This is a genomic window from Sporosarcina sp. E16_8 (genome assembly GCF_017347095.1).
GTDB lineage: Bacteria > Bacillota > Bacilli > Bacillales_A > Planococcaceae > Sporosarcina.
In genome coordinates, this window is the sequence record NZ_JADPRZ010000005.1 from 57,672 (window position 1) to 173,014 (window position 115,343).

A 115,343-nucleotide genomic window follows, 5' to 3' on the forward strand; every position below is an offset into this window, starting at 1 on the left:
TCAGGTGGTTCAGCTCGTATTAATTTAAGTATATTCTGATATTCATTTACACGCAAAATTACTTTTCTATTTATTTTATTTAGAGTAATCAAGTGGTTAAACACAGAAGTGAATGAAATAGTCACTAAATTATGGCATGATGGAATGGTTGACATATAAAGGGGTGGCATAAATGAAGAAAGCATTGTTGATTATTGATTATACAGAGGATTTTGTGGCTGAAGATGGTGCACTTACATGCGGGCAACCAGGAATTTCATTGGAAAAATACATTACCGAATTAACAGAAGGTTTTTTAGATGAAAATCATTTCGTTATAATGCCAGTTGATGTGCATGATGTAGGCGATTTGTATCATCCTGAAACGAAACAATTCCCACCACATAATATACGTGGGACTGTTGGAAGGAATCTGTATGGTTCCCTTCAACGATTGTATGATGAGCGCAAGGAAGAAATCCATTGGATGGACAAAACACGTTTTAGCGCATTTGCGGGAACAGACTTGGAATTGCTTCTCCGAGCACGGAGGATTACGGAATTGCATTTGGTTGGTGTCTGTACGGATATTTGCATCCTCCATACAGCCGTTGACGCATACAACCGGGGATTTGACATAGTCGTCCACGAGAAAGGTGTCGCAAGCTTCGATCCTGCAGGTCATGAATGGGCACTTTGTCATTTTGAAAATACGTTAGGTGTTACTGTTGTCCGCTAACTCTCTTGAGGTTTTAGGCAATATTTCCCTTTCAGGTGTTTAAGGGGATGTAATAAAGGTTATTGTAAAGACTATAGAGGAAATTTTAAATTATTAAAAAGGAGATGAATGGTATGAGTTTCATTTGGTTTTTAATTATTGGCGGTGTCATCGGTTGGCTTGCAGGGATGATTTTGGGAAGAGATATCCCAGGCGGTATTATCGGTAATATTATCGCTGGTATCATCGGTGCATGGATTGGTGGAATGCTACTTGGAAAATGGGGCCCGAAAGTGTCTGACTTCTACATCTTCCCTGCTTTCATTGGAGCTATTATACTTGTATTCATTGTGAGCTTTATTTTGAGATCAATGCGTAAAGCTTCGTAAAGAACAACAGCGGAAACACCCGTTCAGAGGAAGCAGGCATAAGAAATTAAAGGAAGGCTGTCTCAGTTCGCGACATCGTGTCGCAATGACTGCGTGACCTGCATCCTGCAGGCCTAAGCGGCGCACTTTTCCGCATAGCCGGACCAGCTTATGACCGAAAGTCTAGGCATTGAAGCCTAGTCGTGGAATATCGGCTTTCATAGGTAATCCGCAGGCCATGTACTTTATAGTTTCCTAAGCAATAAAAAGATGGACCCCATTTTACTGGTGGTCCATCTTTTTACTTATTGGCTGCTTCCATATCGAGTCGTTGGGCTTCGAATTCATTAAAAAACCGCAATACGTCCTGTACATATTTTTCACTGCGATTATAATTGAAAATCGCTTTTTCAAAATCTCCATCTGCGGCGCCGCTAATTGAAAGATAGTTGGCGGCACTATAAATGGCGTCTTCGATATCATATGGATCGGCTATGCCGTCCCCATTCCCATCAACGCCATATCCGCCATATTCTTTGATGATAGCGGGATTTGTCTTGTCTTTTTCAGGGATTTCTCCTTTACCAAGACCGCCGCATCCCGGATAAGTCCAACCTACAAATGTGCAAGGCATGAACTGCATATGTCCTTCAGCACCCACGGGTGAAAGCAGCGGATCCATCGTTGAAAAACGGGTTTCAATGCGGTGGTGTGCTGCTAGGAGGGTCCACGGGATACCATACGCCTCCGCCGCCTCTTTATAAATAGGGATGTACTCTTCAGGGATTGACGTGGCAGTGTGACGTTCCCCTATTTCGAGCAATGCACTTGCAGATTTCCGAATGAGTTCTGGATTTTTTAAACCTGTCCAGATAATAGCTGTTAATGTGAAGATTGTAACCGCAATGGGAATAAGCAGGATGATAAGCATTGCTTTCATCTTTATAGATAACCCTCTACGTTTTTGTTTTTTCATCTTTCCACCCCGTTAGATCCAGTATTGCTTTTGTTAGTTACGCGCCCTCTTTACTAAGTGCTTTCATATCCTTAATGATTTGATCAAATGGCACATCTACCATACCATTATAGGTTTTGACTGCTTCTCCTTTTTGATTGACAAGGAAGAAGTGTACTGCGTGCATGACTTGGTCTGAACCGGGAATATCAGCAACAGGCGTCTTGAATGACTTTGCCGCAAAGTTAGTGATGTCTTCTTGTTTATAGCCCGTTAGCATTTCCCAGTTTTTCTGATCCCCGACATCATACATGTCAAGGTATTCCTGCATTATTTCCGGTGTATCGAATGCGGGATCAATGCTGAAGGATACAATTTTATAATCTTCAACGCCTTCATCGATAAGTTTTTTATCGATATCTGCCATGTTACTCATCATCGGTGGGCAGGCACTCGTACAAACTGTGAAAACAAATTGTGCCAGCCATACTTTCCCTTTCATATCATCCAATGAAACCTTTTCATTGTGCTGGTTTGTAAATTCAAACGGTTCAATTTTAAAATTATGCTCTGCTTTGAACCCTCCACCGGAACATGCACTTAAAATAAGCACTACAAGTAATACATAAGGCAGTAAAAGTTTTTTTCTCATTTGGTTTCCTCCACTATCAATTGATACGTTCATCATATCGGAAGTAATGGCTTCAAACAAGCGCGGAGCTAAACGCTTCCATGTCGAATCCGTGACTTATTTGTGAAGTTCACTTCATCTTTAAAGAAACAAGGACATCGTGTATGTCTACAAGTTTCGTTTCGAGTCGGTGCAAGAGATAAAGTTAATCTTTAATAAGAGGTGGGGTTCTTCATCCCCCACTGATTGTTAGTTTAACCATTCGGGCTTTTACGGGCAGTTGATCCCCCCAATAATTCTTCTTCAGTCCTAAAAGACTTGAAGTGGGGAGCTTACTGCCCGCTAATGCGGGATAAATTGATTCAAAAATTGGAAACTCAACTTCTTGTATTTAACCCATCCATTATTCCATCACGTCCCCTCCTTTTACCTCCTATATAGTGTTAAGTTGAGAAAAGGAATACATTGTCCGTGTATTTTTTTACAAATGCTCTTATAATGGTGAATAGAATGGAAGAGGTGAAGACTGTTGCAACAAGATCTATTTATGTGGTTCATCATTTTCTGGTGCGTTGTCCTCATTGGACTTTTCGCTATTGGTGGCTATTTCATGTTCCGGAAGTTTTTAAAGGTGTTTCCAAAAGCAGACGGGAAATCGACACTGGACTGGGAAGAGCATTATGTGGAGAGCTCTCTCCACCTCTGGAATGACGAAGCAAAACTATTGTTGAATGAGCTAGTTGTCCCAGTACCGGAATTATTCCGCCCTGTAGCGAAGCAAAAAATCGCGGGTAAGATAGGTGAAATAGCGCTCGAGGAGCATGCGAGGAAAATTGATTCCGACCTTATTATCCGTGGGTATATACAAGCAACGCCTAAACGGGACCATAAATTTTTGCGCAAGAAAATGGCTGAAATGAAGATTGATCTAACTCCGTATGAACATTTATTTTGATTAAACAAAAGCGGAAACGCTGGTAGCCTAGATGTAGAATCTCTAACTTATAAATTTCCCCTTGTCCGAGATTTTAGTAGTCTCCAAGGAATGAAAAAAGGTGTCCGCAATTAAATGCGGACACCTTCTTCGTGTTTAACTTCTTTTATTTTTTTGTACTTAATAAGCATGCCGATCCGCCAAGGGACAATCATGCCAAATGCAAGAATCCAGAACATACCGCCAAGTTCCCCTACATCGATTGTATTGCTAAGAAGCAACTTCCCAACGAGCCGGACAATAAGTAGCCCAAGTAAAATGAATAGGAATGCTTTCGACCGTTTCATATAGATGTCGTTATCTTTGCGTTCGAAATTCGTTGTTTTTATCAAGATAATTGAGAAAAGTATCCCAACGAGGAGCGCTTCTAACACCTGAGGCAGTGGCACTCTAAATTCGTCGAATAGGAACATCAGCGCACCCGTCGACATAAAGAGGGGCGGCAAGATAATCTTCAGAGGTGTAACTGGTCTCTTCGCCGCTTTCGTCCTAACGATCAGCGCCATCGTCCCCATAAATAGGGCGAGGACGGTTGAACCAATAATGAGGTACATAGGAGGGACCTTCGTGAAAATCATTTCAATTAAATCATTCATTTTATTTCCTCCAAGCGACGTTCCAATTCCTCCATCTGAACGAAACGTGCAAATCGCTGGTATTCCTTCCCTTCATGAAATAATAGGACAACAGGCGCAGTAAACAATGCAAGCTGTCCCGCTATTTCTGGCACTGCTGCCGCATTCACTCTATAAAAAGGGATTGGAAAGTCAGCTTTCAGTGCATTCACTTGCGGGTATAAGCCCTCACAGACTGAACAGTTGTCAGTTTTCACGAATAGAAGCAGCTTTTTTTGTTGTTCAATTATATCAAGCCATGCCTCGAATGAGTTAATTTCTATCATTTCTATATCCCTCCATTTAACTCAAAAACCCTGAAAATCTCCAAAAATCGGGCTAAGCAAGCTTGTTAAATATGTCAATCCATCGAAGAACAGCAAAATTCCGAATGCGATCATGACGCCGCCCCCAATTTTCATAATCAGGCCACTATTCTTACGAATCCATCCAAGACGCGTTATAAAGAACGATAAAACAAAGAATGGAATCGCAAAACCGAACACATACATCAGCATATAGATAACTCCTGATCCAGGGTTTGTCGCTGCAAGTCCCAAGATTACCCCGATTATCGGTCCTGAACACGGCGTCCAACCAGCTGCGAATGCAAGCCCGATCAATGCGCTCCCAAAATAACCTGAAGGGCGGTTTTTAAACTGTAGTTTCTTTTCGCCCATAAGGAATTTAGGTGTGTATACACCTGCAATCATAAGGCCAAATAACACCATAAAAATTGCGCCACCTTGTCTGAGTATTACTTGGTTTTCTATGAAAAATGTCCCTACAAACGATGTAGCGAAACCAAGTACGACAAAAATAACTGAAAATCCGATTAAAAAGAACAGTGTATGTAATATTCCGTTTCTGTTCATGCGTTTCGAGTCCGATTTTAAATCATCCAGTGACATGCCCGTAATATACGAAATGAATGCTGGGTACAAAGGCAATGAACACGGTGAGATGAAACTTAAGAAACCAGCACCGAAAGCGAGAAATAAATTTAAATCTGTTGCCATTATTCTCTCCCCTTTAATTTTACTTCCTTAATCGTATCAAAAGAAGCGTTAAATTACGTCTAATATGTCTGTGAACAGTTTATGACTTTTTAGCGGATTGTAGTCTCAGGTCTCCGATTCTTGCTGCAATGACCCAATAACCTCTATTTTGTCGATGTAAAAACCGCCTATCCCATATGGGCAGGCGGTTTTAGTTCGTAAAAATATGTAGGCAATCTAAATTAGTCGCGGCCTGCGGCAACAAAGAGGGGTATAGTACAATCCCTCTTTGTTGCATGACCCAGATATTGTCGCCCAATACATTTGTCAGCTAACATCTTCCAAAATATTGTTTTGAAGTAGATACATCTTATGATAAAGCCCTTTTTGCATCAGTAATTCCTGGTGTGTTCCACGTTCGACGATTTCGCCTTTGTGCAGCACGAGAATCAGTTCCGCGTCTTGGATTGTACTTAGCCTGTGAGCAATTGCAATTGTGGTGCGCCCTTTCCTCATTTTCTCAAGGCTTAATTGAATTGCCACTTCTGTTTCTGTGTCAATATTGGCTGTTGCTTCATCGAGAACGAGAATTTTTGGATTCGTCGCGATTGTTCTTGCAAATGCAACAAGCTGGCGCTGACCACTTGAGAATGTGGAGCCGCGTTCTGTTACTTTTTGAGCGTATTTGTCGGGTAGTTTTTCAATGAATTCATTTGCCTGGACGAATTCAGCAGCTGCTCTCACTTCTTCAGACGTCATTTTCTTATCGTGCAAACGAATGTTGCTTTCGATGTCCCCATAGAAAAGAAACGGGTCTTGCAAGACAAGTCCTGTCTTCCTCCGAAGTTCTTCTGTCGGGAATTCTTTCAGCGAAACATCATCGATATAAATACCACCGCGCTCATATTCGTAGAAACGCATTAGCAAGTTGATGATGGAACTTTTTCCGCTTCCGGTATGACCGACGAGGGCAACAGTTTCACCTGCATTCGCGGTGAATGAAATATCTTTAAGTACATCGGTTTGTCCGTCATACGAAAACGATACATTTCGGAATTCGATTTTCCCGTTTTGAATTTCAGCATTTATACTATCGTCCTGTTTCGGTTCCATATCCGAATCATCCATTAGTATAAATACACGGGACGCTGCAACCATTGCCTGTTGGAAAATAGATAATCGCTGCATTACTTGTTGAACAGGCTGGAATAAACGGCCAATTAAAGTTGTAAATACATATAATATCCCGACTTCAACAGGACTGGCAAGGGATAAAAACCCGAAGTATCCGAGTACAAAAACGATTGCTCCAGCATACAGTAAATCAATTGCCGGACCCAGCAGGACACTGTCAAATTTGATGTTTCGCATTCCCGCGCGGAAATGTTTTTCATTAATATCATCAAATTCCGCTTCTAATCGGTCTTCCTGCCTAAATGCTTGGATCATTCCCATTCCGGATAATGATTCAGCTATTTTTGCGTTGAGCTGACTTAATCGCTCACGAATGTCTTGATAAAAATCAGCACTATAACGTCTGTAGACGACGATCACGGCTAAAAAAAACGGTAATAATAACAAGGAAATAAACGCCAACTTTGCATCAAGTGAAAACAGTGCAATGTAAACGCCGATGATTACAAATATAGCTTGTAAAAACGTGACAATGACACTGACGAACATTTCTTTGATTGCTTCCGTATCATTCGTCACACGTGACACGATACTTCCAGCAGGTGTTTTATCAAAATAACGCATACCGAGCCCTTGTACTTTTGAAAACACATCAATGCGCATTTGCTGAATGATTTTCAGTGCAATATCTTGGAAACGTATCAGCTGAAAATAAGAGACGATGACCATGAATAGCTGAATCCCTATATAGACAATTGCGATATTCGTGATGGCACTTCTCTGAAAACTCATTGTGGACAGATGATTATCAATGAATCGTTGAATAATTAAGGGCCCTACGATACTGCCTGCGACTGTCAATACAAGCAGGACAAGCGCGATAATTACGCTCTTTTTATGAGGGATGATGTAACGTAACAATCTTTTTAAGACAATCCATTGATCTTTCGCTGTTAATTTCGGTTGTTTTTCTGCTGACATTATTCCTCGCCTCCTTGTTCGACAAGCACTTCAAGCTGCTGCAAGTCATACATTTCTTTGTATCTTCCATTCATTTCGAGTAGCTCTTCATGCGTTCCAGCTTCGACAATCGTACCTTCATGCAGAACGATGATTTTATGCGCATGTTGAAGGGCACTTAATCTGTGCGAGGTAATAATTGTCGTCTCACCTGTACGTGTTTGTTTGAGTGATTGTAAAATCGCTTCTTCCGTTTTGGCGTCGACGGCCGATAAGGAATCGTCCAATAGCAGTAATTCGGGTTCCATGATTAATGCTCGAGCAATGGATATCCGCTGTTTCTGACCACCAGACAACGATACACCACGTTCTCCAACAATGGTGCCATATCCTTCCGTAAATCCTGAAATGTCGTCATGGATATGCGCAAGTCGTGCAGCATCATGAATTTTCTCCGCTCCAATTTTCGGATTTGTAAAAGCTATATTTTCAGCAATTGTTGTTGAAAATAGGAAGTGATCTTGTGGTACATAACCAATCGACTCTCTTAAACGTTGCTGCTTGTATTGATTGATTGGTTTGTCTCCATAGACAATGCTTCCTTTGTATCCTTCAAACTCTCTTAGTAATAATTTTAAAATCGCCGTTTTACCTGACCCAGTTTTACCGACAACGCCCATTGTTTCTCCTCGTATTAGCGTGAAGTGAACGTCGTGCAACGCAGCACGCTCATCACCTGGGAATTTGAACTCATCTATATCGAAATGTAAATCACCTTCTGGTCTTCTATCAATCGCACCCGCTACGTCTTTAATTTCTGGTGCGACAGATAACAATTCCGTAATCCGGCTATAAGATGCATTTCCACGCTCTACAATATTAAATAGGAAGCCGAATGCAAGCATCGGCCAGACAAGAAGTCCGAGGTACGTACTGAACGCTACCATGTCACCAATTGACATGTCACCTGCAATAATAAACTTCGTACCAAAATAGAAAGACAAAATGTATGAAATCGCGAAAATCCCTGTAATCGTCGGGTCAAATAATGCATCCACTTTGGCGACACGCATATTTTTACTAACGACATCTGTAGATAAGCTTGTAAAATCTTCAATATCTTCGTTTTTCTGACCGAATGTTTTGATGACTTTAATGCCAGATATACTTTCCTGCGTTTTATCATTCAAATTGGAGAATGCTTCTTGGGCAAACCTGAATCGCTTACGTAATAATTTTCCATAGTAACTTGTCAGGAAAATCATGAATGGCAGAGGAATGAGTGCAATCAATGTCAATTTCCAATTGATGGTGATGGCCATCGTCAAAATGACGAATCCGCCTGTTGAGATGGAATCGACAAGCGTCAAAATACCCATACCTGCCGTTTGCTGTACAGCACCTATATCATTTGTGGCATGGGCCATTAAATCTCCTACACGTCTCTTTTGGTAGAAAGATGGCGACATTCTTGTAAAATGATTGAATAACTTTTCACGCATTATTTTGGATAACAAAACGGCTGATCCAAAAATCATCACACGCCAGTAATAACGTGCAATGTACATGAGGATACCTGCTACAGATAGGATAACAAGCCACTTTGTGAGCCCTTCAGCTGTTAAAGAACCTCCTGCAATGTCATCGACGATAATTCCGATGATTTTCGGCGGCAACAATTGTAATAAGGAAACGAAAACTAGCATCGCAATCCCGAAAAGATATTGCTTCTTCTGCTGTTTAAAAAACCAGCTGAGCTGTACTAAAACCTTCACGCTACTCCCCCTACTTTTCTTTAAAATTAGACCTTTGATTAGTTTAGCAAAAGTCTGAACAACATAAAAGGTCCGGGATTCAAATAATTCGGACTAGGAAATAGTTATAAGATTTCAAGATGGGATGATGTCTGCTATTTCTTCATACAATTGAGGTGAAACGTTAGTGGATCGAGGAGGATATATATGAGGAACAAAATACACTTATATTTACTTGTACTAATAGCCATGACAGTCAGCTCAGCTTGTTCGTATACTAGTGAAAAAGCAGTCCTAAACGGTGATGTCGTCAATATGCACGGGCCTATCTATAACTATCCGGTGTTTGAATCGTTTTTGGAAAGTATGGAGATGAAGGAAGCGGCTACAGTTCGTATTGCTAATTACACGCTCGAAGGAGATTTAACTTTATATAATATTTCTTCCGAAGGCTCAACAATCAACTTAGAAATAGACCGTTCAAAACATAAAAGCAGAGGAAACGATCCTGTCAAAGTTAACATGACATGTACGGATCTAATAGAAGAAGAAGGTCAACAATTATTTGTATACACACTTAAAGAATGTGATTCGTCTGTCGAAAGCTTTACGATTTTAAGTGTAGCGAAAGAACATGTGGAGGAACACGCTCATTAAATCTTGCTAACCTAGATTAATCAAGCACTCAATTCTTTTTTCATCAACTTGATACTTTCATTTAGGTTCTATCCATTGATTTAGCCATTTAATTTTCAATTTCGGCTTATGGTCATACCTATTGATTAACCATTTTCTTGCATAACACACTTGTAAGAAAGGCTTGAAAACATCCATTTTCACTGGGCCATTTCCGGTCCGCTTATGGCGAAATATTCACGATAGCTTAACCTACGGGCATGTGGCTTGATATGACGATGTCATTCCTCCATGGTCATCCTGTTGCAAATAGTTGCCTGTCGCCTAACTACAACATTCAAGTGATAAATGTAGCTGCTTTATAAAAATAGTAGATCTATCTAACTAAGGATTCAGTCAGCAATTGAATCCTGTCTTATATACACTTTGAGCTTCGACCGTTCAACAGCAGTCTCAGCTACTTAATAAGCTAAACAGCACTTGAGCCATACTTTTGCCAGGAGCGAATACCCCAACTAGTTACCGGGTACGCCATCTATCTTTAGCGAATAAAGAGCAGGATGGAATGCCTAACTTCCAAATTTATTAGACTGTTTGACAGACGTCGAACGGGACGACCTTCATGGGGATAGAGTGGAAGGGTAGCTAATTTTGTAACTGGCATCCTTTTTTACATCTTCCGCAAATGCGCAAAACACATCTCGGGAAATGTCACTCAATATAATTGAAAGGGGTCAGCTTCAATATAGACCAGTCCGTATCATCTATTATTTATTTATCTATCTTTTCTTATTTTATTTCATCGAAAATAACGTGCCCAAAAACCATGGACATGCATATTACAACAGTTGCTAAATAACCTAGTCGGTATTCAATAACACGCAAAAAAACAAAAGTGATAGCAGTACTAATAAATAAAATGTCCATGATAGATATTAAATTTACCCCCTATATATATTGCTTTCCTGAAAACCAAAAATATTTATTGTTCCCGGCATTTGGATTTTTTTGATTGATCATGGAGTAGTATTTTATTTTTATATAAAACACCTTCCCCCTAACCGTTCAGCCTGTGAAGAAATAATTGGATGCAATTTGCTTGTAATGCCCATATACTATGGTGGTTTCACATCATAGACGTTGTATTATAAATTTTTAGTTACTGCATCATCAACTCCTACAAATCAGTTCTTCTCCCACTTTTTCTGCAGTAAAATAAGTATACCGATCAATCCCAACGTGCCGAATACAACATAAATGATAGATGAACAATAACGAGATAGCTATCATTCAACTAATAATTATGACTTTCGAATTGCATTTAATCCCTCCTGAAATTTTATTTGGCTATCTGTGTAAGTGATTTAATGAAGACTGCTATATCCTTCTGCTATTTAGATACATTTATTTGTATTATATTATAATAAACCTTTTTCCTTATGGTTAGAGCTCTATCCCAATTGCCCGTCTTGAACTATTATCCTAGGTTGAAGCATATTCTCGTTATTTTCTACGTAGAATTATCCTCGAACTTCTGACATATCTCTGCATTTACAGTATTTCATAATACGTCTTATTATGAAGAAGGAAATTTCTATCCACATTTATATAGTTTACATAATAATATTATGCGTTAAACTTATTTTGGTTTTATGGGATTGTCATGCCTGCCCCTTCTGTAATCAAAATTAACCCAAAAACGAGTCGATATTCGCTCGATTTTGGGTTAATTGGGATACATGTCATTCCGTTTTTTCTTCTCTTTCAAACTTCTCACGTATTGCTTCTTCCACATATTCACTCATTGAAAGGTCTTTTTCTTTGGATATCTCCTGCAATTTATCAAGCAGATTGTTTGGTAAATCAAATGTCGTACGCCGATAGCCGCTAATTAGCATCCACTCAGCTTCTTCGATCACAACATCACCTAATACGAGAAATTGCTTGATAATACTCGCTGTAAGGATGTCCGGAACCGGTATAGGAAGCACGATTTTACCGCTTTTTATCGAGAGTTCGATATGAGTTTCTTGCTCGCGGATACGAATATTTTCAATCCCCCACACTTGGTATACGAAATCAAGGAAATCAAAGGACTCTTGCATATCTTTCGGCAGTAAAAAGTCTGTATAGCCCCTTACTCTACTGTTCGGTTGATGGATTGGATAAGCCGCTTCGTACTGATAGGCATGGATGCCGTTGGTATAAGGAATCCATGTTCGTGATTGCAAATAGAAGCCCCACTCTTGGTCGTCGTTGCGCAATACACGCATCTCTTGCCCCTGTTGTGTACGAAACAGCTGGTAAAGTACGATGTCGAATTTAGAATCATAATACTCAACCCGTGTCCCGCGTACAGATGCGGTACGTTCGATTTCTTGTCGGATCCAGACGGCCGTTTCATCCGGAATGGAATAGATTGTGCGCTCATCTCCAACAGGCAATTCATCCACAGGTAAAGTAGTCTCTCGAATCAAGGCGTAAATACGTTGCGGTGTGACCCCTAATTGCTTAGCGAGTGTAGATGGCCGTAGACCAAGGGGCTGATGGCGTTTGCGTTCGATCGCAAGTGCATCTACCTCTTCTTGTTTGTACCTAACTTCACGTATTAGACGGTGTGGATTTGCTATTTTGATGATTTTCTTTTGTTTAGCGTAGTGATACACAGTGGCCTTCGAAATGCCAAGTATGTCCGCTACCTCTTGTCTGGTATACCAATTTTTCAAGTCAAACTCCCCTGTCTGCCGAATATGTATCGCATAAATTATAGGTATTCCAGTGCGTTTTTTTGAGTGAAAATACAAATAAATAGTGCTTTTTTTGATTAATTTTACGTAATTCCTGATTATTTTTATATAGTAATTCGAATAAAACGGATTGTAATACGATTTTAACTAATCTCTTTTTTTTACGTATTCCTAGAAACAGTTATGTATGCGTAATTAATTGTGAGATGGAAATAATGGAATAAATCGTATTTATATAGTCAACAATAGTAATAGTATAGCGTGTTTAAAATTCAATAGCAACTACTTACTATCTAAGAATACATTCATTATAAATATAAATAATAGATAACATAAACAAAGGGACTCTTTTTTTATGTTATATTGAATCTGTGGTAAAATGGATTTATAAGTAGAAAATGAACTTGCTTGAAGTAAATATTATTGTAATTCTAAATAGAGTAATACATAGTACTTAAATTCCCATAAAATAGAGTTGTCGCTACTATAATTTAATATCGGAAATAAACAGGTGTAAACGTAATTTTTTAGATAGGTATTGCAAAACTGGTTTACTTATCGATTGATTCTCATTAGTTCGTCTATAGTCACCTAGTATAGGGTTAAAACTATTGATTGTGTTTCAAAACAACATAACGCTTGTTTTGCGGATTGTAAAAGGAGAGTTGTATACAGTGTTTTCATTGAGTGAAAAAAAACAGTTGCAAATGACTGTTTTGAAAAAGGGTTTACAGGATTTAACAACTTTACCTTCGCTTCAAAACCGGTTAGATGAAGCCGAAAAAGAGGGACAAACGGCTTTTCATGATTTTACGGATCCGGAGATGATAAAATGGTTTCTTTACGAACGCCGCCACTTGAACCAAAAAAACGACCGAACGGAGAGGACGGTCCGAGAGTATCAGCGTGAGCTTCTGCTCTTCATCGAACAGCTCTTTACATACAGCGCAGAAATAGATGTAGATGTTGCCTATATAATAGAAGGTTCTTTGTTTAAATCACTTCAATCACGTCATTTAAGGAGGTATCAGGAGTGGTTAGCAACTGAAAGTCCTTATGTGATAAGTAAGGGGTCATATTCCCCCGCCACTCTGGAACGGAAAACAACGATTCTCAAAGCTTTTTTTGCATTTCTGCATAAGGTGGGCTATATCCAGGAACCGATTCACAAGGGACTACGCATTGCATCTGTTCGAAAAGATGACCGTCCTAACCGTGATTTGGGGCCAGTTGATGTCGTTATACTGCTAGATACATTTCGAGATATTCAGCAGCCGGTCATGTTTACCATTATCCATGTCCTCACAACCACTGGGATTCGGAATGAAGAGTTTTGTACCTTGCAGGTAAAGGACTTGAAGCTAGATGCAATTCAGGGCGGCTACTATTTAGATGTATTGGGGAAGGGTAACAAGAGACGGCATGTACCGCTGAAAGAGAAAGTGGTAGACAGCATTCGCGGTTTTCGTCAAGCAAGGGGTCTACTACCGATCGAGCAAGCACAACTAGAAGATCCGCTCTTTACAACGAATACAGGTCGAGCGTATTCCCCCTCGTATTTATCGCAATACGTAAAAAAGGAAATTACCAGCCTAGAACAGCTACAGTTATCGGATCAAACGCTGAAAATTACCCCTCACGTATTCCGCCATGCTTTTGCGATTATCTCAAAGCTAAATGGTGTAGATATTTACGATATTATGCGGTCACTGGGGCATGAGAAGATTGAAACGACCATGATTTACTTGGAGAAGGTCTTCGAGAAGGAACGACATGCCATTCATTCGTGGAAATCGGAAGGGTTTGGGGAGTATATTTAGAGTGTGAACAAGGACAGCCCCTAATGTCGTTTAAATTCCGACTTTAGGGGCTGTAAGTTGTGACGCTTTTTATTTGTCTGTAAAGCTATGATTGTAAATGAGTTTTCTTCACTAACTGACAGCTAGCTCTTTACTTAACTATCACTTATTTCAATAAATCGAATTTAATTATTTTGCTCAAGGCATTGATAAACCGCCATCAAATCTCGTTTAGTTAACTCACGAATACGATTGAAGATTGGAATATCAGCAACTGCCTCAGTATATAGGTTTTTCTCAACAACATCACTTACTTTACCAGTGAGCCATGTGTCAACTGCTATCCCTTCGACAACCTCCTGAAGTCCTTCATCAGTGATGCCACTTTCATTACAACTCACACATGGAATCGTTAATTTATATACGCCATCATGGAGATTATCTTCTGTAATGACTTTCTTTCCTTTACAGAATGGACATGGATAACTTTTTTTGATCTTATTAATTTGGGTAACAATTTTTTTATATCCAAACGCTTCATAGACATAGGTAAACTTTTTGTATTTTCCATTGGTGAAATACTTATCAATGATCGTTTCTCTTGTCTCAGTGATCTTATCAAAATCACAGATTGTAACCTGGTTGTTCGTGCTGATGGATTCGATATTGCTGCTAATTTTACCCCAGAATGGTAAGGCATTTTGTAATACCACTTCATAACCAGCAAAGCTTGCCATTTCCAATTCAACTATTTTCAGCGCGACTTGTGTTTCCCTAGGCAGTAAAGAGACATCTTCCGTCAAAGTCATGTCTCCACCGACAATAGATTTCAATTTCACCAGTTCCGGTAACGCACCTACTGTTTTCAATGCTTGATCAAGCGGTTGGTTAATAATCTCACGAATATCCGTATCGCCAAACTTGAGCTGTTGATGATGGTTTAACACAGAACCTTTGCAAATCGGGCATGTAATCATTTTTCTAGATGCTTTCATATCCTCTTTTATAATCGATTTCGAAATAGACATATACATTCCAATTATGCTATTAAAGCCTTGCCATGTTCTCTGCGTCTTGGCTTCTTTATCATAAAATGACTTTTCCAAATACCCGTATAAAAAGGTATGCTTTTCTTCATCCGTCATCTCATTATAACTTTTACTCATATCATGGCCGAGCTCATTCTTAATTTCATCAAAAATGAATTCCAATCTTGAATATTGATAATGTTTTAATACCTCCATCACATCCGGATGCAATAGACCCTCCCAGAATGGAGCGTTTTTGTCTTGAATCACAACATCTATATCAAACTTTCCAATCATCCGACGGCCCGAGCAGCTTGGACAATGATTGTCTTGATTATAGAAATCGAAGCTATGCGTATTTTTATTGGTCGGATGAGTTGCCACAATATGGTTGATCAATCCACCCATTTCATAGAGAAAACTATATTGACTATACAAGTGTCGTTCCAGATCAATGGCGATTACGGGTGCAATTGTTTCAGATTCGTATTCACCATAAATCAAACGTGCCATTGATGATAAACTTTTTAAGATACCACCCTTATAGACGTTTTCTGCATTTTTAAAATAGGCAATCTGATTTTCTTTTAAATAGTTAATACCATTTTGTTGATGGATAGTTGAAGGGATTTGCAATGGAGTAACTCGATCCGCACTGTTTTGCTCTCGATAATAATCCTCATGACTGACAACATCAAGACGTTGAACAGGTGCAAGCTGTCTTTTACCAAAATCAACGATAAAATCAGAGCTTTCCATCATATAAGAGTTATGTTCAATCATGATCATTGAGACAGATTCATCCTGAAGAATGACCCTAATACTATCAATGAATTGATTTAAAATGTTTTGTGATAAACCTTTTGAAGGCTCGTCAAAAATAAAAAGCGTATGAGGGTTTCTTGAGTTGGCAAACAGCTCAGAAACTAAATGGACACATTGAAATTCACCATTCGATAAGGACTGTGTTTTTCTTTCCAACGTCAAATAACCGAGTCCAAGTTTGATCAATAAGCTCAAGCGTTTATAAGCGATGTCATCATTCGGCAGTTCGTCAATAATATCTTCAATCGAGCGCTGAAAAATATCTTCTATATCTTCGCTGTACTTTGTGAGTTTCCTTTTAATATCAAGAAAAGTCGCAACTGTTGACCGACTGGTAATCGATTGGTTTCGATTTTGTCCTACCATTACCAGTTTATCTTTTGGATATCGCTTCAGAAAATCCTTGGCTATACACTCATTGACAAGTGTAGATTTACCACATCCAGACTCACCGGTAAAGGTTACAAGTCTATTTTGGGGAATTTGAATTTCAGCCATTTGAATAGTACGACAGTAAAGATCATGAAACTGATAGTATTCTGTTGGCATTGCCTGATTTCGTTCCGAAGTGACTGGTTTTGGACGTGGGGATTCTTCAACAATTTTTCCGCCGTATTTACCACTACCAGGCCCAAAGAACAATTGCTCATCCGTTGCGTCGAGCACCGTGTCAGAATGATCAATAAGCCAAATTTGATTCTTATAGCCCAATTGTTTAATCTGATCTAAAATTTTCAATAGTGTTTGGTGATCAAGACCCACGGAGATTTCATCAATAATAATAACGGTATTTTCACTTGTTGCCATGAATTCCGCCAAGTAAAGTCGTGTTAATTCTCCACCTGACAATGTACCCATAATACGATTTAAAGTTAAGTAACCAATATTCATATTGATGATATTTTTAAGAATATGTTGTTTAGCTTCACTAATATGTAATTCTTCTCCAAGGGAAAGAATAGATTCAATGCTTAAGTTGTTGATATCGGAAATACTATGTGGTTGATCCAATAAATCTATCTTATATTGCTCAACCTCTGGATTATAGCGCCTGCCTTCACACTTTTTACATTCGACATTTTTAGTAGTCCCGCGTCCTTTACACGGAGGGCACCAGCCTAGCTCATTATTAAATGAAAAAACTTCTGGAGACAGATTGAATTTTTCAGCAAGAGTAACACGAATGTCTTTAAAAACACCTGTATGTGTGCCAATTGTAGAACGTGGATTGGAAGAAATCGCTGATTTTCCGAGGAAAAGGACTAAAGGCATTTCTTCCATCTTTATGGCACTGAAATTGGTCTCCATTATACCGGGAAATAAATACTGATATTCAGCCTTCGGCAATAAGGAAACGAGACGCTTCTTGGATTCTTCACCAATTGTTTGACAAAAAGTTGTTTTCCCAGAACCAGACAAACCAGCAATTCCTAACGATTTATCCACTGGTAGTGCTGCATCTAACTTGTCAATATTGTTCGCAATTAATTGATTTATCTTCATAGTAATACCCTCTCCATCCTCTAAATTTAGTATTGCCATGTTTGCTAAATAATAATTTTGACAAAACTTGTTTGTTAACTCAATTCTTTATCCCATTAAAAATGACGCTTTCCATGTTCCGGAAAAGCGCCCTATTGCTGAAGAATGGTTTATTTGAATAAAATGATTACTACATATTCGACACTACTTATTTAGAACTAACTAGGTGGTATACCTAACCATAATAACGAACAAAGCTGTATTGGAAGAAAACCCTATTAGTTAAGTGCCGAATATATAGTAATAATTATCAATTTCTGATTGATTGATCTATTCAAGTGCCCACTCAATAGGTTTGGCCTTAAAAGCAGGTATTATAGAGGTTCAAGAAATCAATTTTACAGTTCTGCTAACACTCTCTCGAGCTGCTCACCCATTTGTGTCCAAGCATATTTAGCTCCCTCGATAGCACCCTGGCGAGCTTTTGTTTCTTCACTAAATCCAGTTTGATCGAAATGTAGTTGGACAGTTCCATCTGAACCTTTTTTCAAAGTCCATGTAACAGTAGTGCTTTCTCCAGCACTTACCCAAGTGTAAGATAATTTATAAGGCTCGTCCACTTCGAGTACCTCGCTGTCTACAATGCCATCCCACCATTCGTTAGGCTCTGTACGAAACTGAAATTTATGTCCAACGACTGGTTTAAAATCATTATCCCATATCCATTTCGCAAGCGTATCCGAATCTGTTAAAGCGTTCCATACCTGCTCGATGGAACTTGTAAATTGATAATCTAAAGATACATCTGATTTCATTTTTTTTCCTCCAATATAAGATTTAATTTAGCAATTCTTTCTTTCCAAAATCCTTCGTAAAAAGATACCCAATCTTGAATTTCTTTCAACGGGGTGGGATTTAGTCTATATCTTGTTTCCCTACCGACTTTTCGAGCGATTACGAGATCAGCATCTTTAAGGATAGCCAAATGCTTAGAAACAGCTGTACGCCCCATTTGAAAATGAACCGTTAGCTCATGTAGGGGCAATTCTTCAACATCTGCCAACATTCGAAGTAATTTTCGCCTTGTTGGATCGGCAACAGCGTCATAAACATCCCTCACTTGACTTTTTTCGTTCAAAATCACCCCCGCCTTTTCATTAATATTTCCTGTAAGGTCACCGATTAAACATCATGATAACCTAATAGGACACCATTTGTTGTCTTATTGATTATAGGGCACCAAATGGTGGCGTGTCAAGTTTCCTTGCTATTCTAATATCTTGCCCTTTAATGGAATAAGGAATGATTATTTGATCTCTTCCGATAGCATTCTATATAGAGAAGCTCTAGATAAAATTGTGAACCCCGAAATCATGCTAAGTTTGTTACGGTATTTCATTTAGTCTCCTGCAGTTAGCATTCTGATCGTATTGTATGTAGTGATTTATTAGTACGTTTACTAAAAACCTATTTTTGAACCTCGATGATAATGAGTCGTTCCTACAAGGTATGCATACAGAATATTTTTTCAGAATCCGTATAATAGAGTTTAGGAAGTAGACCAATATCTTGATACGTGTGGAAAAATAGAATTGCAGAATTTATTTGTTGCGGTTTATCCAGTTTAAGTACATATTTTCTGAAACAGTATAGACAAGGCCATCTGTCGTTCCACTCTTCATATTATTAATTTCTTGTTTGTTGAGGTTAAGTACTTCTTTACCTTGCAGGCTCCTACATATATGATTAACTTTTTATTTTTTAGTCGCATAATGACTCTCCTTGTTGGCATTGAAAAGTCATTTTCAGAAATTCAAAACGATTACCATTTGTATCCTGCATAAAAGTCTCAACGTCTTCAAATCCAATTTTTCTATATACCTTTATTGCCCTCTGATTGAAAGTTGCTACTGATAATGTTATCTTTCGTGGTTTATATTTTATTTTGGCAAAATCTAAACCTGCCTTCAAAAGTTCTAATCCATTTCCATTGCCGGTTAAATTCGGTTTAATTCCTAATCCTATATCAATAGTATTTATTGCTACTCTATTAAAACTAAAGAAACCTATAGCATCATTATCCTTAGTAACAAAAAAGTTTGAGTCACCTCGTTTTTGGTCATCTAAGAACTCGGCTAAATCTTCTTTATCTTCTTCCATATTGTAAAAAGAGTATTCAGCATCATAATGCCAATTAAATGCAATCTCTTCCGCATGTTCTTGTGTCATATATTCAAACTTATACCCCATAAATATCCCTCCTTGTATTACTACTACAACACCATCCATTTACCTCGTTCAATTAACCTGCGACGCTAGTTACTTTCACTTTTATAAAAATTAGAAGTCGTACCTACAATTTCAAGTGTAACGTAGATAACTTAAACACAATAGATTATTTTCTTTACATTCACTCAAGTTCGAATTCCGCGGGAGGTCTGATTGTTAAATGAATTTCCCTTAATAAATGAGGTTTTTTCATGGAAATGTGTTAAGATTTAATAGTCTAATAATAATTAACACTAAATTATAGGCAATATAATTTTTCGAGGTAGATATTATGACAAACAATAGAAATGTTGGCGTGAAAAATTACAAATGGAAAACGTCTAACTAATTAAACTATATAGCGTTTTCCCACATTTGAAAGGGGAAAATCATTTGAATCAAACACTATTAATTATTGATGCTCAACAAGAATTAATAGATGGGAATCAAGAAGAAAGTCCGGTTTTCAATAAAGAACAGCTTATTAGGAATATCAATAAAGCGATTGAAAAAGCAAGAGAATCCGAAGTTCCAGTTGCATTTGTAAGGGATCTCGATGTTGCTGAAGGTAAAGGTGGAGGATTTCAAGTTCACAATGAAATTAATGTACCTGCGAAGGCAAAGATTTTCGATAAAACTGCAACGAATTCCTTTCATGGGACAGATCTTCTAAATCATTTACGATCTCAACTAATTGAACATGTTGTTGTTATGGGCTGTAAAACACAACACTGTATAGATAGTGTCGTCAGAACAGCCACAATTAGCGGTTTGGATGTAACATTAGTTGGCGACGGGCATTCAACAACGGATAACGAGGTTTTAAATGCGGAGCAAATCATAAATCATCATAATAGTACTCTTCATGGACATTACAATGTCGAACACTTTTCAATTGTCAGAAATGTAGAGGAAGACTTGTTTTGTCCAAACCATGACTCGTATAGGTAGAATACAGCTAAAAGCTATACTAAAATATGCGGCTTTTATTCAACAATAATAGAATGCTTTTATGAAATGACTAAAGCCTTATTTCTCGCTTACAACACCGAGAAATAAGGCTTTTTATAATGGATTTTTTTAACGCCACCCCTTTAGGTTAAAAGTGATAGACTGCTTGATTAAGAATGCACTATTTTTATTTAGGCTAGCAATCCGCCTTCTCCCAATCACTCAAATACATATTACTGTTTAAGCTAGGATCGTTTTTCTCCACTTTACAGATGAATTCTAAACTATTTCCATCTGGATCATTAAAATGTATTTTGGCATGACCATATCCCTCATTAGGCATAACGAATGGTTCGATTGGTTCAAAACCAAACGCTTTTCTAGCCTCGATATTTCTTTCAGCAAGCCATTTGAGAGAATTCCGTAGATCTTCTAATTCTACATTGAAAGCAATATGTCGGATTGATGGGTGATAGTCAAGATTTACTTTGTCCGTTTGCCATAAGCCTAACCAACTTTTGTCTTTTTCTATCCAAAGGAATGCTACTCGAGCATCTATTCTGTGGTCAAATTCTAAGCCTAAACTTTCATAAAATTTAATTGAACGATCTAGGTCACTTACGGGTAAATGCGCTTCATATAATCCTTTAATCATATTATCTCCCTAACCTAGTTTTCTGTTTTACTGTTGAATTCCATATTCGTAGCAATGCATTTCTGGTTTGCATGAATTCTCCCTCAATCTAAAGCCTTTAGACCCCTTTAGTTAAAGCAGCCAGTATCAAAGCCCTGTTCGTGAGATTTTTACTCCCTGGTATCTTACTTCACCGTCAATAGATTGCGCTTCGGATGGAGAGAGACTTACGCTTTGCACTTGATTTAAGGTTGACCATGGTGACCGTGCTTTCAAATCGACACTACTCAAATTAAACACCCTTCCGGAGATTGAATTTTTAGTTATATCACACTAGTACTCTATCATAAAACTACATAACTTGTTTTAATTTTAAGTACAATTCGGACACTGTATATACGGAACTACTAATTTAGAATTAACTAGGTGGTATACCTAACCCGTATAACGAACAAATCTAGCGAAGCAACGACACTAATGAAAGGCAGCCCAATGTCGCCGCGTCCTGCGGCAAAGGCTGCACACCTGCATCCTGCAGGCGCCGAAGCAATAAGACTGACAGTGTTCTTCTGACGGGCTTATTGCGTAAGGCCATCACCAAGCGACAAAGCGGTGTTAAAAGAACATTCTAGTTGTTAAGTGTCGACTATATAGCGATGTCATTTATAAATAATCGATTCTAATTAAGCCGTTACCTCAAGGATAGACTGTTTTTTATAGTTAAATGACAAAATGGTTATTACAAATACGCTAAATGCAAATATATATGTAATTCATACCATTTTTAAAACATAGTGCAAGTATCTACGAACTTGGATGATCCGTTCAGTCAATGAAGCTGATACGATTATGTAGAATTTCTCACTTTCATCCGTTTTGTATAAGTTGCGCACAGTCCTTCTTTCATCTGGCCAGAATCCAACCAATGCATTTGTTTCTTCCATTTCACGCGCTATATCATATAAATAGCCATTAGATGGAGACCAACCAAACAAACTATTCAATTGTTCCTGAACCTCGGCCATGTGAAAAGATGTACGATTTAAGCTAAGTCGCAGTGCCATAAACCGTACAACGTCTTTTACAGATAACAACTTTGATATAAATGATCTAAAATCTTCGTGTAATGGTTCAATTTCGACTTCTGCTAGTGATCCATTTTTAGTTAGATAATAATAGAACCGATCTATGACAGTCGAAACTTCGCTAAATCGAAGCGCGTAAATAGTTTCGTATTCCTGAAGACGAGCTTTTCCCTTTTTAGTAATTTGAAAGAGCTTTTTGCGGCCTTCTGTTCGAGAATGCAGAAAACCGTCGTTCTCTAATGTGTTAGCAGTGCGTGCGACATACTCATAGGAAACGGAACGTCCTGGGAATTCTAAGTTGAAGTGTTCATGAAGTGCTTTTGAATAATTTTCTTGTTCCACAATAGATCTTAATAAGAACAAGGATAGAGCATCACCAACACTAAATCCAACAGCTTGTTGAAACGAAGGTAACTTCATAAATGGACAACTCCTACTATTTTAAATAATCATACACCTCGCTAGTGCATATATCAATACAATTATCGGTCGCGATGTATCTCCTTCTTTTAAAGACTTTCCCTTGCTTTAGCCATCAATTTAACACCTGATCTTAAATGAAGCTAACTAACACATCATACGGGAATATATCAATTGCAGATGAATATACAATTAGCGAGCAATTTCTTTGTATATGCACTAGCGAGGTTTCATATATTAAGCGTATATGCACTCTTTAAAATACTCTTAATTTTCAATTGTTTAACTCCGTATTTCCTTTTCAAGGTAAAAAAACCGGTTAGCGCACACCGGTTTTCACAAAATATGATTCTTTTTATTTCTTCATAAAATACTTACGCCCTAACCGTTCGACAAGCGTCGGCGCAACTGCGTGCATTCTACTCGTGATTCCCATATACCAAGGTAAATTCACATCGCGAACTGGTTTCCTGACTGTTTTAATCACCGTATCGACCACAGTTTCAATGGTCAATAAGTGCCTACCTAGCGATGTACGATAAGTACCTGTTTCATCCGCGAGATCCAGAAAGGGAGTGTCAATCGGACCCGGGTTAATTGTAGTTACATGGATATCGAATGGAGCCGCTTCCATTCGAAGCGCATTCGTATAGCCGATAATCGCATGCTTTGAGGCAGCATAAATAGAAGCCTTGGGTGTTGCCACTTTTCCAGCTTGAGAACCGAGGAAAATCAAATGACCGCTGCGCCGCTTAATCATGCTCGGCAATAGAAATTTAGTGAGCTGCATGGGTGCGATTACGTTGACAGCCATCATACTTTGAATCGCTTCGTCAGACGTTTCGTGCGCGAAATCGAACGAGCCAACGCCCGCCGAAAAGATGACAACATCGGGTGAACCAATCCTCGCCATCAACTGCTTAACGTCTTCACTTTTCGATAAATCTGCAGGTATCGTATGCGCGCCTTCACGTTGCAACTCCTCTAAAACAGTAAGTGCCCTGCCTGTTGCCCACACCTCGTGTCCTTCTGCCAACAGCCGTTTCGACAGTGCATATCCAACCCCGCTAGTTGCGCCTGTTATGAGAATCGATTTAGGCTTGCTCATAATGCAAGACGCCGCCTTCATCCCGCTTTTCACGGATCAGCCCTTCGTCGACTAGGTAATCTGTTTGCCCAATCGTTTCCGAAAGCGTAAGACCAAGCTCTTTTTCATAGACAGCCGGGAACAGTTCACGTGTCAATTCGAAAATTGTCCGTGGGTTTTCGTCCATCATTGCACGTACTTTAATTGCCCGTTCGCGCTGTTTCACCAGCCGACTTTCAATAAGTTCGTGAGCATTCCGTACTTCATTGCCATGCCCGGTATAAATAATGTCTACCGGCAATGTCAGAATACGTTTCAACGATTCGTTGTATTGCAGCAAAGAATGCGGGCGTCCCTGCGCAGGATCAAGTGGCGGTTCAATAAGTGGGTTTGAAGACACTTTTTCAAGTACTAAGTCTCCACCAATCATTGTTCTATTCTCTTCGTCCCATAATACGATGTGACTTTGCGCGTGACCAGGTGTTTCCATAACAGTCCACCCAGGGTGCCCGGGGAGCGCATCACCCTCTGACAGCACTCCATCCAATGGACGTTCCCCCATAAAAGCGACAGATCGTTTCATCTTCTTAACCCAACCAAGGTACTGTTCAGGCACCCCTTCTTCTTTCAAACATTCGAGATAAAACGCGTCATGGTAGTTGAAAAATGCTTCATCTCGCTTGAGCCATAAATCGTTATACTTATGCCCAAGAATTTTAGCGTTATCAAACGCGTCAATCCAGCCAGCATGATCAGGATGATGGTGTGTCAAAATAACTTGTTCGATATCGTTAAATGTATAACCTGCGCTCTTGATGCCTTGTTTCAATGCTTCATATGCTTCAGGGGTTTTCGGCCCCGCATCGACGAGTGACAGTGTATCTCCTTTTATCAGAAATGCGTTTACATCGCCGACTGCGAATGGTGTTGGAATAACAATCTTCTGTATCATATGGAAAATCCCCTTTATAAATATGAATGAGTATTCAGTACATTGTACCTTTTTTATTGGATAGCGTCATCTTTTGAATCAATTCACTACCATGAAGTTTAACAATGGTATAATGAAAGTATCTATTCTCAAATTTAATAGCACGATATAGAACTACTAGGAGGGCTAAAGTATGGGGTTATTTGGATTTTTCAAAAGTCAGTTTATCGAGGTCATCGAATGGACAGATAGTGGCACGAATACGATGGTCTATCGATTTCCCGTTCAAAACAATGAAATCAAAATGGGTGCAGAATTAACCGTCCGAGAATCGCAAGTAGCTATTTTTGTCAATGAAGGTGAAATTGCGGATGTCTTTGGTCCAGGGCGTCATCTATTATACACTCAAAACATGCCGATTTTGACGAAGTTGAAATCATGGAAGCACGGATTTGAATCCCCTTTTAAAGCGGAAGTCTATTTTGTCAATACCAAGCAGTTCGTCAATCAAAAATGGGGCACTTCAAATCCAATAATGATGCGAGATCCAGAGTTTGGCATGATCCGTTTACGTGGTTATGGCATTTATTCATACCGTGTGTCCGAGCCGACTGTATTCTTAAAGGAACTGTTCGGAACAAATGCATCCTATGATACGAGTAATATTGAGGAACAGTTGAAAAAAATGGTGCTATCAGGATTGACAGATCTTTTTGCCGAGTCGAAAATACCGGCATTGGATTTGGCGATGCACTATGATGAACTCAGTGAACTAGGGAAAGAAAAGATGAAAAAACGATTCAGTTCGTTCGGATTTGATATCACTTCCCTATATATTGAAAACTTATCCCTTCCTGAAGAAGTGGAAAAAGTAATAGATAAAAGAACATCGATGGGTGTTATTGGAGACATGAACCAGTATCAGCAATACCAAGCTGCTGAGGCAATTCGAGAAGCTGCTAGAAATGAAGGTGGCGGATTGGCGGCTGCCGGTGCAGGAATTGGAGCAGGGGCTGCAATTGGTAGTGTCATGGCAAATGCATTTCAAGGCAACCAGCAACAAAAAAATTCGCCTTCAATGCCGCAACCGGAAAAATTAACTTGTCCGCATTGTCAGGCACTCATTCATGCAAGCGCAAAGTTTTGCGGCGATTGTGGGAAAACTGTACAACAGCAAAAAGTACCATGCATCAGCTGCCAGGCGGCAATAAATGGACATGCAAAATTCTGTGGGGAATGCGGCGCACAACAAGTGACCGAAAAAAAATGTGCGAAATGTGGCAAGGTAAACGCCCCTAATACGAAGTTTTGTGGGGACTGTGGCGACAATTTGCAACAGTGAATAGCTAGTGAGGTGTTTAAGGTGGATGGTTTAGAAAATGATGGACGTGCGGAAACGATACTAGTTGAACAAACGGAAGTGAATAAATGCTCTTCCTGTGGCGGTAATACAGTTTTTGAACCTTCAAGTGGAACACTTAAGTGCCCATTTTGCGGAAGCGAAAAAGAAATAAACATATCGCGAGAAAACACGATTGAACATGATTTCTTACAGGCATTAGAAACAGAAGACCACAGTTGGGATGATGAAAAACGTGTGTTCAAATGCGAAAACTGTGGTGCCGAAACCCTTTTAGATCAAGACAAAGTTGCAGGTTTTTGCTCATTTTGCGGATCGTCGCATATTGCGATCACGGATAACCACGCAGGTATCAAGCCGGCTTTGGTCCTCCCTTTTCAAATTACGAAAGACGAGGCGGTCGGAAAATTCAAGGTGTGGATGAAAAAGAAATATTTTGCCCCTTCCAAGCTGATCCAATCGTATAAATTAGACCATTTGGCTGGTGCTTATATTCCTTACTGGACGTTCGATTCTCAGACAAATTCATCCTACGTCGTACAAATTGGTACGTATTATTATGTTACAAAAACAAGGACTGTAATTGAAGATGGCAAACCCAAACAAGTAACAGAACAAGTGAGAAAAACCAGGTGGCATACAGAACATGGTAGTTTCAGCAAATTATTTGATGATGTATTGGTGAAAGCCTCACGTAATGTGGCCAGCGGATTGATTGATAAAGTTGAACCTTTTCATCTAAATAGACTTGTTGATTATAAAACGGACTATTTATCTGGATTTTTGGCAGAGAAGTATTCAATTCCATTGAAAGATGGATGGAATGATGCCAAAGTTGTTATAGACGATGGCATTACAAGTGGTATATACGGCAAAGTTCATGGCGATGTTGTAAATATTGTGAGTGTCTCCACTGATTATGACAACATAACCTACAAACATATTCTATTACCTTTATGGATTTCGTCGTTCCAGTTCAACAATAAGGTCTATCGTTTTCTCGTCAATGGACAAACTGGCAAAGTAAGTGGGAAATCCCCTGTGAGTACCGTAAAAGTATCAATTGCAGTAGGGATGGTTATTGCGATTATAATTGCGATTTACTTTATCTTGGAAATGACCTGACAATGACTGGATAATAAATTAGATAGTTGACTTTTTTTAGACGACGTGCAATAATCGGTCTAATTCAAGTACATATAGGCGTTGACGAAGACAAGTAGTTGCGGCAATGGAGAACAGAAAATGTGGTCAGCGGCTGAAAGCCACATCCCCTCTCCCGCTTCGAACCTCCTTCTGAGCTACTGTGGAAACACAGGCGTGCCTTTCGCGTTAAGAAAGAACGAGATGTACCGGTTTTATGCCGGTAAATTTAGGTGGTACCGCGGAAACATGTGTTTTCGTCCTTATTAGTAGGGACGAAAGCGCATTTTTTTATTGTCCAGATTTGAGCGCGCGCGCGTACGCCGTTATTAGTGCAATGAGAGGGGTAATTTGAATGGAAACGATTGTATTTATAGGTGCCGGTTCTATGGCAGAAGCTGTTATTGCAGGAATTGTGGAACGAGGTGCAGTAGTACCCAAAAATGTTTTTGTTATGAATAGATCTGATGATGAAAGGCTACTTTCATTACACAATAAATATGGTGTATCCATTGTCTGCAAGGAAAAAGAAGCGCTGAAAAATGCAGATCTCATCGTTCTTGCGACAAAACCAAAGGACATCCACCAGGCAATGGCGGATACACTTCCCTATTTAGACGATAATACAGCCATTTTGTCTGTTATTGCAGGCGTTTCGATTCAGACAATCGAAAAAGGTCTTGGTGCAAGACCTATCGCACGCTCCATGCCAAATACCTCCGCTACAATCGGCAAATCTGCCAGTGGTATCGCGTGGAATCAAGCGATTAGCGAAGGGTTAAAAAAACATATCCTCGGTCTGCTAGAATCAATCGGCATGGTAAAAGAGGTGGATGAAGATGACTTACACGCCGTCACTGCCCTTTCCGGTAGCGGTCCCGCATATGTCTATTATTTAGCAGAAGCGCTTGAGGAAGCAGCGATCGGCAAAGGACTTTCAAAAGACATAGCGCGCGCGCTTATCATCCAAACGCTTGAAGGCGCAGCGGCAATGTTGAAAGAAACAGGTACAGAGCCCGCGGAACTACGGAACAACGTGACGAGCCCAGGCGGCACAACGGAAGCCGGCTTGAATGCGTTGGAGAACGGTAAGTTCAAAGAAACGATTGCGGATTGTATTGAAAAAGCTGAGGCGCGGTCACGTGAACTAGGGGCGCAGTCTTAAAGCTACTTATTTTGCAATAAACAGAGGGACGCAAAACTCGACTATATAGTTGGGACTTAACAAATAGAATGTTCTTCCTACATCGCTTAGTAGCTTGGTGATGGCCTTACGCAATAAGCCTGTCAGAATAAGACTTAGGAGGGATTGAACTGCATCCCTCCTAAGTCTTATTGCTTCGGCGCCTGCAGGATGCAGGTGTGCAGCCTTTGCCGCAGGACGCGGCGACATTGGGCTGCCTTTCATTAGTGTCGCTCCTTCGCTAGATTTGTTCGTTATACTGGTGAGGTATACCATATAGTTAATTCTAAATAAGTAGTGCGAAAATATAGTAGCCACTTTTATAAAAAGCGTCTACTATTCGAGCTATCGTTCAAGTTTTAGAAATATGCGTTTTATCTTATCGAACTAGTTTACATATAACTAAATTTGTCCTCTTTCTAGATGACTAAAACCACTCGACGTCAAATCTTTCCTCCGATAGACGCTTAATACAATCCCAATTAAAAAGGCATTAAACAGGATTGGCATTAATCCATAACTGATAAATGGTAATGAGATAGACATGATTGGGAAGAGACCAAGTGTCATTGCGATATTGCTAACTAACTGGACCGTATAAAGAGCAACAGCACCGAAAAGAAGAAGCTTGCCAAATGGATCATGTATCTTACGCGTAACCATCATGATTCTTGCTACAAAAAGGAGAAGAATGCAGACGAGAGCAAGGGCAGCTAGCCAGCCGTAGTAATACGTAAAACCAACGAATACCAAATCAGTGTGAACATCTGGTATTACTTGATGATTCGAAGCATTACTCAACCAACCAGCTTATGGGACTCTTCTTCAAAGTTTGAAACCCATTGTTCATCATAAGGCTTAACTTCAACTTTTCTCATTTAAATCCCACTTTCCGTCGTTCAATAAATCCTTTTTTCTTATGGCTATATTAAACGATGAAGTTTATTTTGATGAACAGTTTAAGATTCATAATAAATGGGGCTAGTATGTTCGTATATTTAATTAGAGTTCCAGTTAGCGTAAGTTGGTTATTTCCTTCTTTCTCCCCAAAAAAGTATTAAACCAGTGGACGAAATCACTCCCTTATTGCGAAAAATAAGCAATAGTAAACAATATCATGATGATTAATCCTATCCCTGCTACTAGTAAATAGACTCCACTGATAGTAAATAAAGATATCTCTAAAAGTTTACTAACTCTTTTTTTATTGTTTTTCAATGCTGCCATCCCCCTAGTCAATTAAATAACATCACTTTATCAGGGTCCCTGAAAAATTCAAAAAGTGTTTCTATTTGTGACTCTATTACTCTATCGGTGGAAATTTCTAGTATACTATGTTCATTGAAAAACTGAATCCCCCTCGTATATTCCACCCCTTATTTACCATTGTAACCTAATTAAATTAAATACTGGAATTAATCAAACATAACAATCCCTTTTAATGAAAAAAGAGCTACCGACCAAATTAAACTGGACAGCATCTCTTTTTCCCAATATAAAAACTCCATCTGCTATTTACCCACCGTTTTCCATTGCCCTTAAATACTCTGTCCTACTGAATTTGTGAAGCTTTTCTAGCTTATCCTATGCTTCATCAAACCAAGGTGGAGTTTTACGGGTACCACTTACCTCACTCCACACCGCTCTCCAGAATCGAGAAAGTCCCCTTATCGCAATTAATCTTTGCCATCACACCATAGGGCAATACAAATTTTGGTTCTGTGTGGCCAAAATTCAAATTATAAAGAATCGGTAAATCCTCCAAGCCATACTCTCTCATGACCTGATGAATTACTTCTTTATAGGATTCATAATATTTTTCGTCCTGTGGTTTCCCGAAAATGATGCCATTTGCCATTTGGAGAATACCTTGTGCAGCATAATTGCGCAACCAGTATTTTATAAAACTAGGTTCGGGCATTTCCTCCGATGTTTCGAAGAACAGAATGCTGTCTTTCCAATGCTTCTGTTCTGGCCAAATCTCTGTGCCCTTCGCGAACTCTAGTACTTCGATACACCCACCAATCAATCTACCTTGGACAACACCTGACCCTTGAAGTACTTCGTATCCAGTATTTTTTTGCATGGTTCGACGTCGATTCTTATTCCTAACATGCCATTCCAAACGCTCACTCGTCCATTTTTCAGCAGGTTTAATTTTACCAATAACTTCATTAGAAAAAAGTATCCGCTTCAACATATCAACTGTATAGGAATCCATCTCAACGTTTTCAGCGAAATCGGTTAAAATTGCTGGACCATAAAAAGAAGATATACCTGCTTTATGGCAAAACAGATGAGTAATCGTCACATCAGAATAGCCCATGAATATTTTCGGGTTTTTTCTCATTATGTTGAAATCAATATATGGAAGTAAACGAATACTATCTTCCCCGCCTATATTCGCAAATATTCCTTTAATGCTCTTATCCTTAAATGCCGTCATTAGATCTTCTGCACGAGCCTGTGGATGCTCATAAAGGTAATTCGAACCTTTCAAACTATTCGGCATCGGGACGACCTCAAGCCCAAAAATACTTTCTACTCTTTTAACCCCTTGGTCATAACGCCATCTAAGTTCTGAGTCACCTGCCCCTCCCCAAGAAGGACTTACTGTCGCAATTTTATCTCCTGGTTGCAATTTCTTTGGTTTTATTAGCAAACTAATCCCCACTTTCCCCTGTTGTTATCAGTCTATGCGAAGTTTTGCTCGTTGTCAGCTATAAACATTAAATACCCTTAAGACAGTATCCCTATTATTTCATCAAAATTCTGCTCAAAGCCGATCAGCACTTTTGGTTTACTCATCAAACCAACTAGTGATTTATCTTTAAAAACAAAAGTTGGCACCATCCTTGCGCCTGATAACTTGATAAGTTCTTGTTCCTTCACTGGATCTTTCGATAAATCATAATCAATATACGAAATGCGATGCTTAGCAAGATAAGCTTTTGCATCTTGGCAATCTGAACAAGTAGGTCTAGTGTACAACTCTAGTTGCATTTTTTTCACACTAATATCCCCCTTTCGATAAAACAAAAGCCATGCAGAATTCTCGCATGGCTTCAATCCTTTAAAGTTTAACTTTTTGCAAACGCAATGCATTCAAAACAACAGACACCGAACTGAAAGCCATCGCTGCACCCGCAACCCATGGGGCTAATAAACCCATTGCTGCAATAGGGATTCCGATTGTGTTGTAGAAGAATGCGAAGAATAGGTTTTGCTTAATATTACGCATCGTTTTGCGACTCATAATAATCGCATCAGCTACACTATTTAAGTCTCCACGCATCAGTGTAATATCTGCTGCCTCAATTGCAATGTCTGTACCTGTTCCGACTGCCATTCCGATATTCGCCATTGCAAGCGCTGGCGCATCATTGATACCGTCCCCAACCATTGCCACTATTTTACCTTGGTCTTGCAGTTTTTTAATTTCATCGCTTTTTTGTTCTGGTAACACTTCTGCAATGACATGAGAGAGCCCGACTTGACGAGCAATTGCTTCTGCAGTTCGTTGGTTATCGCCTGTCAGCATGATGACTTCAAGACCCAGTGCCTGCATTCTAACAATGGCTTCTTTTGACGTTTCCTTCACTGTATCCGCTACCGCCACTACACCTGCAAGTTTATAATCCACAGCAATCAGCATCGCTGTTTTCCCTTCACTTTCAAGCTTTTCCATAGCAGTATTCAAGTATAAAATAGAGATTTTATAGTCGTTCATCAATTTCCTCGTACCGACTAACACTTCTTTACCTCTAACATTAGCCCGGATACCATAACCAGGTAACGCTTCAAAATCAGTCACGTCAAGTAATGATAACCCTTTTTCTTTGACGCCTAGAACAATGGCTTGTGCCAAAGGATGCTCGGATTGATTTTCAGCTGTTGCAACTAATTGCAGCACTTCATCTTCTGAAAAGCCTGCTGTCACTCTAATATCTGTCAACGCAGGTTGACCTTTTGTCACTGTTCCTGTTTTATCCAACACGACAGTGTCAATTGAGCGGGTATTTTCCAAGTGTTCTCCGCCTTTAAATAGTAAACCCATTTCAGCTGCCCTACCTGAACCTGCCATAATTGATGTCGGCGTTGCCAAACCTAACGCACATGGACAAGCAATAACCAAAATCGATATTGTTGGAATCAATGCCGAACGGAAATCGCCAGGTGTTACAACGAAAAACCAAATTAGGAACGTTGCAAGCGCAATGACGACAACAACCGGTACAAAGATACCTGAAATTCTGTCAGCTAAACGTTGGATTTCAGCTTTCGATCCTTGTGCTTCCTCCACCACTTTTACAATTTGTGCTAATGCTGTATCTTTCCCAACTTTTGTCGCTTTGATTTGCAATGAACCATTCTTATTGATTGTCGCACCAATTACTTTATCGCCCGCAACTTTATCGACTGGAATACTTTCACCTGTAATCATCGATTCGTCGATGGCTGAACGTCCTTCAATAATTTCGCCATCCACCGGTATCCTTTCACCTGGCTTCACAAGAATTGTATCTCCCGCAAGTACTTCTTCAATCGGCAGTTCAATTTCAACACCGCCTCTTAGAACTCTCGCTGTTTTAGCTTGTAAACCTAGCAACTTTTGAATCGCTTGACTCGTTTTCCCTTTTGCACGAACTTCAAATAACTTACCAAGAACGATTAATGTAATAATGACAGCGGACGCTTCAAAATATAGCTCAGGACTTCCGACTTTTCCAGTATTCATCCATTCAATCGATAAATAAAGGCTATAGAAGTATGCCGCGCTCGTACCCAGTGCAACCAATACGTCCATGTTGGCACTTTTATTACGTAGTGAATTAAAAGCACCTTTATAAAACTGAGCACCAATGATAAATTGAACAGGCGTCGCAAATGCAAGCTGTACCCACGGGTTCATTAGAATATGAGGCATATAAATAAATGATAAAAACTCAAAATGTGCCACCATGGTCCATAGTAATGGAATCGTTAAAATCAGTGAAAGCATGAACTTTTTCTCTTGCCTTTTGATTTCCTGTTCCTTGTGATCCATTTTGTCTTTGCTATCTTGTTTTGGAATTAATTCATAGCCCATTTTCTTAACGGCCGTAATCATTTCTGCTGTTTCAACTTGTTTACTATCGTATTCGACTGCAATTGTTTCTAGAGCAAAGTTAACACTTGCGTTGGAAACACCATCCATCTTACCAATTCGCTTTTCGATTTTCGTCGCACAGGCCGCACAGGTCATACCCGAAATGTCAAAAGCTACTTTTTCTTGAACGACACTGTAACCGAGTTTTTCGACTCTTTCCTTAAACTCATTGACATTCGTTTTAGCTGGATCATAGACGATTGTTGAGCGTTCCAAAGCAAAGTTAACGTTGGCTTTCTCAACACCCTCTATTTTTGAGAGTCCTTTTTCAATGCGGTTCGCACAAGCTGCACAAGTCATGCCGGAAATTTGTAACATTTTTTCTGCTGTTGCCATTTTTCTCGCCTCCAATACTCGGTGGGGGTATATTATTTTTCAAAAAGAAGGATTATACCAAAAAGTATAATCGTTTCTACCGCTATATACCCCCACGTGGTGTAAGCAGACAGTCAATTCGTTAAGCGAGGTCGTAGCCTTGCTCTTCAATCGTTTCTTTGATTTGCGCAAATGTAGTTGCATTGTCAAATTCTACTGATACTTCATTATTGCCGAGATCTACTCTAACTGTTGAAACACCCGTAAGTTCTCCAACGCTCGTTTCGATTGAATTAACACAATGATTACATGACATGCCCTCTACTTTTAATGTTTCTTTCATATTAAAAACCTCCTATTTTAATTGTTAATCCAAACTTACTATACCCCTGCCAGGTATGTCAAGCGAGGCACATTTTTTACTTCGTCATTGTTTTCATAACGTCCATCAATTCTTTAATAGCCGCATCACCATTCTGACCTTTAATGGCATTCACTACACAGTGATGTGTATGATCTTCTAACAAGGCTAAAGAAACCTTGTTCATGGCCGATTGAATCGCACTAATCTGATGTAAAATATCGACACAGTAGCGATCATTCTCAACCATTTGATGAACGCCTCTTACTTGTCCTTCTACACGTTTTAATCGATTAAGAAGCTGCTGTTTATTTGGTTGGACTGTTGTTTTTGTGGATTCCTCCATGATCTCGCCTCCTTAAACAGGTACATATACCCCGTATCCCTATCCTAGCATTTTAATTGGAGTGGGTCAATGCGTTCGCTTTTTAGGTTATCTACTCCAAAACGATGCGAGAATTTAAACTGCCGTTCATCTCGATTATCTTTAATTAACGGGTGGCAAGTGGGAAAACCCAATCCGGGTAAACGTCTATAAGTAAAATTCATGTACATTGATAACTGCATCAATCGCTTGCAAGGTCTTCATGACCTTTAGTTGATCAATAAAATCGGCGTTCCTTCCATTAGCTCAATATAGATATATAACCACTTCTTAATGTGAAGTGGTTACTAAATTAAATCTCTAAATATAAGATCAGAAGATACAGGTTTTAATCCTAGATCTCTAGACCAAACAGATAATTGTCCAATATGATGAATTTCATGTGATGTTATATGAGCAATTATTTTATCATATGAGAATGATTTAGTGGTACCATTTCTATTCTTGACCAGCAAAATCCTATCCTGAGCTTCAGATGTATGTGATTTAATAAAGCCCTCTGTTGCTGGTTTGGTTAGATCAGAAAATGTCTTAACATCGTTAAGGCTTAATATTCTATTTATATCTTTAATGATAACAGGTGTTCCTAGCATTTGATTAACCCATATTTGTTCGCAGTCAATTAAATGAAATAGATTATGTATTATGCTCAGCATACCCCCCATACGTTTTTTAGTGAGTTCTTCGTATGAAATAGTTTCACACCACTTAAACCAGTCTTCTCTGATTTGCCAATTATACTGAAACATTTTTATCAATTAAATCACTCCATACTTTTTCAACGCATATTCAATTCCGTCTTCACTTGACTTTTTAGTTACGAAATCTGCAACAGTTTTTAATTTTTCATTCCCATTTTCCATAGCTATACCAAGTCCTACTAATTCCAACATGCCTATGTCATTCTCTCCATCACCAAACGCAATTGCCTTTGATTTATCAATGTCGAAATACTGTAAAACTTTTATTATGGCTAATGATTTAGATACCTCTTCTTGTAATATATTCAACACAAAAGGATGCCATCTATTAAATGTTAGATCGGGAAATTTTTGAATGTATTTCTCAACTGTTTCGTCAGTTGCATACAAGCACATCAAGTAAACCTCTTGATTATAAATCAGTGGGTTTATTTCAGGATAGTTATTCAATGATAAAGTTTCCTTCAATGCTTTTACTATTTCAATATCTTTTACACCATTCATGCTAAAATCTTCAGTGAAGAATGACAGACCTTGATTCTCAGTAGAGGAAAATTCAACCACTTCCCGAATAACATTTTTATCCATCGGCACTTTATGAATAACTTGTTGATTGTGTTTGACATACGCTCCATTCGCAGTGATGAACGTATCTATTCCTAGGTCTTTTATTTCTTCGCACATAGATAATGGTCTTCCAGTGGCCGCCACTACCCTTATTCCTCTGTTTGTTAATGCTTTTATTGCTTCTTTAGTAGTAGTTGAAATACTACCGTCTTCATGGTGCGTTATAGTTCCATCAACATCGAAAAACACAATTTTGTAAGCCATAAAAATCCCCTTTAGAAAAATTAGATGAAAACGACTATAATGAAGAATTGCCTCCTGTTAGTTGAATTACAACTTCCTATTTTTCTCTAATTACCATAAAATCAGACGGGCCTAATTCTTCAGATTCAACTACAATTGCAGTAAGTCCAGTATCAGTTGCAGTTTCGTGTCCTTCGCCTTTTTCCCAATAAACCGCATCACCAATTTTTATATTTACTCTTAATTTATCATCCCCTATTACCCAACCTTCCCCATTTACTATAAGGAGTAATTGTGGAACAACAGCTTGATGAAAGCCAACAATGCCTTTAGCATCTAAATGCATATAACCAATTTGCGTGGTCTTATCCGTTTTCAAAATTCGAGACATAATGAAATCCGAATTAAAATGAGTGATTTTTTTACCGACATCTTTGCCAAACCTATAAAGCTTCATTAAATATCCTCCCCAAATTCACTTATCTTGTAAATGCTATATGTTATAGTAGGCAAACGGGTAGACCAAAATCAGCTGTATTAATCACACTCTATGTTTCTGGATAAAGCAGCGATTGCAGTAACGAATGATATATTTCGAAAATCTTAAAGCCATATCAATTCGCTCTTCATCCGAGATAAAGATTTCCGTCTTGACACCTTTCCGAACATTTATTGCTTCTCTAATTATCTGATGCCACTCCTCTGGCATATGCAGCAATGCGTACTCACCGGCACCAAGTTTGGATACTATGCTGTGTTCCTTTAAGGTATAATATTGGCGCAACAAACCGAGAACGGACCACTCAATTTCTATATCAATCTCTTCTGTCGCTAGTTGTGGTATCTGCTCAATTGAACTCTCAATTTTCCGAATCCGTTGCTCCCAATACGTATTCATATTTTCAGATACATAAGATACTAGATGCAGCGGGTCAACTTCAATTCTAAGTGCTGTTGGTTCAGGACCTATAATGCTAATTCCACTCGTTTTCAATATCCACCAGGTAATGGAGTTGAAATAAGCACCAAAACTCAAGGTTCCACCATTATAGAAAGGATACTTGTTGTCGGCAGCGTCCAGTTTACCAATATCCTCCCACATGATATATGCTCCATCCATTTTCGGATTTTGATAGTTACTAGCTATCATTCCGTGTATTTCAGATAAAACCCCCACCTCACTCTTTGACAAGCGACGGTTTATAATTGCAATAAAATCAATATCACTTGAATCATTCACGTAGGCATTCAGTGCAATTGATCCATGGATATACAATCCTTCTAGGGTATTCGGTAAAAGCTGATGCAACAAGTCGATGTAGTCGTTTAGAACGTTTTGTACAACAGCTGGGATTTTCCGCATTAAGTTCTCCCCTTTTTTAAAAGGCATTTACCTACACTGAAAATAATTCCACCGCTGGCAGAGTGAGTCCTAGTTACTTTGTGCATCATCTTCATTTTTCAGCATCTTAAAATTGGTGTCCATATATCTTCATTAAATGAGTTCATTGCTAGTAAACTTACACACATACAAGCAAAAGTATTGAAACTGTTGCATACTTCCTCGGTTTCATAGAACATATTCCTTCTTTTTCTCCGCTTTGCTAAATTTCCTCTATTATATAGTCGGCACTAACAAATGGAATGTTCTTCCGACACCGCTTAGACGCTAGATTTGTTCGTTATATGGGTGAGGTATACCATCTAGTTAATGCTAAATAAGTAGTGACGAATATATAGTTAGACGAGAAATATGACAGAAGGTTCTAATTACTACCAAACTGCAATCCAATCTGCACCGATTTGATACTAGAAAGGAGCCAGTTCCTATTTACGTCAGAACTCGGCTCCTTTCATTATTTAATCTTACACACATACACCATTGAAATACTTTTCACATTGAGCCCACTTTTATCCCAATCACCGTATACTTGTAAAATCTCAAATCCATTATTTTTAAGCACTCTTTCCATTTCGAGTGGAAACGAATAGCGTAAGGAAATGCCATCTTGCTCATTAGCGATTAAGGTTTCTCCTCTATAAATTTGCCGATCTGTACGATAATGTAAGATTTGGGTCATAGAATTGTATTCTTCACGGTGCAATTCAATGATTTGATTTCCATTTTTATCACTATACTGTTGCTCATACTCATCAACAGTTGCTAACTCATGTAGTAAAGGATTTCGCGTGTCAAAAATAAAAACTCCATCCTTTACCAGATGTTGTCGGACAGTTTGCAATAGGGCATCTTGTACTTCATTCGTCAGGAAATGTTGAAAGGAATTCCCAGTCATAAAAACTAACGAACTTTTCACGGGTAAATTCAACTTCGTGCAGTCTTGCAGTAAAAATTCAATCGAAACCATTTGCACTTTCGCCTTTTGCTTCGCACGTTCCAACATACCCTCATGCAGGTCAACTCCAACCATTTGAAACCCACGTTTTGCCATAGGTATGGTGAGTCTGCCTGTACCGCACGCCAATTCAATGATTGGTTGACCGAGCTTGGCCCATTCTAAAATCACGTTTAGATCCTTCTGATAACCTTCATAAAAGTGGTCATACATTTCAGGATCGGCATATTTCTCAAAGTTCTCTTCAAATGCATTCCTGCTCATTAATTCTTCCCTCCTCCAGTTTTCACCTTGAACTAGAATCCTGCTGGTACACTAAATAGTCTGATTCAAAACAACAATCTACACCCTTTATTAAAAAATAATGAGCCTCGTCGCCTATAGTGTTTGCAATTCTCTATGTGGGAGTACTTTCATATTGAAAAGTAGTAAAAGTAAGTTGACTCTCTTACAAAACCAACTTTTTCATAAAGATTCTGTGCTGCCACGTTTTCCTTAGCTGTTTCAAGTAATACTCCTTTTGCACTAGTTTCCTCAGCATAATCAATTGCCTTTTGGATTAACATCTCAGCAAATCCTTTTTTTCTAGCATATACTTTCACATATAAATCGTTCAACACCCATGATCGCTTCATGCTTACTGATGAAAATGATGGATATAACTGTACAAAACCAATAGGGTTTTTTTCATCAAAGGCTATAAAAATGACTGACTCCTCGTTAACTAACCGCTCCTTTAAAAACTCCCTTGCATCTTCAAGATTAGACTCTTGCCCATAGAACGATCTGTATAAATCAAAGAGATCGGTTAAACAATCAAGCTCATTTACTGTTGCCTTTTGAATGATCATGTAGTGCAACCCCCTCTTATTTTATGGTGCAAAAAGACCGGAATTAACCATCGAATATTACTGCGGTTGGTTTTCCGAAAAAACACTTATAATTCCTAATATAAATAGCATTAATACCCCAATCAATGTAGGGGTAGAACACACAATACGTGGATCGAAAAGTTGGAAAAAGAATGTGAAAGCAGGTATAAAACAAATGGTCATCATGACAAAAAACGGCTCACAATATTGAATCCCTTTTTGCAACAAAAACGTTGGAACGGCTACACCGAAAATGGTTATAAGTACGATCCAATCTATATTTCCCATTAAATAAGTTAGCAAATTATCATACGTCATCAAAAATGAAATGGCAATAATAGCGTAAAATCGATGTGCTAAAATCAAGGAGCTAGTCCATCCTGCATTGCTTAATCTTTTTGAATAAATCGTACATAATACGGCACCTAATCCACATAACACGGAGGCAATAATACCGTATACGAAGTCAGTACTGCTTGTCACTTTAACGCCAGATAGCCCAAATAATGCTGTCATCACTAACAATAAACTAGCTGCAAACGTACCCACTGTAATCAACCACTGTGCCCGCGTCGCGCGTATCTTGCTCTTCGCAATCATTGCAGTTACAATAATCGCAAAAAAGGGGCCGACTCCCATCTCAAGTGAGCTGACGATTGCAGGTTCGATAAATTTCAATGCATAATAAAAGCCCATAAACGCCAAAACAGAACTACCATTCAATTTTACTAAATCATAGCCAAATGATCGTGCTGCAACAGTCAATCGCTTTGGTTGTTTCAATGCAATCACATTGAAAATTAATGCTGTAATAAAAAAACTAACACCTGTAAATAAAAAGGGGTGCACCCCTTGAACTTGATTGGCGTAATATACTTGGCTAATGGACGTAAGTAAGGCTGAAAGTAGCAAAAAGCCCGCACCCATGATCGTTGATTTTGATAAACTTACTTTTGACATTGTTATAGTTTTCAACTTTACCTAGCCCTCTCAGCGAAAATAACCCCTATCTAATAGCACTCCCCATTACATGGGCTCAAAGTTTATAACTGCCTCCACTAATTACAGAAAAAAAAGAGCTGTCCAAACAACTCATTTTCTCTTTTCAACAATAAAATTTGCATTTACCTCGTTAGCATAAATACGCCGCCGCAATGCGATACAGGATGAAATTTACATGTATAGACGTTTTTTAACGATGCATTGATTTCATTGGAGACAAAATAAAACTCATCCTCATCCCAATAGTCAATGCTAGCATTTCGACAAACTTCAAGTTCCCAGCGTGTACGGAATGCAATATCCCCAATGAATATTTTTCCATTCACTGTAAGCAGAGGAAGCAAACTCTTAATAAATGTTACTTTCTCTTCATCCGCCAAATGATGCAACGCATATGTGCTTACAATAGCGTCATACTTATTATCTTTAAAAGAATCAGGTAAGCCCTTTGAAATATCCCACTCCATTAAATTCGCCAATGGCATTTTAGATTGGGCTATAGCAATCATCCTCGTAGAAAAATCTAAACCATCTATACGATGCCCGTTTTCATAGAGTTGACTCGTTAAAACCGCTGTGCCAAACCCAATATCTAAAACGTTTGATTGCTTGTTCTGCATGATTTCCTTAAAAATAGTATTCAATACATTTTTGTATCCAGCAAACGGATACAAATTATTGTCTTCACTTAACTGTACTGTTTGATCATAGTCATTCGCCCATAAATTAAACCCTTGCTCATTAAGCATAAATGCTCCCCCTCTAATTCGAACGAGCAATCGAGTAGACCTTTTAAACAATTTGATATCCCCGATTAGCCGCCGATCGTTTTCCCTAAGACATTGCGACAATAGACAAAAGTAGTTTTTTTCATCATAAATTCCACCTTTCATAGATATATAAATATTATCATAATATTGCGCATTTAGGAATCGTTTAATATGGAGGTAATTGCTTATTGAGGGAATCTAGTCCATTTTTTTGTGAAATAGTTTAGTATTTTAGACTTTCTGACGAAACACTTAGCCATATTATCCACCATTTTATTTCCCCTATCAATGCTTCCTAGGGAGTAGGCCTCCATGTTAGAAGCTTACAACGTTGGATAGCGGTTTAGTTATTGTCGTTCTCTCGGTCATTTGCTTATATCGCATTCAATTTTAGCTTCTCTAATTCAACCTCAATCTGATTTAAATCGATTCGTTCAAATAAAGGGTTTACTTTAAAGGTATGGTAAGCTAATTCTTCTATGGGCACCCACGTAAATGGAGCTAAATGTAACATTTCTTTCACTTTATCACTCGAAAAAGGTAGGAACGGCGATAATAATTGAGCACAATTCGCAATAATATGCACACATGTAAGCAAGATGTTCTCGCACTCTTCCCTGTTATTATAGATTTCTTTCCAAGGTTGTTTTGTATCAAAGTATTTATTTCCGAAACGAATGGTTTCAAAAATCGTTTCAATCGCTTGTTTAAAATGACCTTGTTCAATCAAGTGACCAATTTCACCGTATCTAGATTGAATCATTTCTACTATATCGACATCTATGTTTCCAGAAATAGCACCTTCAAATGACTTATCTATAAACTTCAACGTCCTATTTACGAGGTTGCCGTAAGCACCAAGGAGCTCAGTATTATGACAGAAAATGAATTCTCGCCACGAAAAATCAGCGTCTCTATTTTCAGGTGCATTTGCAGTTAGAAAATATCGAATCGAGTCAGGATTATAGCTTTCCAAAATGTCGGGAACCCACACAGCCCAGTTTTTGCTCGTTGATAGTTTCTGCTTTTCTAATGTTAAGTACTCGTTCGACACAATATGTGTCGGAAAAGCATCCTTTTGAATACCTGATAAAATAGCTGGCCAAATAATCGTGTGGAAGGGAATATTGTCTTTTCCATGTACATAATAAGATACGGTCTCTTCATTCCAAAAAGCGTCATCACTTTGATTGGTATCATTCGCCCATTGTTGACTGGCCGAATAATAACCTGAAACTGCTTCAATCCAAACGTACACCTTTTTATCCTCATAACCTTGCACTGGGACACTTACTCCATTTGGTAAATCTCTGGACACTGCGCGATCATGTAAACCTTCTGTCAAATACCTCTTTGATAAATGGATGGCATTTTCTCTCCACGCTTTGTTTGCTCGAACCTTCTTAACTTGCTCTTCTAGCTCTTGTTGAAATGAACTTAATGAGAAATAGAAGTGTTCTGTTGCCTTTGTGGTTGGTTCATTGCCACAAATTTTACACTTCCGGTCAATTAAATCTAGCGGATCAAGGATGGTTGAACAATTATCACATTGATCCCCACGAGATGGATGCCCACAGTTCGGACAAACCCCCTCCACATACCGATCCGGTAAAAATTGTTGGTCGAACTCACAATAGGTTTGTTCAATTTCTTTTTTATAAATGTATCCATTCTCAAGCAGCTGCAAGAAAATCCGCTGGACGACTTCATGATGTTGTTGACTATCGGTTCGGGAATACAAATCATAACTAAATCCAAGTTTCGCAAAGCTTTCTATAAATTCTTGATGATAGCGATCTGCGATATCTTGAATCGCTACCCCTTCTTGACTAGCCCTAATCGAAATCGGTGTACCATTACAATCGCTACCTGACACATACAAGACGGATTCCCCTTTTAGTCGATAATACCTCGCTAAAATATCACCCGGCAACAACGCTGCGATATGACCTAAATGCAATGACCCATTGGCATACGGCCACGCACCACCAATAAAAATACTCAATCGAATTCCTCCTTTTTAAGGCATACAAAAAACCCCGCCACTTATCGTTTCCGATAAGGACGAGGTTGATATTTCACTCGTGGTACCACCTTAGTTCACAAATGGCTCACACCACTTGTCTTAGTAAGTACGTAGCTACAGTTATGCTAGTATACTCTGACATTTGTAACAAGTGCCAAATCTTGTTGCAGCCTACTCATCCGCAGATTTTCAGTGCAAAGCTCGGAGATCATGTTCATCAGACTAGTTTGCTTCATTTCCACCAACAGAAGCTCTCTATATAACATCGTCTCATTACTTTTCCTCGTCATCGCCGTTTAGTATAAGGTTAAAATTGATTATAGAGAATTGTGTGTGCAAATGCAACTGCTAAACAAACGTATCTCGTTGTTCAAGTGTAGCGCAACGTCAGCGATATACTACATGGGATGATTTCATTCAAAACGTCTAATATATTTAAGTCCTTATTATTATTTGTTCTTCTATACCCGTCTTGTAGCGATTAATTATTGATTTTTTATACTACAACAACATTTTCACAACTTTGCTGATCAAACCGCCTTCAGCTTTGCCTTTTAGTTCAGACATTGCAAGTCCCATCACCTTGCCCATATCTTGCTTACCGGAAAAACCATTCGATTCGATGATACTCTTAATAATTGTTTGGACTTCATCTTCGCTAAGTTGCTTAGGTAGATATAATGTAAGATACTGAATGCGATTTTCAAGATTAGTTATCATCTCATCCTTATTAGACTGTTTCGCGTACATCAGAGACTCCTGAGTTTGCTTAATTTCCGTTTGGACGATTTGCATAACTTCCGCATCGCTAAGGTCTATACCATCATTTTTATCAATTTCTTTTTTTTGAATCGTACTTAAAACCAAACGAATACTTGTTAATTCTTCTTTATTTTTCGCTTTCATGGCTACTTTCATTGAATCTTTTAGTTGTTGTTTAAGCGTCATTTAAAAAACTCCCTCTTCTAATTCATATTCTACCTATTCCTATTTGTAATTATATCCTACATTCATTACTTTTGAAAAAATAATGAAGTGTGCCTGTATTTGTTCAAAAGACAAACAATTCACTATTCTTGACCGCCACATTTTCCATACTTGAATTCCTCTAAGGTGTCAGTCTGATTCTTAAAATTAAGATGAAATTGATACATCGATTGCTTTTCTATTTTACCAAAACCATTCAAATATAAGTAGAGTGCTACCAATACAATTCAAAACTGTGTTGATGCCAGGTATCTTTTTCAAGTCGGGACCCCTGCCTTATACTCGCGCCTTTGTTATACTAATCGTGTTAAACATTAAGGGGGTTAAGAAAATGGCAATGTTATTTGAACCATTTACAATACGCGATGTTGAATTTAAAAACCGTATCGTTATGTCGCCGATGTGTATGTATTCGAGCCATAACGAAGACGGAATGATTGAGGATTGGCATAAGACTCATTACGCCACGCGTGCAGTCGGTCAAGTTGGCCTGATTATTGTTGAAGCGACAGCTGTACAACCTGCGGGACGTATTTCTGCACAAGATCTTGGCATCTGGAGCGATGATCATGTTGCAGGATTAACAGAAGTGGTCCGTCTCATGCAGCAGCATGGTGCGAAAGCGGGTATCCAGCTCGCACATGCCGGACGAAAAGCGACAGTTGACGGCGATATCTATGCACCTTCAGCAATTGCATTTAATGACAAGTATAAATCACCTTTTGAAATGACTATAGACGATATAAAAACGACTGTCCAAGCATTCAAAGAAGGTGCAATTCGAGCGAAGAAAGCTGGGTTCGACGTCATCGAACTCCATGGTGCACATGGCTATCTTATCAATGAATTCTTATCGCCTTTATCTAATAAACGGACGGATAATTACGGTGGCACTGCAGAAAACCGCTATCGCATGTTACGTGAAATTATCGACGCAGTACGTACCGTTTGGGAAGGTCCCCTTTTCGTCCGAATATCCGCGCATGATTACACTGACGGAGGCATGACGTCCATTGCATACGTCAAAATGGCGAAGTGGATGAAAGAGCAAGGCATCGATCTAATTGATGTTAGTTCTGGAGCGGTCGTTCCAGCTGCAATTGATGCATTCCCTGGCTATCAAGTGAAGTTTTCGGAAACAATCAAAGAAGGCGCCGATATAGCAACAGGTGCCGTTGGCTTGATCACTTCTGGTATCCAAGCAGAAGAAGTCTTGAAAAATGGCCGTGCCGATATGATTTTGCTGGCTCGCGAACTATTGCGTGACCCGTACTGGGCCTATACAGCGGCAAAAGACCTTCGTGTTGAGATTCAGTCACCGAAACAGTATGAGCGAGGCTGGATGTTTTAAAGAACAAAAGCGCAAGCGCCTGTTCAGCCCCGACAGAAGCAACTCGTGGGGCTATGCGCTGGAGTCTAGACGGAAAATCTCTACGTTACTACTTATCCACAGTATGAGATTTTATAATTACCTAGACAACAAAAAAAGCAGTAGCACTACTCCCTATTGGGAGTAGTGCTACTGCTTTTTTTAGTGAGATGCTACTAGAGCCTTCTCTTTGATAGCAATCATTAGCGTATGGAATTTATCCATCTCTTCGAAATGTGGGAAGTGTGCAGATTCCTCGAACCATATAAACTGTTTGTCAGGCGCGCTCAACTTTTTATAGTAGTTGTAAGCATCTTCAGATGGCGTAATATAATCATATCTTCCCATGCAAAGATAAACAGGAACGCTTAATGCGGGGACAGTTTTAAAAAAATTAGAATACTGGATTTGCGGCAGTATCGCATTTTTCGACAACCAGCTACCGAATGCCATACGTATTCCATCCGCCCATGTGTATTCAGGTGCAAATAATATCCCTTTAAGCAGTTCTTTCTGCGTATGACTCTTGCGTTCGGCGCCCCCAAAATCAGTAATCCACTTCTGCTCTAGCCTTGTAACTTTACTATAATCCTTATAAGGGGGAGGTCCAATACTTTCAAGTTCCTTCACCGCTTCTGCATTATTTCGTTTTCGTGCTTCATCAAGTACAAATTGATACGACAAATGTTCACCGAACGGAGCATCTGCAACTTGTCCTATACCTATATAAGCATAGAAATGCTCAGGAAATTGTTGAACTGTCAATGTTGCTAACATACTCCCCCAAGAATGTCCGACTATAAAAATTTTGGGTTGGTTAAATTTATGTTCCAGGTACTTTGTTAGATCGAGTGTGTCTTCAACTAGATTGTCGATTTGTAAATCTTCAACAGTTAGATTCCAATGATAAGACTTTCCAGAACCCCGTTGATCCCAATTGACGACGATGAAATCCTTTTCCAAATCCCTTTGATATTGTCGTGCATAAGCGATTTGAGAGTAGCCTGGTCCGCCATGAAGGAATAGTAAAATAGGATTACGCTGATCATTTCCGCGAATAAGGACCGACTGTTTAATGCCGCCTAGTTCAATTTGTTCAAGCGTAGAGACACTATTTGGAAGCAGTGCTCTGCTTTCATCTCTAATTCGAGGAGTCCAAGACGGAAAAATAAACGCAAGGATGGGTAGGCATAAGAAAAACAATACGTATCGGAAACGTTTGCGTTTAATAATTTTCATGATGAGACAATCACTCTTTCCATTAATTACAGTACTCTAACTATACACTTTTAGCCTAGCGCATAAACGTTCTTTATTAATGATTCCAATAAAAATGAAGGAAAAGGCTATAAACTTGTAGAATATTGCCTATTAAACGAAAATGCTTGAAAGGGTTGGGATGAATGCAGAACTTAACGACAAATGTTCAGAAAGTACAGGAGAAACTACTAGAGTTGGGACATCTAAACAAGGTCGTCCAATTGACAGACAGCGCCCGAACTGCTCAAGAAGCGGCGGATGCCTTAGGATGTAAGGTCGCGCAGATTGCTAAATCAATTATCTTCAAAGTGAACCTCTTTGCAATAAATTACCGAGCATCCGCACAAAGTAGAAACCTCCAAGTAATTAGGGGGATCTAGTTAGGCAGATACACAAAATAATGTGTTTTCCGTTTCATTGAGCCGGCCATTGCCGCACTCTCCACGAAGGCACGTTCCGCACCTTATGATACTTAGGTATTAAGCAATCTGCTCCAAGACGAGTCTCAAGATGTTTTTGGCTGCGTTGACATCGCGGTCGTCTACATAGCCACACCGACAACGGTGAACTCGCTCTCCTTTTGTTTTTCTTACGATTTCTAGACAGTTTGAACATTGTTGAGTTGTGTTATATGGATTGACAAGCAACACTTGCTTACCAGCTTTTGCAGCTTTGTAAGTCGTGTAGTCAATGAGTTTTCTCCATGCACTGTCGACAATACTTTTCGCATAATCATGACTTTTCACCATCTTTTGAATGTCCAAGTCTTCAAATACAAGTAGATCATACGCGTCTACAAGATTCCTTGCTGTTTGATGTGCTGTATCTTTTCGCTTATTCGCAATATGTTCATGCAGCTTTGCTAGTTGATGAACTGCTTTCTTACGTCGATTCGAACCACGCTTTTTCTTGGATACCAATCGTTGCTTCTTCTTTAGTTTGTGCTCCAGTTGCTGTAGGTGTTTGGGGTTATCGTGAAAATTCCCGTCCGACGTGATTGCGAGATGTCTGACACCCAAGTCGATGCCTACAGCACGCTGGTTTTTCTTTTTAAGTTTTCGTGCATTAATTTCACAGGAGAAGCTGACGAGAAACTGTCCATTCTTATGAATAATTTGACATGTTTTCACTTGCCCTTTCATGACCCGATGGCGATTGATTTGTATTTTCCCGATTTTGGAGAGCGTTAAGAAGTTTCCTTCGATCTTGAATCCGCTTTGTGGATACGTAAAAGAGTGGTAGTGATTTCGTCCTTTGAAGCGAGGAAATCCAGCCTTCTCACCTGTTTTCACACGTCTGAAAAAGTTTTGATAGGCCCCATCAAGTCTTTCTGGCACATTTTGCAATACTTGAGAATGAATGCCTTTAAATTCAGGCAACACTTTTTTAAGTGCAGGAAGCTCTTTCTTTTGTGTGTAAAACGACAGGCATTTCCCCTGTTTTTCATAGGCAATCATACGCTGCTCAAGCCCTGAGTTATACAACCAGCGACACAGATTCAACGTATGGTAAATCTGTTCCCGTTGTTCTGGCGTTGGAGCTAACTTAAATTGATAGGCCGTCATCGTCATCATCATCAATAGCCACCCCCTTTCTGTTGTCGATCGATATATTTTTTGATGTTTTCTTCTGAAGTAGACCCAATGGTCTCTAGATAATAGCTGCCATTCCATAAACGGCCTTTCCAGCATTTTTTTCAATTCGGGATATTCCACAAATAGCTTTCGAGCTGAAATCCCTTTTAACATTTTCGCCATGTAACAAGGAGCAATTTTTGGATGTCCTGAGACAAACACATGGACGTGGTCTTGTTCTCCCACTTCGATTTTGTGTAGAATAAAGTCTTTATCTTTCGCGAAGTCATGACAGACTTCTTTTAGCCTTTCTTCAATTTTTGTCGTTAAAAAAGGATGACGATATTTCACAGACCATACTAAGTGATAATTGACGTTATATACGCAGGTTCTCGCGTGAACTAAGTGTTGTTTTCTTATACGCATAGCATACCGCATTTAACCCATTATTCACACTACTTAACGATAGAGTTCAATACATATAGTTCGAGACCTTGCGATTCATCTCCCCAATGAATTAGGGAGGATTCTCGCAAATTAACCTAAAAAGTACAAACCAACCGCTATTGGTTGTTGCGAGTGGAAGCAATCGTATTGATGAGAAATTAATTGCTCAAAGACTAAATGATAAACTAGGTAAAGCCGATGCTGATTTTGTCCGCGAATCCACAGGATTTGTTATTGGCGGGGTTCCTCCATTAGGGCATAAAAACCCTGTGCTAACTTTAATTGACGAAGATCTTTTCCAGTATGAAACAATCTGGGCTGCTGCTGGGCATCCCAAATCCGTGTTTCAATTAACACCTGATGAATTGGAAAAAATGACAAAGGGACAAGTGGTCCCTGTTATATAATGTTTGATAATTACACAAAACCCGATTCTTCCTGCAATAGGTAGAAGTCGGGTTTTTGCTTACATATTTTGACGAAAACACTGCTATACCGGTCGAAGAGGACCCTTATCACCCCGACTACATGTTTAGTACCGAATAACTTCGCCATTTTTCCATTCGAACCGTGAGAAGTCTTCCGCGATATGAAGTGCAGGGAAAATGGCTTCCCCTTGTTTCTGCAATTGCGCCACGTCGCTGGGCATGAAACGGGCACTAATATGATTGGCAATTAGCGTTTTCGCTCCTGCTTCTAGAGCTACCCGTGCTGCGTCACCGATTGTTGAATGGCCATATTCTTTCGCCAGATTTCCCGTCTCTATATCGAACGTAGCCTCGTGAACGAGAATATCCACGTCTTGCGCCAGTTCAACAGCAGCGGAACAATAATTGGTATCGCCTAGAATAGCAATCGTAAATCCTTCTTGCGGTTCCCCAGTGACGTCCGAACTGACTACAACTCGCCCGTCCTCTAATACCACATCTTCTCCGCTCTTCAACTGTTTCAGTAGCGGACCATTTGGTACACCCGCTTCTTTCGCCTTTGCAATGAGTAATTTTCCAGGGAGTGGCTTTTGCTCAATCCGATATCCTAAAGACGGGATAATATGCTGTAAACTTTTCGCGGTTACACGGTAATCGGCATCTTCAAAAACAACGCCTTCCCCGATTTCATGAACAATTAGCTCATAGTTTAAATGCGTGTTGGTCACGCGCAACGTTGTCTTCAGCCATTCATCCAATCCGGAAGGCCCGTATATGTCAAGTCGCTCCTCACCACCAAGGAATGATCGCGAGCCAATCAATCCAGGCAATCCGAAAATATGATCGCCATGCAGATGCGTGATAAATATCTTGGCGATCTTCCGTGGTTTTAGCGTTGTATGTAATAGCTGATGTTGCGTCGCTTCCCCACAATCAAACAGCCAGTAACCTTCTCCTTCAGCCGACAAATTCAAGATGACGGCTGACGTATTACGCATTTTGGACGGCATACCCGCACCTGTCCCCAAAAAATGTAGTTCCATAACGGATATCCACCTTTCATTTCATGCCCCGCTTCACTGTTCCGGGACCGAATTTTTGTTCCAACTGCAAAAGCAAAGTATCCATTGTCTCTTCTTTTACATGTTTTTCAAAATTAAAAATCGATAGCTGTTCATGTAATTCATCCATCATAACCACATTTGAAACGGTAATACCAAGAAGTCGAATTGGTTCGCCATCCCAATGCCTTGTAAACAAATCTGCAGCTTCTTTGTATATATCTTGTTCTTTATAAAGCGGATTAAGGACCGTTCGGCTACGCGTATGATTACGCCAGTCGGCTGTACGTATCTGAATCATAACGACTGTACCGGCTAATTGTCTATTATCAAGACGGTTCGCTACTTTAGACGCCAGCCATTTGAAAACCTTCAGGCATTCATCCAAATCAGTTTCATCTACTGGTAATGTCGTTGAGCTGCCGAAACTTTTTCGTTCGTCAGCAGCTTCAGGGTCTACAAGACGGTAGTCAATACCATTTGCACGTTGGTGTAGACTGATGCCGTGTTTCCCAAAAGACGATTTGATGGTGATTTCATCTAATCTTGCCAAATCCCCGATTGTGTAAATGCCCAACCCATTCATCTTTTTCTCTGTACTCTTCCCAATTCCGTGCATTTCAATAACTGGAAGCGGCCACAAAATTGATTCAATTTCCCGCTTCCGTAAAATCGTTATACCCATAGGCTTTTTCATATCTGAGGCAGTCTTTGCGAGAAACTTATTCGGCGCAATTCCAATTGAACAAGGTAGGTCGAGTTCCTGTAATAGGCGTTGTTGCATAGAGGATGCAATATTGACAGCATTGGTTAATCCACCAATCGCAGTAATATCGATGTACGCCTCATCAATTGACACCGGTTCTACAAGGTCTGTATAGGTTCGGAGCAAGTCAAAAACCGCAGACGACGCGATTCGATACTTTTCGAAGTCAGGCGGGACAATTACTAGTCCCGGACATAGCCGTTTCGCTTCGCCGACGGTCATCGTCGTGTAAATGCCAAGCGCTCTCGCTTCATATGAACACGTCACAAGTATGCCTTTGCGTGCTTTGGGATTACCCGCAACCGCCATTGGGATTCCTTTCAAAGAAGGGTCATGTGCTTGTTCAACGGATGCGAAAAAACTATTCATATCAAGATGTAGAATGACCTTTGCTTGCGATTCACTAAACGTTGTCACGACACATTCCCTTCCCTCATTTTATTTCTCTAATGTTGAAAAAAATGCCATTGAATTTGCTAAGCCAAAAGACGCCTTCACTTAGGTTATTTTAGTTATTCATATGATCAATATAGTTAATTATAACATGCAAAAACCGGACAGATGACGCTGCCCGGCTTACAGTTAACTTTCTTGAGCTAGTTGTGCTTCCACGTACTCGCCGATTTTATCCATCCCAGCAAGCGTTTGGGATAAAATAAGCGGATCGACAACAGTTATCATTCGGTTTTCTAAATTAGCGACTGTCGTGAAATAAGGTGTTCTTGAGTATGCCATAAGTCCCGATGAAGTTAAAGTACTTTCAGGGATATCAAGAATTTCTTTCGCATCCAGAACGAGAAGTCCGATGTATAAACTGCCAGTTTGGACTACCACAACACGTGCATCTTCATATCCTTTTGCAGTTTTACCATAAAGAATCTGTTCAAAATCCAGAATTGGAACAAGTTCCCCTCGAATCCGCATTAGTCCGAGCATATAGTCGGGGAGATGTGGTATCGGGTTTACTTGTTCGAGACGCTCGATTGACACGACATTATCAACAGCAATCGCGTATTCCTCGTTACCACACTGGACAATAACTGCTTTCAAATCACTCATTCTATACCCCGCCTTTTACTTATTCGCTGTTACATGTACGATTTCAAGCAAGAGTTCTGTCAGCTTGTTCAACTCTTCAACAGGCATCCGTTCATTTTTCGTGTGAATTTCTTCGTAACCGACAGCTAATGTAACTGTCGGGATACCTGCGCCGTTGAATACATTACCGTCACTTCCACCGCCGCTAGTCATTAGCTCTGGCGTCAGTCCGATATTCTTGATAGCTTTCATCGCTGTTTGCACGACTTCTGCGTCTTCTTCGAAACTAAATCCAGGATACATAAGCTGAACTTCTGTTTCAGCTGTTCCACCCATTAGTTCAGCAGTCCGCTCAAATGTACGAATCATATGTTCAGTTTGTTCATTCAGCTTTTCTTGATTGATAGATCTTGCTTCCGCTAAAATACGCACTTCATCACAAACAATATTCGTTGCTTGTCCACCTTCAAAGCGTCCGATATTAGCAGTTGTTTCTGAGTCAATGCGACCCAGTGACATTGCAGCAATCGATTTCGCTGCTATATTGATGGCAGAAACTCCTTTTTCAGGTGCAACGCCAGCATGTGCTGTTTTGCCATGGATTGTCGTCCATAATTTCGCCTGGAATGGTGCAGCAGTTACGATGCCGCCCACTTTTTGGTCACTGTCGACTGCATAGCCATATTTCGCTGTAATCAATGTCGAATCCATCTCTTTCGCGCCGACTAGGCCACTTTCTTCGCCAGCTGTAATAATGAACTGAATATCGCCATGCGCCTTTCCGCTTTCTTTCAATGTACGTGCCATTTCAAAGAGGGCCGCAATCCCCGCTTTATCATCTGCGCCAAGAATTGTCGTGCCGTCAGAATAGACATATCCATCTTCACGTAATTCAGGTTTAATACGTTGACCAGGTACGACAGTATCCATATGACATGTGAAATAAATCGGATCGATGCCCACAGCAGTCCCTTTTAGCGTCGCAATTAAGTTGCCTGCACCATGGCCAGTCCGATCGTCAGAATCATCTTCCTCAACGTCAAAACCGAGTGCTTCCATTTTTAGTGTTAAAACATCGGCAATCGCGCGCTCGTTTTTCGTTTCAGAATCAATTTGTACAAGTTCAAAAAATTCTTCAAGCAGTCTTTGTTTATTCATTTAAAGCATCCCCTTAATTATAACGGCATATTACCGTGTTTCTTCTTCGGTCTAGTTTCTTGCTTGTTGCGCATCATGTCAAGTGCTTGCAATAGTTTAATACGTGTTTCACGCGGATCAATAACGTCATCGACCATGCCGTGTGATGCCGCAACGTAAGGATTTGAGAATTTCTCTCGGTACTCCTCGATTTTTTCTGCACGCATTGCTTCCGGATCATCGCTATTGGCAATTTCTCTGGCAAAGATGATATTTGCAGCGCCTTGCGCACCCATAACTGCAATTTCAGCATTTGGCCAAGCATAGACAATATCCGCTCCGATTGATTTGGAGTTCAGTGCAACATATGCACCGCCAAATGCCTTTCGAAGGATAACCGTTATTTTTGGCACAGTTGCTTCCGAATAAGCATACAAAATTTTTGCACCGTGGCGAATTATACCACCATGCTCTTGTTTAATACCTGGGAAGAACCCAGTCACATCTTCAAACGTAATGATTGGAATATTGAAAGAGTCGCAGAATCGGATGAAACGTGCAATTTTATCGGATGAATCAATATCTAGCCCGCCTGCCATAACTTTCGGCTGGTTACAAACAAGGCCGACCGGTTCCCCTTTCATACGGGCCAATCCGACGACAGCATTTCTTGCAAATTCAGCTTGAACCTCCATGAATGAGTCCGTGTCGACGACTTGTTCGATGACCCTCCGTATGTCATATGGACGAATTGTTTCATATGGCACGACGTCCGCTAAATTTGTACGGTAATCATCTGCTTCATCATAAGCCGCAACTGGCGGTTTTTCGTTATTATTTTGCGGTAAATAAGCTAGTAATTTCCGGACATTTTCGAGAACAGTCTTCTCATCTTTACCACGGAAATGAGCATTCCCACTAATCGAGTTATGTACTTTCGAACCGCCAAGATCTTCTGACGATATCTTCTCTCCAGTAACCGTCTCAATTACTTTCGGTCCTGTGATGAACATCTGGCTCGTTTCATCCGTCATAAATACAAAGTCTGTAATGGCTGGCGAATAAACTGCGCCGCCTGCACAAGGCCCGAGAATGACCGATATTTGCGGAATAACACCAGAGTAGATAGCGTTACGATAGAAAATTTCACCATAGCCGTCAAGTGAAACGACACCTTCTTGAATCCGTGCGCCGCCCGAATCATTCAATCCGATGAATGGTGCGCCATTTTTAGCAGCGAGATCCATGACATTGGCGATCTTCATTGCATGCATTTCCCCTAGCGCTCCTCCGAAAACAGTGAAATCTTGTGAGAATAAATAAATCGGCCTGCCGTTAATTTTTCCGTAGCCTGTCACCACACCGTCCCCGGGGCCTACCTGCTTGTCCATACCAAAATCACGAGTACGGTGAACAACAAACGGATTTAATTCAACAAATGAGTTCGGATCTAGCAGTAGGTCAATTCGTTCTCTTGCTGTCAATTTTCCTTTTTCATGCTGTTTAGCAATTCGCTCGTCTCCGCCACCAAGTTCGATTACTCTTTTTCTATCATACAATTCATTAATTTTATCATAGATATCCATTTTGTCAGTCCCCTTTGCCGCTTTTATCACATAGCTCATACAAAACACCGAATGATGATTTAGGATGGAGGAACGCCACTTCTGCTCCGCCAGCACCCGGTTTCGGTTCTTCTTGCAGTAATTGAACACCTTTTTCTCGCAGTTCAGCCATCCTTGAACGAATATCGGTCACGCCGAATGCGATATGATGAACACCTTCGCCACGTTTTTCGATAAATTTTGCAATTGGTCCATCTTCCCCCAGTGGTTCCAATAGCTCAAGCTTAATATTGCCAGCGTCAATGAACGCGACACGCACGTTCTGACTAGCGACTTCTTCAACTGCTAAAAGCGTTAGCCCGAGCGTATGTATGTAATAGTCTAGTGATACATCGATACTTTTCACAGCAATTCCAACGTGGTCTACTTTTCGCATACCAATTCCCCTCCCCCTATTGTACATTTTACCTCATTAAAACGACTATATGTTGTGATATTCATAAATTCTGTTAAAATAGAACTATTAAGCTTAAGGAGTTTTGACTAATGAGCAACCCTAAAGTACAAAAAGTTATCGTTTTAGTAATGGTTGGCGCAATGCTTGCTTCAAGTGTTATGTTCGGTCTTAGCATGATTATGTAAAAACAAAAAACAGTCCGTATGTGCATCTAGCACGTACGGACTGTTTTTTCACTTTATAGTTTTTCTTTTTACAGCTCTTCGCAATATTCCTCGAACTGGCTTTGTAGGTTTGTCACAACGGACATTGGATCATGCCCTTCGATTTCATATCGACCAACTTCAGCTACCATCTTGCCATCTTTCAATAGTACGAATGATGGTGATGAAGGCAGATGATCTTCTCCGAAAAGCATACGTGCTTGTGCAGTTGCTTCTTTGTCTTGACCTGCGAACACAGTTACTAAGTGATCCGGTCGTTTGTCATAATGCACTGCATGTGCAGCCGCTGGGCGTGCGATACCGCCTGCACAACCACAAACTGAGTTAACCATAACAAGTGTAGTACCTGAACGTTTAAAAGCATCCTCAACGAGCTCAGGCGTAGTCAGTTGCTCATATCCACTAGCTTCCATCTCCGAACGTGCTGTTTTAAGGATATCATTCATATAAAGATCAAAATTCATATTCATGTATAATCAAACCCCTCTCTATTTACTTCTATATCATAGCAGGACAGGGAGTTTCCTGCAAAAAATCGATTTCGAAATAAATAATAACTTAGAACGAAACCTTTTCCTGTTTCTTTCGTAAAACTACTAACGACTAATTATTCGAAAAGGAGGGACAAGAAGTGATGGAATTCTGGGTCATCGGTTCGGTATTGGTGATTTACTTTCTTATTATGATTCCAATTCAATATAACAATATTGCAGTAACAAAAAAAGAGTTAAAAGAGTCTGGTTTGACGCATAATGAGACCTATGAAGAAATGAGTTTTGAGCAACAACAGTTACAACTTAATCTGCAAGGCAATCTCTTTAATTTACCGGCCACATTAATTGCACAATTTATTTATTTCTTGCGTCACCGAGGCAACAAAGAGGTTAAATAGGCTGTTGATAATTTGAACAAGGGAATCCTACCTCAATTTCATCGAGGTAGGATTCCCTTGTTCACTGTATGTTTGATCTGTAATTCGTCAGTTCGAACCCAATATCAATAAAAAAACACCCCGGGCATGGTCACGATAACCACTTAGGAGGTGTGTCTTTTGCCCAATAAATATCACCAATTGAATGATGGGCTGTAAATTCATCAGCGGCAATATGATAGTGGAAATTGTAATAGTAGCCGTCTTTTGGCCTTTTTTCAGTACGAACATGGAAACGGATAAGGTCTTTTCTGTCTTCAAGATCATACACATTGAAAATTTTCTCTGAATAGTCCCCGGCAGGCTTTTCACTGATAGCAAGACGACGCTTATGTAGATCCCCGGAACTTGCAAGTGTCATTTGAATGGCTTCCTCAATTTTCGGGAAAATAATGCTGTCAAATTCATCAGCAATTACCGGACCAACTTTCGTACCGAATTTCATGTACGAAAGCTTCTTCGCAGACGTGATAAATAAATCTTCTAGGGAGTCCGAACTGCCTTCTAAACTATCATTGGTTAACGAGTCTTCTAACCCAATCGAATAATCATTACTTTGTGGTGGAGCAACTGCATGCTTGGAAACACCTTTGTCTTGTAAGTTTGTCCAAATTTCATGATTCGGTGAAATGGCACCGAATGTCAAGAGTGCTACGGCAACAATGAGCGTTTTCTGTAACCATTTTTTCACTACACTTCACCCGCAATTGTTATTATTTTTGTTCACAAGTAGTTTATTTGACGAAAAAGTATTGAAAAGGTTTCTTCTTTCTTATTTTCATTGTACAATAAAAATGAAGATAATTGTATGTTTTTTTGAAGGAGGGTATCACTGATGGATGTGAATCTGTTTATCGGTATCGGAATGCTGGCATTGCTCGTGTATCTTAGCTCATTGAATTTCACCCACTAATATCAATAAACGCCGTCGCCCTCAATTTGAGGAGGACGGCGTTTTTCATTTTTCGATAAAAGCGAAATGGAACTTCGTATTTGGTCTGATTTTTCGTTTCATATCAAATTGCTCGAATACGGGTGAATCAAACCGATCTTTCACCACAACACGTCGCTTACATACACGTTGGGCTTGTTCTATCCATTCATCCGTCAGCGTACTATGCACGCCAGCTTGACGCAATGGTGTAAAATTGGTCGATTCCGAAATGGGTGCATGAAACATCGGATCGATATAGACAATATCCCATGATGAATCAGCTTGGAGGCTCAAAAACTCAACCGCTTCGGACTGGATGACTTCGATCCGGGTCATAGCCTGAACAAGTTGCTCCGACTCAGATGGAAACGAACGAAGCCCCCGATCCGTTATGAACGCGACTGCAGGATCAGCTTCTATGCCCAATACTTTGCCGCTTTCACCTGTTATGAAAGAGGCGATGATACTGTCAGAACCAAGCCCAAGTGTACAATCCAGAAACGAATCATCTTTTTTCAATTGAGTTATCTCGATTAGTGGGTCCGTTTCACCTAGCAATAACCGTTTCAATCTGAATGCTGCAGAATTTGGATGAAAGAAAAACGGTTCTTCCATTCCAATACGATACAAATCATAGCGATTTTTCCCCGCCACAATAACATCAGAACCGTTCGTGTTTTGTATTCGGGCAACCGCTTGTTTTTTACGTTCGACAATCGGGTAGCCTAGAATTTCAGACGCTTCTAACGCAAGTTGTAGCGATTGATCATCAGGCCTGCCAGCAGTCGTGATGACTGTACTCATTATTTACAAACTTGATCGAGTACTTCCGATAGATGGTCTTTAATTTGCCCCATCTCAAAATTCTCGATTTGTTCTCTTGGAATAAAGTACGCGAGTGCCCCGTCTTTCCAAAGTGCGATAGAAGGTGAGCTAGGCGGTACTTCCGGGAAATAATCCCGCATCATAGCTGTTGCTTCTTTATCTTGTCCTGCAAATACTGTAAACAAGTGATTTGGTGTATGTTCAGCTTCCTCTAATGCTTCTCTCACTGCCGGACGCGCAAGACCTGCGGCACATCCACAAACCGAGTTGATAACGACAAGCGCTGTCCCCTCGAGTGTCTTCATTCTTGCTTCAACGTCCTCAGCCGTCGTCAGTTCCGTAAATCCATTTTGTGCAAGTTCTTCACGCATCGGTTTCACGATGCCCTTCATGTATTCGTCGTAAGCATTCATATTATTAATCCCCTTTCACTCTATCTAAAATAGTGCTTGTTGTTAACGGTTTTTCTATCTTTCATATTACCTTGTCCTTCATATTATTTCACTAAATAGCGACTAAATTTGGTGAAATTATGATTCCCTTCGAATTGTGGCAGCAGCTGGCACCACACTCTGGGTAACAAAGGACAAACTAAACAATCTCTAGGAGCATATAGGACACAAATATCCCCTTCAACTCCGCTTCGGCGCTTGAGGACGCCTCCCGCCTTAAGCATTATTTCTCATGAAAAATCCTCTCGAAAAAATCCTCACAAATAATTGACCTGTAAAAAAAACTAACGCAACAAATATAACCGCGCCATCTCGGCCAACAGGTTTAAACCAGCCACTCTCATCCACAATAAAATTAGAAGCCAAAAACACTGATAATACGCCAGTTATTATATTCACACAAAAAATGTAACGCAGTTTTACTGCTCCTGATAAAAGACCTGATACTACCACGTACAAAATAGAGCCCGCGAGTAGAAAAGAAGCTTCTTCGTGTTTCATATGCTGTCCATATTCGTAATAATGAAAAAGGAACGGAGCCGGAATTAAAGACACAATCAACCATAGTACTTTCACAAGACCCTCCCTAACAAATTTACTTTTCGCCATCGTCAGGTGACTCTCCTTTGAATAACTCACGTAAACGAGTTAAGGCTTCTTGCTCTTCAAACGAGCTATACCATCTATAATTTTTGTCGTCTAAAATTCGATAATGTTGGCTAATTACATTTTGTTGTAATCGAAAACTCCCTTGATTATCAATTTCTTGCCACCAAACTCTTCCTCCCATTGACTTATCTCTTGGTCTATCTATACCATTATGAGCAATAGTTTCAATTATTTCTAAAGGTTCATCCCCTAAAACTGACCGCAAAATTTCACTATCTCTGAATAACGCACAGACCGCAATTACATTTGCCCAGCCCGATAACGTTCTTCCTTTTTCAATTTGGATAAGTGTTTTTTTGGATATGCCCATAATGTCTGCCATTTTTTCTTGAGAATAATTTTTTTCTAACCGAATAAGTCTAATTTTACTGGAAATAAGTTCAATCATTTGCTCTTTATTCATATGTTACTTCCTTCCCCAAGGTTACTTACGACACCTATTGGTGTAATATTACACTAACAGGGAATAGGTATCAAGATTTACTTTTCCATTATTTAAGATTTTGTCGGACTACTACTTTGAATTTATAGAAAGAGCCACTCAATCGGTTCTTTGTACATTCACTAATTCAATTAATATTCTATCTTGAATCCTAAACACTTTTCCCATCGCAGTAATTAGGTCATAATTAAAACAAGCCATCTTCTCAATCAAGAAAAGATGGCTTGTTTCGTTTTCACCATGGTTCTAGTTGCAGCTAATCTTTTTCATTTCACCTACTTACGAATAAATGACAAGCATTTACTTCCCATCTACCAAAAGGCCACGTTCAATCGCTACATACAAGAGCCCAATTGCATCCGAGTCCGTCAACGTTCCCTTCAATAGCTTGTCATGCCAAGTTGGGGGTAACGGGCCTTCTGCCATCTTTTCAAGTCGTTTTAAAACGGCGCTTGTCGAATTGATAACTGATTGCGATGATGGTTTATACAATTTATTCGCCCCTTCCTTTGGTGATAGTAGCGGACTGCTTCCCTTAGCTGTTAGCAGCTGCAATTTAAAGTAGATAGCCAATCCTTCTGCGATTGCCTCACCTTGGGCTTGCAAATAGTGATTATCCCGTAACTTTAGTATGTCAACTGTTGAATCCATAAAGCCTCCCTCGCTTAAGAATGCCGGCATAGCGGATTCCCGAAGAACGTGGAAGTTGGCACGCTTCATCCCACGATCACTTATCCCCATAGCCATTACAATCCTAGGATGAATAGCGCCCGCAATTTCCATTGACTTTGGGTTCGCTGTTGGGTTGTCCATTGTATATGTTTCAATACCACTATGACTGCCCCATTTATCCGCTAGGGTATTATGATGGATAGAAGCATATACATCGGCTTGCCATTCGTTCGCTAGAGTTGTGCGTGTAGTAAGCGGAACATCTGTCTTACCGGTCGGATCATCCACACGTAGAATTTCCACGTTTTTGTATGTCTTTAGTTTAGCAATCGCGTATTTGGCTACTTTATTGTTAAACGACCACTCCCGCTCGTCATCCGGAGAACGTTTACCAGGTGTATTGAATCCGTGCCCAGCATCAATTACTATTTTTACCATTTTTCGACACCTCCTTTACGTGTCCTATCAAAAAGTATTAGTCTTTTTTAAATTGCCACGGCAATCTAAAAATACCTTTCTATCTATACTATTCACAATGTGTTTGGGGATGGCGGCACTTGTCCGTTTTTGATTAAATATATAGAGGACATGCCAAAAACTAATGTTTTAAGTTGTCCATTTTATATTAAACTAACCCTAGACGTTGGATGTATAGTTGCTTTTAGAATTCTTTGGATTGAATGACTTTTAAACGATTACCGTGATGTCTGGATGTGTAGCGATGCGACTTTTTTCTGTAAATGTATGGTGGTTATTCAACTGTCGCGCTCCAAATGGATACGTACACGAAGGAGGCCACTGAAAAACTTATGTTTTAAATCCTGTAAGTGAGCCTAGATTTAAAAGACGCTATTTCATTCGAAAATCGAACGAAATAGCGTCTTTATCTTGCGTATTCCTTACTCTGTTTCCCCCATTTTTTAATTCTAAGTAACGCTAGTGATTGTTCCATCTACATCAAAAAATCCGATTTTATAGTCCTTACTTTTCTCCTTTTAAAAAAGAGAAAAACCTCACAACGACCCTAAGGCTAACATCACAACCTAACAACCAATACAATAGCTACGACATTGTCCTTAGTTTCGGCAAAAATGTCGCCTTCCATTTTCTTAAGTAGCTGTTTGCCTATATATAATCCCAACCCGTTGCCTGGCTTGTCGCCTACATTTGAGCCCCGCCAAAAGCTTAAAAACATATGAGGCAGCTCATTTTGCGAAATGGATGCACCCGAATTCTCAATTCGGATTAATTGTCGATAGTCTTCTTCATAGAACGATACTTTAATATAATTACCGTCTCCGTATTTAATCGCATTTTCAATAATGTTATCGAATACCTCTACAAGTCTATCCGGGTCCCCTACCAAGAGCTTGTCTCGAGCTGGCTCTATCTCAAAATTAATTTTAAGCAGAGCAAGTTTTTCTTTATTACTATACGTTACCTTTTCAATCCACTCGCTTAAATAAAATTCTCTCGTTTGAATCTCAAAATCACTTAAGGAGGATGTTGAAGTGGTGATAATTTCACCAATCAGCTTTTCAATCTTTTCAGCATTTCGCTCAATGAGTTTGGCGCATTCCTTACGTTTCTTGTCACTTTCATAAAGGTCTTCATATAAGGCAACCGCATATAGCTTAATGGCAGAAACCGGTGTTTTAAGTTCGTGTGAGATGGATGCAATCAGTGTTTGTCTATCCTTTTCAAGTCGTAAATTGGTCTGCTTTTGCGACTCCAATTTCTCTCTGAGCAAATCAAGTCCCCAAATAAATTTTCCGAAGAACCTACTTTTACTCTCTTTTATACCTTGATGTAAATGTCCCTTTGATAATTCAAGTGGCATTTTCTCTATAGCATGAAATGGCTTAATAATTTGTCTTCTTACATATAACAGCATCAACAGAACAGCAGTTAAAGCAATTAGTAGAATACTATCTACGGTCATGATTAGTGACATATTCGAATTCTGAACAGGATAGATTATCCGCAGATACCCTGCTAATTGTTGTCTGTCATAAATGGGCTTGATCATAAAACCTGCTCCATTTCTAACATCTGCACCGTTAAAAAATTGTTCAATCTGTTTTGGCTCTGCATTTCCCGACATCCAATCAAAATCCTGGATATAGTTAGCTTGATCAATCTCAATATCATTTAGCAATACACCATTGTTCATCTGGTTGGCTATGCGATTCGCTTCAATCACATAGCCCTTGTTCGCCTCAGTACCTCCACCATAAAAGACAGCAAAGGAAAAAACGGTCACAAGCCCGATTCCAATGACAACAACCCATACAATTAGACGATTAAATTGCTTCATACTTGTATCCAATTCCCCATACGGTTAGAATTCTTCTTGGTTCTTTGGGGTTCGTCTCAATTTTCTCGCGAAGTTTACTAATATGAACAGTGAGAGTAGAAAGTTCACTAAAGCTATCAATGCCCCATACTGCATCAAACAACCACTCTTTGCGGAGGGCTTTACCTTTATTCATCATCAATAGCACCAATAAATCATATTCCTTGGATGTCATCACAACCAATTCATCTTTGAGATACACCTTCATCGAATCTCTATTTATGGTAAGGTCACCTGCAGAAAGCAATTGTTTGTTGTCAAACATATGATAGCTGCGACGAAGATGCGACCTTACTTTTGCGGTTAACAAATTTACTGAGAAGGGCTTTTCCAAGTAATCATCTGCCCCGAGTTCTAGACCAATAATCTTATTATCATCCCCATGTCTGGCACTCATAATAATGATTGGAAGATTATATCTTTCTCTAGTTATCCTACAAACCGCAAACCCGTCAAGCTCTGGAAGCATGATGTCTAACAACAATAGTTTCACCGGATATTCCGCAAGATATTGAAGCCCTTCTTCTCCACTGGGCGCAACAAATACGCTGTATCCCTCATCTAACAAGAAATCTGAAAGAATCGTAGAAAGCTCCATATTATCTTCAATGATTAAAATATCTACCACTGTTCTACACCTCTCTGACTAGCAACAACGGAAGGCTTACCAGCCCATTTCCATCAGCCAATTGTTCAATCTTCTTTCTCGTTCCCTTACACTCTTTTCATAGCTAAATTTATCTAATTTCAATTCACCTTGAATATTACCATCTACCATATAAAATACCTTATCACTTTGTGCGGCTACCTTCACATCATGAGTGACAATCATAATCGTTGTGCCGTCTCCATTAATCTGACAAAGCTCGGCCATAACTTCCTTTGCTGCCTTAGAATTCAGTGCCCCAGTAGGCTCATCTGCAAATAACATTTTCGGCTTGTTAATCAGCGACCGGCATATACATGCTCGTTGTAATTGTCCACCTGAAACCTCGGTGATGTCATGGCTAGCTAATTTAATAATACCAAGCCTCTTCATAAGCTTATCTGCATCAGCATTCACATCGCTACGACTGCGTTTACTCCCATTACTCTTCAAAGCTTGATAGCCCGATAGAATAATATTATCATAAATAGACAGATTTTTCAGCATATTAATTTGCTGAAAGATAAACCCCATCTTATGCAGCCTTATCTCAGCCATCTGTTTCTCTGAGAGCTTTGAAAGACTTATTCCGTCAAAAATGACCTCGCCAGCTGTTAAGCGATCCATACCACTGACAGTGTACAGCAATGTAGATTTCCCTGAACCAGATGGCCCCATAATTGAAACAAACTCTCCCTCCTGCAAGGTGAAGTTAATATTTCTTAACACATTATTTTGTTGTTTGTTCACGATGTAAGTTTTGCATAAGTTCTCAACAGTTAATACTGCACGCATGACTAGATTCCTCCCGCTCGTTTGATTATTCCTCATTCATGTTCCACACTTGTATTTTTTTGATTTGTCCGCAACTAGAGTAAACCGCTAATAAGACAACAATTACGATCAACAGTGGATACCATACATAAACTTGTAAGGCTACAATATTCATGTCGAACTTCGTTAAACCGAATAAACTAAACAACACGCCTCCTAGTTTTTCTCCAAATACATTCGCAATAAATAGACCCAATACAATGGATGCAACAAGCAGAATTAGAATACGCAAACTTTGCCATAGTTTTACTTGCCCATTCGTAAAACCAAGACTTTTCATAATTGCAATCCCTTGCACTTCTTTGGTAATTAAAAGCCTAACAAAAAGACTCGTAATAAAGAATATTATGAGACTCATAATCGCAATAATTAAGACAATAATCATCTTAAGTTGGCCCATAAACCCTCCAGTCAAATCGCCCATCATATCCATGGAACTTTTGATAGTGAGGTGACCTAACTGTTTTTTCATATTTTCCATAATTAGCGGTTTTTCATCAGCGGGAGCATTTATATTTCCCGTAAATTGATAAGCTGCTACATGTACAGGCTTAAAAGCATCTGATAATCGAACCATATACCCTTCATTGGTAATCGTTTGAAGAGTTCCAGAAATTAGGAAGGCCTGTTTTTTTCCTTCGATATCAAAAACAATTGAATCCCCAATGACTTTGTTGTATTTTTCTGACATAATGCCTGTTATCGCAATTTCATTCTCAAGCTTCGGAGCCACTCCGTCCAAGTAGTCATACTGTATTATCTTAGACTCGTTTTTCGTACCAATAATACGCCTGCCACCCTCGCCATTATCGGGAATATGTTTGGTGTTGAAATAATAATCAGCCGAGATTGTGACGTCGAAGTTCTTGTCACGAAACTCTTGTTCTAACAAATCCATCTCGTTCTGAACCTTAGACATCGAGCCCTCGGATGTCTCTGTTGCTGGGTAAAAATCAGCCTGGGTTGTTCCAAAATAACTAATAAAATTCGGCGCTAGTATTGTGTTGGCTAAATTGATTGGAATAAGAATAATCACAGTGCTTAATACAAATGTAAGAATTAATGTGGAATATCCTTTCATCTGATTTAGCACATCACTAATCGCTAAGAACAAGGCAGTATGAAGAAATTTACTTTTATGAAGAGACGTTTTTCTGGATGCCTTAAAACGCTCCCCGTTATTTCCCTGTCTAATTGCGTCAACCGGAGAAGCCTTATTTATTTTACGAACACACATCGAGCAAAATAATAATGTAACAGCTACAATAGCAACTGTGCTTAATGCAGCGACAACCAAGCTGGTACTGCCAACGGGCACAATTACATATTCCGATACTCTTCGTGACATAATTACCGTGAGAGGAAGGCTTATTGCTAAACCGATTACACCACCCACGGCAGATAATCCAAAATACTTAGTAAGATACAGTCTTCTAATACTGGCATTCGTAAAGCCAATTGCTTTCATAACACCGATTTCCTTGTAATCATCCTGTATCGTGGAAAAAATAGTGAATCGTAAGGTCAAAAAAGAAATAAAGACCAAAAATAAGCTAACAATAAATAAGATAGCTGACATAATACGATCCGTCATAAATGACAGTTCCACAAGCGCTTTGTCAATTTCCATAATGCTTAGAATATCCGACTTTGAAAATTCTATTGAAAGATCAGTTTCACTTTCTTCTGGGCTTTTGACAATACTCCATAACTTAATCCAAGTTTCCTCGGGCAAACTTTGCTTTATTTCATCATAATCATGCTGCGAAATTATAAGTCTTTTTAGGCCAATTAGATCAGATCCCAGAAGCGCATCTTTAAAAAATTCTTTCACTATAAAGGTTTTAGATAACCCTTCAACATCAATTGTGAGCTGATCTCCAAGTTTAATCCCCGTCGTATTCTTAATGTTAATCGGTAATCCTATTTCTCCCTCTTCCACTTTAAATCGTTCATCATTTTGCCCAAAAACATAATTTACATCTACAGGTAGGGTCGTCAAGAAAATACTAATATTTCCTGATAGTTCCTTACTCCCACTTGGAACGGTGAAGGCTTTCGAAGAAACACCAATTTGAACATCAGAGTAGTAAGAACCAATAGAATTCTGACTACTCATCCACTCTTCAATCTTTTTGTCGTTCTCTGGTGTGTTAGAGATCATAATATTGAGATCAGCGACCTGACTTGTTCTAATAAAATTATCTACAGCCGTTGTTGTGGAGACCATTAAATTGGTACTAGTAGCAATAAGTGTTGATGCCAAAGTAATTAGAATAAAGAGCACGGTATTCATAGCCTTTTTACGCTTCAAGTCCTTTTTTAGTATTTTCAGAAACACGGTATAACCCCTTTCTCATTCTGTCTATTCACATTATAAAGGGGTAGTTATTAAATAATCCTAAAGTCAAATGTGAAAAAAACAAAAAAATCGACGCTTCTGTAAAAATGATAGCAATGTAAATACCATTTTAGAGAGGGCGATTTTTATGCATAATGCAAAGATACCTATTTATTGTTAATAACAAATAAAGGTTCCGTAACAAATCAATAGGGGTCTCTTCCATTTATTAATTATTTTAATCCAGCAATGATGTAAAGTTAGTTACTATATTCATCATTTTGGATTCAATGCAACGCTAGTGTCCCCCATCAGTATAACGAACAAATCTAGCGAAGGAGCGACACGAATGAAAGGCAGCCTACTATCACCGCGTCCGGAAGGAGCCGGAGTAATAAAACCTAGGAGGGATGCTAGTTCAATTCCTCTCGAGTGACCTTCTGGTGGACTTATTGCTTGAGGCTCTCACCAATCGACTAAACCGCGTTGAAATAACATCCCATTTATTAAGTGCCGACTATATAGTTAGTTAATACTCAAGACTTTTTGAGTTTATTTTTGTCAAATGGCAAACCTAATTGCTTCCTATAAAAGTTGAAATTTAGTTCGACGTGTCGTAATAATCGTTTATTTTTATCAAATAACGTTAAACTATCTTCGTAGTGTTCCCACCTGATGTCCTTTTTAATGGCCCAAATAATCGAATCTAAATCAGGATCAACTAGTTCATAGTTCCTTTTTATAACGTCTTCAATTTCAAAAAAAGATTCTTTTGTAATCCCGTCATATCCGTCACCAGGCACAGTAGCTGCTACGAGTAATTTTAATACAGGGGTATAAACATTTTTCAAGATTTCTGTTTTATATTTTACCGCTTCGTTTCGTATCTCTTTCATTAGCTGAAAATGATAGTTAAAAAAACTTGTGATAATGATTGTAATTGAAGAACTGACTAACGCAATGATGACTTCTTTCACTGCCCTCTCTCCTAACGCTTCTATTCAACCGATATAGCCATTATATTCAGGTCGAGTAATGCAGTGTGTACAATCACCAGGTAATAGAAACAGCCGCCTACTCAATTTGAGCGGGCGGCTGTTATATTTGTTGAAAGAAAGAACCCCATTGAATTCTCTGCGACTAGCCCTTGAAAAGCGCCTTCGCTTAGATTATATAGGTATTCATTTGTTCATTATATATAGTTAGTTTTGTTCAACTTTGACTCTTGAAAGTCCAAAATACGCGAGGACTGCAATTAAACTTGAAGCGAAGATAATAGCTCCCATCGGAATTGCGGTCTCTTCGCCTGCTATTCCAACAAGTGGTGCCGTGATTGCGCCTAATATGAATGGCAGTAATCCAAGTAATGCCGATGCACTACCCGCAATATGCCCTTGCTTTTCCATCGCGAGTGAAAAGGAGGATGTCGAAATGATACCAATCGAAGCGACGAAAAAGAAGATAGGTACAACGATTGTAATAAGTGGTCCATTCATTAAAACTGCAATCAATAGCAGTGTACCTGAAGTTATAGAGATAAATAAACCCGATTCCAAAAAACGTTTTTCTGAGACAACACCCGTTAAGCGTCCTACTACCTGGGTCCCAATAATTAGTCCAAATCCATTCATACCGAATAATAAGCTGAATTTCTGTGGTGAGACTCCATATATATTTTGATAAACGAAGGGTGTCCCGGCGACATAAGCAAAAATGCCGGCCATGATGAAACCTTGCGCAAGTGCATACCCCATGAACTGTTTATTTTTCAGCAGCGACAGAAAGTTTTTTAATGTATGAGAGAGGTTACTTGGAACGCGCATTTGTTCCGGCAATGTTTCATCCATTCTCCATAGGACAATGACAAATAGCAAAAAGCCGATTGCGCTTAAAACAGCGAATACACCAGTCCACTCAGTAAACGCAAGAATACCTCCTCCAAGAACTGGTGCGAGGATTGGCGCCAAGTTATTAATCAGCATGAGTAAAGCGAAAAACTTCGTCAATTCTCGTCCGCTATATAAATCTCGGACGACAGCCCTTGAAATAACGATACCCGCAGCCGCGGCAAAGCCCTGCAAGAAACGTGCTGCAATGAAGAACCCGATATTCGGGGAAAATACACATAAAATTGATGCGATGAAATAGGCAATAAGTGCAATAAGCAACGGCTTTTTCCGTCCGTGGACATCACTCATTGGTCCAAGAATAAGTTGACCTAACCCGATACCTAGTAAGCAGGCAGTTAAACTCACCTGTACATAGGTAGCAGTGGTGCCAAAAGCACTTACAATTGTAGGGAATGAAGGTAAATACATATCTATTGTTAATGGACCCATCGCTGCCAGTGTTCCTAGAAGTAATGCAAACCGTATTCGTTTATTTCCTTTAAGTGGTCCCATGTTCAATAACGACCTTTCTATGATTGAAAAAACTCCCTATGTATGTGATGAAATCTCTACAGATGAATCACAAGTATTCTACTATATTACCAAAACGCCATATAGTAAAGAAGGATGATTTAGTTTCAAACCATCCCCACTAATTAATCAATGAAATCAGCATTATTTAAGGAATTCTTTATAAGCGATAACCTTTAATGCTAGAATTTCTTCATCTGTGAGCTTTCCTTCAATATTTTTTAACAGCTCTTGTATTTCCTCATTCGACATTCCCTTTTGGGCGTTAGATTGAATAGCTTGAAGTTCACTGTAACCGATTTTTTTAATTAATACTCTTGTTGCCTGCTCTTTTGTTGTAAAAGGAAGATTACTTTTTTCAACATTTGCACCTTCTTCAATGAAACGCATTAATTCAGGGTCATTTGCTACCAGTTGTTTAATTTCGTTTAACTGTCCGCTATTTTCTAATTCAGCAGTTACAACGTTCAGTACTTTATCGGAAGCGATATTGGTTCCGACATAATAGATCCCATACCCAGCTCCGCCAATAATTAATACGATAAGGAAAAGGATCTTCAACAGCTTCATATGTCTTCCTCCTATTTTTGATAGCTTAGGAAACTATAAAATCACGTACTGTGGATAAGCTGCAACATAGAGATTTCAAGTCCAGACTCAAGCGCTTTTGTTCTTTAGAAAAAACGTTAGCAGAATGCAAGTTTTCACATCCACTAACGTTTAACATATTGGTAAATGCAGTCGTCACATTACTCTTTTGAAGCCGTACGCGCCTCTGTCATTTGTTTCCAAACAGAACCTTTGGCATCTTCGCCTTCAGCAATTCGTTCAATTGCCATACGGATTTGGAGTTTAACTTCAAACTCCGGATCGTTTTCAGCCTCTTTCAAAGCAGGCAAAGCCTTGTCAGTTCCTGTTTCGTATAAAAACATAGCCGCACGCCAGCGAACCAGTTTATTTTTATCATTCAATGTTTCGATTGCTACCTGTTCGAACCCTTCGAAACCAAGGTCGCTCATGCAGTCTCCCGCCGTCCGACGCACGGCCCAACTTTTATCTTTAAGTGCTTTTTCAACATACGGAATGACCGCGTCGTCTTCAATCATACCAAGATAGACCGTTGCGAGACGTCTAATTGACATCTTTTCATCGTCCAGAGCCTGTTCAAGAAGTGGTGCATCCGACATGTCTGGGTCAGGGATTTGATCCAGCAGTTGGAATCTAGTTTCCCATTGGTCCACTGAGAACTCCTCTAGCGAAATTTTTCTTCCGCGCTGGATACTTTCACTTTGTCCTTCATTCGCCTGACGGATAATAGCTAGCAAACGTTCTTCTGGATACGCCGCCTCTATCTCTAGAATAACCGTTTCACCGATTTCAGCTTTTTCTCCGTAACGGATTCCATAATCTGCCCATTTACGCAATAATATATAGTTCTCCACTTCACGACCATGAACCTTTTCCATCGCTTGCACAAAGCGTTCACTTAGTCCGAACCGTTCTTCGGATTCGCTATCGAACACTTTCACTTGAAGAGGGATGTCCTTGTAAGTTTGAACGTGTACGTATACTTCCCCGTAACTGTCGTCGATTTCTTCTACGGATTCCGTCTGCTCACTTTTCTCTTCATTGAAAACAGCCTGGACGTCTGCAAGAATTGATTCCCATGCGACATTACCAATTCGCTCGACCGCCATGAAGTTCATGACGTGATAGATTCCTTTTACGCCATTAATGTTCAATAAAGCTGAAGCTGGATAGGACGCTGTTTCTGCATCATTTTTTTTATAATTATGGCTCGTCCCTTTTGGTAATTCTGTATCGAGCACGATTTTCATGGAGTTAGGACTTGGTGTTGGTTCAATGGTTACGATTTTCATGTTTATTTGCCCCTTTCGTTAGGACTTATTTAATTCTTGTAAAAAAGACCAACGTTCAATGAGTGTTTCGTATTTACCATTCAGTTCGTCAAGTGTTGCCGTCAGTTCTCTTAGTTTATCGTAATCTGAGCCAGTGGATGCCATTTCTGCCTCCGTTGCTTCGATTGACTTCTCTACATTTTCGATAGCTGATTCAATTGTTTCGTACTCTTTCTTTTCAGCGTACGTCATTTTCTTTTTTGGTTCCTGCTGAACTGGCGTTTCTACCTCAACGATTGGCTCATGTACCACTTTTTCTTTAGGCACATAGGTTTCGAGGAAGTCAGAATAGATACCAAACCATGTGTCGACATCCCCTGATCCATCCATTACCCATAGTTTTGTTGACGTTCGATCTAGGAAGAAACGGTCATGCGAGATTGTGATGACAACGCCTGGGAATGTATCGATGAACGTTTCCAGTACAGAAAGAGTCTCAAGGTCGAGGTCATTCGTCGGTTCATCCAACAGCATGACGTTTGGTTGTTCCATTAGCAGTTTCAATAGATAAAGTCTTTTTCGTTCGCCACCTGATAATTTACCGATGGGTGTCCCGTGTGCTTGTGTGGGGAATAAAAACCGTTCCAACATTTGCGAAGCTGAAATTCGTACACCATCAGCGCCTTCGATATCATTCGACGTATCACGAATGTATTCGATAATCCGCTTTTTCTCATCCATAAGTGGCGCGTGTTGTTGGAAATGAGCAATTTTAACCGTCGTTCCTTTGTCAATGATTCCGCTGTCCGGTTCACTTGCTCCAGAAAACATATTTAATAATGTCGTTTTTCCTGCCCCGTTAGGTCCGACAACCGCGATCCGATCACCTGATTGAAGGATACTTGAGAAATTATCAATGATTTTTCTTCCGTCGAACGACTTAGAGATGCCGACTGCTTCAATCACTTTCTTACCAAGGCGTGTCGACTTAAGCGCGACTTCCATTTCTCCACCCGTGTCATCTTTTTTGACTTTCTCCGATAGGTCATCGAAGCGGTCAATTCGTGCTTTTTGCTTTGTCGATCTCGCTTTCGCGCCTCGTCTAATCCATTTCAGTTCTGAACGATAGCGATTTCGGAGTTTATCGTCCGTCGATGCAGCCATCTCCGCGCGAATGGCTTTCGATTCAAGATAATTCCCGTAGTTACCTGTATGTGAATATAACGTTTTATCTGCAAGTTCATAGATATTGGTGGATAACTCGTCCAAAAAGTAGCGGTCATGGGTAACAAAGATGACAGCTCCTTGTTCATTTTTCAAGTAATCCGACAGCCACATAATTGAATCGACGTCGAGATGGTTTGTCGGTTCATCGAGTAGCAAAAGGTCGGCAGGCTCAATCAATACTTTAGCAAGTGTTACCCGTTTTTTCTGTCCGCCTGAAAGCTCGCCCATCTTCTTATCGAACGTTTCGATACCAAGTTTCGACAAAATAGTTCTTGCTTTTGAGTTAATATCCCAACCAGATAGATCGTCCATCTGGATTTGGAACTTTGAATATTGTTCCTGATTTAGTGTAGATTCCGGATCTGCCGAAAGTGCTTGAAGTGCGTACTCATACTCCAAGTTGACCTTGATAATCGGTGCGTCACTCTCGAACACCGTTTCCATCACTGTAAGTTCCGGGTCAATTGCTGGCTCTTGTGGTAAATAAACAATGCGGTATCTATTCGGATGTTCGGCCGAAATCGAATCAGCTTGTTCGACCCCTGCAATGATTGATAATAAAGTCGATTTGCCTGTTCCATTGATGCCGAGCAGACCGACTTTTTCTCCGCTTATGACCGTAAACGCTATATTTTTAAACAATGTTTTCTCCCCAACAGTCTTCGTGAGGTTTTCGATAATCAATTGACTCATAACAACACTTCCATTTCTAATATGTACCTCATCCTATCATAGCCGATTTACCTTACTTTTTAAAAGAGTATTGTACTATCGCATGTATCTTATTAGTTGAAATATGCATGTTACGCGAGAATTATTGTTCCGAATTCCACAAAATGGTACGATTCTATTCATAAGAATTCTGCGAAAGGATGTGATGATCATTCGTTTGACAGTTAATGAATCCAAGAACTATGACGAAGTTGAAATCACTATTAACTGCCCACAAATTGACAATGTGCTTGAACGGTTAATTAAGCAGATTAACCAACTACACAGAACTTTAACGGGAACAAGAGATGGGCGGACATATTCCCTTTTCGTTGATAACGTGTATTACATCGAATCAATTGATAATCGTTCGTTTCTTTACAGTGAAAAAGACGTTTATGAAAGTGACTTAAAGCTATACGAGATTGAACAAGTGCTGACAGGAACACATTTTATTAGAGTTAGTAAAAACTTAATTGTCAATACAGTGCTGATTGACAGCGTCAGGGCTTTATTCAACGGTAAGTTTGAAGCATCTTTGATGAACGGTGAAAAAGTAATTGTGAATAGACATTACGTCAAAGCTTTTAAAGAAAAGTTTTTAACGTGAGGAGGAAATCATATGGACCTAGTCAAGCACTACATTTCGGCAAGCTGTATTTCATTCACATTCAGTAGTCTATTTTATCTTCTTTTTAGTTGGTTAAAAGTCTTTCCGCCAATGGATGAAGCAATGATTGTTCATATGCTGTTTATTTCAATTAGCATTATCTGTTTGATTTTCATTACGCATCAGTTACCCATCCAACATCCGCTGATCCTAAGATTAATTGAATTACTAGATGTCATCATTGTACTTCTTGTTGCAGGTGCAGTTTTCAAAGTTTTCCCATTCACTTGGTATGATACTCCGTTCATTATCACGACTGGGATATTGACTTATATCGTTGTCATTGTCGTTACATTTATGGGTAATCAAATGAGTGCTACACAAATTAACGCGGCCATTGCTGGTAAAAAAAGGGGTGCTTCTATTGACTAACATAATTGAAGTAAATGGATTATCGAAATCATTTGGGAATATCACAGCTGTAAACGATATCAGTTTCTATGTAGAAAAAGGTGCTCTCTTTTCTTTTTTAGGAACGAATGGCGCTGGAAAGTCGACGACCATTTCAATTCTCTTGACACTCCTGCAGCAAGACAGTGGTTTTGTTATTGTAAATGGTTATACTGTGGGCAAAAACGACCGAGCCATTCGCCGAGAAATCGGAGTTGTATTTCAAGAGAGCTTACTTGATCCTTTATTGACCGTCAAAGAGAATTTAGCGATTCGGGGATCTTTTTACGGAATGACGAGGCAAGAGCGTAGCATTGCAATTAATCGAGTTATAGATATCGTGGATATACACTCTATTTCGAATCGACCTTACGGGAAATTATCGGGTGGACAACGACGACGAGTGGATATCGCGCGCGCCCTTATTCATAAACCTAACATTTTAATATTGGATGAACCGACAACAGGTCTTGATCCGCAAAGTCGGAAAAGCATTTGGGCAACCATACTCCAACTACAAAAAGAAACAGGCATGACTGTTTTTCTAACTACACATTACATTGAAGAAGCAGCGAACTCGGATTATGTCGTTGTTATGAAAGATGGTAGCATCGTTGCAAAAGGCACGCCCGAACAGTTGAAAAATGACTATTCAACGGATTTACTGACGATTTCTACGGAATGGGCAGATGAACTGCGTAGCTTGCTCATGTTAGATGGTTTGGATTTCGATGAAGAAAAGTCGCTTTTTCACATCCGCCTTAGCCATACGACGGATGCGATACCAATTTTAGCGAAATTCACTTCCTTCATCTCATCTTTTGAAGTAAAGAAATCCAGTTTGGATGATGTCTTTATTGCTATCAATGGAAAGGTCGTGAATCAGGATGATAGCATTCGCTAAACGGAATATCTTATTGTACTTTCGGGATAAAACCACTGTCTTTTTCTCGCTTCTAGCCGTCATTATTTTAATCGGGCTGTACGTTTTATTCTTAGGTGAAATGACCGCCAAAGGGCTTCCGGACTTCCCCGCAAAAAAGGCAGTCCTCACTACCTGGTTCATCGCTGGAATCCTAGCGGTAACCTCAATGACGACAACACTTGCTTCATTTGGCATCCTGGTTGAAGATCGCGCAAATAAAAAATATATGGATTTTTACTCTTCTCCTATTTCAAGATCGAGGTTGGTGGGTGGCTATATCATCAGTGCGTTGGTTGTAGGATTCATCATGTGTATGATCACACTCCTTGCTTCAAATGTATTTCTCTTCGTTTCTGGAGAAGGGGTACTGTCGGTCGGTAAAATGATAGCGGCAGGCGGCGTAATTATCTTATCCGTATTGGCAAGCGGATCGATGGTGCTTCTTTTGGTTTCCTTTTTCAAAACGTCAAATGCATTTGCCGCAGCAAGCACGGTCATTGGAACACTTCTTGGATTTTTAGCTGGCATCTATATTCCGATTGGTGGCCTACCTGATTACATCCAAGCAGTTGTCAAGCTTTTCCCGGTCTCCCATTCAGCTGCCCTGTTTCGGCAATTAATAATGGAGGCGCCCCTTCTAGAGGCCTTTTCTACAGCTCCAGTCACTATGAAACAAGCATTCGAAATCGATATGGGCATGTTATACGACATTAACGGAAAAAAAACTACCCTGTTATTTAGTATTATGTATCTCATTGGTACAACGTTGTTGTTTTTCGGACTATCCCTTCTTGTTATGAGAAGGAAAAGTAAATAAGCTTGAGCGTGCATAAAGAGGGGGATTCCTCTTGTGCACGCCCAAGCTTATATGTCATTCATTAATTCACTATGCGACCCGTTATACCTTTTGCTTCCCAGTAAGCATCCCGAATTTGGACCTTTTGAATTTTACCGGATGCTGTTTTTGGTAGTTCATCGACAAAAGTGATACCTGTTACGGCTTTGAAGTGGGCTAATCTTTCTTTGCAGTAAATGATGATTTCTTGTTCGGTAGCGGTCAAGTTTTCGCGTAGTACGATATAAGCGTGTGGGGTTTCTCCCCACCTCTCATGCGGAACAGCGATAACAGCTGCTTCGAGAACTGCCGGATGTCCATATAATACGCCTTCTACTTCAATTGATGATATATTTTCCCCGCCACTAATAATGACGTCTTTTTTCCGGTCGACAATATTGATGTAGCCATTTTCATCAATGGTCCCCATGTCTCCTGTCAGAAGCCGGCCGTTTTGCAACGCTTGTTCAGTTGCTCGATCATTTTTCCAGTACCCCTTCATTATGCCGTGGCTAAGCACTGCCACTTCCCCTACCTGTTTGCCATCCTGGACAACTTCATCCCCGTGCTCATCGAGGATCCTAACATCGCTTCCAATCATTGAGTAACCTGCTTTCGCTTTCAATTCGGTCTGTTGGTCTTTTGACAAACCTGTCAAATGCGAGCGAATCGTTGAAATCAGGCTAAGGGGTGAAGATTCCGTCATGCCATATACTTGTATGAACTCCCAGCCTAGCTCTTCTTCAACTCTGACGATGAATGCAGGAGGCGGCGCAGATCCTGCAATCACCACGCGAATGTCTTGAGTGATGACCGGATGATACTGATCATGATACAGTAGCAATGCATTTAATACGGTTGGTGCCATATGCAAAATGGATACTTTATATTCTTGTAGTGCTCTAAAAATGGATTCAGGTGTCGATTTTCTTGAGCAAATATGTGTTGCACCATTTGCAGTGTAGTAAAAAGGAGAGCCCCAGCCATTGACATGGAACATTGGAAGCACGTGCAAATAGACATCCGAGTCAGTGACCCTCAAATGGTGCATCGTACTAAGCGCATGTAGATAATTATTACGATGCGTCAACATGACCCCTTTTGGATCACCCGTTGTTCCACTCGTATAAAGCAAGCTACAGACATCATTTTCAGACAGTTCAGCGCGATCAAATGAAGCAGAAGAATAACTAGCCAGCCAGTCGTCATAGCCCGTTTCTAGTGTTTCATGATCTTTATAATGAACAATAATATGCTTAACTGTTTTAAATTGATCTATCACAGGTTTAATTAATGCATAAAGATCTTGATCTACAAAAAGCACCTTAGATTCGCTATGATTCAAGATAAATAGATAGTCTTCAGGTTTCAATCGTATATTTAGCGGTACCATGACGGCGCCTACTTGAAAAACACCATAGAATCCTTCCAGCATTTCTAGCGAATTCCCTGCTAAATAGGCGACATGGTCTTCTTTTTGAATGCCTAAATCACGCAGACCACGAGACAGCTGATTGACTCTTTCATTCAGTTCAGCATATGTAAAAACACGACCTTCACAACGTACCGCATCTTTCTTCCCATATAAAGCAACTGCCCGATCGAGGAATTGCGGCAACACCAATGGTATATTCATCCAAATCACCTCATCATTTTAATATAGTATATACCGTCTGGAATCTTCTGTCACCACAAAGTATACACTTTTATGAATAATTAGTTTTATTAAATGAAACATGCAAAAAAATCTGTCTTGATTGCCTGATGCAGACTATCAAAACAGACTTTTTTCACCTTACTAGATAATGATTCCAATGAAAAGCGCTTAGGGGCTGCTTACCTGAGTTCACATACGTAATTCAACCTATAACAGTTATACAAGAACAATCCATAGCAACATCGTAACTACAATCGTTGTTACGCCCTGTAACAGCGTTGCCATCGTTTGCGCCTTATACGCATCTGTCACTGTCATACCACTGAATTCGGTGACAACCCAGAAGAAACTGTCGTTCACATGGCTGACAGTCATCGCTCCGGCCCCTATCGCCATGACAACAAGCGCCAATGGAATAGCTCCTTCAATGCCTAATGAAGGCAACAGTGGTGCTATTAATGTTGACGTGATGACAAGTGAAGCAGTTGAAGAACCTTGGGCCGTTTTCAATGCCGCTGCGATGATAAAAGGAATAAGCAGGAACAATGCACCACCAGCTAACGCGTCCATTTTCATATTTGCGATTAGATCTGCAACACCTGAATTTGAAATAACTTTCCCGAATGCTCCTCCCGCTCCCGTAATGAGTAGAATAGGAGCTGCTTGTTTCAGCGCTTCACCAATCCAGCCTGATAAGGTTTCTTCATTAAATTTAGGGAGTAAAAGAAATGCTGCTAATACCCCGAATAACAGCGCAACAGATGGTGCTCCTAAAAATCGTAGAAAGTTGATCATACCTGTGTCTTCACCAGTAAGAGCTGCTATTGATCCGGTTCCAATCAAAATAATAGGCAGGACAATCGGAAGGAACGACTTAAAAGTAGTAGGCATTTCTCCAAACGACTTCACAATTTCTTCGTAATTCAGCCCGCCTTCCTCTGTATCTTCTGGCACTTCGATTTTAGAGGCGACTTTAACTGCCCATAAATAACCAACGATAACCGCTGGAATCGCAACTAAAAGTCCAATTAGAATAATGGTCCCTAAATAATTTTCCGCACCGATATTACCCGCTGCAGCAATTGGTCCCGGTGTTGGTGGCACTAATGTATGTGTCGCATACAAACCGGTTGCAAGTGCAACTGACATTGATGCAATCCCAACTTTCGCCCGTTTTGCAAGTGCTTTTTTCAAACTTGATAATATAATGAATCCTGAATCACAAAATACTGGAATTGACACAATAAACCCAATAAGTGACATAGCCAGTTGAGGGCGCTTTTCACCAATCAACCGTAAAACGACTTCCGCCATACGATACGCCGCACCAGATTTCTCTAAAATAACACCAATGATTGTTCCGGCAACAATGACAATTCCAATCGACCTCATCAATCCGCCAAAACCGTCATTAACGCTTTCTACGACTGTTAATAACGGCATGCCAGAAGCGATTCCAACAAAGAATGCGCCAAGTAACAAAGACAAGAATGGATGAACTTTTAAAACAGCCGTCAATAAAACAATGAGGACAACACCAAGAGTAATAACCCAAAATAACATCCCTACACCCCTTTTATTTTGTAGTCAAGTAATCTTCCATTACCTTCTTCGTTTTTGCTCTTAAATAATGACTTGCATGTTCAATAGACTCTTTTGATGAAACCGTTCCGTCCGCAATTGCATGAAGTTCGCTATACATCGACACCAATAGATTTCTGCTTTCTTCATCCAATGCACCTGAAATGAGAATGACAGGCTTCCCTTTCTTCTGCGCTACTTTAGCAACGCCAAATGGTGTTTTACCCGATAACGTCTGACTATCCGTTTTGCCTTCACCTGTAATAACTAGGTCGGCATCCATTACATATTCATCAAACGAAATTGCATCTAACACGACTTGAATACCTTGTTTCATTTCGCCGGGAAAGAAAGCTTGAAAAGCACCTCCTGCACCTCCAGCCGCACCAGATCCTTTTTTTTCGTGGAGAGAAATACCAGTTAGTTGTTCTACTACATTGGCTAACTTTGTTAAATTTCTATCGAGGATATCTACGACTGCCGGGGAAGCTCCTTTTTGAGGACCAAAAACAGCAGAAGCGCCATCAATCCCGACAATTGGATTTTCTACATCACAAGCTATGAGGAAGTTGCTTTCTGAAATTCGTTTATCAAAGTGAAGCATGTCGATTGTATGGAGGTCTCCGAGTGAGCCTCCACCCCTCGCCAGTTCCATTCCTTCATCATCAGCAAAGCTCATTCCGAACGCCTGCAACATGCCAACACCACCGTCGTTCGTTGCACTGCCACCAAGCCCGATAATAAAATTACGTAAGCCCGCGTCAAGCGCATGAACAATTAACTCACCGGTGCCATACGTAGATGTAATTAGTGGATTTCGTTCATTTTCCTGCAAAAGCATTAACCCAGAAGCTTCCGCGATTTCAATAACACATACTTCTTCATCGCCTAAGATGCCATAACTCGCCTCAATTTTCCGGCCAAGCGGATCTTGCACAATGACAGATACTGTCTTCCCACCAGTAGCTCCAACCAAGCTGTCCATTGTCCCCTCCCCACCATCAGCCGCAGGAAGCATTACCGTCTCGATTGAGGGGTCAGCATCGCGTATGCCTGCTGCCATCGCTTGTGCCGCTTGAACGGCGGTCAAACTACCTTTAAATGAATCTGGTGCCACGACAACTTTCATAAATATCTCTCCTTAACTAAAGCGCTTACATAGAGTATAGTGGTAAGATTCTGAAAATACATTATACTAAGTGTATAGAATCATTCAGAATACTTGCAGAGAATTTATACACGGGGGATAGAATATGTTAACAAAGCAACTTGCTGATGAAATTGTTGAGCAAACCATGATTCGATTAAACCGTAATTTGAATGTCATGGATACAAATGGAATGATTTTAGCTTCTGGAGAAGAAATACGAATCAATAAAATACATGAGGGTGCAGCATATGTAGCAAAAACGGAGGAAGTTTTGTGGATAACGGACGATAACATAGCGGAATGGTACGGCACAAAACCAGGTGTTAACATGCCGATTCATTTCCAGCAACAATTGGTTGGTGTCATTGGGATAACCGGTAACCCTGCGGAACTCCGAGAGATTGCAACACTTGTACAGTTAACAACTGAAATGATGGTTCACCAATCACTCATCACTTCACGCGCAGAATGGAAACGAAAGCTGAAGGAACTTATATTCGAAGAATTAGTGAGTGGTGAACCACTTTCACTGATTGTTAAAGAGAGGCTTTCCCTTTTGGAATTTAGCACAATAAGCCCGTACTCAACACTATTAATTGAATTTGAAAATTTCCTACCTTCCTCACAAAGAATTATTGAAAAGTTGGAAGATCAATTTGAAAAAAATACCGTTCTCATTGGGCATTCGCAGTTGAATGAAGTATTTATATTAATAAGCGGAATGACGGGAACTAATCTGAAGAGGAAGATTTCTACATTACTACCTACTTTGCAGAAAGACACTTTTGTGAGAATCGGTGTTGGCTATACCGTCAATTCTTTAGATGAAATTCGCTATTCCTATACTACTGCTAAAAATGCACTTCAATTTGCAAAACCAACACAACATCTTATCTACTTTGAAGACGTCGAATTATTGGCTCTGCTGAAAAGAAACACCTCATCTACTGAAACAACCCAGTTTTCCAATAGGGTATTGAATGGGTTGAATGCACAATTGAAGCATTCACTATCCGTCTACTTTTCTTGCAATCAGAACAACACGATAGCGGCCACAACCTTAGAAATTCACCGTCATACATTGACATACCGGCTACGGAAGATAGAAGAACTAAGTGGCTATAATCCTTCAATTTTTCACGATGCAGTATTATTGAAAATGGCACTTTTACTAGATGAAAAATAACACGTCTGTCGATTAACTAAAAATATCCAGTAAAAAACATACTAAAAGCAACTAGACACTGCTTATATAGTTGCTTTTAGTATGTTTGGATTGAATGACTTCTATAGGATTTCCATGATGTCTGGATATGTAAGGATGCGTATGGGGCATATTCATCCATTGCGCTCCAAATGTCTAAGTGCACTAGGTGCAGATGCTTTTTGTGACGAAAGAATAGTGGTGCTTCTTATCTGAATAAGAGCCGCCAAAGATGCAACTTTGGCGGCTGAAACTTTATCTATGTTTTTTCATTTTTCACTAGGTTTTTATTCAAATAAATGGTTGATCAACAGATGTGAAGAAATAACTATTTATACATTTCCCCCCTTAAGTCTCCATTACCTAAGGGGGGTTTTCATGTTATCTCTATTCCGTTTTCTCAATCACCGTTCTACCTCCAGAATACAATCCGCTTGCAGATAAGCCCATCATCAAACCGACGAGTACACCAGCTTTAATATCTGCAGGATAAATGTAAATTATGCCCCCTACAACACCGAAGATGAGAGCCATGATAGGCAATAACCGCCTTGGCATGCCATACATCTTTAACAAAGACACAATTCCAATGATAAGTGGAATTAAGACGACATCATAGATTTCCACCATTTCTCCTCCTAGACTAATTAGTCGGCAGTTGAGTAACTGCTTAAAAGGTGAATCAATACTCTTTTCGTCTATTAAAAATTATAAGACGCCCTATGTACTTGGTCGTCCTTGACCAGTCACTCTTTTTTTCCGACATCCCTTCTTCACTTTGTATTTAATCTTGTTTCACTCTATGAAAGCTACCGTGTGCGCATGTATAGTAAACTATTTAATTTTAATAATATAACTAATTGTTTTTATCAGAATATCTATTTTATAGATTATGAATATTCCCTCCAACCAGAAATGTCGCAATATCAACGTTATTGGAAATAGAAGCGTTTCCAATAATTATTTTTGACAATTGAAAACGATTGATTGTATTATAGTGAAATATGAAGGAGGCATCATCATGTCACAGTTAACTAAGAAACAGATCGTGGAGAGCGTCCCGCAAAAAGGATTCTTCGGGCACCCTAAAGGTTTGTTCACATTATTCTTCACAGAGTTCTGGGAACGTTTCTCATACTATGGTATGAGAGCAATCCTTGTGTACTATATGTACTACGAAGTATCTAGTGGCGGGCTTGGATTAGATAAAACAATTGCTTTGTCCATCGTCTCTATTTATGGTTCCCTGGTCTACATGTCAGGTATTATCGGCGGATGGCTAGCTGACCGAGTATTCGGTACATCAAAAGCAATTTTCTATGGCGGAATATTTATTATGCTAGGTCATATTGCGCTTGCTATTCCTGGTAACATTTCACTGTTCTTCGTTTCGATGATTCTCATCGTAATTGGGACAGGGTTACTAAAACCAAACGTCTCTAGTGTCGTTGGTGACATTTACCCTGAAAACGACAACCGTCGTGATGCAGGATTCAGCATCTTCTACATGGGGATTAACATGGGTGCTTTCATCTCACCACTTATCGTCGGAGGTTTAATGAAAACAAGTTTCCATTTAGGATTTGGTGTTGCTGCAGTTGGGATGTTTTTCGGATTATTAGTGTTCGTCTTGACGAAAAAGAAAAATCTAGGTCTTGCAGGTACGCAAGTTCAAAATCCACTGCAACCAACTGAGAAGAAAAAAGTATTCTCAATTTTCGCAATTGCCGCTGTAACAATTGCGATTCTAGTTGCGATTGCCATCCCTCGCGGCTGGTTGACTTTTGAATCATTCATTGTAATTGTCGGGATCCTTGGCTTCCTTATTCCAACGGTTTATTTTGTTGTTATGTATAGAAGTCCAAAAACGAATGATGTGGAACGGTCACGAATTATTGCTTTCATTCCACTCTTCCTAGCGTCTGTTGTCTTTTGGGCAATTGCTGAGCAAGGTTCAACAATACTTGCAGTCTATGCAGATACACGAACAAATCTTAATATTTTCGGCTACCAAATTTCACCGGCCTTTTTCCAATCATTTAATCCATTGTTCATCATTACAATGGCTCCGGTTTTTGCATGGCTATGGGTGAAACTTGGTGATCGACAACCTAATATTCCGCAGAAGTTCTCGCTAGGTCTTCTGTTTGCCGGTTTATCATTCATCATTATTTTACTGCCCGGCTATTTCGGCGGTACAGATGCTCTTGTGAACCCACTCTGGCTCATCCTAAGCATCTTTGTCGTCGTCTTAGGGGAACTGTGCTTATCTCCGGTAGGTTTGTCGGCAACGACAAAACTTGCGCCTGCAGCGTTCTCTGCGCAGACGATGAGTCTATGGTTCCTGTCGAACGCGGCTGCACAAGCGCTTAACGCGCAGATCGTCAAATTATATAAACCTGAAACTGAAATGATGTATTTCGGAATCATCGGTGGAACAGCGATTCTATTAAGTGTCCTCTTATTCGCAGTGTCGCCGATTATCCAACGATTTATGAAAGGCGTACGCTAAACACGCTTGAAATAAAACAAGCAGTCCCGTGAGTATACGGGGCTGTTTTTTTCATCATCAGTTTTCAATCTAGAAAACAACAACATGCGTTCAACTAAACAATGGCTATTTAGCAGTAAGTTCCCTGTTCAATAGTATGAACATATAGTATCTAATAGAATGAAAATATTCGTTAGTTAATATGGTCGAGGGGCGATGATTTTGAGTAGAAACGACTCATTATTCAATGGCGGATCAAAAAAAAATGATAGTTCAACGGATACAGGTGCTAAAATTGCATTATGGGGTTCAGCAATCTCTACATTTGGGGATGCCCTCCAAACCCTTGGTGGCGCTATTTCAATCGAAGAAAGTAGGATTTCTGACATTCAGCAGCAACAAGAACTTGATAAATTACAGAGTCAAATTGACGACTTAAAAAAAGAACAAGTACAAAATAACTCGCAGAATACTGATGTAGAGACACTCAATAAGTTATTAGAAAGAATTGTTAAACGGTTAGAAAAGGACGACGATGCAAAATAAAAAAAATGAGCGAAATTGTATGCCCATGATTTGCGCTATTCTAATTGCTAATGACAAAAAAAGAGAAGCTAATTACGCAATTCACGAAGTTTTTAAGAGAGGAGATTTAAATTCAATTAAATTTAGCGAGAAACCAAACCGCTTAGATAACCTAAGCGGTTTTTTGTGTATTTACCTTCTGAAATTATGTGATTTCAACTGTTTTTAACTTGTTTCTTCAGAAAAGAGAATCCGTCATCTCAAACCGGTCACACAATTTGATTTCAGAGCAGTAGAAACTACTAATTCTGCTGATTGTATTTATATAATTAACTGTTTTTCTATTTCTATTTCAATGATAAGATAAACTTGACCCTATTTTTAGATTAGAATAAAAAGGAGGTTAATTATGTTACTCGGCTTATCAATCATCTTAATACTAGTATTAGTATTGCCGTTCACAGTAAAATTAGTTGAACGGAACTTGGAAGTGTTTTTATTCATTATGGGGATTTCTGCGGTACTTGTCAGTCAAGTGCTTGACTCGGCTTTGATCGTTAAAGCGATCAAGGATCCGTTACATATAACCCTAGCCGTTATTTTCGCCGGGTTATTATTCCGTTGGCTTCAAAAACCATTTGAAAAAAGTATACGTGGCATGAGCAAAGCAATTCCATTCCGCTTATTCTTAGCACTTATCGTAATCGTTTTAGGAATCCTTTCAAGTATCATTACAGCAATTATTGCCGCTATTGTACTGGTCGCAATTGTAGGCGTTTTGCGCCTAGACCGTAAATCGGAAATCCGACTTGTCATCATCGCATGTTATTCAATTGGTCTTGGTGCTGTACTTACACCAATTGGGGAACCCCTGTCAACAATTGCAACAAGTAAATTGGATGCTGACTTTTTTTATTTGTTACGTTTAATCGGCCCTGATATCATTCCAGGCGTCATTTCTTTTGGAATATTAGCCGCAATTATTATCAAACCATCAAATAAGTTGAACAACTTGAAAGTTAATCGAGGAACTGAATCGTATATGGATATCATTATTCGTGGGATAAAAGTGTATTTGTTCGTAATGGCTCTAACGCTGCTTGGTGCAGGCTTCGAACCATTTATCGAGAGATACCTCTTGGATTTAAACCCACTCATATTATATTGGATTAACATGATTTCAGCAGTGCTCGATAATGCTACATTAGCTGCGGCAGAAATCAGCCCCGTTATGAATGATTCAACAATTAAAGCTCTTTTACTTGGACTGTTAATTAGTGGTGGCATGTTAATACCGGGAAATATCCCAAATATCATCGCTGCTGGAAAACTTCATATTAATAGCAGTGAATGGGCTCGTTTTGGCCTTCCTATTGGCTTGATTGCAATGGTTATTTACTTCGTAGTAATCGTGACTGTCGGGTGAATGAACAAAAGCGCAAGCGCATGTTATAAATGACGCTGCCTAAATGCGCCACTGTATGACACCTACATCCTGTAGGCCCGTCACAGGCATATAGACGGGCTGGCTGTGCGACGTTCTAAGCCTATGGAGGCCCGACTTATGACCCAAGCCTCTATGCGCTGGAGTCTTGACGTGAAATCTCTATGTTTTAGATTATCCACAGTGCGTGAATTTATAGTTTCTTAAGCTATAAAAAAAAGGATGTAACATGAGTGATTCCCCATGTTACATCCTTTTTAATAGACACTTATTTCTTCTTGGTAACTCTTCCAAGAGCGAAGGCTCCGACAGCCAATCCAAGAATTGTATTTGTTTTCTTATTGAATACTTGTTTAACAACAAGATTCAAGTTTTGTGGTCTTTCAGCAAGGCGACGCATGAAATAGCCATACCAGTCATTTCCAAAAGGAACGTATGTACAGAAATTATAGCCTTCGCTAGCTAATTGCAATTGCATGTCCTTTCTGAAACCGTATAGCATTTGGAACTCGAATTTATCATTCGAAATGTCATTGTCTTTCACAAATTGTTTCACATGGTTAATGACATGATGATCATGTGTTGCGATTGATGTGAATTTACCATTTAATAAATGCCATTCAATCAATTGAATATAGTTTTCATCGATTTCTTTTTTGTCTTGATACGCATATTGCTCAGTCTCTTTATACGCACCTTTTACAATACGTAAACGGAAATTTTTATATTTTTGAATATCTTCTACCGCACGGAAGAAATAGGCTTGAATGACCGTTCCGATATTGTCATAGTCCTTCGATAATTCATCAAGGAGATCAAATGATGGCTGCAAACGAGCATAATCTTCCATATCAAAGTTGATAAAGATTTCGTAACTTTTCGCTTTAGCAACGATTTCTTTTAGGTTTTCCAAACAGAAATCTATATCTATATCTAAACCTAATTGAGATGGTTTTAATGAAATGTGAGCATCCACCCCATGTTCATGAATAGCTTCGATTACTTCAAGGATTTGTTTTTTTGCAGCAAGCGCTTCCTCTTTTTCAAAGACAAATTCCCCGAGATTATCTACCGTACAAGAAATCCCATGAGCATTAAGTTCTTTAATACTTTGAATTGTTTCAGCTACATTAGTTCCTGCTACAACGTTTTGTGCCCCCATTTTCAACCCGTATTTTTTTGCTGCGCTATTCAAAAGTTGGTTTTGGGACAATCCGATAAAGAAGTCTTTTAACATGTTATATGCTCCTCAATATTGTTTTTTATTTATTAATTATATCACATGGCTGTGCTTTTGCAGAAATGATAATTGGTTTAAGAATTTTTAGTTGTACGAAGAGCGTTTTTCTAAATAACTTTGCCAAACTTCGACTAGCAAGCAAATGCCCCAATAGATTAGACCTACCAAAATATAAACCGTCATATAGTCGAACTCCCTACCCCCAACGATTTTTGCACGTTGAAACAAATCGGGTACGGTAATCATCGCCGCCAATGAAGAAGCCTTGATCAGATCTAGCAGAACATTCGACAATGGCGGAACAGCAATTCGGATTGCTTGAGGTACTATTACAAAAAACAATGACTGCCAATAGGACATCCCTAATGCAGTCGCAGCTTCCCATTGTCCCTTATCAATCGAGTTAAGCGACGACCGAATGATCTCTGCCATATAAGCCGAAGAGTGAAGGCTGAAGCCTATTAAAGCAGCTGTGACGGCTGAGAATTGAATTCCAATGTTAGGTAAGCCGAAATAAAGTAAAAATAGGAATACAAGCATCGGCGTACCCCGCATATAAGATATGAAGATACGCGTCGGCCACCTGATCAGTACTAATTTAGACGTTCTACCTAGTGCCAGGAAGAAGCCCATTATCAGCCCAAACACCATACCTCCAAAAGAAATAAGTATGGTGTAACCAACCCCCTGCAAAATATACGGAAACGACTCAAAGGCGAGCTGTAAATCGAAAATATGTTGCCATTCAATTCCACTCACATTACAAGCCGCCTTTTCGTTTAGTCAAAATCATAGTCTTGTTCAACTGATACATCTTCCCCACCAAAGAACTTCTTCGATAATTCGGAAATCGTTCCATCCGAATGCATGTCGGCAAGTACAGTGTTCACTTGCTTAAGTAGTTCGTCATTGTCCTTTTTCATGATGATTGCTTGGACATTCGGATGATACTTGATATCCGGATGTATCATGATTTCGAACTCTGGAAATGCTGCAAGCGCTAATTTTTGTAAGTAGTAATCATTCAAGATGACGTCCGTGCGACCTATTGAAACATCACGCAAATACACATCATTTGTGACGTTATCATAAATCACCTCTTCAGCACCATGGTCACGGCCAACTTGCATATAAACGGAAGTTGCTGCCCCAGCAGCTTTTTTCCCTTTTAAATCTTCAAGAGATTCAATACCTGAATGATCCGATTTTCGGACGATAGCCGTCCCGAATGAATATTTATAAGGCTCAGAAAAAGCGAACTTCTCTTCCCGTTCCGGTGTAATTTCAATATCATTCACAGCTAGATCAGCTTGCCCACTATTCAAAGAAGTAAGCATTCCGTCTAGACCCATTTCAACGTATTTGATCTCGAGGTTCAGACGCTTTCCTAGCTCATTTATTATTTCAACTTCATACCCCGTCAGTTCTTTACTTTCGCTGTCATGGAATGATGCTGGATAAAGAGTTCCAGACGTCGCGACAACAATTTCACCTTTTCCTTGTATGTTCTCCCAAGTGGAAGTTTTAGAACCACTCTCTTTTTTTGTGTCGCTACTAGCACCACAAGCAGCTAATACGACCATCATTGAAAGTAGTAATAAAGACAGGATGATTTTACTAAGATGTTTTTCTTTTGTCATTGAGATTCTCCTTTTGAAAATAGTATATTACAAATAATTGTCCTCTGAAAATTATAATACATTCTATGTTAAGTTGTAACCCTTATGGTTCTAAATCAAAAAAACAGATAGTTTATAATTCGCAGTTTGTTGCACTAAAGATCTTGCCAGTGGTCTACTGTTCGATAAAAAAATAGCTTCATACACAAAGGTATAGTTGCAACTATTATGGATTAAATTCTTTATCCGAACGGGCATCTTGTACTAACATCTGCTTTTATCATTAGCACATGGCTGTTTTTAGGGATGAGGAAAGCGATAGCCACGTTCGAACTACAAATCACAGTATAACATCAAAAGCATTTTTAATTTAAATATGTAAAAACCCGCAAAAGTAAATAACTTTTGCGGGTTTTTTGGGGGAATTACTATTTTATCGGCTTAAGATAGCCTCCGATAGAAGCTATTCGGCGTCCAGGCTCAAGTGCCAGTTCAAAGGCTTTCGTCTTAAGTCGTTCAACTTAAAACAGGCACTTTCGCTTTCTTCAAAAGATTATTCTAATCTGAACTGCCCGACTAGTTTTTCGAGATCTTGTGCCATATGACTCATTTCAGTGGAACGTGTTGCAACTTCTTCAATCGAAGCTGATGTCTGTTCTGTTGCAGCCGAGATATTGTTAGACATATCTTCAATTGAATGAATTGACTGCGTCAAGTCATTGATGAGTTCTACTACTCGATTGGAACTTTCTGCTTCAGCTGTGGTTAAGTCTGAAATTAAATTGATTTCCTTAACAGTTTCTGAGACAGCGCTTGAAATATTACTTAAGGAAGTGGCAGTCAAACGAACCGTTTCCGTTCCAGATTCAATAAGTTTTGTACTCTCTGATGTAGAAGTAACAACACGGCCGATACTTTGAGTAATATCTTGCACTAACTTTTCTACTTCGAGAACTTCTTTATTAGATTGTTCCGCGAGTTTCCTCACTTCCTCTGCAACGACCGCAAATCCTTTACCATGCTCACCCGCACGTGCAGCTTCAATTGATGCATTTAGCGCAAGAAGATTCGTTTGTGCAGCAATGCCTGCAATTGAACTAGTAATATTTTGTATTTTAGTTGTAGATTCTATCAAATTTTGAATTGTACCGCCAGCTTCATTTGATGAGACTCTAATTTTCTCCATATCTTTACTAATGTCATTTACGCTAAGCTGACCTTCTTCTGCGATTTTCATTGTCCGCTCGGAGTTCCCTACACTTAGTTCCGCTTTCTGTTTTGAATCCTGTAGATCATTTGCCAGAGAAGACAAGATTTTTGATGCATGTTCTGCATTGATAGTACCATCTGAGATAGAGGCTGCCGTTTCACTCATATTGTGTGCGACTTGTTGAATCGCCATCTGCATTTCATTTAATGAAGCAGCTGTATCAAGCGAGTTTTGTGTTAATTGAACAGATGTTGTTTTGACAGTACCTATTGTATTGCGCAAGTTTGCTGTCATCATGTTCAACGTACGCCCTAGATCCCCGACTTCATCTTTACTTGTTACAACTATATCTTCAATGCCAAGATTACCATCCGCAATTTCTTTCGCATGCGCGATTAAAGCGGAAATCGACTTAGTTTTACGTCTGATTAGCATTATCGTAATGATCGACGCGATGATCATTGGAATCAGGCTGATTAATATACCATTCCGAACGACATCCCATGTTCTACCCGCCACAATCGATCCGTCAAAATCGATAACGCTGATTGCTATGATTTCTCCATTTGAATCGTGATTTTCGAATATTGGTGCATAGCCAGATAGACGTTTCAAACCTGCAAATTCATAGAGCTCTGTATAAGTCGAATGCTTCATATCCAAGAGCATTGCAAGCGCTTCTTCATCGACTGGAACTGAATCTCCTGGTTCAAATCCTTTAGCACTTAAATGGTCATCAAGTGCCAGAATTGTCCCATCTAAATCCATTATATATTGAGTCTCGAAAATAGCTTTATGATTAAGTGTCCAGTTAAGCTGTTGCCCAACCTCATCCATTGTTTCACGGTCACCTTCAAGCATTTTCTCCACATCTTCCGGGCGGATCAAACCCGTTGTAATACTCGCGCATCCATATGCTTCAACACCTGCGGCATCATATAATTTATCATAAGCTGTTTTATATGTCGCGATGGACGTTATCGCTAACATTGCAACCATGATACCGATAATGATAGTTCCCAATTGTACAGTTAGTGTATTTCTCATAATTTTTCCCCCTACCATTCTACTAGTCTATATTACTCTATTAACTAACAAAAACATAGTCCAAAAGTCAATAGAACAGAAAGTACAATTGCTAGAATATATTTTTGATATTCATCTTTAAAACATGACGCAAACCAAAAAAACTAACCGGAATCAATGTCACTAGCAATTCCGGTTAGTTTTTTAGTTGTACTTGTATAGTAATCACTTAACGAATAGACGATGCTTCCAATACCGCTTAGTCACTTGGTGATGGCCTCACGCAATAAGCAAGCCAGATAGAAGGGTTCAACTGCATCTTCCCTTGGTCTTATTGCTCCGGCTCCTGCAGGACGCGGCAATATTGGACCGCCTTTCATTAGTGTTACTCTTTCGCTAAATTTGTTCGTTATACGGGTGAGGTATACCACCTAGTTAATTCTAAATTAGTTGTGCCGAATATTTACTCTTTTTATAATAATCCTGGCCTTGTATTTTTATGAATCCGACTGATTCATATAAGCCAAGTGCCCGACTATTTTTAGCTTCCACTTCAAGCCAGATTTGATTGCCTGCATTATGCTCGCTTTTCACAATATTGCGGAGCACTTTTCTACCGTACCCTCTCCCTTGGTATTCAGGTAAAATGGCGAATCCGTAAATCCATGCTTCGCCATCCATCCGGTTGATGCGAACCTTACCGACCGTTTCGTTATCCGCCTCAATCATCAAAAATTGCTCATCCTGTCTCTCTTTTATGCGTTCAAGATGGGAACGTGCATCTTCTTCGTCCATTCCGAATGCCAAAACGTCAAGCTTCACTTCAAGTTTCGCATCACTTTTTTTGGCTAAACGAATCAGGACCTCATCGCTTGCTTCGATTGGTTGTTCCGACCAACGCATCTGATATTCAGAAAATGCATATGAATAAGGCTGACTCGCTAACCATCCTTTTGCGGTAATTGATAAAGAAGGGGTATTCAATAAAATTGTTTGAAAACCATACTGTTCGATTGGTGTTGACGCTTGTTGCCAAAGTTTAGTGAAATGCCCTTTCCTTCTATCCCTCGGTCTAACCATTCCACATACTTCAACGGTAGAACCAAAGCCAAATAACGCCAAATAGGCGATAAGTTCTCCATTCTCTTCATGAAAGAAATCCATTTGACGTCCTTCTCTATCGCGGAGCATCTCCCAATTTAACTTCAGTTGAATACCATCCACTTGTTCACATTCTTTTTGAAGCCGTTTAATCGCAATTAATTGACTTTCATTTAACATATAAAATCCCCCAATTCAAAAGCCTTTTGCTTTTGATATGTAATGCCTATTTTAATAGTAACACGTATTATAGGTTTGCCCCTTTACATTTTATCCTCAATTTCATTGATGTCCAAATAAGCGCTGGCAGTCTCTTTGACTACCTCATGATAATGGTTAAAAAGATCTGGGAATTCGTGTAACTCAACTTTTCCTGCTTCACTAATCATATATGTCCCTCTTCGAATTCTATCAAACCATCCATAATAGTTTTTATTTAAAATTGTTAACGTTTTTTCCCCAGTCCCCATCACACGTAAGGATTTTGGCGATAATGGCCCCGATTGCAAAAGACAACAGGCTATATGAATGCAGTTTTCTTTATAGGCTGTCATTATTTTGGTCTGGCTGCTTCCGCCGACATTATAGTCTCCAAGTCTGCCTTCCATTTCAGATATCATCGCTTTCCTTTTATTCTTGCTACGCTGCATACTTTTCTTTCGGTCAAAAGACGCCGGATGAAACACTATTTCAGCCCGCGCCTCGTCTTCAAAGAATGAAACGAGGATAAGGCCTAACTCCAACCTTCTCACCAAATGACAACTATCTTTCCACTTTTTCGAGCGAAAGTTGAGTTTTGGTCTAGGTATTGCGACATAGACTGCATCTGTCAGCCGCTGTCTTTTTGTCGCTTGAATTAAAAGATCAATTGATAGCGATAATTTTAATTCAACGAGGACCAAATCTTGCTCTTTTACAGCTGCAACGTCGCACTCATTTACTTCACCATGGACATCATAACCTTGTTGTGTAAAGTATTCTTTTACCGGTTTATATAAATCGACTTCATATCGCTTGGTTTCTTTGTCTTGCATGTCAACCTTCACCTCATTAAGTTAGTATACATAATTGAACGAAACTACCAACCCCAAATCCCCCATTAATGATGGTACACTAGTCATAAGAGATAAGTTGAAAAAGTTTTTTGACATACTACGAGAAAAGGATGGGGATCATGATGTCTACTCAGACGATTTTTGAACTACTACATACGATTGAGCAAGTGACACATAAAATGCACGTGAAATGGCGGCAGCAAGTGGATTACGATCTCGGTGTATCACATATTGTTGCCTTGCATGAATTACAGATGAATGGAGAAAGCCGACCTTCCGAGCTTGCCCGTCTATTAAACTTTACGCCTGCATCTCTCACGCATCTTTCCACAAAACTATCAAATAAAGAATTGATTACGCGACGGCAGGACGATACCGACCGCCGTATCATCTATTGGAAAATCACGCAAAAAGGCGAAGACTTACTAACTGAAGCACAAAAAGACGGTCAAAATCTTCGCATGAAGGTCTTTTCACATTTAACAGAAGCGGAACAGCAATCGTTACTTTCCATTTACACAAAGTTGAATAAGTCATTAATATAAAAAAAGAGCATCTTCTCAACAATGGAGATGCTCTTTCGATATGTTCAATTAGTTGGTTTATCGAAGCTTAGTAATTCCACCGTCTACCATTAGTGTTTGCCCCGTAATATAATCGGAATCTGCACTTGCCAAGAACACAGCCGCGCGGCCTATATCATTTTCCAGGTCACCAAGTCGTCTTAACGGAATCTTCGAAACCATTGTTTTGAAAGCTTCCGGTTGTTCTTTTGCCCATTGCTGAATTCCAGGAGAATCCGCAAGTGGTGCAATCAAGTTGACATTAATGCCGAATTGACCAAATTCATTTGCAGTAACACGTGTAATCGCTCGGATTGCTTCTTTTGCCGCAGCGTAGGAAGCTTGGTTAGCGTCACCGTTTATGCCTGCCCCAGAAGCGAAGTTAATGATTTTACCTTTCGTTTCCTTCAAGTAAGGCAGTGCAGCCTGCATAAGATAGAAAGTCGGATAAAATCCTGTGTTGAACGATAAGTCAAGATCTGCTTGTGTAATCTCTTCAAATGGCTTATTTGTCGATGCGTGTGCATTATTCACTAAAATATCCAACTTACCGAATTTCTCGACGGTTTTTTTCACTATTTCCGACAATTGATCATGCTCGGCTAAATTCGCTTGGATGAAAATCGATTCTGGTTGATAAACTTGCAATTCCTTAATTACCTGTTCCCCTAATTCCCCGTTCAAATCGACGATGACAACTTTAGCACCCTCTTTTACGAATGAAGTAGCCATGCCTTTGCCAATACCTCCGGCTCCTCCAGTAATAATTGCAACTTTGTCTTGAAGTTTCATAATTGATCATTTCCTCTCTTAAATCGTCTATTGTCAACTAATTTATATGGGTTACTTTCGAGATTCTTACGATGTTTCTTGTGACATTAACTGTTGAAAGTCAGCGATAGTCGGGTTACTTAAGTAGTGACCACCCTCAACTTGAATCGTTTGACCTGTAATAAACTTGGATTCATCAGAAGCTAAAAACAATACGGTATTTCCGATATCATCCGCTTCTCCGTGGTAAGGTAATGCGTTGTATTTCCCGAAAATGTCAAGTAGTTCTTGGGACAAGTTTTGTTTGGCAGCAGGTGTTAAAATCAATCCAGGAGAGACTGCATTACAACGTATATTGTCTTTTCCATATTGCGTTGCGATATATTTCGTTAAATTAACGACTGCAGCCTTCGATGCTCCATAAGCTGAACGGACTGAATCTCCCGCAAAGGCAGCCATAGATGTAGTATTAATAATCGAACCGCCGCCCGCTTTTTGCATATGTGGAATTGCATAGCGACTTCCCAGTAAAACACTCTTTGCATTCACGTTCATTAAACGATCCCACTCATCTAAATCAATATTCACGACATCTAAATCTTTTTGTAGATTTGTCGTCCCTACATTGTTATAGAGGATTGTAATAGTACCAAACTGTTCAACCGTGAAATCAATAGCATCTTTAATTGATTCTTCACTCCCAGCATCCAAAAATACAGCAACAGCTTGCCCGCCGTCGTTTAGGATGTTTTGGGCAACTTGTTTCGCACCTTCCAGATTAAAGTCTGCAACAACTACTTTTGCTCCTTCTTTTGCAAGAAGTGTAGCGGCAGACAATCCGATACCTGACGCCCCGCCAGTTACTAAAGCTACTTTATCCTGTACTCTTCCCACGAAATTACCCCTCTCAATTTCCATTTTTGATTTTGCTACTCAATATACTTTAACATTAAAGTATATTGAGTGAAAGCTTTAACGCCGAAAGCCCTTAGATACAAAATTGTTATCATATAAAAGGAGAAAAAACGAAAAATTATGATGTCTCCCCGTTCCTTGTTGTAATTCATGTAAGAGCATTGAATCTGATTTAGACTACTTAAGTCAGTTTGCCATCATTCCCTCCGCTATTAACTCATAATTACAAACATTCATGTGTTTATTCTCTCACTATCATGTTAGTATAGGAAAATGATCTACTTATATGGAGGGTGCTGAGATTACTATGCATTTAACAAAAACGGAACCATCTGGAATTCAAGTCGAGGACATTCTGATAGCCAATCAATTATTAAAAGATGTAGTCGCACATACTCCTCTACAAAAGAATGAACGACTGTCAGAAAAATACGGTTGTCGAGTCTATGTAAAAAGGGAAGATTTACAACATGTTCGTTCTTTTAAATTACGGGGTGCCTATTACAAAATTAAAACCATAGAAGCAGCTGCACTTGAAAAAGGTGTCGTCTGTGCCAGTGCAGGTAATCATGCGCAAGGAGTCGCTTTCGCCTGCGCGCATCTAGGTATTGATGCAAAAATATTCATGCCACTGACAACTCCGAAGCAAAAAATTAATCAAGTGAAAATGTTTGGACGGGACTTTGTAGAAATTATTTTGGTAGGCGATACATTTGATGATTCATCCACTTCAGCAGTTAAATGTGCGACTGCTGAAGGCAGAATTTTCATCCATCCTTTTGACGATTACGATGTCATTGCCGGACAAGGGACGGTCGCGGTTGAAATTATGAATGATATTGAGGAACCTGTTGATTTTGTCTTCGCCAGTATCGGTGGTGGCGGTCTGATGTCTGGTTTAAGCACTTATATTAAAAACCTGTCACCGCATACGCGCATGATCGGTGTAGAGCCTGCAGGTGCGGCTAGTATGAAAGCCGCATTAGAGAATAACAAAGTGACCACCTTGAATAAAATCGATAAATTTGTTGATGGTGCAGCTGTGCAAAGTGCTGGTCAGCACACGTTTGAAATTTGCCGTAAGTACCTGGAAGATATTGTTCTAGTTCCAGAAGGTAAAGTGTGTACGTCCATCTTGGAATTATATAACCAACATGCAATAATCGTAGAACCAGCAGGTGCGTTATCTATCGCCGCATTGGATTTTTATAAAGAAGAAATCAAAGGTAAGTCCGTCGTGTGTGTCATTAGTGGTGGGAATAATGATATCGGTCGAATGCAGGAAATTAAAGAAAAATCATTAATTTATGAAGGACTACTTTATTATTTCATTATTAATTTCCCACAACGTTCTGGTGCGTTACGTCAATTTTTAGATGAAGTACTTGGACCTGACGACGATATCACTACATTTGAATATACAAAGAAAAACAACAAAGAAAGCGGTCCTGGACTTGTTGGTATTGAAATAAAGAGAAAATCAGACTACGAAGGACTTATTCAGCGCATGCATCAATGCGGTTTCTCCTTTAAAGAAGTTAACAATGATAGTACGTTATTTGATTTACTAATCTAATGTCCACTATATATGTTGAACATATGGGTACCTATATATTGAAAAAATCTTGCTTATGGCGATTAAGCCCTAAGCAAGATTTTTCATTCCTATTTAATAGCCCTTATTAATCAATTGCTCCGCCATTTTGACTTTATTATCATAAAGTTTTTGAGCCAATACTTTTTTTGCTTCCAACGAGGCTACTAAGTAATCCGTATCATTTACGGTGGCAACGATGGAAAACTTATACCCGTATGGACTTGTATCAAGGGAATGTAAGCCATAAATTTCATACTTTTCAACGTAATCTCCGGTCAACTTATCCACTTTCAATAAAGTTAATTGTTTTGCGTTAAGCTCATCGCACACTTCTTGGAGTAATACACGAACGATCCCAGGATCTTGATTGAATGAAACGATTAGGCTTTCATAAATACGTCTTTTTTCAACAGAACCGTTAACCATTTTTCTGATTTCCCCATTGGAAATCGTCAATAGTTTCCCGTTTATCAAACGAATCTTAACAATCCTAAACCCTAATTCCTCAACCGTTCCGCCTTCCAGTTCTCCGTTGACATTTATAAAATCTCCTCGTTTAATGGTTCCTTCAAAAATAATGAAAACACCGCTTATTAGATCATTAATCAGTTTTTGGGCACCGAACCCAATAACTGCCGCGATGATTCCTCCAGCTACAATGACTTCTTTCAGATCACCCACGAATGGCTTTATCGCTGCGATTAATATAATGATGGCGAATATATACCTGGATGTGTTTTTTACAACACTTTCAATTGTTTCTTTCTTCTTTTCTTCTAATAGTGTTGTCCGCTTAAATAATTGTTGCATAATTTTCCTGAATACGACAAAGAGTAAATAGGTGAAAATGATTGTCAATGCCAGCGTAATAAAATACTCTTTAACAACAGATAAATCAATATCAATAAATTCTTGTAACAAATCTGAAAACTTGTTCATTTTTCTCCAATTCCTATTCCAAATTACTAGATTTTTTAGTCCCTAATTTCATTGACTATGCATACTCTACCACAAAAAACGGATCGTAAAACCTACAATGACAAGTCTATTTCAATGCTGTGTTAAGATAATAAATAGATTTCCAAACGAAAGGCGGAACAATAATGGAGAAAACTGAACCAGTAAAATTGACTTCCCTTACAACAAAAGGAGGCTGTGGCTGCAAAATAGGTCCTGCCGATTTGGCGGAGGTATTACGCAACCTGCCAATCGCTACTCCCAATCCTAACTTGCTCGTTGGTCTCGATACGAGCGATGACGCGGGTGTCTATAAACTGACTGATGAAATAGCAATGGTGCAGACACTCGACTTTTTCACGCCGATTGTCGACGATCCTTACGATTTCGGCCAAATTGCTGCAACAAATGCAATCAGTGACATTTACGCAATGGGCGGAACTCCGATTACAGCGCTTAACATCGTTGCTTTTCCTATAGCTACACTAGATAAAAAAATCCTCTCAGAAATACTTCGGGGTTCTGGTGATAAATTAACAGAAGCAGGCGTTACACTTGTGGGTGGACATTCAATAGATGATCAAGAACCCAAATTCGGTCTTGCAGTTACTGGAACCGTCCATCCCGATAAAGTACGAACAAATGCCGGTGCACAACCAGGCGATAAAATCCTATTAACAAAACCAATTGGTGTCGGTATTTACACAACATCATTGAAAAATGGTTTATTATCTAAAGATGAAATTGTCTACGTTACGAAAGTTATGACAACACTTAATAAAACAGCAGCAGAAACAATGGCTTCATACGATGTCCATGCTGCAACGGATGTAACTGGATTCGGGCTGCTTGGACACGCCTCTGAAATAGCAAAAGCAAGCGGCGTAGGCATTCGCATCATTGCCAACCAAGTACCGACACTCCCCCGCACAAAGGAACTTGCAGATGCTGGCAAAGTACCAGGTGGAACAAAAAATAATTTTGCTCATGTTGCAGATGTAGTCTCGTACCCTGAAACTATGGACCAATCCGATCGATGGATTCTATGTGATGCCGTGACATCAGGTGGTCTGCTCATCGCATTACCTGAAGTTCAGGCGGATAGACTGTTGGGTGAACTTCAACATAAAGGCGTTGACGCAAGGATAATTGGGGAAGTAACAGAAGAAAATAGTGGACGTATCACTGTCGAGTAATCGGGTGTGAATTTTGGGTAGAAGGTGAATTGGATGTTCCGAGATTTAATGTTGGAAGATATATTTGCACTGCAAGAAAAAGGGCCACATACATTCATTGATGTCCGATCCCCTAAAGAGTTTAAAGAAGCGACGATTCCAGGTAGTATTAACATTCCTGTTTTCGATGATGAGGAACGCGCGGAAATTGGAACACTTTATAAACAAGTTGGACAAGAAGTTGCTAAAGAAAGAGGACTTGCAATCTTCGCGAAGAAGTTACCGAATTTTATTAGCGCATTCAAAAATATTGAAACGCCAATGACGGTATTCTGCTGGCGTGGCGGCATGCGCAGTAAGACAGCGGCGACTGTCCTGGATTTAATGGGAATCCATACGACTCGATTGAATGGCGGTGTCCGTTCTTATCGTCAATGGGTCGTTCATGAATTGGAAAAAGAGGACTTTTCTCCAGACTTCATTGTATTGAATGGCAATACAGGTACAGGAAAAACTGAGATTTTGAAACGTCTAGCAGACAATGGCTATCCCGTCATTGATTTCGAGAACATTGCAGGTCATCGCGGCTCTATTTTCGGACAAATTGGGCTTGAGCCAAGTAATCAAAAGAAATTTGACTCATTACTCATCCATGAATTAGAACGATTTAAAACGGAGTCGCATGTTTTCATAGAAGGTGAAAGTAGACGGATTGGAAAAGTAAGTTTACCGCAATATATTTATGACAAAAAGGAGAGTGGAATGCAGATCGTCATTCATCTTCCCCTTGCCGAACGGGTCAAAATTGTTTTAGCTGACTATGAACCCTGGAACAACCCAGAACGTTTCAAAGAGGCCTTTCAATTAATTGAAAGACGATTACATACCCCCATCGCCAAGTTGATCGAAACATATTTGGATAATGGTGAGTTTGGATTGGCAGTCGAGTTGCTACTTGAGCACTATTACGATCCAAGATATAGACATTCTGGTGATAAAAATACCGACTTACAGAAAGTAGACATCGAAGCAAAAAATGTGGAAGACGCATTCAAAAAAATTCTTCAGACGATTGAGCGAATTAAAACACCCTCTTTATCATGAATACCAACTGTCCAAACAATCGACTTGTCTGTCGATTGTTTGGACAGTTTTTTATTGCAGATGGACTTGGTATTATAGAATCCCCATTAATGTTTACTTAACTTTAAAAATACCAACACAATTTTACTGACTTTTCCGTCATTAGAAGTTACTATAGAAGGAGAATGGTATTTTTCAAATGGCATTAGCCTCATTACTAAGAATTTCATATTCTTTCTAATTGAGAATGCATAGATATGACTCTTCTCTCTTCATTTAGAAATAGTGCAAACAAATGCTACTTATAACTTAATAATCTACAGCCTTTATACATGATTAAATTTTAGTAGATGTTATTAGTAGATATATCGATTCTTTTTTAGTATGATTATCATGTAGGAATTAAAACAATCTAGGGAGTGAGAATTGATGACAGAAAAAGACAATAATAAAAAATTAACAACTGCCGCTGGTGCTCCAGTTGTGGATAATCAAAACTCAATGACTGCTGGGCCTAGAGGGCCGATACTATTACAAGATGTTTGGCTTTTGGAGAAGCTTGCGCATTTTGATCGCGAGGTTATTCCTGAACGCCGTATGCACGCAAAAGGATCTGCAGCATATGGCTCATTTACAGTAACACATGATATTTCCCAATATACGAAAGCAAAAGTCTTCTCTGAAATTGGTAAGAAAACAGATATGTTCGTTCGTTTCTCAACAGTAGCCGGTGAACGTGGCGGAGCTGACGCAGAACGTGATATCCGTGGATTTTCAATGAGATATTATACAGAAGAAGGAAACTGGGACCTTGTCGGAAATAACACACCTGTGTTCTTCTTTAGGGACCCAATGCAATTCCCAGATTTGAACCATGCCGTTAAACGCGATCCACGTACAAACATGCGTAGCGCAAATAACAACTGGGACTTCTGGACATCACTTCCTGAAGCACTTCACCAAGTGACTATCGTTATGAGTGATCGTGGACTTCCAAGTTCATACAGAAGTATGCATGGTTTCGGAAGCCATACCTTTAGTATGATCAATGCTGAAAACGAACGTGTTTGGGTGAAATTCCACATGCATTCACAGCAAGGCATTGAAAACTTGACTGACCAAGAAGCTGAGGCAGTTGTTGGGAAAGACCGTGAAAGTCATCAACGTGATCTCTATGACAATATCGAGAACGGAAACTTCCCGAAATGGAAAATGTTCATCCAAGTAATGACAGAAGAACAAGCTAACAATATGCCTTACAACCCATTTGATTTGACCAAAGTATGGTATAAAAAAGACTTTCCTCTTATTGAAGTAGGCGAATGGGAATTAAACCGTAATCCTGATAACTATTTTGCAGAAGTAGAGCAAGCTGCTTTTACACCTGCAAACGTTGTACCAGGTATCAGTTTCTCTCCAGACAAAATGTTACAAGGTCGCCTCTTCTCATATGGAGATGCACAACGCTACCGTTTAGGCGTGAACCATCACCAAATACCGGTCAACCAACCGAAATGCCCAGTTCATAGTTTCCACCGTGACGGCGCAATGAGAACAGATGGCAACATGGGTAGCACGGTTCATTATGAGCCGAACAGCTATGGTGAATGGCAAGAACAACCGAAATATAAAGAACCAGCTCTTGATATTTTCGGTGCCGCTGACCAATGGAATTTTAGAGAAGATGACGATAATTACTTTGAACAACCAGGTAAACTCTTCAACTTAATGAGCAAAGAACAACAACAAGTTTTATTCGAAAATACAGGGCGCAATATGAACGGCGTGGACAAACATATTCAGCTTCGTCATATTGTTCACTGTTACAAAGCAGACCCTGCTTATGGTCAAGGTGTAGCAGACGCACTTGGTGTTTCTTGGAACGAAGTAGAAGCAGCAGCTGGGTTAGAACAACAATGATCATGTAATTATATGGAAGGAGCAGCCAGTATTGGCTGTTCCTTTTTATTTCTCAGAAAATTAATAGATTGCGCACTGTGTATAATTTACAACGTAGGGATTTCACATCTAGACTCCGGGCAAAAACACCACTTTCGCCAGCGGGAGGCAGGTCATGCAGTCGTTGCCGCAGGACTCGGCGACTTAAGACTGTGTGACGAACTTAGGCTTTGTTCACTTGCAGGCGCCCTGCGCTTTTGTTATTTCCCCATTATTGCGAGTATTTCCGGGGAAATCGCGTTAAAACTATGGATTCGAGGTTAAAGCCGAAGATTCTCAACTATTTGTATAAATACGCGAAAAATGGACTTTCTCTGGCCAGGTTTTCTCCCTTATTCTAACTTCCTAAATGGATGTTTGTATAAACGCATAAAAAAACTAGAAAAATCAATATAGAGATACAAAATGAAATTCGAATCGGAGCCATTCAGCCAATAGTCCCACTATGAAAAGAATTTTGCTAATTAATCGTAAATATGACGAAAATAATACTGACTTTTCCGTCAAATTTAGATAGAATTGATATTGTATTCACTATTATTTAGTAGGGGGGAACTATAGATGTCTATAACTTTTATAGCAAAAGAAGAGTTTTTAACGTTTCATGATCCAAGTCAAGATGGTAAATTGATTGACCGCAAAACTGAAATTCGAATGGATCCGCTAACAGGTGAAACATCCCGGATTATTTTCGACCCAGGTGCCCCCTTCACGTCAACAGATTATTCGGAGCTGGCAAAACAAACTGAAGGCACTAAATGTCCATTCTGCTCCCAAAATGTGCACACTTTCACACCTAAATTCCCGAATGATTTAATCGAAGATGGCATGCTTATTCAAGGCGAAGCTGTCGTTTTTCCAAACCTCTTTCCTTATAGTAAGCATAATGCAGTAGTCCGCATGTGTGATCAGCATTACGTCAAATTAGAAGAATTCACAGTACCCATGATTGCCAACTCCTTTTCTGCTGCTCATAACTATTTGACTAAAGTTATTGCCCATGACGCGGAAACTGCATACGCATCCATCAACTGGAACTACTTACCCCCTTCAGGCGGTAGTATTTTACACCCACATATTCATGTATTAGCTTCTGAAATGCCAACCAATTATCAATTAATAGCATTGGCAAGCAGCGAGCAGTTTCACACAGAAACAGGAAGTAACTATTATGATTCATTAATAAAAACTGAGCGTAAAACCGATGAGCGCTTTATCGCTACCGTGGGTTCCATTGACTGGGTTCATGCTTTCGCACCGAAAAGCCATACCGATTTTATCGGGGTTTTAGATGTTTCTTCCTTGGATGAATTAAGCGATAACAACTGGCAGGATCTCTCAGAAAGTCTTACACACTTTTTCCGTTACTTCGAATCAATCGGCATTACAAGCTTTAACCTCGGCCTATTTATTCCTGTAAGTAAGAATCCATCTGAACGTGTTCATGTGCGAATTGTTCCCCGCCTAACAATGGGTGCACTCCAAACAAGTGATATGAACGTTTTCAATTACTTACATGGTGAACCTTTGTGTTTGAAAGTACCTGAAGAAATAACAAAAGAAGTAGCTGTGTATTTCAAAAAATAACTAGCAAAAAACTTGATCACACACTGGGTGCCACGTGTCTAGTTGCATTTGGATCGCTTTGGATTGAATGACTTCTATACGATCACCGTGATGTCTGGATTTGTAGGGATGCGACTTTGTCGCATCCCTACAAATTTCCTTCGGTAATCGTATGGTGGTCCTTCATCCGCCCTGCTCCAAACTCATAAGTACACGAAGTGCTAAAGCTTTTTGGGACGAAAGAATAGCATGCTTCTTACCTGGAGAAAATCCGCCAAAGATGCAATTTTGGCGGCTGAAACTTTCTATAGGGTTTTCTCTTTTTTACTAGTAAAGAAGTGTCACTTTCTATAAGATTTCACATGATTACATGCATACTCTTTGTTAAAAGTAAGTAAGAAGCACATTGTAAAACGTGCAAGAGTGCCCGAAATTGTATCTTCGGTCACTTACAATCTCTATAGAATGTCATCTACTCGTTTCTTTCAAAACAACTGCATTTTGCACTTGAATAGTGTAGGAACGCGATAGGCTACTATTCACAACAGGATTACTGAAAAAAGTGTGTCTAGAAGTGACTCCGTCACTTCTAGACACACTTTGCCCCCACATTAAATCTGTCATGAATAGTTAGCCGTAAGCGGACCGAAAATAGTCCAGTGCAAATAGAGGATATCCAGCCCTTCTCACCAGTATTTTATGCAAGTATATGGTTAATCAACAGACGTGTGGTAATGAAGTTTTAATTACATAATCGAAAAGGAGAGCCCTATCAGTTAGTGATCGACTGATAGGGCTCTCCTTTATTGAATTGAAAGTAGTTGCTTCATGCTTTCGGATGTTTAACTAAACACGGGCAGTGTAACAAGAATCATCAGCGTAAACAGGATAGCCACATAATTCACGGAACACATGAACATCAGATGTGCCCACTTCATATCGTTTTTCGTGAAAAACCCAGCTATAGTTGCAACTAGCCATCCGACGTTCATTAGCGTCGCTATGACAACAAACACTGTACCAAGCGATCCTAAAAAGAACGGTAATGGTAGTAAGCACGCGACATAGATAACCATTTGCCGCTTCGTAAAATTAAATCCGTGAACTACAGGAAGCATCGCCACTTTTGCCAAACTATATTCTTCCACTTTCTTCATGGCAATAGCGAATGTGTGCGGCATTTGCCAGATGAACAGAATAAGCGTCAGTACGATTGGGACGATATGATAACCGGGTGCAATTGCAGCCCATCCGATTAAAGGCGTCACCGCACCCGACACACTGCCAATGACTGTATTCAATGTATATCGACGTTTTGACCACATTGTGTACAAAATAACATACGTAAACCATCCAATGGATGCGTAGATGGCCGCTTCAATTGTTGTAAAAGCTAAAAGTACTAACCCTACTACAGATAATGCTAATCCTAATCTAAAGACAAACTTAAGCGAAAAGTTCCCAGTAACTGTCGGACGGTTTTTGGTCCGCTCCATTACTGTATCAATGTCGACGTCGTACCAGTTATTCAGGATAAGTGCCCCCGCCATAACAAGTGTACTGCCAGAAATCGTCAGCAAAAATACATCCCAGTTTGCTAAAAAAGTTCCATTCGTAAAATAGAGCGCTAACCAAAATCCTGTAAGGACTGGAAGCACATTAGAAATTAAGACTATCGCCTTAAATAGAGATTTAAGATCAGCGAATAGCGTAGAAAGATTTTGTTCTTTCGAAACAGTTTTTTCATCAACCTTCTCCCAAGAAGGATCCATTACTTTAGTCATCAATTCGTCTCTCCTCAAAAAAGCCAGGTGCTTTTCCAATTTGGTGGATTCGCATTTAGTTCATTGACTGGCATACTTAACTCCATTTTACTCTTAGTCTTCAAGTAAGACAAAGGAAAGCTTTGTGACATTTTCAAAACTGCAAGAAAAAGGATTGGAAACATCAATGTGATGTTTCCAATCCCGTTAAAATAAGTAGCATTTTATTATTCCCCTTGTATAGACTTTAACTGATTCAATTGAATTAAGCCTTCAATATCGCTACTAGGGATATATCCTGCTTCCTTACTTATATCAGCCATTTCCTGAATCATATCTTCATTGACAGATGTTGTTACTTTCAGGCGCTTAAATGCCACTTCAAGTTCCGTTTTGTCAATCTCTTTTCCCGTTACCTCTTTGATGTGTTTACTAAATAGAATTTGACTATCCTCAGGATTTTGCTCAATAAACTCAACTGCTTTTACATGGGCTGTTAAATAGGCTTTCATGAACTTTTCATTTTCCAAAAAATTCTTACTTGCCGCGACCACAGTAGTAGTCGATTCTTTCCCCCATGCGAATGATTCCCAGTCCAATAAAAGTTTACCATTTGCCTTCGTTTCCAGAATATAGCCCCACGGTTCTGGTATTGCAGCAGCATCTAGTGAATTTTGAATGAAAAGTGTTGCTGTATCGGCTGGCGCTGCGGCAAACATTTCTACTGTCCCTCCATTTGCCGTAGGTTTAAGACCAACATCTTTTAGCGCTTTACGTAACATAATGTCTTGAGTACCCCCAATTCCAGGTATCGCAACTTTCTTCCCGTCCAGATCAGCAAGCTCCTTAATAGCACTATGTTCATTAACAACAAGGACTGCTCCGCCATTCACAGCGCCTGAAATTATATAGTAGTTAGGTTCTTTTACGTAAAAATTCAATACTGGACCTGGGCCAACTGTACCCACATCAATGGATTTAGTAGCCATCGCTTCCATGAACAAGCCGCCGTTACTGACGGTCTTTGTGTTGATCTTAATATCTTTCCCAAACGCTTCAGTGAAGTAACCTTGCTCCAGCGCAACGATTGTAGCGATATGCGTTAAGTTCGGAAAATAACCGATGTTCACCACTTTACTGCCTTTTTCTCCTTTTTCCGCTTTAGCGCATGCAGACCCAATACTCAATACAGCTAAGGAAATAAGCGCAAGTACGAAAAGTTTACGTTTCATCCTTATCTCTCCCCATCTGTTCTATAAATAGCCCCTTAACTAATACCCCAATAACGAACGCCATGAATTCAGTGCGCTTTACATTTTATTTTTCTGCTTCTATAGACATCAACTGTTCCAATTGAATTAAGCCATTAATATCATTACTAGAGACATACCCTGCTTCTTTACTGATATCGGCCATCTCTTGAATCACTTCTTCATTGACAGATGTTGTTACTTTCAGGCGCTTAAATGCGGCTTCGAGTTCATTTTTATCAATTTCTTTTCCTGTTAATTCTTTGATATGCTTAATGACAAGATTTTGACTTTCTTCGGGATTCTGCTCGATAAACTCTACTGCTTTTACATGGGCTGTTAGATAAGCCTTCACAAGTTCTTCATCTTCCAAAAACTTCTTACTTGCCGCAACCACTGTATTCGTCGATTCTTTCCCCCATGCGAATGATTCCCAGTCTAACAACAATTGACCGTTCGCCTGTGTTTCCAAAATATAGCCCCATGGTTCTTGTGTTGCAGCAGCATCCACGGACTTTTGGACAAAGAGCGTTGCTGTATCAGCTGGCGCTGCGGCAAACATTTCAACTGTGCCGCCATTTGACGTCGGCATAAGACCCACATCTTTCAGTGCCTTACGCAACATAATGTCTTGTGTACTACCTATTACTGGAATCGCAACTTTCTTTCCGTCTAAATCAGCAAGTTCTTTAATATTACTATCTTCACTCGCAACAAGGACTGCTCCCCCGTTTACAGCGCCTGAAATAATATGGTAGCTAGGATCTTTTACGTAGAAGTTCAGTAATGGACCAGGCCCTACTGTTCCCACATCAATTGATTTAGTCACCATTGCTTCCATAAACAAGCCGCCGTTACTGACAGTTTTTGTATTGACCTTAATATCCTCTCCAAACGCTTCAGTGAAATAACCTTTCTCTAGCGCAACGATTGTAGCGATATGCGTTAAATTCGGGAAATAACCAATGTTCACTTCTTTACTATCTTGTGCTCCTTTGTCTGTCTTTCCACAGCCAGCAACAATTGCCAATACAGCTAAAGAAATAAGCCCAAGTAAGAACAAATTACGTTTCATTCCGTTCTCTCCCCATCTGTCATTATTTATCATTACTTAACTAATTCCCCATTTTTTCTGCACACTGCGCTCCAGTCGTAAAAAGACCAGATTATCCATAATTGTACCGATAACACCAATGATGAGCATTACTGAAATAACCAAATCCATTTGTCCTAATGATCTTCCCATCTCTAAGAGATATCCAAGCCCGCCTCCGCCACCGAGCAGCTCCCCTGCCATTAACGCACGCCAGGAAAATGCCCAGGCGATTCGTAATCCAGCTATGAGCTGCGGGACAGATGCTGGCATAATAACTGTGCGCAAAAAGTGAAAACCGCCAGACCCTAATGTTTTAGCAACTTGTTGATAAAGCCTTGGCACATTTTTAAAACCACTTGTCGCATTGATCGTCATTGTCCATGTTGCACCAATTGTGACAATAAATAGAATAGAGAAATCGTTCAAACCGAACCAAATAATAGCAAGTGGGAACCAGACAATGCTCGGAATCGATTGCAATGCCGTGATAAGAAATCCGAGAGTGTCTTCCACTAACTTAGAACGCCATATAAGATAGCCTAAAAAAAGACCGAGGACCGTCGCAATTGTAAATCCTATTAAAAGACGGCTCATGCTTGTGAGGATTGCAGTCATTATTTGCCCACTTACAATACCCGTGTAAAGTGTTTGCAATACTTGGCTGAGACTCGGAAACATGAAATCGGGCAAACTTGATAATCTAGATGTGACTTCCCATATCACCGCTAGAATCCCGATGAAGAGGGTTCGTCTTAAAAATGTAGTCATCCCCCATTTCCTCCTTTAACACTTTCTCAATTTCACCTTGCAGTGATGCCAATATTTGCTTTTCCAAATGAAATGTAATGTCATTTGGCATAATGCCATCTTTCATTGTCGTAGAAGAATGAATCTCTTTGATTCTTCCAGGGCGTGTTTCAAAAACGACAATCTTCTCGGATAAAAGGACTGCTTCCCGAATGTTATGCGTAACGAAAAAGATTGTCACCTTTGTTTTTTGCCAGATTTCAAGCAGCTCATTATGTAACACCATTCTGGTTTGCTCATCAAGAGCCGCAAACGGCTCATCCATCAGTAAAATTGCAGGTTCCATAACAAGAGCGCGTGCGATAGCAACACGTTGTTTCATACCTCCGGACAGCTGATGTGGATAGGCGTCGATAAAATTGCTTAAATGTACCATTTTTAACATTTCTCGCGCTTTGTCCTCGGCCTGTTTTTTTGACAAACCCTTTAAACGTAAGCCGTACGTGACATTATCTAGAACAGTTAACCATGGAAACAATCCATCCTGCTGGAAAACGACGACACGATCTGGTCCGGGATCCGTCACTACTTTGCCAGCAATCCGAATTTCCCCTTGATCCGCCTTCTCAAGACCAGCAATCAGATAGAGCAATGTCGACTTCCCACAACCCGAAGGTCCGACAATCGAAACAAACTGTCCTTTTTCCACGTCTAACGAGATATTATCCAGCACTTTGACATGACCTTTTTCTTTATGGGGAAAACTTTTGACAATGCCATCTATTGTTAAATACATTCAAATATCCCCTTTCCATACTATATAGGTTGAGTTAAAGATTCCATTCGATAACGCTACTTCGCTAGGGGATGCCTCCCGCCCTTAGCCAGGTAACTTCGCGACCACTCTTAGGGCTTCGGCTATCCCTTTTAAAGCGCCTTCGCTCAGTTCATATGCCCAATTCAACACTTCAACCTATATAGTAATTACATTTCAAAAACAACCATTACATCGATTGTAATTCGGGTTTTAAAATTCGAACAAATCGCTTGATAAATAGCGTTCACCAGAATCAGGTGCAATACAGACGACCGTATCATTCGGAGTCAATCGCCTAGCAACGGCTAACGCTGCATATATGGCTGCGCCCCCTGAAGGGCCAATGAGAATCCCTTCATTCGCCGCTATAGCCCGAACTGTCTCGTAAGCTTCTTCGTCTTTTATCATAAATATTTCATCGTAGACGTTCGTATTCAAAACAGAAGGAATAAAACCTGGGCTCGTTCCAACAAGCTTATGCTTCCCTGGCTTTCCTCCGGATAGGACAGGTGATCCCGCAGGCTCAACCACATGAACTGTGATTCTAGCATCAAGTTCTTTTAGTGCCTCCCCTGTACCCGTTACCGTCCCTCCCGTTCCTGACGTACAAACAAAAGCATTAAGCCTTCTTCCAATGGACACCATTGCTTCACTAATCTCAACAGCCGTTGTTGTCCTATGAATATCAGGATTTGCGGCGTTTTCAAATTGCATGGGGATAAAACTGTCTTCAATTTGTGCTGCTAATTCATTTGCTTTGGCAATCGCACCTGGCATTCTATCTTCACTTGGTGTAAGAACAACTTTAGCGCCGTATGCTTTCATTAAATTAATGCGTTCAATCGTTGCGTTATCTGGCATAACGAAAATTGCGCGATATCCTCTCGCTGCGGCATTCATTGCCAAACCAATTCCTGTATTACCTGATGTCGGTTCAACAATCGTTGCCCCCGCCACCAATTCCCCACTTTTTTCTGCTTCGACAATCATATTGTAAGCCGCTCGGTCTTTTACGCTCCCGCTTGGATTAAAATATTCAAGTTTCACATAGACAGCTGCACCTTGAGGATCTGGCAGTCTATTTAATCTTACAAGCGGCGTATTTCCAATCAATTCTGCTATATTGTTTACGACTTGCATATCTGGCATCCTCCCAATTACAGTCAGGATTTGTTTTGGTATCCACCAATCAATTCTAAAAAGGCATTTTGCATGTTGATTGATTGCCTGTATGTGTCATTTGTGATTACTTTAAGTAATTTAGTTTTTATTGCTTGTTCTAACGTTGTATATTTCAATGTTTCTCTCGACAGCGTTAGAAATTCAAGATAATCGCCATAAGAATCTTCGTAAATTACGGCAAGTTCGTCACGAATTCTTTTGGAAAGTATCGGACTTGCCCCGCCAGTTGCAACACTTATCGTTAGGTCACCTCTTGTCAGCTTGGCAGGGACATGAAAGGTGCTTAACTCTGGATTATCAACGATATTGACCAGTTGATGCGTGCCAGAAGAAGATGCAACGAACGAATTCACCGTTTCACTATTTGTTGCTGCGATAATAATCAATGCGGAATCAAGATCATTTGGTTCGAACTCTTTATTCTTCCAGGTAATCTTCTTCTCGGCAATGAGTTGTTCTATTTCCGAATGAATCATCGGACTAATCACAGTTACATAAGCACCTGCCTGTAGCAAGCCGACAATTTTTCTATGGGCAATCATACCACCACCGACTACTACTGCACCTTTAGCTTCGATGTTCAGCATAATTGGGTAGGATTTCATTGTTTTATTCACCTGCCGCTGTTTAGTTATTCTGAAAAAGACCATAAAATTAGCGGTCCTTCTTAGCATTTTTAAAAGATAAGAAAGTATAAGTTTTTCACTTGGAGCAGTGTCTAGACTCCTGCGCCTAGCCCCCCGAGTCGCTTCAGTCCTTAAGGCCTCCTGCGCTTTTCGTGACTACCAAGGCGCTTGCGCTTTTCTTATTGTCTAGACTCCAGCGCCTAGCCCCTCGAGTCGCTTCAGTCCTTAAGGTAAAGGCAAAGAGCGCCTTTACCTTAAGGCCCTCCAGCGCTTTTCGGGACTACCAAGGCGCCTGCGCTTTTCTTATTAATCGTGAAAGTCCAATCCAGATTGAACAGCTTTCACATGTCCTGCACGGATAACAAAATCTCCAAAATGTTCGCCTTCTTGTCTTTCCTTGGCATATTGGAAAAATAGTGGTTTAAGCAGTGCTAGAATTTCTTCTTCGCCAATGTTCTCCCGATACAATTTGTTCAGCCGATCTCCGACAAAGCCGGCACCAAGATACATATTGTATTTTCCAGGTGCTTTACCGATAAAGGCAATTTCACCAAGAGATGGACGAGAGCAACCATTCGGGCAACCTGAAATACGTATAATAATCTCTTTTTCACGCAGTCCCGCTTCATCCAGAATTAGTTCCATCTTATCCAGTAATGAAGGCAGATAACGTTCAGCTTCAGCCATTGCCAGCCCGCAAGTTGGAAAAGCAACACAAGCCATTGAACTCCGTCGCAATGCGGAATGATGTTGTCCATCTGTCAAACCATGTTGCTCAATCAGCTCGACAATCTTTTGCTTATTTTGACTCGATACATTGCTGATAATCAGGTTTTGGTTTGGACTCAGTCGGAAATCTCCTGTGTGGATCTTGGCAATTTCTCGCAACCCAGTCATCAGTGGATAATCATCCAAGTCCTGGACTCTTCCGTTTTGGATAAAGAGCGTGAAATGCCAATTCCCATCGCTCCCTTCCACCCAGCCATAACGATCACCATTATGTTCAAAATGATAATCACGTTCGATTTCAAGCTCCCAACCTAATCGTTCATTGAGTTCTTTTACGATCCAATCAAGTCCACGAGCATCAATTGTGTATTTAAAACGAGCATACTTTCGTACAGAACGATTTCCGTAATCACGTTGAATCGTAATAATTTTTTCGGCTACTTCGACAATCTGATCTGGTGTACAGAATCCAATCACCCGTGCCAACTGAGGATACGTTTTCGTATCACCATGCGTCATCCCCATGCCGCCTCCGACAGCAATATTGAATCCAACTAATTTGCCTTCTTCTAAAATGGCGATTAGACCAAGATCCTGTGAAAAAACATCAACATCATTATTAGGAGGAACTGCTACACCAATTTTAAATTTCCTTGGTAAATAGAGTGCACCATACAATGGCTCAGTCTCTTCGTCCGTTTCTTGACTGTCGACTACTTTTTCACCATCAAGCCAGATTTCATGGTACGCATTGGTCCGTGGTGATAGATAATCACTAAGTTTCTGAGCCCACCCATAAACCTCGGCATGTATTTCTGATTGATAAGGGTTTGGATTACACATCACATTACGGTTCACATCTCCGCAAGCCGCTAGTGTATCCATCAATGCCGCATTAATTTCCTGAACATTTTCCTTCATATTCCACTTTAAAATCCCATGCATTTGGAATGCCTGTCGGGTAGTCAATTTCAACGTTCCATTGCCAAATTTATTGGCAACACCGTCCATTGCCAGCCATTGTGCCGAAGTTGCAACGCCTCCCGGAGCACGGACTCGGACCATGAACTGGTATGCCGGCTCTAATTTTTGACGTTGTCGCTCATTGCGTAAATCCCGATCATCTTGCAGATAACTCCCATGGTGTTTCATCAATCGATTATCGTCGTCAGGTATCCCCGAACTGATTGGATATTCAAGCGTTTCTTTAAGCGATCCTCGTAAATAGTTACTCTCACTCTTAATCCGCTCAACATCACTTGGTGTTCCTGGTTGTGGCGGTAGAATTATTTTTTTCATCATTTAACAAGCTCCTCTCACAGTTGTTTCAGTAGACATCACGTTGATAACGTTTCTGCTGTTGCATGTCAGCTAAATAGTCAGATGCTTCCTTAGAGCTCATCTCACCCTCTTCTTCAAGGATTTTCTCTAAAGTAGCATGGACATCGGCAGCCATATGCTTTTCATCCCCACAAACGTAGAGTACAGCACCCTCTTCCAACCATTTAAAAATAGCCTGGCTGTTTTCGATCATTCGGTGTTGGACATAGACTTTATCTTTCGTATCACGGGAAAACGCAACATCCATTCGCGTCAATACACCTTCTTTGAGCCATTGTTGCCATTCAACCTGATACAGGAAGTCCGTAACGAAGTGTTGATCTCCAAAGAACAACCATGTTTTCCCTTCGGCGCCAATCTCCTCGCGTTCTTCCAAGAACGACCTGAACGGAGCAATTCCAGTTCCAGGTCCAATCATTATCAATGGCGTGTTAGGATCTGCTGGTAATTTAAAGTTTGAGTTACGCTGAACATATACAGGTAAATAGTCTCCTGGTTGCGCACGTACAGCACATTCATCTGAACAGACGCCTACCCGATCACGACCGTGGGCCTCATAACGAACAGTTCCAATAGTGAGATGTACTTCATCTGGATTTGCTTTTGAACTGCTGGCGATTGAATACAGACGCGCCGGTATTTTACGTAATATTGCGACAAAATCACTTACAGAGACTTCCCAAGGTGCAAAATCCCGTACAAGATCTAATAGATCACGACCATAGAGATAATTCCTGCATTCTTGCTCACTTTCAGGTTCCAAGAGCGCCTTTAATTCATTGTTAGCGGTAAATTGCGCTGCTTTTTGTAGCAATGGTTTCGTCAAAACAGTGATTTCAAAATTGGATATCAATGCCTCGCGTAAAGGCTTGAGTTCGCCCTGTTTATTGACCTTAACTGCTTCACTAGGATTCCAACTCATCTCCGCAATCAAGGCATCTACTAATTCAGTATTATTTTCTGGGTAAATGCCCAAACTGTCTCCTGGTTCAAACTCCAGGTTCGATCCTTCAAGTGATAACTCAAGATGACGCGTTTCCTTGTTTGATCCACGACCATTTAAATTCAAATTTTCTAGAATCTCAGCTTTAAATGGATTTGTTCGAGAATATTCAAGTTGTTCCTCAATTACCTTGTTACCTGGTTGTTGGACAGTTATAGAACTACTTCCTTGTTGCTCATTTAATTTAGCTAAAACATTCGTAAACCATTCCGCGGCAGATTCATCATAATCCAAGTCGCAATCGACTCGTAGACTAAGCTGTTTTGCACCTAATTCAAGTAATCGATCATCAAATTGTTTACCTGTCTGGCAGAAAAATTCATAAGAACTATCTCCCAAAGACAGGACCGAAAATTGCAGATTTTCCAATTTCGGCGCTCTTTTACTAGTAAGAAATTCATAGAAGGGCAATGCATTATCTGGTGGATCACCTTCGCCATGTGTACTTACAATAAGTAGTAAATTATCGATTTTCTTGAGCGCATTCGGTTTGAATTCATTCATAGAAGAAAGGCTTACTAGATACTCTTCTGCTCTCAAATTCTTCGTCAGTTTTTCAGCCAAAGCTTGCCCGTTACCAGTCTGAGATCCGTAAAGAATTGTCACTTCTTTTGAGCTGACCTCTAGTTGCGTTGCTGGAGCTTCCAGAACGGCTACGCCGCCTGAAGCGACCGAGTGCGTAGTTGACTGACTTGCGCTTAGATAACCGCCCAACCAGATTTGCTGTGTCTCCGTCAGTATCGGCAAAAGTTGATTAAGGAGTTCTACCTGCTCCTGATTAAAAGGACTGTTTATCACTTGAAGCGCCAAAATTACCCACCTCACAAAATAGTATTTTTATATATATGTTGAACACGTGAATATTTATATTTACTAAGCTCATGCGCCGTAGCAAATTCATTGGAATTCTTTATTTCAACATACACAGTTTTTAAAAAAGAGAATTATTTCAATCTGATTTTCTCATTTCTCTCTATTTGAACCACAACATTGTCTTGAATAACCAATGTGATAGA

General features: G+C 39.8%; 108 protein-coding genes, 1 pseudogene and 2 other annotated features (1 of these 111 only partly in view). Of the genes and pseudogenes, 28 read left to right on the plus strand and 81 right to left on the minus strand.

What is annotated here, in order from left to right:
* Positions 1-172 precede the first annotated feature (172 nt).
* Positions 173-718: a cysteine hydrolase family protein gene (locus tag I2484_RS06165; RefSeq protein ID WP_207150166.1), complete on the plus strand. Its 546-nt coding sequence runs from the start codon at positions 173-175 to the stop codon at positions 716-718.
* Positions 719-831: 113 nt separating this feature from the next.
* The gene (locus tag I2484_RS06170) at positions 832-1,086 is read left to right on the plus strand and encodes a GlsB/YeaQ/YmgE family stress response membrane protein (protein WP_207150167.1); all 255 of its coding nucleotides are present in this window, start codon (positions 832-834) and stop codon (positions 1,084-1,086) included.
* A 280-nt stretch (positions 1,087-1,366) separates the two neighbouring features.
* On the opposite strand, the gene I2484_RS06175 is transcribed toward I2484_RS06170, so the two are convergent.
* On the minus strand, positions 1,367-2,041 hold the full coding sequence (locus I2484_RS06175) for a lytic transglycosylase domain-containing protein (RefSeq protein ID WP_207150168.1): 675 nt from the start codon (positions 2,039-2,041) through the stop codon (positions 1,367-1,369).
* Between the two features lie 37 nt (positions 2,042-2,078).
* Complete coding sequence (locus I2484_RS06180) at positions 2,079-2,672, minus strand: SCO family protein (RefSeq protein ID WP_207150169.1); 594 nt, start codon at positions 2,670-2,672, stop codon at positions 2,079-2,081.
* Positions 2,673-3,198: 526 nt separating this feature from the next.
* Here I2484_RS06180 and I2484_RS06185 point away from each other — a divergent pair.
* Positions 3,199-3,606 (plus strand): DUF2621 domain-containing protein, encoded by a 408-nt coding sequence (locus tag I2484_RS06185; protein ID WP_207150276.1) that lies wholly within the window; start codon positions 3,199-3,201, stop codon positions 3,604-3,606.
* A 110-nt stretch (positions 3,607-3,716) separates the two neighbouring features.
* Here I2484_RS06185 and I2484_RS06190 read toward each other — a convergent pair whose 3' ends face one another.
* The 5 genes from I2484_RS06190 to I2484_RS06210 form a co-directional block, all read right to left on the minus strand.
* Positions 3,717-4,241 (minus strand): CcdC family protein, encoded by a 525-nt coding sequence (locus I2484_RS06190; RefSeq protein WP_255551154.1) that lies wholly within the window; start codon positions 4,239-4,241, stop codon positions 3,717-3,719.
* Positions 4,238-4,546, minus strand: a complete 309-nt coding sequence (locus I2484_RS06195; protein WP_207150170.1) for a thioredoxin family protein — start codon at positions 4,544-4,546, stop codon at positions 4,238-4,240. Before I2484_RS06195 ends, I2484_RS06190 begins: the two co-directional genes overlap by 4 nt.
* A gap of 21 nt (positions 4,547-4,567) precedes the next feature.
* A complete protein-coding gene (locus I2484_RS06200) occupies positions 4,568-5,278 on the minus strand; it encodes a cytochrome c biogenesis CcdA family protein (RefSeq protein ID WP_207150171.1) in 711 nt (236 codons plus the stop codon).
* A gap of 306 nt (positions 5,279-5,584) precedes the next feature.
* Positions 5,585-7,372 (minus strand): ABC transporter ATP-binding protein, encoded by a 1,788-nt coding sequence (locus I2484_RS06205; RefSeq protein WP_207150172.1) that lies wholly within the window; start codon positions 7,370-7,372, stop codon positions 5,585-5,587.
* Positions 7,372-9,126, minus strand: coding sequence for an ABC transporter transmembrane domain-containing protein (locus I2484_RS06210; RefSeq protein WP_207150173.1), 1,755 nt, complete (start codon positions 9,124-9,126; stop codon positions 7,372-7,374). Before I2484_RS06210 ends, I2484_RS06205 begins: the two co-directional genes overlap by 1 nt.
* 186 nt (positions 9,127-9,312) lie before the next feature.
* Between I2484_RS06210 and I2484_RS06215 the strand changes: the two genes are divergently transcribed.
* The gene (locus I2484_RS06215) at positions 9,313-9,762 is read left to right on the plus strand and encodes a DUF4362 domain-containing protein (protein WP_207150174.1); all 450 of its coding nucleotides are present in this window, start codon (positions 9,313-9,315) and stop codon (positions 9,760-9,762) included.
* Positions 9,763-11,483: 1,721 nt separating this feature from the next.
* Here I2484_RS06215 and I2484_RS06220 read toward each other — a convergent pair.
* Complete coding sequence (locus tag I2484_RS06220; protein ID WP_207150175.1) at positions 11,484-12,467, minus strand: helix-turn-helix domain-containing protein; 984 nt, start codon at positions 12,465-12,467, stop codon at positions 11,484-11,486.
* A 638-nt stretch (positions 12,468-13,105) separates the two neighbouring features.
* On the opposite strand from I2484_RS06220, the gene I2484_RS06225 reads away from it, so the two are divergent.
* A complete protein-coding gene (locus I2484_RS06225) occupies positions 13,106-14,308 on the plus strand; it encodes a tyrosine-type recombinase/integrase (protein WP_346014162.1) in 1,203 nt (400 codons plus the stop codon).
* Between the two features lie 164 nt (positions 14,309-14,472).
* On the opposite strand, the gene I2484_RS06230 is transcribed toward I2484_RS06225, so the two are convergent.
* From I2484_RS06230 to I2484_RS06245, 4 genes are all read right to left on the minus strand, one after another.
* Complete coding sequence (locus I2484_RS06230) at positions 14,473-17,643, minus strand: ATP-binding cassette domain-containing protein (protein WP_207150279.1); 3,171 nt, start codon at positions 17,641-17,643, stop codon at positions 14,473-14,475.
* A 377-nt stretch (positions 17,644-18,020) separates the two neighbouring features.
* Positions 18,021-18,437: an SRPBCC family protein gene (locus I2484_RS06235; RefSeq protein ID WP_207150176.1), complete on the minus strand. Its 417-nt coding sequence runs from the start codon at positions 18,435-18,437 to the stop codon at positions 18,021-18,023.
* Positions 18,434-18,760 carry an ArsR/SmtB family transcription factor gene (locus I2484_RS06240; protein WP_207150177.1) on the minus strand — a complete coding sequence of 109 codons (327 nt, stop codon included), beginning with the start codon at positions 18,758-18,760 and terminating at the stop codon, positions 18,434-18,436. Before I2484_RS06240 ends, I2484_RS06235 begins: the two co-directional genes overlap by 4 nt.
* A 623-nt stretch (positions 18,761-19,383) precedes the next feature.
* Entirely contained in the window at positions 19,384-19,872 is a 489-nt protein-coding gene (locus tag I2484_RS06245) for a GNAT family N-acetyltransferase (RefSeq protein ID WP_207150178.1), read from the minus strand.
* A 411-nt stretch (positions 19,873-20,283) separates the two neighbouring features.
* Here I2484_RS06245 and I2484_RS06250 point away from each other — a divergent pair, with 411 nt between their 5' ends.
* Positions 20,284-20,841, plus strand: coding sequence for a cysteine hydrolase family protein (locus tag I2484_RS06250; RefSeq protein WP_207150179.1), 558 nt, complete (start codon positions 20,284-20,286; stop codon positions 20,839-20,841).
* Positions 20,842-21,037: 196 nt separating this feature from the next.
* On the opposite strand, the gene I2484_RS06255 is transcribed toward I2484_RS06250, so the two are convergent.
* The 4 genes from I2484_RS06255 to I2484_RS06275 form a co-directional block, all read right to left on the minus strand.
* Positions 21,038-21,496, minus strand: a complete 459-nt coding sequence (locus I2484_RS06255) for a VOC family protein (protein ID WP_207150180.1) — start codon at positions 21,494-21,496, stop codon at positions 21,038-21,040.
* A gap of 752 nt (positions 21,497-22,248) precedes the next feature.
* On the minus strand, positions 22,249-22,980 hold the full coding sequence (locus I2484_RS06265; protein ID WP_207150181.1) for a helix-turn-helix domain-containing protein: 732 nt from the start codon (positions 22,978-22,980) through the stop codon (positions 22,249-22,251).
* Positions 22,981-23,335: 355 nt separating this feature from the next.
* Positions 23,336-24,088 (minus strand): SDR family NAD(P)-dependent oxidoreductase, encoded by a 753-nt coding sequence (locus I2484_RS06270; protein ID WP_207150182.1) that lies wholly within the window; start codon positions 24,086-24,088, stop codon positions 23,336-23,338.
* Positions 24,075-25,019: an MBL fold metallo-hydrolase gene (locus tag I2484_RS06275; protein WP_207150183.1), complete on the minus strand. Its 945-nt coding sequence runs from the start codon at positions 25,017-25,019 to the stop codon at positions 24,075-24,077. The genes I2484_RS06270 and I2484_RS06275 overlap by 14 nt, the downstream gene beginning before the upstream one ends.
* A 172-nt stretch (positions 25,020-25,191) precedes the next feature.
* On the opposite strand from I2484_RS06275, the gene I2484_RS06280 reads away from it, so the two are divergent.
* From I2484_RS06280 to proC, 3 genes are all read left to right on the plus strand, one after another.
* A complete protein-coding gene (locus I2484_RS06280; protein ID WP_207150184.1) occupies positions 25,192-26,340 on the plus strand; it encodes an SPFH domain-containing protein in 1,149 nt (382 codons plus the stop codon).
* Between the two features lie 21 nt (positions 26,341-26,361).
* Positions 26,362-27,483 (plus strand): TFIIB-type zinc ribbon-containing protein, encoded by a 1,122-nt coding sequence (locus tag I2484_RS06285; protein ID WP_207150185.1) that lies wholly within the window; start codon positions 26,362-26,364, stop codon positions 27,481-27,483.
* A gap of 72 nt (positions 27,484-27,555) precedes the next feature.
* Positions 27,556-27,769: a binding site (T-box leader), on the plus strand.
* 87 nt (positions 27,770-27,856) lie between these two features.
* Positions 27,857-28,666, plus strand: coding sequence for a pyrroline-5-carboxylate reductase (proC, locus tag I2484_RS06290; RefSeq protein ID WP_207150186.1), 810 nt, complete (start codon positions 27,857-27,859; stop codon positions 28,664-28,666).
* 420 nt (positions 28,667-29,086) lie between these two features.
* Here the strand turns inward: proC and I2484_RS06295 are convergent, their stop codons facing one another.
* The 17 genes from I2484_RS06295 to I2484_RS06370 all read right to left on the minus strand — a co-directional run bounded on the left by I2484_RS06295 (position 29,087) and on the right by I2484_RS06370 (position 44,380).
* Positions 29,087-29,485 carry an FtsW/RodA/SpoVE family cell cycle protein gene (locus tag I2484_RS06295; protein WP_207150187.1) on the minus strand — a complete coding sequence of 133 codons (399 nt, stop codon included), beginning with the start codon at positions 29,483-29,485 and terminating at the stop codon, positions 29,087-29,089.
* Between the two features lie 282 nt (positions 29,486-29,767).
* Positions 29,768-29,902 carry a hypothetical protein gene (locus tag I2484_RS21400; protein ID WP_255551161.1) on the minus strand — a complete coding sequence of 45 codons (135 nt, stop codon included), beginning with the start codon at positions 29,900-29,902 and terminating at the stop codon, positions 29,768-29,770.
* Positions 29,903-30,314: 412 nt separating this feature from the next.
* On the minus strand, positions 30,315-31,346 hold the full coding sequence (locus I2484_RS06300) for a S66 family peptidase (protein WP_207150188.1): 1,032 nt from the start codon (positions 31,344-31,346) through the stop codon (positions 30,315-30,317).
* Positions 31,347-31,423: 77 nt separating this feature from the next.
* On the minus strand, positions 31,424-31,687 hold the full coding sequence (locus I2484_RS06305) for a glutaredoxin family protein (protein WP_207150281.1): 264 nt from the start codon (positions 31,685-31,687) through the stop codon (positions 31,424-31,426).
* 70 nt (positions 31,688-31,757) lie between these two features.
* On the minus strand, positions 31,758-34,169 hold the full coding sequence (locus I2484_RS06310; protein ID WP_207150189.1) for a heavy metal translocating P-type ATPase: 2,412 nt from the start codon (positions 34,167-34,169) through the stop codon (positions 31,758-31,760).
* Positions 34,170-34,290: 121 nt separating this feature from the next.
* A complete protein-coding gene (gene copZ / locus I2484_RS06315; protein WP_207150190.1) occupies positions 34,291-34,491 on the minus strand; it encodes a copper chaperone CopZ in 201 nt (66 codons plus the stop codon).
* Between the two features lie 76 nt (positions 34,492-34,567).
* Positions 34,568-34,855 (minus strand): metal-sensitive transcriptional regulator, encoded by a 288-nt coding sequence (locus I2484_RS06320; RefSeq protein ID WP_067209184.1) that lies wholly within the window; start codon positions 34,853-34,855, stop codon positions 34,568-34,570.
* 326 nt (positions 34,856-35,181) lie between these two features.
* Entirely contained in the window at positions 35,182-35,643 is a 462-nt protein-coding gene (locus tag I2484_RS06325) for a DinB family protein (protein ID WP_255551166.1), read from the minus strand.
* Between the two features lie 9 nt (positions 35,644-35,652).
* A complete protein-coding gene (locus tag I2484_RS06330) occupies positions 35,653-36,426 on the minus strand; it encodes a Cof-type HAD-IIB family hydrolase (RefSeq protein WP_207150192.1) in 774 nt (257 codons plus the stop codon).
* A 76-nt stretch (positions 36,427-36,502) separates the two neighbouring features.
* Positions 36,503-36,862 carry a cupin gene (locus tag I2484_RS06335; protein ID WP_207150193.1) on the minus strand — a complete coding sequence of 120 codons (360 nt, stop codon included), beginning with the start codon at positions 36,860-36,862 and terminating at the stop codon, positions 36,503-36,505.
* A gap of 84 nt (positions 36,863-36,946) precedes the next feature.
* Positions 36,947-37,768 (minus strand): aminoglycoside adenylyltransferase domain-containing protein, encoded by an 822-nt coding sequence (locus I2484_RS06340; protein WP_207150194.1) that lies wholly within the window; start codon positions 37,766-37,768, stop codon positions 36,947-36,949.
* 493 nt (positions 37,769-38,261) lie between these two features.
* Positions 38,262-39,026 carry a class I SAM-dependent DNA methyltransferase gene (locus I2484_RS06345; RefSeq protein ID WP_207150195.1) on the minus strand — a complete coding sequence of 255 codons (765 nt, stop codon included), beginning with the start codon at positions 39,024-39,026 and terminating at the stop codon, positions 38,262-38,264.
* 149 nt (positions 39,027-39,175) lie between these two features.
* Entirely contained in the window at positions 39,176-39,613 is a 438-nt protein-coding gene (locus I2484_RS06350; protein WP_207150196.1) for a GNAT family N-acetyltransferase, read from the minus strand.
* Between the two features lie 57 nt (positions 39,614-39,670).
* A complete protein-coding gene (locus I2484_RS06355; RefSeq protein ID WP_207150197.1) occupies positions 39,671-40,609 on the minus strand; it encodes a DMT family transporter in 939 nt (312 codons plus the stop codon).
* 149 nt (positions 40,610-40,758) lie between these two features.
* Entirely contained in the window at positions 40,759-41,385 is a 627-nt protein-coding gene (locus tag I2484_RS06360; RefSeq protein ID WP_207150198.1) for a class I SAM-dependent methyltransferase, read from the minus strand.
* A 394-nt stretch (positions 41,386-41,779) separates the two neighbouring features.
* The gene (gene metG, locus I2484_RS06365) at positions 41,780-43,411 is read right to left on the minus strand and encodes a methionine--tRNA ligase (RefSeq protein ID WP_207150199.1); all 1,632 of its coding nucleotides are present in this window, start codon (positions 43,409-43,411) and stop codon (positions 41,780-41,782) included.
* A 52-nt stretch (positions 43,412-43,463) separates the two neighbouring features.
* Positions 43,464-43,731, minus strand: a binding site (T-box leader).
* Between the two features lie 202 nt (positions 43,732-43,933).
* A complete protein-coding gene (locus I2484_RS06370) occupies positions 43,934-44,380 on the minus strand; it encodes a GatB/YqeY domain-containing protein (RefSeq protein WP_207150200.1) in 447 nt (148 codons plus the stop codon).
* A 370-nt stretch (positions 44,381-44,750) separates the two neighbouring features.
* Here I2484_RS06370 and namA point away from each other — a divergent pair, with 370 nt between their 5' ends.
* The gene (gene namA / locus I2484_RS06375) at positions 44,751-45,770 is read left to right on the plus strand and encodes an NADPH dehydrogenase NamA (protein ID WP_207150201.1); all 1,020 of its coding nucleotides are present in this window, start codon (positions 44,751-44,753) and stop codon (positions 45,768-45,770) included.
* A gap of 180 nt (positions 45,771-45,950) precedes the next feature.
* Here namA and I2484_RS06380 read toward each other — a convergent pair whose 3' ends face one another.
* Positions 45,951-47,027 carry an alpha/beta fold hydrolase gene (locus I2484_RS06380; protein WP_207150202.1) on the minus strand — a complete coding sequence of 359 codons (1,077 nt, stop codon included), beginning with the start codon at positions 47,025-47,027 and terminating at the stop codon, positions 45,951-45,953.
* A 164-nt stretch (positions 47,028-47,191) separates the two neighbouring features.
* Between I2484_RS06380 and I2484_RS06385 the strand changes: the two genes are divergently transcribed.
* Complete coding sequence (locus tag I2484_RS06385; protein ID WP_207150203.1) at positions 47,192-47,428, plus strand: YbaK/EbsC family protein; 237 nt, start codon at positions 47,192-47,194, stop codon at positions 47,426-47,428.
* 99 nt (positions 47,429-47,527) lie between these two features.
* Here the strand turns inward: I2484_RS06385 and I2484_RS06390 are convergent, their stop codons facing one another.
* Together I2484_RS06390 and tnpA are read right to left on the minus strand one after the other, a co-directional pair.
* Positions 47,528-48,739: an RNA-guided endonuclease InsQ/TnpB family protein gene (locus tag I2484_RS06390; RefSeq protein ID WP_346014160.1), complete on the minus strand. Its 1,212-nt coding sequence runs from the start codon at positions 48,737-48,739 to the stop codon at positions 47,528-47,530.
* Positions 48,625-49,048: pseudogene (tnpA, locus tag I2484_RS06395) on the minus strand (IS200/IS605 family transposase). Before tnpA ends, I2484_RS06390 begins: the two are co-directional and overlap by 115 nt.
* A gap of 110 nt (positions 49,049-49,158) precedes the next feature.
* On the opposite strand from tnpA, the gene I2484_RS06400 reads away from it, so the two are divergent.
* A complete protein-coding gene (locus I2484_RS06400; protein ID WP_207150282.1) occupies positions 49,159-49,476 on the plus strand; it encodes a YbaK/EbsC family protein in 318 nt (105 codons plus the stop codon).
* A 125-nt stretch (positions 49,477-49,601) separates the two neighbouring features.
* Here I2484_RS06400 and rnz read toward each other — a convergent pair whose 3' ends face one another.
* The 6 genes from rnz to mce all read right to left on the minus strand — a co-directional run bounded on the left by rnz (position 49,602) and on the right by mce (position 55,500).
* Positions 49,602-50,540 carry a ribonuclease Z gene (rnz, locus tag I2484_RS06405; RefSeq protein WP_207150205.1) on the minus strand — a complete coding sequence of 313 codons (939 nt, stop codon included), beginning with the start codon at positions 50,538-50,540 and terminating at the stop codon, positions 49,602-49,604.
* A 16-nt stretch (positions 50,541-50,556) separates the two neighbouring features.
* Positions 50,557-51,741 (minus strand): DNA polymerase IV, encoded by a 1,185-nt coding sequence (locus tag I2484_RS06410; RefSeq protein ID WP_346014161.1) that lies wholly within the window; start codon positions 51,739-51,741, stop codon positions 50,557-50,559.
* Positions 51,742-51,906: 165 nt separating this feature from the next.
* Positions 51,907-52,383 carry a chemotaxis protein CheW gene (locus I2484_RS06415; protein WP_207150206.1) on the minus strand — a complete coding sequence of 159 codons (477 nt, stop codon included), beginning with the start codon at positions 52,381-52,383 and terminating at the stop codon, positions 51,907-51,909.
* Between the two features lie 15 nt (positions 52,384-52,398).
* The gene (locus I2484_RS06420; RefSeq protein WP_207150207.1) at positions 52,399-53,520 is read right to left on the minus strand and encodes a M20/M25/M40 family metallo-hydrolase; all 1,122 of its coding nucleotides are present in this window, start codon (positions 53,518-53,520) and stop codon (positions 52,399-52,401) included.
* Between the two features lie 17 nt (positions 53,521-53,537).
* Complete coding sequence (locus tag I2484_RS06425; RefSeq protein ID WP_207150208.1) at positions 53,538-55,085, minus strand: acyl-CoA carboxylase subunit beta; 1,548 nt, start codon at positions 55,083-55,085, stop codon at positions 53,538-53,540.
* A gap of 4 nt (positions 55,086-55,089) precedes the next feature.
* Entirely contained in the window at positions 55,090-55,500 is a 411-nt protein-coding gene (gene mce, locus I2484_RS06430) for a methylmalonyl-CoA epimerase (protein ID WP_207150209.1), read from the minus strand.
* A gap of 110 nt (positions 55,501-55,610) precedes the next feature.
* Between mce and prli42 the strand changes: the two genes are divergently transcribed.
* On the plus strand, positions 55,611-55,706 hold the full coding sequence (gene prli42, locus I2484_RS06435; RefSeq protein ID WP_207150210.1) for a stressosome-associated protein Prli42: 96 nt from the start codon (positions 55,611-55,613) through the stop codon (positions 55,704-55,706).
* A 68-nt stretch (positions 55,707-55,774) separates the two neighbouring features.
* Here prli42 and I2484_RS06440 read toward each other — a convergent pair whose 3' ends face one another.
* A complete protein-coding gene (locus I2484_RS06440; RefSeq protein WP_207150211.1) occupies positions 55,775-56,215 on the minus strand; it encodes a BrxA/BrxB family bacilliredoxin in 441 nt (146 codons plus the stop codon).
* Between the two features lie 164 nt (positions 56,216-56,379).
* Here I2484_RS06440 and I2484_RS06445 point away from each other — a divergent pair, with 164 nt between their 5' ends.
* Positions 56,380-56,637, plus strand: a complete 258-nt coding sequence (locus I2484_RS06445; protein ID WP_207150284.1) for a DUF3949 domain-containing protein — start codon at positions 56,380-56,382, stop codon at positions 56,635-56,637.
* Between the two features lie 130 nt (positions 56,638-56,767).
* On the opposite strand, the gene I2484_RS06450 is transcribed toward I2484_RS06445, so the two are convergent.
* The 15 genes from I2484_RS06450 to I2484_RS06520 all read right to left on the minus strand — a co-directional run bounded on the left by I2484_RS06450 (position 56,768) and on the right by I2484_RS06520 (position 73,046).
* The gene (locus I2484_RS06450) at positions 56,768-57,367 is read right to left on the minus strand and encodes a YpjP family protein (RefSeq protein WP_207150212.1); all 600 of its coding nucleotides are present in this window, start codon (positions 57,365-57,367) and stop codon (positions 56,768-56,770) included.
* 267 nt (positions 57,368-57,634) lie between these two features.
* Complete coding sequence (locus tag I2484_RS06455) at positions 57,635-58,414, minus strand: class I SAM-dependent methyltransferase (protein ID WP_207150213.1); 780 nt, start codon at positions 58,412-58,414, stop codon at positions 57,635-57,637.
* A complete protein-coding gene (locus I2484_RS06460) occupies positions 58,414-58,848 on the minus strand; it encodes a BrxA/BrxB family bacilliredoxin (RefSeq protein ID WP_207150214.1) in 435 nt (144 codons plus the stop codon). Before I2484_RS06460 ends, I2484_RS06455 begins: the two co-directional genes overlap by 1 nt.
* Before the next feature lie 255 nt (positions 58,849-59,103).
* Positions 59,104-59,496 carry a hypothetical protein gene (locus I2484_RS06465; RefSeq protein WP_207150215.1) on the minus strand — a complete coding sequence of 131 codons (393 nt, stop codon included), beginning with the start codon at positions 59,494-59,496 and terminating at the stop codon, positions 59,104-59,106.
* Complete coding sequence (locus I2484_RS06470; RefSeq protein ID WP_207150216.1) at positions 59,483-59,959, minus strand: helix-turn-helix transcriptional regulator; 477 nt, start codon at positions 59,957-59,959, stop codon at positions 59,483-59,485. Before I2484_RS06470 ends, I2484_RS06465 begins: the two co-directional genes overlap by 14 nt.
* 339 nt (positions 59,960-60,298) lie before the next feature.
* Positions 60,299-61,108 carry an N-acetylmuramoyl-L-alanine amidase family protein gene (locus I2484_RS06475; RefSeq protein ID WP_207150217.1) on the minus strand — a complete coding sequence of 270 codons (810 nt, stop codon included), beginning with the start codon at positions 61,106-61,108 and terminating at the stop codon, positions 60,299-60,301.
* A 598-nt stretch (positions 61,109-61,706) separates the two neighbouring features.
* On the minus strand, positions 61,707-62,987 hold the full coding sequence (locus I2484_RS06480; RefSeq protein WP_207150218.1) for a sensor histidine kinase: 1,281 nt from the start codon (positions 62,985-62,987) through the stop codon (positions 61,707-61,709).
* Positions 62,974-63,654: a response regulator gene (locus tag I2484_RS21810; protein ID WP_207150219.1), complete on the minus strand. Its 681-nt coding sequence runs from the start codon at positions 63,652-63,654 to the stop codon at positions 62,974-62,976. The genes I2484_RS06480 and I2484_RS21810 overlap by 14 nt, the downstream gene beginning before the upstream one ends.
* 36 nt (positions 63,655-63,690) lie before the next feature.
* Entirely contained in the window at positions 63,691-64,467 is a 777-nt protein-coding gene (locus I2484_RS06490; RefSeq protein ID WP_207150220.1) for an ABC transporter ATP-binding protein, read from the minus strand.
* A gap of 25 nt (positions 64,468-64,492) precedes the next feature.
* Entirely contained in the window at positions 64,493-66,847 is a 2,355-nt protein-coding gene (locus I2484_RS06495) for an FtsX-like permease family protein (RefSeq protein ID WP_207150221.1), read from the minus strand.
* Positions 66,848-67,383: 536 nt separating this feature from the next.
* Positions 67,384-67,824, minus strand: coding sequence for a hypothetical protein (locus tag I2484_RS06500; RefSeq protein WP_207150222.1), 441 nt, complete (start codon positions 67,822-67,824; stop codon positions 67,384-67,386).
* Positions 67,825-68,049: 225 nt separating this feature from the next.
* Positions 68,050-69,249: a Bcr/CflA family multidrug efflux MFS transporter gene (locus I2484_RS06505; RefSeq protein WP_207150223.1), complete on the minus strand. Its 1,200-nt coding sequence runs from the start codon at positions 69,247-69,249 to the stop codon at positions 68,050-68,052.
* A 162-nt stretch (positions 69,250-69,411) separates the two neighbouring features.
* Positions 69,412-69,837: a hypothetical protein gene (locus I2484_RS06510; protein ID WP_207150224.1), complete on the minus strand. Its 426-nt coding sequence runs from the start codon at positions 69,835-69,837 to the stop codon at positions 69,412-69,414.
* A 179-nt stretch (positions 69,838-70,016) separates the two neighbouring features.
* Positions 70,017-71,147, minus strand: a complete 1,131-nt coding sequence (locus tag I2484_RS06515; protein WP_207150225.1) for a conserved virulence factor C family protein — start codon at positions 71,145-71,147, stop codon at positions 70,017-70,019.
* Positions 71,148-71,165: 18 nt separating this feature from the next.
* Positions 71,166-73,046 carry an ABC-F family ATP-binding cassette domain-containing protein gene (locus tag I2484_RS06520; RefSeq protein WP_207150226.1) on the minus strand — a complete coding sequence of 627 codons (1,881 nt, stop codon included), beginning with the start codon at positions 73,044-73,046 and terminating at the stop codon, positions 71,166-71,168.
* Between the two features lie 196 nt (positions 73,047-73,242).
* Between I2484_RS06520 and I2484_RS06525 the strand changes: the two genes are divergently transcribed.
* Genes I2484_RS06525 through I2484_RS06540 form a run of 4 tightly spaced genes read left to right on the plus strand, consistent with a single transcriptional unit; the run spans position 73,243 to position 75,866 of the window.
* Positions 73,243-73,674: a LytTR family DNA-binding domain-containing protein gene (locus I2484_RS06525; protein WP_207150227.1), complete on the plus strand. Its 432-nt coding sequence runs from the start codon at positions 73,243-73,245 to the stop codon at positions 73,672-73,674.
* A 12-nt stretch (positions 73,675-73,686) separates the two neighbouring features.
* Positions 73,687-74,106, plus strand: coding sequence for a hypothetical protein (locus I2484_RS06530; protein WP_207150228.1), 420 nt, complete (start codon positions 73,687-73,689; stop codon positions 74,104-74,106).
* Entirely contained in the window at positions 74,099-75,028 is a 930-nt protein-coding gene (locus I2484_RS06535) for an ABC transporter ATP-binding protein (protein ID WP_207150229.1), read from the plus strand. Before I2484_RS06530 ends, I2484_RS06535 begins: the two co-directional genes overlap by 8 nt.
* On the plus strand, positions 75,012-75,866 hold the full coding sequence (locus tag I2484_RS06540) for an ABC transporter permease (RefSeq protein ID WP_207150230.1): 855 nt from the start codon (positions 75,012-75,014) through the stop codon (positions 75,864-75,866). Before I2484_RS06535 ends, I2484_RS06540 begins: the two co-directional genes overlap by 17 nt.
* Before the next feature lie 61 nt (positions 75,867-75,927).
* On the opposite strand, the gene I2484_RS06545 is transcribed toward I2484_RS06540, so the two are convergent.
* From I2484_RS06545 to I2484_RS06555, 3 genes are all read right to left on the minus strand, one after another.
* On the minus strand, positions 75,928-77,520 hold the full coding sequence (locus tag I2484_RS06545) for a long-chain-fatty-acid--CoA ligase (RefSeq protein ID WP_207150231.1): 1,593 nt from the start codon (positions 77,518-77,520) through the stop codon (positions 75,928-75,930).
* A gap of 237 nt (positions 77,521-77,757) precedes the next feature.
* Positions 77,758-79,104 (minus strand): GntP family permease, encoded by a 1,347-nt coding sequence (locus I2484_RS06550; protein WP_207150232.1) that lies wholly within the window; start codon positions 79,102-79,104, stop codon positions 77,758-77,760.
* A gap of 13 nt (positions 79,105-79,117) precedes the next feature.
* Complete coding sequence (locus I2484_RS06555) at positions 79,118-80,251, minus strand: glycerate kinase (RefSeq protein ID WP_207150233.1); 1,134 nt, start codon at positions 80,249-80,251, stop codon at positions 79,118-79,120.
* Positions 80,252-80,375: 124 nt separating this feature from the next.
* Here I2484_RS06555 and I2484_RS06560 point away from each other — a divergent pair, with 124 nt between their 5' ends.
* Positions 80,376-81,458: a CdaR family transcriptional regulator gene (locus I2484_RS06560; protein ID WP_207150234.1), complete on the plus strand. Its 1,083-nt coding sequence runs from the start codon at positions 80,376-80,378 to the stop codon at positions 81,456-81,458.
* A gap of 405 nt (positions 81,459-81,863) precedes the next feature.
* On the opposite strand, the gene I2484_RS06565 is transcribed toward I2484_RS06560, so the two are convergent.
* A complete protein-coding gene (locus I2484_RS06565) occupies positions 81,864-82,106 on the minus strand; it encodes a hypothetical protein (protein WP_207150235.1) in 243 nt (80 codons plus the stop codon).
* Between the two features lie 391 nt (positions 82,107-82,497).
* On the opposite strand from I2484_RS06565, the gene I2484_RS06570 reads away from it, so the two are divergent.
* The 3 genes from I2484_RS06570 to I2484_RS06580 all read left to right on the plus strand — a co-directional run bounded on the left by I2484_RS06570 (position 82,498) and on the right by I2484_RS06580 (position 85,918).
* Positions 82,498-83,988 (plus strand): peptide MFS transporter, encoded by a 1,491-nt coding sequence (locus tag I2484_RS06570; RefSeq protein WP_207150236.1) that lies wholly within the window; start codon positions 82,498-82,500, stop codon positions 83,986-83,988.
* Between the two features lie 201 nt (positions 83,989-84,189).
* Positions 84,190-84,513, plus strand: a complete 324-nt coding sequence (locus tag I2484_RS06575; RefSeq protein ID WP_207150237.1) for a hypothetical protein — start codon at positions 84,190-84,192, stop codon at positions 84,511-84,513.
* 388 nt (positions 84,514-84,901) lie between these two features.
* Positions 84,902-85,918: a DUF1646 family protein gene (locus I2484_RS06580; protein ID WP_207150238.1), complete on the plus strand. Its 1,017-nt coding sequence runs from the start codon at positions 84,902-84,904 to the stop codon at positions 85,916-85,918.
* A gap of 286 nt (positions 85,919-86,204) precedes the next feature.
* On the opposite strand, the gene I2484_RS06585 is transcribed toward I2484_RS06580, so the two are convergent.
* From I2484_RS06585 to I2484_RS06610, 6 genes are all read right to left on the minus strand, one after another.
* A complete protein-coding gene (locus tag I2484_RS06585; protein WP_207150239.1) occupies positions 86,205-87,173 on the minus strand; it encodes a proline dehydrogenase family protein in 969 nt (322 codons plus the stop codon).
* 87 nt (positions 87,174-87,260) lie between these two features.
* Positions 87,261-87,935, minus strand: a complete 675-nt coding sequence (locus I2484_RS06590; RefSeq protein ID WP_207150240.1) for an ABC transporter permease subunit — start codon at positions 87,933-87,935, stop codon at positions 87,261-87,263.
* 20 nt (positions 87,936-87,955) lie between these two features.
* Positions 87,956-88,816: a transporter substrate-binding domain-containing protein gene (locus I2484_RS06595; RefSeq protein ID WP_207150241.1), complete on the minus strand. Its 861-nt coding sequence runs from the start codon at positions 88,814-88,816 to the stop codon at positions 87,956-87,958.
* Between the two features lie 532 nt (positions 88,817-89,348).
* Positions 89,349-91,052, minus strand: coding sequence for a methyl-accepting chemotaxis protein (locus I2484_RS06600; RefSeq protein WP_207150242.1), 1,704 nt, complete (start codon positions 91,050-91,052; stop codon positions 89,349-89,351).
* 420 nt (positions 91,053-91,472) lie between these two features.
* Positions 91,473-92,312 carry a GNAT family N-acetyltransferase gene (locus I2484_RS06605; RefSeq protein WP_207150243.1) on the minus strand — a complete coding sequence of 280 codons (840 nt, stop codon included), beginning with the start codon at positions 92,310-92,312 and terminating at the stop codon, positions 91,473-91,475.
* An 83-nt stretch (positions 92,313-92,395) separates the two neighbouring features.
* Positions 92,396-93,166, minus strand: a complete 771-nt coding sequence (locus I2484_RS06610) for a DUF2161 domain-containing phosphodiesterase (protein WP_207150244.1) — start codon at positions 93,164-93,166, stop codon at positions 92,396-92,398.
* Positions 93,167-93,309: 143 nt separating this feature from the next.
* Here I2484_RS06610 and I2484_RS06615 point away from each other — a divergent pair, with 143 nt between their 5' ends.
* Positions 93,310-93,732 (plus strand): MarR family winged helix-turn-helix transcriptional regulator, encoded by a 423-nt coding sequence (locus tag I2484_RS06615; RefSeq protein WP_207150245.1) that lies wholly within the window; start codon positions 93,310-93,312, stop codon positions 93,730-93,732.
* Positions 93,733-93,789: 57 nt separating this feature from the next.
* Here I2484_RS06615 and I2484_RS06620 read toward each other — a convergent pair whose 3' ends face one another.
* On the minus strand, positions 93,790-94,545 hold the full coding sequence (locus I2484_RS06620; protein WP_207150285.1) for an SDR family oxidoreductase: 756 nt from the start codon (positions 94,543-94,545) through the stop codon (positions 93,790-93,792).
* 63 nt (positions 94,546-94,608) lie between these two features.
* Positions 94,609-95,415 (minus strand): glucose 1-dehydrogenase, encoded by an 807-nt coding sequence (locus tag I2484_RS06625; RefSeq protein WP_207150246.1) that lies wholly within the window; start codon positions 95,413-95,415, stop codon positions 94,609-94,611.
* A 328-nt stretch (positions 95,416-95,743) separates the two neighbouring features.
* On the opposite strand from I2484_RS06625, the gene ilvA reads away from it, so the two are divergent.
* Complete coding sequence (gene ilvA / locus I2484_RS06630) at positions 95,744-97,012, plus strand: threonine ammonia-lyase IlvA (RefSeq protein ID WP_207150247.1); 1,269 nt, start codon at positions 95,744-95,746, stop codon at positions 97,010-97,012.
* Between the two features lie 93 nt (positions 97,013-97,105).
* Here ilvA and I2484_RS06635 read toward each other — a convergent pair whose 3' ends face one another.
* Entirely contained in the window at positions 97,106-97,972 is an 867-nt protein-coding gene (locus I2484_RS06635) for a mechanosensitive ion channel family protein (RefSeq protein ID WP_207150248.1), read from the minus strand.
* A gap of 164 nt (positions 97,973-98,136) precedes the next feature.
* Between I2484_RS06635 and selD the strand changes: the two genes are divergently transcribed.
* The 4 genes from selD (at position 98,137) to I2484_RS06655 (ending at position 103,794) form a co-directional block, all read left to right on the plus strand.
* Positions 98,137-99,186 (plus strand): selenide, water dikinase SelD, encoded by a 1,050-nt coding sequence (gene selD / locus I2484_RS06640; RefSeq protein ID WP_207150249.1) that lies wholly within the window; start codon positions 98,137-98,139, stop codon positions 99,184-99,186.
* 33 nt (positions 99,187-99,219) lie between these two features.
* Positions 99,220-100,269: a tRNA 2-selenouridine(34) synthase MnmH gene (gene mnmH / locus I2484_RS06645; protein WP_207150250.1), complete on the plus strand. Its 1,050-nt coding sequence runs from the start codon at positions 99,220-99,222 to the stop codon at positions 100,267-100,269.
* A 408-nt stretch (positions 100,270-100,677) separates the two neighbouring features.
* Positions 100,678-102,168 (plus strand): catalase, encoded by a 1,491-nt coding sequence (locus tag I2484_RS06650; protein ID WP_207150251.1) that lies wholly within the window; start codon positions 100,678-100,680, stop codon positions 102,166-102,168.
* A gap of 600 nt (positions 102,169-102,768) precedes the next feature.
* Positions 102,769-103,794: a hypothetical protein gene (locus I2484_RS06655; protein WP_218627941.1), complete on the plus strand. Its 1,026-nt coding sequence runs from the start codon at positions 102,769-102,771 to the stop codon at positions 103,792-103,794.
* A gap of 821 nt (positions 103,795-104,615) precedes the next feature.
* Here I2484_RS06655 and cyoE read toward each other — a convergent pair.
* The 10 genes from cyoE to I2484_RS06705 form a co-directional block, all read right to left on the minus strand.
* Positions 104,616-105,557: a heme o synthase gene (cyoE, locus tag I2484_RS06660; protein WP_255551163.1), complete on the minus strand. Its 942-nt coding sequence runs from the start codon at positions 105,555-105,557 to the stop codon at positions 104,616-104,618.
* A gap of 206 nt (positions 105,558-105,763) precedes the next feature.
* The gene (locus I2484_RS06665; protein WP_207150252.1) at positions 105,764-106,768 is read right to left on the minus strand and encodes an aliphatic sulfonate ABC transporter substrate-binding protein; all 1,005 of its coding nucleotides are present in this window, start codon (positions 106,766-106,768) and stop codon (positions 105,764-105,766) included.
* Positions 106,769-106,853: 85 nt separating this feature from the next.
* On the minus strand, positions 106,854-107,861 hold the full coding sequence (locus I2484_RS06670; RefSeq protein WP_207150253.1) for an ABC transporter substrate-binding protein: 1,008 nt from the start codon (positions 107,859-107,861) through the stop codon (positions 106,854-106,856).
* Between the two features lie 36 nt (positions 107,862-107,897).
* Positions 107,898-108,650: an ABC transporter permease gene (locus tag I2484_RS06675; RefSeq protein WP_207150254.1), complete on the minus strand. Its 753-nt coding sequence runs from the start codon at positions 108,648-108,650 to the stop codon at positions 107,898-107,900.
* Positions 108,583-109,425: an ABC transporter ATP-binding protein gene (locus I2484_RS06680; RefSeq protein ID WP_207150255.1), complete on the minus strand. Its 843-nt coding sequence runs from the start codon at positions 109,423-109,425 to the stop codon at positions 108,583-108,585. Before I2484_RS06680 ends, I2484_RS06675 begins: the two co-directional genes overlap by 68 nt.
* A gap of 231 nt (positions 109,426-109,656) precedes the next feature.
* Positions 109,657-110,586 carry a cysteine synthase A gene (gene cysK / locus I2484_RS06685; RefSeq protein ID WP_207150256.1) on the minus strand — a complete coding sequence of 310 codons (930 nt, stop codon included), beginning with the start codon at positions 110,584-110,586 and terminating at the stop codon, positions 109,657-109,659.
* Between the two features lie 23 nt (positions 110,587-110,609).
* Entirely contained in the window at positions 110,610-111,233 is a 624-nt protein-coding gene (locus I2484_RS06690) for a precorrin-2 dehydrogenase/sirohydrochlorin ferrochelatase family protein (protein ID WP_207150257.1), read from the minus strand.
* A gap of 327 nt (positions 111,234-111,560) precedes the next feature.
* A complete protein-coding gene (gene cysI / locus I2484_RS06695) occupies positions 111,561-113,285 on the minus strand; it encodes an assimilatory sulfite reductase (NADPH) hemoprotein subunit (protein WP_207150258.1) in 1,725 nt (574 codons plus the stop codon).
* A 25-nt stretch (positions 113,286-113,310) separates the two neighbouring features.
* Positions 113,311-115,137 carry an assimilatory sulfite reductase (NADPH) flavoprotein subunit gene (locus tag I2484_RS06700; protein WP_207150259.1) on the minus strand — a complete coding sequence of 609 codons (1,827 nt, stop codon included), beginning with the start codon at positions 115,135-115,137 and terminating at the stop codon, positions 113,311-113,313.
* Between the two features lie 134 nt (positions 115,138-115,271).
* On the minus strand, positions 115,272-115,343 hold the 3' end of the coding sequence (locus tag I2484_RS06705; RefSeq protein WP_207150260.1) for a YezD family protein. It continues 75 nt past the right edge of the window; the window shows 72 of its 147 coding nt (coding positions 76-147); its start codon lies off the right edge, out of view; the stop codon is at positions 115,272-115,274.

What these genes read in the sequence shown, in the direction of transcription:
- I2484_RS06165 (WP_207150166.1), top strand. Translation starts at nt 173, where the DNA reads ATGAAGAAAGCATTGTTGATTATTGATTATACAGAGGATTTTGTGGCT.
- I2484_RS06170 (WP_207150167.1), top strand. Translation starts at nt 832, where the DNA reads ATGAGTTTCATTTGGTTTTTAATTATTGGCGGTGTCATCGGTTGGCTT.
- I2484_RS06175 (WP_207150168.1), bottom strand. Translation starts at nt 2,041, where the DNA reads ATGAAAAAACAAAAACGTAGAGGGTTATCTATAAAGATGAAAGCAATG.
- I2484_RS06180 (WP_207150169.1), bottom strand. Translation starts at nt 2,672, where the DNA reads ATGAGAAAAAAACTTTTACTGCCTTATGTATTACTTGTAGTGCTTATT.
- I2484_RS06185 (WP_207150276.1), top strand. Translation starts at nt 3,199, where the DNA reads ATGTGGTTCATCATTTTCTGGTGCGTTGTCCTCATTGGACTTTTCGCT.
- I2484_RS06190 (WP_255551154.1), bottom strand. Translation starts at nt 4,241, where the DNA reads ATGAATGATTTAATTGAAATGATTTTCACGAAGGTCCCTCCTATGTAC.
- I2484_RS06195 (WP_207150170.1), bottom strand. Translation starts at nt 4,546, where the DNA reads ATGATAGAAATTAACTCATTCGAGGCATGGCTTGATATAATTGAACAA.
- I2484_RS06200 (WP_207150171.1), bottom strand. Translation starts at nt 5,278, where the DNA reads ATGGCAACAGATTTAAATTTATTTCTCGCTTTCGGTGCTGGTTTCTTA.
- I2484_RS06205 (WP_207150172.1), bottom strand. Translation starts at nt 7,372, where the DNA reads ATGTCAGCAGAAAAACAACCGAAATTAACAGCGAAAGATCAATGGATT.
- I2484_RS06215 (WP_207150174.1), top strand. Translation starts at nt 9,313, where the DNA reads ATGAGGAACAAAATACACTTATATTTACTTGTACTAATAGCCATGACA.
- I2484_RS06230 (WP_207150279.1), bottom strand. Translation starts at nt 17,643, where the DNA reads ATGAAGATAAATCAATTAATTGCGAACAATATTGACAAGTTAGATGCA.
- I2484_RS06235 (WP_207150176.1), bottom strand. Translation starts at nt 18,437, where the DNA reads ATGAAATCAGATGTATCTTTAGATTATCAATTTACAAGTTCCATCGAG.
- I2484_RS06245 (WP_207150178.1), bottom strand. Translation starts at nt 19,872, where the DNA reads ATGGGGTATAAGTTTGAATATATGACACAAGAACATGCGGAAGAGATT.
- I2484_RS06255 (WP_207150180.1), bottom strand. Translation starts at nt 21,496, where the DNA reads ATGATTAAAGGATTATATGAAGCGCATTTACCCGTAAGTGACCTAGAT.
- I2484_RS06265 (WP_207150181.1), bottom strand. Translation starts at nt 22,980, where the DNA reads ATGAAGTTACCTTCGTTTCAACAAGCTGTTGGATTTAGTGTTGGTGAT.
- I2484_RS06270 (WP_207150182.1), bottom strand. Translation starts at nt 24,088, where the DNA reads ATGAGCAAGCCTAAATCGATTCTCATAACAGGCGCAACTAGCGGGGTT.
- I2484_RS06275 (WP_207150183.1), bottom strand. Translation starts at nt 25,019, where the DNA reads ATGATACAGAAGATTGTTATTCCAACACCATTCGCAGTCGGCGATGTA.
- I2484_RS06280 (WP_207150184.1), top strand. Translation starts at nt 25,192, where the DNA reads ATGGGGTTATTTGGATTTTTCAAAAGTCAGTTTATCGAGGTCATCGAA.
- proC (WP_207150186.1), top strand. Translation starts at nt 27,857, where the DNA reads ATGGAAACGATTGTATTTATAGGTGCCGGTTCTATGGCAGAAGCTGTT.
- I2484_RS06305 (WP_207150281.1), bottom strand. Translation starts at nt 31,687, where the DNA reads ATGCAACTAGAGTTGTACACTAGACCTACTTGTTCAGATTGCCAAGAT.
- I2484_RS06310 (WP_207150189.1), bottom strand. Translation starts at nt 34,169, where the DNA reads ATGGCAACAGCAGAAAAAATGTTACAAATTTCCGGCATGACTTGTGCA.
- copZ (WP_207150190.1), bottom strand. Translation starts at nt 34,491, where the DNA reads ATGAAAGAAACATTAAAAGTAGAGGGCATGTCATGTAATCATTGTGTT.
- I2484_RS06320 (WP_067209184.1), bottom strand. Translation starts at nt 34,855, where the DNA reads ATGGAGGAATCCACAAAAACAACAGTCCAACCAAATAAACAGCAGCTT.
- I2484_RS06325 (WP_255551166.1), bottom strand. Translation starts at nt 35,643, where the DNA reads ATGTTTCAGTATAATTGGCAAATCAGAGAAGACTGGTTTAAGTGGTGT.
- I2484_RS06330 (WP_207150192.1), bottom strand. Translation starts at nt 36,426, where the DNA reads ATGGCTTACAAAATTGTGTTTTTCGATGTTGATGGAACTATAACGCAC.
- I2484_RS06335 (WP_207150193.1), bottom strand. Translation starts at nt 36,862, where the DNA reads ATGAAGCTTTATAGGTTTGGCAAAGATGTCGGTAAAAAAATCACTCAT.
- I2484_RS06340 (WP_207150194.1), bottom strand. Translation starts at nt 37,768, where the DNA reads ATGCGGAAAATCCCAGCTGTTGTACAAAACGTTCTAAACGACTACATC.
- I2484_RS06345 (WP_207150195.1), bottom strand. Translation starts at nt 39,026, where the DNA reads ATGAGCAGGAATGCATTTGAAGAGAACTTTGAGAAATATGCCGATCCT.
- I2484_RS06350 (WP_207150196.1), bottom strand. Translation starts at nt 39,613, where the DNA reads ATGATCATTCAAAAGGCAACAGTAAATGAGCTTGATTGTTTAACCGAT.
- I2484_RS06360 (WP_207150198.1), bottom strand. Translation starts at nt 41,385, where the DNA reads ATGCTTAATGAGCAAGGGTTTAATTTATGGGCGAATGACTATGATCAA.
- I2484_RS06370 (WP_207150200.1), bottom strand. Translation starts at nt 44,380, where the DNA reads ATGACGCTTAAACAACAACTAAAAGATTCAATGAAAGTAGCCATGAAA.
- namA (WP_207150201.1), top strand. Translation starts at nt 44,751, where the DNA reads ATGGCAATGTTATTTGAACCATTTACAATACGCGATGTTGAATTTAAA.
- I2484_RS06380 (WP_207150202.1), bottom strand. Translation starts at nt 47,027, where the DNA reads ATGAAAATTATTAAACGCAAACGTTTCCGATACGTATTGTTTTTCTTA.
- I2484_RS06385 (WP_207150203.1), top strand. Translation starts at nt 47,192, where the DNA reads ATGCAGAACTTAACGACAAATGTTCAGAAAGTACAGGAGAAACTACTA.
- I2484_RS06390 (WP_346014160.1), bottom strand. Translation starts at nt 48,739, where the DNA reads ATGCTGGAAAGGCCGTTTATGGAATGGCAGCTATTATCTAGAGACCAT.
- rnz (WP_207150205.1), bottom strand. Translation starts at nt 50,540, where the DNA reads ATGGAACTACATTTTTTGGGGACAGGTGCGGGTATGCCGTCCAAAATG.
- I2484_RS06415 (WP_207150206.1), bottom strand. Translation starts at nt 52,383, where the DNA reads ATGAGTGATTTGAAAGCAGTTATTGTCCAGTGTGGTAACGAGGAATAC.
- I2484_RS06420 (WP_207150207.1), bottom strand. Translation starts at nt 53,520, where the DNA reads ATGAATAAACAAAGACTGCTTGAAGAATTTTTTGAACTTGTACAAATT.
- I2484_RS06425 (WP_207150208.1), bottom strand. Translation starts at nt 55,085, where the DNA reads ATGGATATCTATGATAAAATTAATGAATTGTATGATAGAAAAAGAGTA.
- mce (WP_207150209.1), bottom strand. Translation starts at nt 55,500, where the DNA reads ATGCGAAAAGTAGACCACGTTGGAATTGCTGTGAAAAGTATCGATGTA.
- prli42 (WP_207150210.1), top strand. Translation starts at nt 55,611, where the DNA reads ATGAGCAACCCTAAAGTACAAAAAGTTATCGTTTTAGTAATGGTTGGC.
- I2484_RS06440 (WP_207150211.1), bottom strand. Translation starts at nt 56,215, where the DNA reads ATGAATATGAATTTTGATCTTTATATGAATGATATCCTTAAAACAGCA.
- I2484_RS06445 (WP_207150284.1), top strand. Translation starts at nt 56,380, where the DNA reads ATGGAATTCTGGGTCATCGGTTCGGTATTGGTGATTTACTTTCTTATT.
- I2484_RS06455 (WP_207150213.1), bottom strand. Translation starts at nt 58,414, where the DNA reads ATGAGTACAGTCATCACGACTGCTGGCAGGCCTGATGATCAATCGCTA.
- I2484_RS06460 (WP_207150214.1), bottom strand. Translation starts at nt 58,848, where the DNA reads ATGAATGCTTACGACGAATACATGAAGGGCATCGTGAAACCGATGCGT.
- I2484_RS06465 (WP_207150215.1), bottom strand. Translation starts at nt 59,496, where the DNA reads ATGGCGAAAAGTAAATTTGTTAGGGAGGGTCTTGTGAAAGTACTATGG.
- I2484_RS06470 (WP_207150216.1), bottom strand. Translation starts at nt 59,959, where the DNA reads ATGAATAAAGAGCAAATGATTGAACTTATTTCCAGTAAAATTAGACTT.
- I2484_RS06475 (WP_207150217.1), bottom strand. Translation starts at nt 61,108, where the DNA reads ATGGTAAAAATAGTAATTGATGCTGGGCACGGATTCAATACACCTGGT.
- I2484_RS06480 (WP_207150218.1), bottom strand. Translation starts at nt 62,987, where the DNA reads ATGAAGCAATTTAATCGTCTAATTGTATGGGTTGTTGTCATTGGAATC.
- I2484_RS06490 (WP_207150220.1), bottom strand. Translation starts at nt 64,467, where the DNA reads ATGCGTGCAGTATTAACTGTTGAGAACTTATGCAAAACTTACATCGTG.
- I2484_RS06505 (WP_207150223.1), bottom strand. Translation starts at nt 69,249, where the DNA reads ATGGGACCACTTAAAGGAAATAAACGAATACGGTTTGCATTACTTCTA.
- I2484_RS06510 (WP_207150224.1), bottom strand. Translation starts at nt 69,837, where the DNA reads ATGAAGCTGTTGAAGATCCTTTTCCTTATCGTATTAATTATTGGCGGA.
- I2484_RS06515 (WP_207150225.1), bottom strand. Translation starts at nt 71,147, where the DNA reads ATGAAAATCGTAACCATTGAACCAACACCAAGTCCTAACTCCATGAAA.
- I2484_RS06520 (WP_207150226.1), bottom strand. Translation starts at nt 73,046, where the DNA reads ATGAGTCAATTGATTATCGAAAACCTCACGAAGACTGTTGGGGAGAAA.
- I2484_RS06530 (WP_207150228.1), top strand. Translation starts at nt 73,687, where the DNA reads ATGGACCTAGTCAAGCACTACATTTCGGCAAGCTGTATTTCATTCACA.
- I2484_RS06540 (WP_207150230.1), top strand. Translation starts at nt 75,012, where the DNA reads ATGATAGCATTCGCTAAACGGAATATCTTATTGTACTTTCGGGATAAA.
- I2484_RS06545 (WP_207150231.1), bottom strand. Translation starts at nt 77,520, where the DNA reads ATGAATATACCATTGGTGTTGCCGCAATTCCTCGATCGGGCAGTTGCT.
- I2484_RS06550 (WP_207150232.1), bottom strand. Translation starts at nt 79,104, where the DNA reads ATGTTATTTTGGGTTATTACTCTTGGTGTTGTCCTCATTGTTTTATTG.
- I2484_RS06555 (WP_207150233.1), bottom strand. Translation starts at nt 80,251, where the DNA reads ATGAAAGTTGTCGTGGCACCAGATTCATTTAAAGGTAGTTTGACCGCC.
- I2484_RS06560 (WP_207150234.1), top strand. Translation starts at nt 80,376, where the DNA reads ATGTTAACAAAGCAACTTGCTGATGAAATTGTTGAGCAAACCATGATT.
- I2484_RS06565 (WP_207150235.1), bottom strand. Translation starts at nt 82,106, where the DNA reads ATGGTGGAAATCTATGATGTCGTCTTAATTCCACTTATCATTGGAATT.
- I2484_RS06570 (WP_207150236.1), top strand. Translation starts at nt 82,498, where the DNA reads ATGTCACAGTTAACTAAGAAACAGATCGTGGAGAGCGTCCCGCAAAAA.
- I2484_RS06580 (WP_207150238.1), top strand. Translation starts at nt 84,902, where the DNA reads ATGTTACTCGGCTTATCAATCATCTTAATACTAGTATTAGTATTGCCG.
- I2484_RS06585 (WP_207150239.1), bottom strand. Translation starts at nt 87,173, where the DNA reads ATGTTAAAAGACTTCTTTATCGGATTGTCCCAAAACCAACTTTTGAAT.
- I2484_RS06595 (WP_207150241.1), bottom strand. Translation starts at nt 88,816, where the DNA reads ATGACAAAAGAAAAACATCTTAGTAAAATCATCCTGTCTTTATTACTA.
- I2484_RS06600 (WP_207150242.1), bottom strand. Translation starts at nt 91,052, where the DNA reads ATGAGAAATACACTAACTGTACAATTGGGAACTATCATTATCGGTATC.
- I2484_RS06605 (WP_207150243.1), bottom strand. Translation starts at nt 92,312, where the DNA reads ATGTTAAATGAAAGTCAATTAATTGCGATTAAACGGCTTCAAAAAGAA.
- I2484_RS06610 (WP_207150244.1), bottom strand. Translation starts at nt 93,166, where the DNA reads ATGCAAGACAAAGAAACCAAGCGATATGAAGTCGATTTATATAAACCG.
- I2484_RS06615 (WP_207150245.1), top strand. Translation starts at nt 93,310, where the DNA reads ATGTCTACTCAGACGATTTTTGAACTACTACATACGATTGAGCAAGTG.
- ilvA (WP_207150247.1), top strand. Translation starts at nt 95,744, where the DNA reads ATGCATTTAACAAAAACGGAACCATCTGGAATTCAAGTCGAGGACATT.
- I2484_RS06635 (WP_207150248.1), bottom strand. Translation starts at nt 97,972, where the DNA reads ATGAACAAGTTTTCAGATTTGTTACAAGAATTTATTGATATTGATTTA.
- selD (WP_207150249.1), top strand. Translation starts at nt 98,137, where the DNA reads ATGGAGAAAACTGAACCAGTAAAATTGACTTCCCTTACAACAAAAGGA.
- mnmH (WP_207150250.1), top strand. Translation starts at nt 99,220, where the DNA reads ATGTTCCGAGATTTAATGTTGGAAGATATATTTGCACTGCAAGAAAAA.
- I2484_RS06650 (WP_207150251.1), top strand. Translation starts at nt 100,678, where the DNA reads ATGACAGAAAAAGACAATAATAAAAAATTAACAACTGCCGCTGGTGCT.
- I2484_RS06655 (WP_218627941.1), top strand. Translation starts at nt 102,769, where the DNA reads ATGTCTATAACTTTTATAGCAAAAGAAGAGTTTTTAACGTTTCATGAT.
- cyoE (WP_255551163.1), bottom strand. Translation starts at nt 105,557, where the DNA reads ATGACTAAAGTAATGGATCCTTCTTGGGAGAAGGTTGATGAAAAAACT.
- I2484_RS06665 (WP_207150252.1), bottom strand. Translation starts at nt 106,768, where the DNA reads ATGAAACGTAAACTTTTCGTACTTGCGCTTATTTCCTTAGCTGTATTG.
- I2484_RS06670 (WP_207150253.1), bottom strand. Translation starts at nt 107,861, where the DNA reads ATGAAACGTAATTTGTTCTTACTTGGGCTTATTTCTTTAGCTGTATTG.
- I2484_RS06675 (WP_207150254.1), bottom strand. Translation starts at nt 108,650, where the DNA reads ATGACTACATTTTTAAGACGAACCCTCTTCATCGGGATTCTAGCGGTG.
- I2484_RS06680 (WP_207150255.1), bottom strand. Translation starts at nt 109,425, where the DNA reads ATGTATTTAACAATAGATGGCATTGTCAAAAGTTTTCCCCATAAAGAA.
- cysK (WP_207150256.1), bottom strand. Translation starts at nt 110,586, where the DNA reads ATGCAAGTCGTAAACAATATAGCAGAATTGATTGGAAATACGCCGCTT.
- I2484_RS06690 (WP_207150257.1), bottom strand. Translation starts at nt 111,233, where the DNA reads ATGAAATCCTACCCAATTATGCTGAACATCGAAGCTAAAGGTGCAGTA.
- cysI (WP_207150258.1), bottom strand. Translation starts at nt 113,285, where the DNA reads ATGATGAAAAAAATAATTCTACCGCCACAACCAGGAACACCAAGTGAT.